The organism is Metabacillus sp. RB-C-LZQ-3-1 (assembly GCF_058315175.1).
This window is the reverse complement of the sequence record NZ_JBZFLI010000006.1, coordinates 1-115,343: the sequence shown is the minus strand read 5'-3', so window position 1 is coordinate 115,343 and position 115,343 is coordinate 1. Positions and strand designations below refer to the sequence as shown.

Here is a 115,343-nt window from a genome sequence, read left to right as displayed (position 1 = left end):
ATTTCTGATTGAACATAATAGTAAAGAAGTTTTGCTGTATTCTCTAGTGAAGCTGTATGCGTTCTTTCAAAGGCATGTGAAGCATCGATTCCCGGACCAATTAACCCATGAACAAGATCATGTCCAGAGCGGATAGCAGCTGAAGCATCTGATCCATAATAAGGATATATGTCCACTTTATATTGAATATCATTCCGTTTCGCCAGCTCAATCAGTTTTTTCCTTAACCCATAATGATAGGGTCCACTCGAGTCTTTTGCACAAATTGAAACTGTATATTCGTCTGTTGCTTGCCCATCTCCAATTGCTCCCATATCCACTGCCAAATACTCTACTGTTTCATTAGGAATATTCGAATTACCTCCGTACCCTATTTCTTCATTGTTTGAAATAAGAAAATGGGTCGTAAATGGCAGTTCTATAGATTCAGTTATGATTTGCTTGATTAATTGTAACAGTAAAGCAACACTTGCCTTATCATCTAAGTGACGAGATTTAATAAAACCGCCTGGTGTAATCTCTACACGAGGATTAAACGAAATAAAATCTCCTACTTCTATTCCTAATTCACGTACATCTTGTGCATTATTTACTCTTTCGTCAATTCTAACTTCAATGTTTTTCTGATTTCTTTCAAGCTTCCCTGCATCTTTATAAACATGAACAGATGTCTGATGCATCAATATAGTTCCAGTGTATATTTGTCCAGTTAATGTTTCAATATGACAATATTCACCTTCAATTGAGTTATAGTTAAACCCTCCAATAAGGTCGATCATTAACCTCCCGTTTGCCTTAATCTCCTTTACGATCGCACCTAATGTATCAACATGAGCAGTAAGTATACGATGCTGGGTATTGTCTCTGCCTGGAAGGGTAACAAGTAACCCCCCTTTATGGTTTCTTTTCATCTTCACATGGAGTTCTTTTAGATAAGACTCCACAAACGAAATAACTTTATCGGTATTTCCTGAAGGACTAGGGATTTCCACTAATTTCTTTATTAATTGAAGTGTTTCTTTCATGATCATATCTCCTTTTATGAAAATCTCGTGCTGAATAATATTGTATCGTAGTTTTGAAAAAGTACAAATTGATTCAAGTTTGATAATCCGGATAATTTTTCTTGTCATGGGAAACATTATAAGTAGTTTTTAAACTTATGATTAAAAGGAGCACTTGATTATATGGATTTACAGCATAATATGGAATTTAAACTAAGCGGAAACTTTTTGCCGAATATTAGCAATTCTGACAGATTGAAGATTCTTGAGGTCTATGATGAAAGTGTTGTCATTCAGATGAACAACTCAAAAAGAAGAGGTGTTTTTCCAAAAGATAGCTTTCATTATTGGATTAAACGCAAATCTTTAATTGCTATTCATGAGGAAGAGAAAAAGACCTCATAGTGTTTAATTATTAAAATTGAAAAAGGCCTGAATAATTCAGGCCTTTTCCTTCGGTTATCTTATAACCAAGCAGCACCAACAATAATCAATAGAATGAACAATACAACGATTAACGCAAATCCTCTACCATATCCATATCCTCCACCATATCCGTAGCCACAGTGTCCATAACCACCATATCCGTACATGAAAATTCCTCCTTTTTATATTATGATCGAAATCAATAATAAACTAGTACCCAACGTAAGCAGAGCCCACAATAATCAGTAATATGAATAACACAACGATCAAAGCAAAGCCACCACCGTAGCCATAACCTGGAGTTGCACCACCCATTTACAACACCTCCCTTTCGTTGTACTAATACACTATGTATTTGGATATTTGTCCGTAAGGGCGGATGCACAGTTCCTATAAAAAATTTTTATTTGAATATTCTTGAACTCAACCCGTTTTGTTTGCTAATTTGTTAGAAATCATTTATGAATGAAAGGGGGAATCAATGCTAAAATGAATATAGAAAAGCGTGAGTGGCTAAACGCTTTCTTACTTAATTTGAATACAAAGGATGATTTGATGAAAAAAATAATACTACTTATTAGTGTTCTTTGGATGCTTCCATTAATGGTCTCTGCCCACACTACCTTATCTAATTCCACTCCTGCTGAAGGTGAAGTAATAACAGAGGAAATAACAGAGGTAAAGGTTGAATTTGCTGGAGAAATTGAAAAACAGAGTACACTTGTCTTAATGCAAAATAATGAAGAAATCTCATTTAATTCCATTACAGTTAACGAAAAAGGGCTTATCGGCACAGTAGCTACTCCACTCTCCAATGGTAATTACATATTAACATGGAAGATCGCAGCAAAAGATGGACATGCCATGACAGGTGACATTCCATTTTCGGTCGATATCCCTAAAACTGAGGAATTACCATTAACTAACACTGAAAACTCAGAAGAGAAAGAATCGGAAAATGAAACATCTGAAAAAGATGTCGAACATGCAGAAGATGAGACGATTGAAGAACCTCAAAAAGATGTGACAAACTCAAATGAACAATCAAACAATTCAACGTTTGCTACCCTATCAGTTATTGTTCTAATCCTCTTATTAAGTGGTGGAATATGGGTTCTATTTCGTAAAAAGAGGTAAAACATGAATCAATTAATTCCAATAACAGAGTATGTAACCTATATGCTTTACTCTTATTTAGTCGGGTATATTTTTTTACAATTTATACCACAGTCTTGTAAACCAGTGATAAGAGTGTCAAAACAAAGCTTATTATTAAGTGTTCTAGGTATTATTGTGTTAACATTTCTCCCTGTTGTTCAAGTGATCTCTTTCTTTTCACAGGATGGGTTGTTTAGTTTAACAGCCTATTCAATTTTAACGGAGTTTCAGGTAGGTATCGCTTGGATCTATGGAAGTTTTTTCGCTGTTTTGTTATGGATGACAATATATGTAGAAGGACCAAAATACCTGCAGGCATTTTTTATGCTTATTATGATCTTGTCGGCAGGCTATGCAAGTCACGCTTCAACACTCGATGCTTGGCCTGGACTACTTTCACACTCTATCCACTTTTTAACCATCACAATTTGGTTTGGAGTACTCCTCCATGTGGGTTGGTTAGCAAAGTCTATGAAAAATTGGCATGCTTTTCTTCGCTGGTTTACTCCGTTATCAATAGGATTGGTTGTCATTTTAACGATAACAGGAATCAGCTTAATGCTATTCGTGGTCGAACCTCGAGATTATTTGAATTCATGGGTTTTATCATACGGACAAATGCTTTTACTTAAGCATATCAGTATTATCCCTATCCTTGCTTTTGGATTAATAAACGGCTTTCTATCTCGAAAAACTAAACAAGATGAACAATTTAATCCGCTAAAATGGGTCCAAGCGGAGTCCTTCATCCTAATGATTGTCTTTTTTATTACTGGAGTTTTGGGAACACTGCCACCACCACATCAAGTAAATGCAACCTTTCTACAAGAAGGACCTGCAGGTTGGATTCAACCTTTATTGGGTCAAAATATTGAAGCCCCATTTGTCGTTCAATTCAATATGGCAGTACAATCAATTGTTTTACTTATTATTGCTATGTTATTTGTGATGATGATGATTGTTAGTTTCTATAAAAAAATTTCTCCAATGATTGCTTTAGGCTTTGGAATTGCTTTTATCATTTCTACTTACCTTGGTCTAATGTTTTCAATTGTGATTCGTTAATTAAAAAACAAAAAAAGCGCAAGTGACTTGGTCACCCTAGGTAAATAAGCCTCAAATGAATAGAAGACGTCCATTGTCTTCTATTCATTTGAGGCTAGCCCCTATAGCGGATTGACGCTGGCAGAAAAAAAGCGCAGCGGCAATCTCCAAGACTACACTTGCACACCCTATGCTTCGAAGTTGGATGTCGTGTACTTATCGACGTTCATCTACTTGACGAAGCTAAAGCGAACCATAAAGGTTCGCTTTTTTGTTCATTAATATTCTTATGATCCAACAACCTTCTTTTGCTCAGGTCTTGCAACCGTTATACCAGTGGTTTCTTCAAAGTTGTATAAGCTTGTCGGCAGGTCTGTAAATCGTTCTAGCTCATTATAAGCAGGAATACCGTGGTAGGACATATCAAGTCCTTCCTCCTCTTCCTCTTCTGTAGCACGTAATCCTACTGTTGCTTCAGCAATTTTTGCAATGGCCGCTCCTCCAACTAACCCCCAAACAGCCACAACTACTGCTCCTAATAGCTGAACTCCTAACAAGGATACTTGACCTGTTGTAAACAAACCTGCAGATGTATCAAATAACCCTACAGCAATCGTACCAAAAATTCCATTAAATCCGTGAACAGCTACAGCACCAACTGGATCATCAATCTTCATATGATCAATTAAAAGCGTTCCATAAATGACAATCACACCCGATATACCACCTATCAAAATAGCACTCCATTGATCAACAAATGCACATCCAGCAGTTATTGCTACTAAACCTGATAATACACCATTAATTGTCATACTCGGATCAGCCTTACCAAACTTATTCATCGTTAATAATAGTGTGACGGTTCCTCCACTCGCTCCAGCAAGCATCGTGTTTATGGCGATAGATGCTAAAGAAGCATCAGAGGCATCTAATGTACTTCCACTGTTGAACGCAAACCACCCAAACCATAATATAAATGCACCGCTTGATGCTAATGGAATATTACTTGGTGCAAACACATTTACACTACCATCTGAATTAAATCTTCCTTTTCGTGCACCAAGGAATTTAGCCATTGCTAACGCGGCAAATCCCCCAACTGCATGGATTGCAGCTGATCCAGCAAAATCTTTCATTCCCAGCTGAGCCAGCCAACCTTCTCCATTCCATATCCAGTGACCTGAAAGCGGGTAAATAACTAACGTAATAAGAGCTGCTGTAAGAATATAGGCTTTAAAGTTCATTCTCTCTGCAACCGCTCCAGAAATAATCGAAATACACGCTACTGCAAACCCCATCTGAAAGAGAACAAATGCCTCACTTGGTAGTTCTAAACCTATATCAACTTTTTCAGGAGTACCGAACAAGCTTGTCCCGAAAAAGCCGAATGCACTATCACCGAACATAATAGCAAAACCAATTACCCAAAATGCCAAAGCGCCAACTGTTAGATCAACAAAGATTTTCATCGTTACATTCACAGCATTTTTTGTTCGCACCAACCCTGCTTCTAATAAACTAAAACCACCTTCCATAAAAAGAACCATCGCAGCCGCTATGACAATCCAAACCGTATTTAAATGGATTAGCTCCATTGTCAATTCCCCTCCCTTGCTGAAACTTCTTGAACAGTTAAATCATCAATCGAAGTATCTGGTTCCCCATTACGAATGTTATATGCTTCAAGGATTGGATATACATAAATTTTCCCGTCACCATCTTCACCTGTTTGTGCACTTGCAATAATTGTTTTAATCGTAGGTTCTACCATATGATCTGATAAAACAATTTCAAGCTTAATTTTCGGATGCAGTGTTACGTTGTAATTTTTCCCGCGATATACACCTTTTGTATCCCTTTGTTTTCCTCTTCCTACGACTTGTGACACGGTAAAACCTGTAATACCTATATTCTTCATACCTTTTATGGTTTCTGTAATTTTTTGTGGCCGAATAATGGCTTCAATTTTTTTCATATCATACCACCCTATGTGTTAGATTTTCTGACATTAATATGGAATAGAATATAACACAAAAGAGATTGAGTCAATACTTTAAATAATAAAAGTTTTCAGAAAAAATTACATTTATACCGTAAAAACACCTCCTCCATTGAATAGGAAAGCTCGAATTTGCTTATCCTAACAATGAAGGAGGTGTTTTATATGGCACAAGACGTATTATGTGAAGTTAGTAGCTGCGTCCATAATATCAACAATGAAAATAAATGTGGAGCATCTCGAATTTATGTTGTGAATCATAAAGAAAAGAACGCTTCTTCAAGCAGTGACACAGACTGTAAAACATTTGAACCAGCTGATATGTAATAAGGTTTTGAAAAGGAGGCAACCGATAGGGGTTGTCTCTTTTCATCTTTATTATTGAAAATAATTATCATTATTATTCATCTTATGAACAATTTTTCTCTAAAATAAGCGACTGATTCATGTTCAGTCGCCATTTCCCTACTCTTTTTTTATTATTTGATTCCGGTCATCTGTTTGAGGGGGCTCTTCCAGCCATTTATGATTAATCATAATATTTGCTCCATCTTCTGCATAAAGTGTAATTTCTGGTATTAAAGAAGCATATCTAAGTGCAAGATCTCTCCTTGGACTTCCTGACATAGAGGCACCATAATTTCCAATTCCAGCACCAATCATAGCTGAAACATGGAACATCATAAGCTTCTCTGAAAATATAGGTACAGTCGTATCAGTTACTGCTGTATCCCAGGTCATCGGAGCAGGAAGGTCTTCTTTTTTTAATATATCACTGAAAAGGTCTATATGTTTTTGAGCAATTTGTTTTCCTCTTAGAAAATATTCCTTTATTTCTTTATTCTTTGCAGTTTGTGCAAACCCAATGATCAACGTTTTTCCAATCGCATTTGTTTGGATATTATTAAACAGCATCGTAATTTCATGAGCTGTTAATGGCCTTTTATCTCCAATAAATCCTGCTAAAAATCGTTGCTTCTCAACAAAATCAACTTTATCAGGGGTTGAAATATATGGCGGCCTCACATATGTACCTTGCTTTAACATTAACCACCTTGTTAAATCTTGTAATTCGACAGCAGTATTTAACACACTCTTAAAAAAAGAAATGACATCTGGCCTTGTAGAGAAACCGATTGCACCACTTGAAGCAGCCATACCTAAAATAGACATATGTCTCAAATAGATGATTGAATATGTGTCTGAAAATAAACGTGGAGCATCCTTATCTACATCTTCATTTGTAAATCCGACCGGAATAGGAAAATCCTCTTTTTGAAATAAATTTCTTAAAAACTCAAGATTTTTCAATGATCCATTAATCGCAAATTCCAGTATAGGACGAACTTCCTCATCTTCTACCTTATTTATAAAGTGACTTACGACACATACTGAAGCAGAATCATTTATAAATTGCGTCCATAACACAGACATTTCAGCAGCCGTTAACCGAATATTTGTCTTATTCTCCATTACGCACACCTGCTTTATTAAATATATGTTTTATGTTTTCACCTACAAAGAAAAATTATGTATTCTAAGTCGAAATCATAAAAAAACAGGACCTTCCAGAAAGAAAGTCCTGTTTCTTTTATCTAATTTGGCCATTTCCAGACATTAAGAATTTTACTGTCGTTAGCGCAGGTAATCCCATAGGACCACGAGCATGTAATTTTTGCGTAGATATTCCAATTTCTGCTCCAAACCCTAGCGCTCCTCCGTCTGTAAAACGGGTTGATGCATTATGATATAGAGCAGAGGCATCAACGACATTCATAAACATTTTAGCTGTATCTTTATTTTCTGTTACAATTGCTTCTGAATGCTTTGTTCCATATGTTTCAATATGTTCGATTGCTTCTTCAACGCTCTCAACAGTTTTGATAGCAAGATCTAAACTTAAATATTCATTAGCCCAATCTTCTTCGTTGGCCAAAACAGCATTTGGGATATATGATAATGCTATTTGGTCTCCATGAACCGCAATACCCTGTTCATTTAATGTCTTGTTAAGATGGTCTTTGTTTTTTTCAAGCCAATCTTTATGAATAATAGCTGTTTCCAATGCATTACACACAGCTGGACGGTCTGTTTTTGCATTCACTAAAATGTTTAATGCTTTTTCAACATCTGCTTCAACATCAATATATAAATGGCAGTTTCCAACACCTGTCTCAAGTACCGGAACAGTTGCATTGTTAACAACAGCATTAATAAGAGACCCGCCACCTCTTGGGATTAATACATCAATATATTCCTTCATTGTAAACAGCTGTTGTGTCGCTTCACGATTAGTGCTCGCAATAAATTGAACTGCCTCTTTCGGGATTTTTGTCTCATTTAATGCTTCGTGCATAACCTCAACGATTGCTTTGTTTGATGATAAAGCAGATGATCCGCCTTTTAATACGATGGCATTTCCAGATTTAAGTGCAAGACCTGTCGCGTCAACTGTCACATTTGGACGAGCTTCATAGATCATACCAATAACACCTAACGGCACTGTCACCTTCTCAACTAATAATCCATTATCAAGTGTCCAACTCGATAAAATTTTTCCTGTAGGATCTTCCAATCTTGCTACCTGACGTAATCCCTCAGCAAAGTCAAAAATTCTCTCCTTTGATAATGCAAGACGATCCATATAAGCTTCTTCATAACCCTTTTCTCTACCTACTTGTAGATCAATCTCATTTGCATCAAGAATTCGTTCTGTGTTCTTTTCCAAGGTATCAGCTAAAATATGCAGTGCTTCATTTTTTTCTTCTGTTGTTAATAGACTTACCTTTTTCGCCGCTTTTTTTGCTGCTATTGCTTGTTCTTCAACTGTCATATGTTCTAGGACAGACATCCAATTCCTCCTTTTTATACTCCAACAGGTAATGATAGTTCAAGCTCACATACTAAATCATCAAAATGTACAACCTCTAGCCTACGAATATCTTCATCTGCCAAGTTCCTCATTTCTTCTAATTCCTCTGTTGAATAATTAACAACACCGAGACCCACTCTTTCTCCTTCATGATCTAAAATACGGATAACAGCACCCTTATCAAATTGTCCATTTACTTTCTCAATATCAGATGAATAAATGCTATGTTTATGGTCTGCAATCGATGTTTTTACTTTTTGATTGATCACAACTTCCCCCTCTGGACCTGAGTGAAAAGCAATCCATTGTTTCTTTCTATTTAAATTAATCGTCTCATTTGTTACTTCAAAATACGTACCCTTCGCTTCTCCTCGAACGGCATCAGTAAGAATATTGGCAATACTAGCTTTACCTAGAAATGTTGAAATGCCTGATGCCATCGCTATTTTAACAGCATCAATTTTTGATCTCATTCCACCTGTACCAACATTACTACCGGATTCACCAGCACCTTCTTCAATCTCAGGAGTGATTTCATATACTTTTTCAAGTAATTTGGCATGCTCGTTTTTACGTGGATCGGAGTCATATAACCCATCAATATCAGACAGAATAATAAGTTGATCTGCTTCAACTAAACCAGCCACTTTTGCAGATAACGTATCATTATCGCCAAATTTCAAACGATCTACTGTAACCGTATCGTTTTCGTTAACAATTGGAATAATTCCTCTTTCCAATAATACATTTAACGTATTTCTTACATTGTTGTAACGAGTTTCATCAGAAAAATCACTTCGCGTTATTAATATTTGGGATGCAACATATCCGTGAGACAAGAAAATTTCAGAGTACGCCTCAATTAATAAACCCTGCCCAATGGATGCTGCTGCCTGTTTTTCTGGTAAAGATGTCGGACGGTCAATACATCCTAATTTTCGATATCCGGCTGCTACAGCTCCTGATGATACAAAGACTATTTCATGTCCTTCGTCTTTTAATAATGCAATTTCATCTGCTAACTTCTCTAGTTTTCGTCGACTAATTTCTCCGTGTCGACTAGTTAATGAACTGCTTCCTACTTTGATTACAACCCGTTTCTTTCCATTTTCTAGGGTCGTCATTATATCACTCCTGAATCAATTTATCTCTATTTAAAAAATTTTTTATTTCGAATTCACTAATAGACTTTCTTGAATTTGTTCACTAATTTCCTTCGAGCGTTTTGCAGCATGCTCAACTGCTCTAGCAATTGCCTGGCCGCCACCATTCTCATCAAGTGCATTTAGGCCAGCAGCAGTTGTTCCATTTGGTGATGTTACTTTTTCTCTTAAGATTGTTGGTGTTTCATCTTGTTCTTGAACCATTTTTGCTGCACCTTTAATTGTTTGAGCAATAATTTTCCTTGTTGTTTCTAGATCAAATCCTGCCTGCACACCTTGCTGCTCCATATGCTCCATTAAATAATAGAAGTATGCCGGTCCGCTTCCTGCAAGACCTGTAAAGATATCCATATCCTTTTCATCGATTGTATAGACTTCACCGATGCATCCTAATAATGCTTTAGTTAAAACGATATTGTTTTCTGATGTTTCATGACCTGGGGATATGGCAGTAGCTGATTCGCCGATTGCACTTGATGTATTCGGCATCACTCGAACTACTTGCTGGCCATTATGAAGGTTTTGTTCAAGATATGTTGTTGTAATTCCAGCTAGAACTGATAATATGAGATGGTTTGATTTGATATGTTCCTTGATTCCGCTTAATGCCTGATCTACATCTTTTGGTTTCATCGCCAAAATGATGACATCTATTTGATCAAACTGCAAGTCTTCCACTTTACATCCTTTTATTCCATATTTAGCTTCTAAAGCAAGTAACCTTTCTGAATTTGAACGATTAGTGGCAACGATCTGATCTGTAGGAAATTGATCTGATTTTACAAGTCCTGAAATCATTGCCTCTGCCATAGAGCCTGCGCCTATAAACGCAACTGTTTTATCGTGTAACATCTCATCTCTCCAATTTCGTTCGTATTTTTGTTCGTATTTTTACTCACGTTTTAATACTAACACGCTGATTTTCATAATCAAGGTGTTTAAGAGATGTTGTGAGTATTTCTTCCAATTAGTTAGTGTAAGCGTTACCATTTATACATATATTCTTTTAAAAGCGTCTCAGTCGTCCTTAACGCTTCTCATCCTCTCATATCAGGATTTGATTTTTGAAATTTTCATACAATTACCTAGCTAATGGAGATTATATGTTTTTTGTTTGTCTGGACTTTCACCAAAATAAATCACCGTAAAATTGAAGGAATCAATAGGGTATCCACTCAACCATTCTCAGACACTTATTACAAAAACGACCTAATAAAAAGACTCAATTATTTAAATCATTTGAAAACCTTTCATTTTTTCGTTAACTGTTATACAATTCCAAATATGCACCTATGTCTCGAATGGTTCGTAGGATCGAAAGGAGTTTTTCCATGTTGAAAAAGTATTTAATAGCATTTTTTGTCGGGGTACTTTCTTTATCACTTGCTGCTTGCAACAATGATGAAGAAAAAGCTGCTAAGCCGACAAAAGAAGAAGAAGAAGCAACAAATGAAGAGCCCGCTAAAGAGGAAGCTGTTGATCAAGAAGAAATGCAAAAAAAACTTGATGCTCAAAAAGTAGAAGAAGATTTAGTTGTTGCGATTGTAAATGGTCAAGAAATCAAAGGGAACGAATATAATGAGGCTTTAAGCATCTCGCAAATGCAATTTACCAGTATGGGACAAGACCCAACGACTGAAGAACTAGCAAAACAATTAAAAGACTATACACTTGAAAGTCTTGTAGGACAAACCTTAATCATGCAGGAAATTGAGAAAAAAGGCTATGAGGCGAAAGAAGAAGAGATAAATGAGCAGCTAGATATTCTTAAAGCACAATATGAGTCTGATAAAGCTTTTGATGAAGCGTTAAAAACCAATAATCTTACTTTAGATAAATTAAAGGATCAGATTGCTGACACAGTAAAGTATGATCAATATGTCAAAAATGATTTAAACGTTGAAGAAGTAACAGATAAAGAAGTTAAAGAATACTACGATTCAATGGCAAGCTCTGCTGAAGAATCAGCTGAGACTCCAAAATACGATGATGTTAAGGATACATTAAAAACAAACCTTGAACGTCAAAAAACACAAGAAAAACTAGCTGCGAAAGTTGAAGAACTTCGTGAGTCTGCAAAGATTGAATTAAAATTATAAATCACATGAATCAAAAACGCTTGTTCTTGAGTGTAATGAACAAGCGTTTTTGATTTGGTATTATAAAATTTATAATGTCGATATAGACATTCTCCTGTATAAAATTAGCTTAACCGCACAAACTATGAAAAGGACTTGTAGCTCAATGTGCAGAGCGGTCAACAGTTATACCGACAACTGTTGGACATTTTGTGGGTTCAAATCCCATCAAGTCCTATTATCCTTCTTTTACATATTCACAAAAATATCTTCTGCTTTAGGTTCTTTTTCAATTAAACCTGCTTCTTTCAACCACTTTATCGTTTCTTCCCATTGTTGTTGATCCTGACTACCAAAACCATCCGCTGATTTCATTAGCGGCAATAAGATATCCAAGCTTTGAACCTCTACTTCTTCTACTAACGGAAAGTTTGATTCATCTTGATTGTTTAATAAAATCTGTAAAGCTTCTTCCGGATTTTTTGCAGTAAATTCATATCCTTTTGTTGCAGCACGCCAAAAAGCCTCAATGGATTCTTGTTCTTTTTTCCATGTTTGGTCACTTGTAACCGCAACAAGCTCATAGTAATTTGGTACTCCATATTCTGTTGGATTGATGTTCTTAGTTTTATGACCTTCATGTGCAAGGACTGGAACCTCATGATTAATATACGCACCGATTACAGCATCTACTTTTTTACTTACAATAGATGAGCCTAACTCAAATCCAACGTCAACCATTTTTACCTTTTCTGGGTTACCTCCGTCTGCTTTTACCATTGACTGAATAAGTGATTCATTTAAAGGGATTCCAGGAAACCCAACTGTTTTTCCTTCTAAATCTTTCGGAGTTTGAATATCACTATCCTCTAAATAAATCACACGGTTTAAAGGGGATCGTACAATAGCACCTACTGATTTAATCTTCACATCTTGGTTTGCACGGGCGATTATTACATCCGGCTGATATGAAATACCTAAGGTAATCTTCCCTGCTGCAGCTAAATTAATTGGGTCAGTTGGATTCGCAGGGAATTGAATATCAACATTTAAACCTTCTTCTTCAAAATACCCTTTTTCTTTTGCAATGTATAAAAAGCTATGAACAGCATTAGGATACCAATCTAGCATAATGCTTATATCCTTTAATTCTTCCGATCCCTCTTGATTTCTTGTTTCAGATGCAGTATTACTTGTACCCGCACATGCTGAAAGAATAGCTAAACAGAAACTTATAAACAATAAAATGACCTTTTTCAATCTATTTTCCTCCATTTTAATATGTTATTTTCTAAAATTCTTACAATAATAAATAGCCCAATGCCAACTAATGATAAAATAACGATTGGCGCAAAAACACCAGCTCCATCAAATTGAGTCATCATTCTTCTACTAAAATACCCTAAACCAGATTGTGCACCAATCCACTCACCAATAGCAGCCCCGATTACACTTAAAGTTACAGCAACCTTTAATCCCGATAAAAAATATGGAGCACATCCGGGAACTTGAAGTTTAAGGAAAATGTCTTTTTTACTTGCTCCCATCGTCTTTAGCAGATCCTTATATTCCTTACTCGTTGCATTAAGTCCATCATAGGTGTTCACCGTAATCGGAAAAAACGTAATAAGCACTGTCACAATGACCTTACTCCAGATCGTGTACCCAAACCAAAGGACAAAAATAGGAGCGAGTGCGATAACCGGAATGGTCTGAGATGAAATAATAAGCGGGTAAAATGTTTTCTCAACCGTTTTACTGACACTCATGCATATAGCTAACCCTACACCAAAGACAATCGATAAACTTAACCCAATGATCATAATAAGAAATGTAGCTGGTAAATGCTCCAAAAATAAAGATTCCTTTAAAAGCCAAATTTTTACGACCACATCTGTTGGTGCAGGAAGTATAAAACCCATATCTAGGATTCTTGCTCCTACTTCCCAAACAATCAGAAAACATATCATCAAACAAACCGAGGCTCCGTATTTATTTACTAGATTCATAAACTTGGCCTCACTCGCAATTCATCTAAAAGCTCATCTTTTAATTGCAGAATATCAGGATGATTTAAATCTCTTACATGTCTCGGTCGAGTTAACGGAACATGAAGTTCTTTCAATTTCGAGGTAGGTGCTTCTGTAAACACAAAAATGCGATCTGATAAAAATAATGCCTCATTCACATCATGAGTAATAAAGAGAATCGTTTCCTTACGCTTTTGCCATTGGGCTAATAGCCACTCTTGTAAGGATAATTTCGTGATTGCATCTAATGCGCTAAACGGCTCATCCAGCAAAAGAATGTTGGATCCGCTTAAAATGGTTCTTAAAAAGGAGACACGCTGCCTCATCCCCCCTGATAGTTCACTAGGAAAACAATTTTCAACACCTTTTAGACCAAACTCTTCTATAAGAGTCACGACTTTTTTATAAGCTTCACGTTTTTTCATTCCTTTTATCTCTAAGGGCAGGGCTGCATTTTCTACTATTGTTCGCCAGGGTAATAGTAAGTCTTGTTGAGGCATATATCCCACATATCCTAACCTGTTGATCACAAGCTGATTTCGCAAATAAATCTCACCTTCAGTTGGTTGCTCCAATCCTGTAATTAACTTAAACAATGTACTTTTCCCTGATCCGCTTGGTCCCAAAAAACTGATAAATTCACCTTCAAAAAGATCCAAATTCAGCTTTTTAAGAATTGGCTTTTGCACTGTATTATGATCATAGTGAAAACTGATATCTTTTAATTTGAGTATGGTATTAGTCATTTGTTGGCCACATCACTTCATGGTAAGCCATATCCCAGAACATATACTCAAATCTTGTTGTATTAAGGAAGATTTCTTCTAATTTATTTAGCTCCTGTTCTGGTTTTCCTTCTGCAAGGTCATCCATTAAGTCAATACACCAGGTGGCAAGTTGACCGAATTCAGCTGATGAGTACATTGTAATCCACTCTCCGTAAAATTCATGTTCACTTGCGCCTACCTTTTTAGATAAGTCCTTCCCTATTTCCCAGTAGCTCCACATACATGGCAGCAAAGCAGCAACCAACTCCGCAAGTGTCCCATTTTGGCTTACATGCAACATATAATGCGTATAAGCAAGTGTTGTCGGAGAAGGCTTCGCTTCCTCTAATTCTTGAGTTGTTATGTCAAATCGTTTCGCATATTGACGATGAAGCTCCATTTCTTCATTTAATGTCGAATGCAGTAAAGCAGCAAATCGGCCCATTGTATTTACATCTGTTGCTTTTACCGCACCTAATGCAAACACTTTTGCATAGTCTATTAAATATAAATAATCCTGAATCATATAAAAACGAAACTTTTCTTTTGCAAGTGTTCCATCTCCCATACCTTGCACAAACGGATGGGCATGATTCTTCTCCCAAATAGGAAGTACTTTTTCATAAAGCCTTTGACTGAATTTCATTTAGGACATCCTCCTAACCTCATTTACTGTATGACTCCAATCATAAATAAACAATAAGATTGATTTTGTGAATTGAATTAATTCATCAATTGATAGCTGTTCATTAACTGAGTGTGCGTGCTGCAATTTTCCAGGTCCATATATAACTGTTGGGATCCCAGCATCAGCCAACCAGCCTCCATCTGTAACAGTTGGAGATACATCCACAATTGCTTGCTTTTGTATAATCGACTCATGGGTAGCAGCTAATAACTTAACTGCTGGGTGGTTAGGGTCCACTTCTAAGGAAGGGAAAATCTCTCCTTTATCGACAATCATCGACTTCCCGCCCCATTCAAAGATTGGGGGATGCTCTCGAAGCCATGGATCAGCATTTGCAACATGTAATATATGCTCTTCAATTTCTTGAATGATCTCTTCATGTGTTTCATTGGGATAATAGTGAACAGTGATCCATAACCTGCATTCATCTGCGATAAAGGCAGCATGTCGTCCACCTTCAATAACAGCCGGATTAATCGTATTTGTTCCAGGTAAAAAGCCCGGATAGCTTTTGGTCACAGCCCAATGGCGTTCAAGGTCCTGAAGTCCTTGGACAATCTTTATCATTTTCTCGATTGCACTTGCTGCGTATAGATTGCCTCCTGCATGAATCATTTGGCGTCTAGTTGCGTCATGATAGGTTTGTGAGCTTTTCACAGTTATCCATCCTGTAATGACGCCACCTTGGCCTTGAATATGTAAATCACTTGTATCCACAACAACTGCAAAATCAGCTTTATATCCTCTGTTACAGCATTCTAATGTTCCTGCTTCTCCTACTTCCTCTCCAATTACAGATTGGAAGATCAAATCACCTGGTAGATCAATTCCTTCCTCATGTAAAAGTTGAATGGCAAACAGAGCACCTGCTAAACCGCCCTTCATGTCTGCAGCACCGCGGCCAACAATCATTCGATCCTTTACAATAGGTACAAAAGGGTTTGTTTCCCACTTTTCATCCTCATGTACCTCAGCCACATCAATATGACCGTTAATAATTAAGCTTTTGTAAGAGGAACTCTGCTTTCCTTTCTTAACTGCAACAACATTTGGATCATTCGGATATACATCCCACATATCAATTGAGAAACCTTTTTGGTTTAAAAAATCCGCAATGAACTGTTGAGCTTCTTTTGTATTTCTAGCTGGCGGTGCAGGTGTTTTAAATTCAATTAGTTTATTTACTAAGGAAATTAACTCTTCTTCCCGCTCATGAACAGATTCAACTAGATGGGTGATCGTTTTTGCCAAGCTCCCTCTCCTCCTTCACAGTTTTTCAAAATAAAAAAACCACTTCTACAAAGAGAAGTGGTTTAAATTCCATAAATAATTGGTCCAAATCGATAGCAAATCAATTGCGCTAAATTTAACCAAAATATGTATTCAAACACCGCTTCCCTCCGCTAGTATTATCTAGATCAGGTAATAAGGGTCAAGGTACAAACCTCTCTCAGCTTTAACAGCTCCCCTAGTGGTGAATCTATTAAGTTATGAAATAATTGGATTATCATTATTTTTATCATAATCTGGTTCATTTGGCAACGTTATATTGTTATTGTGTGGCAGAAATTTGATCTTTTACCATCTGCTTTTGATCAAAAAGGTGAAACAAAAAGCCAAATAATGAAGCTAATATTTGTTGAAATAACATCCCTAATACAACAGGCACCGCGACAGCTGGCGGGAAATATTGAACAGCAATAACTGCACCTGCACTTATATTACGCATACCACCTGTAAACAGCATTACAACTTGTGTTTCTCTGTCCCTCTTTAGCAAAATACCTATTCCCCATGCAATTACATATCCAATGCATGCTAGGAAAAAGACTATTAAGCCAATTGTTAACAATTTCACATTAAACTCCTTGATGTAAGGAGAGATAACCGCTCCATTTATCATGACAACCAAAGCAAGAGAAAGCTTTGAAAACGGGGCTAAAACTTTGCCTGCTTTTACACTTTTTTCTTTTGTGAAATGATTTGTCACCATACCTAAAAGTGAAGGAATGACAACCATAAAGAATAATCCAGACATAATGTCCAGAACATTGATTTCTACATTTTGACCAACAAAAAGCGATAAAGAAAACGGGACTAAAAAAGGTGATAAGATTGTATCGAATAAGATAATAGATAAAGCAAGCGCAATATTTCCTTTATAAATCGTCACCCAAATAAAGCTTGTAACACCTGTAGGAATAACGGCAGCTAGAACAAACCCTGTAATGGTTAAATGATCATCCGGATAAAAGCTTTGACCTACTAACCAAGCAACCGAGGGCATAACTAAATGCAACAACAAAATGATTATAAATAATGGGAGCGGTTTTTTTATGACTCCTTTTAGGGAAGAAAAATTTGAACCAAGACTACCTGTTAATGTCATAAATGCAAAAAACCACGGAATAAGAAATGTAAAAGCCAACAGCTTGTCAGCAAGCAACACGCCTGTTAATACACTTAATGGTGTAATAATTGGCATCCACTTCTCAAGCTGTCGGTTAATGGATTGTAGCATAGAGCATTCTCCTAATCTGGAAAAATTTCTTGATGAATTAATAAAATCTATGTATATGACATTGTACCAGAAATTAGAAGGCTTTTGTGCTTTCAGGTGTTTATTATATCTAATACGTATGAAAATCCCCTTATATAGGAATTCCTAATTTTTCCTCCATTAAATTGCGATGATATACGAAATTTTACACAAAATATACGTAATGAATATCGCAATGGAGTTGAATCAAATTGAAAAAAACCCTTATTATTAGCTTATTTCTCTTATCACTTACATATAAACATACATATGGAACCACAGTATATAAGACAGCCTTTCATCCCATCAGCTTTCAGCCTGAACTACCTAATTGGGAAGAGGTAAAAGAAATTATTCCGCGCCACTCTACCTTCACTGTTATTGATATTGAAACCGGAAAGAAATTTGAAGTTCAACGAAGAGCCGGGAGTGGTCATGCGGATGTACAGCCTCTAACAAGGGAAGATACCGTTATCATGAAAGCCATCTATAATGGTAATTGGAGCTGGAGAAGACGTGCAGTCCTTATCCAAGTCAAAGACCGTCTTATTCCTGCATCAATGCATGGAATGCCACATGGAGGAGGAGCCATACAAAACGGCTTTCCAGGTCATTTTTGTATTCATTTTTCAAAAAGTAAAACACATGGTTCAGGTAAACAAGATTTGTCACATCACATCATGATTTTAAAGGCTGCCGGTAAGTTTAATGAATATGCAGCAACACTTACAGCTGAACAATCATTAGAAGTATTTCTTTTAACTGTTAAAAACAGTGATAAAGATTTGAGTAAAAAGATAAGTCTATCTAACGAGCTTGATCTCGATGACTCATTTGCGTTTTTTCAAGATATTGAAGGGATGCAATGGTCATTAGATGAGGTTGAACAGAAGGATCCAATGTCTCTTACGATGGAAATACCTGCTGATATAAAAATGTATTTAAAAGGTATCGGCCCAGTGAAAGTGAAACATACCTTTACACTAGTGAGAACCTCTCCATTTTCTTCATGGAATGTTATGGTTGATCCTTTCTTCGAAAAAATACCGAAAAACTAAATCTTTGTAGAAAAAGGAGGGGAATTCATTGTATATAATACTCACATTATTATTACTTATGACACAGCCCGTTGAATTATCGGATAATTTATCAATAACCTATAATGGAAAAGAAATAAAATCATTACATCGTTCTGAAATTGCTATTTCTCCTTTTCAACAAGATTTTATTGATGAAGCAAAATTTAATGAACTAACCGATTCTTTAGAATCAGAAGTATACAAAGAACCTAAAAACGCTTCATTAGATCAACATGGTCTTATCATTAGTGAAAAAATGGGGCATAAATTGAATCAAAAATTATGGAAGGAACTATTTTATACTCGTTATTTTTCACAAGGTCCCGCAACTATAGAAATACCAACTGAAACACTTTATCCGAAGGTAGATAGTGAGCTCCTTTCTTCTATTAAGAACAAAATAGTTGGTCAATATGTCACTTTTTTTAATAGCAGAAATGCGGAGAGAACTCACAATATTAAATTAGCCTCAGAGGCAATAAATAATTATGTGATTTTTCCTGGAGAGATTTTCTCATTTAATTCTGTTGTAGGAAAAAGAACAGTTGAAAAAGGTTATTTACCTGCACCAGTTATCGTAAGAGGCGAGCTCTCTGAAGGTATTGGCGGGGGAATTTGCCAAGTTTCATCAACACTATTTAATGCGGTAGATAAAGCAGGTGTCAAAATACTTGAGCGGTACTCACATAGCAGAAGAGTTCCTTACGTTCCTCCAAACCGAGATGCAACTGTAAGTTGGTATGGCCCTGATTTCACTTTTGAAAATGAATATAATCAACCTTTACTCATTCGCTCAAAAGTGATTGGAGGACAGCTTATGGTCATTATTTATTCCTCTGATACCTTTCAAATAAAGAATAAAAAGGATCAGTCATCTTCCTAAAAAAATAACTGATCCTGATTATTTATCCCATTCTAACGGGCAGTAAGCCCCCTCAAGCTTCTAAAGTTATAAAGAAGGTAGATGAGAGGATACCTTGCCCGTCAAGAAGGTCTGAACGGTTCAACTTCCATCGGGAATTAAGACCGCTGATGGAGTTTCACTTTATTTTCTAAAAGCTTTTAATCCTTCATTTAAAGTTTTCGTTTGGGTGTAAACATCTTTGTATAGTGTAAATAACTGTTGGTATTTTTCCACATTCTCTGGGATTGGCTCATATGTTTTATCAGGTTGAATGAAGATATCCGCAATTTCTTGTAATGAATCCGCCCAGCCTGCTCCAAATGCTGCTAGAATGGCCGCACCGATACCAGGTCCTTGTTCACTTTTCAGCTTAATGATTTTAGCATTAAAAACGTCTGCTTGAATTTGAAGCCATGTATCATTTTTCGCTCCACCACCTATTGAGATCACATTGGTAATTTCTTTTCCACTTTCACGGAAAATATCAATGGATTCGTTTAGTGAAAACGTAATACCCTCAATAACTGCACGAGCAAAATCCTTTTTCGTATGTGAGCCTTCCATTCCAATAAAGCTAGCGCGAATCGTAGGATCTGCATGTGGAGTTCTTTCCCCTACTAAATATGGTGTAAATAGTAAGCCATTTGATCCAACTGGTACTGATTCAATCCCATCAAGCAATGCCTCAAACGTTTCATTTTCTGCAAATACATCTTTAAACCAATTTAAGCTGTACCCAGCAGCAAGTGTTACTCCCATCGTATAGAAGGCATTTTCTTTTCCGTGATTAAAATAATGAACCTTACCTGAAAAATCGCGATCATTTCTCTCTTCATAGGAAAGTACAACACCTGATGTCCCTACACTACAAAGAGTATGACCCTCAGATAATATGCCAGAACCAATTGCCCCACAAGCATTGTCAGCTCCACCGGCAAAAACCTTTGTTTCAGATGAAAGTCCCGTTTGTTGAGCAAACTCTTCTATCAGATGACCAACACATTCATGTGATTCAACTAATGGTGGACAGAAATCGATTTTCAAATCAAATAAATCGCAGATCTCTTTGCTCCATGTTTTTTCGCCTACATTTAATAATAAAGTTCCAGCTGCATCTGAATATTCACTATGAATATTTCCGGTCATTCGATAACGAAGATAATCCTTAGGAAGCATAAATACAGCAGCTTTTTCAAAAATTTGTGGTTCATGCTCTTTTACCCATAATATTTTTGGCAAAGTAAAACCTTCTAGCGCAGGATTTTTCGTAATTTCCAGCAATCGCTCTGTACCTACGACATCATATATTTGTTGACATTGTTCTGTTGTTCTTACGTCATTCCATAAGATTGCATTTCTTAGCACTTGATTGTTTTCATCTAAAAGCACTAGTCCATGCATTTGCCCAGAAAAGCTAATTCCCTCAATATCTGCCACATTTCCTTGGAAATTTTGAACAAGTTCTGCAAGTCCCTCTCGTGTTTTTTCAACCCATTGCTCTGGCTCTTGTTCACTGTAGCCGGATTTTTCATGGATTAGTGGATATGATTTTGACACTTCTTGTGCAATTGTTCCCACTTGATCCATTAATATTACCTTTACAGCACTTGTACCTAGGTCGACACCAATTACATACTTCATTTTATCTCCCCCATGTTTTTCAAGTCATCAATAGAGCATAAAATCTGTCATTTAATGGTATACTCTTAAATAAGTAAACCCTTACAATATAGTAATTTATAAACTTCTTATTCTAGTATTTCCTACTCTAAAAACTACTTGAATTATATCATTAGGAGAAAAGTTTGTCTATCCATTAAACTAAGTTTGTACTATAATATAAGTAGAAAATCATTGAAAATAGGTGAAGCATTTGAAATCAATTACATGGAACCAACAAGTTGTAAAAAAAAATAATACAGCTCTTGTCTTTCAAACGATTACCCAGCAGGAACCCATTTCAAGAGCAGATATTGCCGCCCAATCTGGATTAAATAAAGCAACTGTTTCCTCACTTGTAAATGAACTGTTAGAAAAAGAGTTAGTTTATGAATCTGGGCCTGGAGAATCAAGTGGTGGACGCAGGCCTGTTCTTCTTCATTATCACGGAACAGCTGGATATTCTATTGGAATAGATCTAGGTGTAAACTATATTCTTGGTGTCGTAACAGACCTAAAAGGAAATATTGTGATTGAAGATCATGTAAAAGTGATAAACACTTCTTTTTCAGAAGTGATCGAACAGATTAAAAAAATGATTACCTTATTAGTTAAAGATCTTCCCAAAACTCCCTATGGAATCGTCGGGATCGGTATTGGAATTCCAGGAATCGTTGATAAACAAGGCAGCATCCTTCTCGCTCCTAACCTAGGGTGGAAAAATTGCGAAATGAAATCACTATTAGAAGACGAATTCCAAGTACCGGTTGTTATTGTGAATGAAGCAAATGCAGGTGCATATGGTGAAAAGCACTTTGGAGTTGGACAGGATTATAAAGATATCGTTTATGTAAGTGCTGGGATCGGTATTGGTGTAGGACTAATACTTAACAATGAATTATATCAAGGTCTTAATGGCTTTTCAGGAGAAATGGGTCATATGGTCATTGAAATAAACGGAATTCCTTGCAGATGTGGTAGTAAAGGATGCTGGGAAACGTACGCATCAGAGCATGCGCTCTTAAGTCGAGCAGGATCAGATACAACGTTAGAACAATTAATTTCATTCGCACAAAAAAATGACGAAAAGGCGATTTCACTTTTCAAAGAAATCGGATCTTATATCGGTTATGGAATTAATAATATCATCAACACCTTCAATCCTGAACAAATCATTATCGGTAATCGTTTAGCAATGGCAGAAGAGTGGATTAAACAACCAATTTTAGATGTTGTTTATTCTCGATCCCTCTTCTTTCAACAACAGGATTTACAAATTAATTTCTCAGAACACTCCACTCATTCCGCTGCATTAGGTGTTGCCGCTCTCACATCCGAGAGTTTTATTCATAGAGAATTACAAGAATAATAATGTATCTTATCATCGAAAAAAAAATTATATACACAAATAAAAATCCGGTTTCCAATAGGAAACCGGATTGTTGTTAAAAAGGTTTTGCCGCGATTGCCGCATCATAAAATTATAGAGTTTTAAACCACCACTCCTACAAGTGGGTGTTCGCAGAAGCTTTCGTATCGTCCTCTACTTAATGGAGGCATGATATTCCGACCTCAATGTAAAACTCCCTATTTCAGCTTAAAGGTTAAAACTTTATAAAGGATGCGTACAGCGCAGCTTGTATTGTTATAATACTAGAAATCGCATATGAATGCAATAGGAGATTTTCACATTACCTTTATTTAGATTTTAAGGCTCTTACAAGTAACTTCATCACTTCTTCCGGTGTGATCACTTTCTCCCCACCGCCCTGCACAAACGACGGTCTGCCTCCGCCTTTACCATGAATTGATGGCAGCACCTCTTTTAGCACTTGATTCAGATTAACATCAATTTCTTCCGTCCTTGTACAAACGATTTGAATCTTGTCTGGTTGCTCACTTATAAAGACAACGATAAGATTTGTGCTGTTAATTACAAGCTCTTTGGCTAAATTTTGTAAGACATGAACCGGTCGATTCTTAAAAATGGTTTTAATAAAAAAATGTTCTTTTATAGGCTCAGCTTTTGAAAGAAGATCCTTTGCTTCGTATTGAATAAGCTTTGATGTTAATTCATCAATTTCCACTTGTAAGGTCTTCGTGTTTTCTAGAAGTCTGTCGGCTGCCTCATTCAATTGTTCTTGCGGGACACTAAGTTGTGAGGTTAGCTTTTGGATAATATTATGCTTTTCATGTAAATGCTTCAGCACTCTATCGCCACAAGCAAAATGAACTCGAACATGCTTTTTTTGCTTTTCAATATGCAGGATTTTTAACAAACGAATTTCACTAGTAGATTTAGGGTGTGTACCACCACAACCGTTATAATCAATTTCAGGAATGATAACAAGACGAATATTTTCAGTAACCGACAACTCTTTTCGAAGTGTATAGGTTGCTAATTCTTCTTCATTCTTTATCCATTTCGTTTCAATCGGTCGGTTGTCTAAAATAAATTGGTTTGTTATGGCTTCTGCTTTCCATATTTCTTCACTTGCAAGTGACCGGGTGTCAAGGTCAATGGTAGATAGTTCTTTTCCAAGATGAAAACTAAGTGTTTTATACCCGAAATGATCCTCAAATACAGCTGTTAATAGATGCTGACCCGCATGCTGTTGCATGTGATCAAACCTGCGATCCCAATCAATTTCACCATGAATATCCCCCATTTCTGTAAGGGCTTCTTCGAGATAGTGTCTTAATTCTCCATCAACTTCTTCTACATCACAAACTCTTACGCCATTTATCAAACCAATATCATGAGGTTGTCCGCCTCCAGTCGGGTAAAAAGCTGTTTGCTCTAACACAACAAAATATCGCCCATCTTTATCAACATCTTTTTTTATCACTTTTGATTCAAAAGACGTTTGGTAGGCATCCTCATAAAATAATTTTTTCGTCATATCTTTCCACTCACTTTAATATTTAGATTTATTTTTACTATAGCATAGAACAATCCTCTTCTAGAAAAACTATAAATAAAAGGGGGGTTTGCAATGGCAAATCGTAATAAATTACTTGTCCCTGAGGCAAGGGAACAGGTAAAACAATTAAAGGCAAAAGTAGCAAATACAAAAACAGCTGATGAAGCTAAATTCGAAACTGCAAAAGAATTAGGAATTCCATTACATGACGGCAAAAACGGAGATTTAACATCTAAGCAAGCCGGAAAAATAGGCGGGAAGCTCGGAGGCAACATGGTTCGAGAAATGATCAAATTAGCTGAACAGCAGCTGAAAAAGAAATAAGTGAAACTTCCATCAATGGGGGTTTTCTTCATTTCCCTATCTTCTTAGTTAACTCAGAAGCTTGTGGTAGTGCATTAATGTCTGTTAAGAGTGGGATAAAAAAGAGAAGGATGAAATTTCAGGGAATTTCATCCTTAAATTCAAATTCTTATTTAAAAATAACATCATTCCAACGTAGTTCATTTTTGAATGCATGCTTGTTTGTTTCATTATTAATAAACACACATTCAATTCCAACAAGTTCTGCCCAATCTCTTAATTGATCTGGCGTTACTTTGTAAGAATAAACAGTATGATGAGCACCACCAGCAATGATCCAGTTTTCCGTCCCTTCGCTTAATGACGGCTGTGGAGTCCAAAGCACTCGAGCAACAGGAAGGTTTGGCATATCGATTTCAGGTTGAACTGCATCAACTTCGTTTACAATTAATCGGAAGCGGTGACCTAGGTCAACGATTGATGCATTTAGAGCTGATCCACCTTTTCCATCAAAGATTAATCGAGCAGGATCTTCTTTCCCGCCAATTCCTAGTGGGTATACGGCAATTTTGGGCTTTGTTGCTGAAATAGTCGGGCAAATTTCAAGCATATGAGAGCCTAATACTAACTCATTGCCCGGTTCAAAATGATACGTATAATCTTCCATAAAGGATGTATCTTCATTATCAGCAATGATTTTTAATGTACGAAGAAGGGCTGCCGTTTTCCAGTCACCTTCACCGGCAAATCCATATCCTTGTGCCATTAAACGTTGAACAGCAAGACCTGGTAATTGCTTCATTCCATGAAGATCTTCAAAGGTTGTTGTAAAGGCTGTATAGTTACCTTCCTCTAAGAACGCCTTCATACCAAGCTCAATTCTTGCTTGATAACGAATGGCATCACGAATCGGACCGTCTACCTGGCCTTCTGCGACAATTTCATATTCTCTTTCATATTCTTCCATTAAGGCATCAATTTCTTGTTCTGAGATATCATTCATTCTTTGTACAAGGTCACCAACACCATAACCATTTACAGTCCAACCTAATTTGATTTGCGCTTCTACCTTGTCACCTTCTGTAACAGCAACGCGACGCATATTATCACCGAAACGAGCAACTTTTAAGTTTTGACTTTCCGAAAAAGCAACTGCTGTGCGCATCCAACTGCCGATTTTACTTCTTACTTCACTGTTCTCCCAGTGACCAACAACAACCTTTCTTTTTACATTCAACCTTGTTGCCATAAATCCAAATTCACGGTCACCGTGTGCAGATTGATTTGTGTTCATAAAATCCATATCGATGCTATCCCAAGGAATATCACGATTAAATTGTGTATGGAGATGCAGCATTGGCTTTTGCAAAGCAGAAAGTCCCGCAATCCACATTTTAGCCGGTGAGAAGGTATGCATCCAAGTGATGATTCCAGCACAGTTATCATCAGCATTTGCTTCTAAACAAAGCTGGCGAATAGCATTTGCATCCTTTAAGACTGATTTAAAGACTAATTTATAGGAAAGAGATGGATCACGATCAAGTGCTTCTGTTATCGTTTTTGAATTTACTTCTACCTCGCGGACTGTTTCTTCTCCGTATAAATCCTGGCTTCCTGTTACAAACCAAAATTCGTATGGTTTTACTTTAAGCATGTTGTTTCCTCCTTGTAAATGATCTTTATTGTTTGACTTCTGTATTTTTCGTTTGACCATAGTAAGCATTTGCTCCATGTTTTCGAAGATAATGCTTATCTAATAAGAATTGATCAATTGGATCAACCGCTGGATTTAACTGATATGTGTGTAGGGCCATTTTGGCTACCTCTTCTAAGACAACCGCATTATGAACTGCCTGCATCGCATCTTTTCCCCAGCAGAATGGAGCATGCCCTGAAACAAGGACACCAGGCATGGCAACCGGATCGAGTCCGCCTGTTTCAAATGTTTCAATGATCACATTTCCCGTTTCCAGTTCATAACCGCGTTTTATTTCACCCTCTGTTAAACTTCGTGTACATGGAATTTCTCCATAAAAATAATCTGCATGTGTTGTTCCTAGAGCTGGAATTGACCGGCCAGCCTGTGCCCAGCTTGTTGCCCATGGTGAATGCGTATGAACAACTCCACCTAGCTTAGGAAACGCTTTATAAAGAGCAATATGAGTAGCTGTGTCTGAAGAAGGTCGTAAATTTCCGTCTACTACTTCTCCGTCAAGATTTACGACAACTAAATCTTCAACCTTTAGCTCTTCATATGGCACACCGCTTGGCTTAATAACGACTAGACCTTGTTCACGATCGATGCCACTTACATTTCCCCATGTAAAAGTAACCATATTGTACTTAGGTAATAGTAAATTAGCTTCAAGAACTTGTTTTTTTAATGCTCCTAGCATAAGTTCCTACATCTCCCTTCTTGGGCTTATATTGTAGATTTGAATAGATTGCTATTTACTGAGTAACCTTTGCTTTTGTGGTACTAGCGTGTTTGATTTTCTTTAAGTTCTTCATCACATTGTTTTCTCCACGACCAAAATAGTCATATAAACGGGAGTATTCAGCAAATAATTGATCATATACAGCAGAATTTTCTTTAATAGGTTGATAGATATGATCTTTTAATCTTGCCATTTCCTTGGCTGCTTCTTTAATATCATCATAACCTCCTCGCTCCTTACCAGCAGCAACTGCACCAAACATGGCCGATCCTAATGCAGGAGTTTGAGAGGACGCTGAAATACGAATATCCATATTTAAAACATCTGAGTAGATTTGCATCATTAATGCATTTTTCTCCGCAATTCCACCACATGCGTACACTTCATGAATTGGTACTCCACTATTTCTAAAGGCTTCAACAATTGTTCTTGTTCCATAAGCCGTTGCTTCGATTAGCGCACGGTAAATTTCCTCAGGTTTTGTTAAAAGTGTTGTCCCTAATAAGACACCTGTAAGGTCCGCATCTACCAGTGTTGAACGATTTCCGTTCCACCAATCCAACGCAATTAAACCGCTTTCACCAACTTCAAGTCGTGCTGCCTTTTCTGTTAAAAGTTGATGGATGTTTACACCTTTTGTTTCTGCTTCTTCATAATAGCTGGCAGGAACACAGTTTTCCGTAAACCATTCAAAATGATCGCCAACACAGGATTGTCCTGCTTCATATCCCATTAATCCAGGAATCACTCCATCTTCAACAACACCACACATTCCCGGTACAACTTTCTCTTCATCACCAAGTAAGATGTGACAAGTGGATGTCCCCATAATCATTAATAGCTTTCCTGGTTCTGTGATCCCGACTGCTGGTACTGCTACGTGAGCATCTACATTTGCAATTGCAATAGCTGTGCCTGGATGTAATCCGATTTGTTTGGCTGCTTGTTTAGTTAACTCACCTGCTTTTGAACCGATTGGATAGATCTTATTTGATAATTTTTCTTCTACAACGTTCTCTAATCTAGGATCTAAAGCTTTAAAAAATTCTTTAGATGGATAACCTTCTTGTTTATGCCAAATTGCTTTGTAACCAGCCGTACAGCTATTGCGCTTTAAATCCCCTGTTAGCTGATAGATTACCCAATCTGTTGCTTCAACAAATTGATCTGTCGCCGCATAAATTTCCGGTGCTTCGTTTAAAATTTGCCATAATTTGGGAACAAGCCATTCAGAAGAGATTTTTCCGCCATATCGTTTAAGAAACTCTTCACCTCTAGATTCTGCGATTTCGTTTAATCGATTGGCTTCATCCTGTGCTGCATGATGCTTCCAAAGCTTCACAAAGCTATGTGGATGCTGAGCAAATTCTTCTGTTAGACATAATGGTGTTCCATGATTGTTTATTGGTAGAACCGTACAAGCAGTAAAGTCAATTCCAAGTCCTATTACGTCCTCTGGTGAAACATTTGCTTGCTTAAGAACATCTGGAATCGTTGTTTCTAGTACTTCGATATAATCTGTCGGATGTTGTAATGCCCAATCATTTTCAAGTTTTGTTACTCCATCAGGTAAAAATTCATCCATTACACCATGAGTATATGGTTTCACAGATGTGGCGACCTCTTTACCAGTCCCTATCTCTACAAGCACAGCCCTTCCAGATTGTGTTCCATAATCAACACCAATTGAATATTTAGCCATTTGTATCACCTCTGTTACGATTCTTATTATTATCCGTACAAGTTGGAACTCTTTTATAAAATCACACTCTAGTTACCGCTTACATTATCTGTTTTTTTATTATTCTCGCAAACTCATACGTATAACTTATCTTTAGTTTAGCATCTACTACGTTTTTTTCAATACATTTTTTGAAAAAATTATGGGATTTAATCTTTTTCTCCACAACTTATGCAGACAAGTAGAGAGAAAAACATTAGAAAAAAGTGATATCTTTCTTGATAATATAAAAAACCAGACTCCATTAGTTGGAATCTGGTTTTCTTTCGTTATGTTAGCTGTAAAAATTCTTCTATATTCGTAACGATTTCATTCGGAAGATGGTGTGTTTGTGGTTCTCTTCTTCGATGATTAAACCAAATACATTTCCAGCCTGTTTCAATTGGTGGTACAATATCATTTTCCCATGTATCGCCAATATATAAGCACTTAGTTGGATCAAGATTTAATCGGAGATGAACATATTCAAACACTCGTTTGTCTGGTTTGGCAATACCTATACCATCAGAAATAAATATACGTTCGTTTGGTATAAGTTGATCAATTCCTAAGGATTTTAGCTTATTCATTTGATGAGCAACAGGTCCATTGGTAATTACACCAACTAACTTTCCCTTTTCTTGGAGTGACTTTAGCAAAGATAAAATTTCCGGGAAAGGCTCAATCACACCTTGCTCATATTCGTAGCGAGCCTGTATAGCCTTTGCTTGTTCTGTTGAAATGGTAATACCAAAGTCATGAAACGCAGCTGTTAGTCTCTTAACACGAAGCTGCTCTAAATTAAGTGATCCTTTAACATGTATCTTCCAAAGAACATCACTATAGTATCGAACTCGTTTGTAAAACGATTCAAATTGTGAATCTGCTAAATCAACCTGTTGATGCTTTAATGCTTTTTGAAAAGGTAATAGCTGATCATATAACGTATCATCTAAATCAAAAAAGACCGCATCAGCCTCTACGAAACTATGCATACTGGTGCACTCCAATATGCTCATTCCAAAATTTTAACATCGTGTAGCGACTTCTTAAATGATGAGCTTTCTGCAGGCTTTCCTGTACAAGGTCAACATCAATTCCTAAATCAATTGGTTTTACTGCTCCCTCGAGTCTTGCTAGTTGTTCAGCAATATAGGAAGGCTCGGGCAATGACTCTAATACAGTTAAAATCTCATCTTGATTTTTAATCACGCTCTTTATCTTGTCCTTTTGATCAATAGGAAGCGCTTCTAGCTGTTGCTTATTAGCAATAAGCTCTTTGAAACTCTTTTTATATAACTCTAAGATAACTTGTGAAGATATGCCTACCTTTGCACCGTGGAGAACCTGCGGCTTTTGCTGTTGTAAAAAATTCATTTCCCAAAAATGGGACAAATGGTGCTCCCCACCCGATGCAGGGGATGAATGCCCAACAATTAACATTGCAAATCCTGATTGAATCAGGGCTTCAATGAGAATTTGAATTCCCTTACTGTCACCTTTAGCAATTTCATTAGCATGATTCTCACATTCTAGTAATGCCTCTTTCGTTAGCCTTGCAGAAAGTGGACAATATGGTTCATCATTTATTAAATGAGAAAAAGTCCAATCAGCTAATGATGTATGTTTGCCAATCATATCACCAAAGCCTGCTGCAATCATTTCCTTCGGAGCACCTTGTAAAATTGAAATATCTGCAAATAATGCAATTGGTGTTTGCATCTGATACGTTGTTTTCATTCCTTTAATGACAACAGGTGCTCCCATTGAATTAAAGCCGTCAACAGATGGTGCAGTTGGAACAGAAATAAATGGTTTCCCCATTTTAAAGCTAGCAAATCTTGTAATGTCATGAATCGTTCCGGCTCCAACAGCAATAACAACTTCTGTTTCCTGAGGGATTCCAAGCATCGCCTCAATCAACGTGACTTCATCAGCAACTACATCACCAAGCACATTTGGCTGAATCACCACAACTTCATGGGTAATAGCAGATTCTTTTAGTAGTGATGTAAGCCTTTCACCTGCTACTTGATATGTGGTTGAATCTGCAACAATTGCTACGTGTTGAAAGTTTTTTTCTGTCAAATAAGTCACTGCTTCTATTAGGGCATTATGGCTAATCACTACCTTTTCCATTACCACATCAAAATGCTGGTTCCCACATGTACATGCGTTCGATAGTTCCTTTAATTCGTTTAATGAAATCACAAATACTCCCCCTAAATTTGGATTGTAAGTTTTTATTTCAATCAAATAAGATGAGTTGAGACAGATCTTGTGGAATTTCGAATGACTAACTCAGGCTCATACATCTTTTGATTTCTACCAACAACTTCACTTTCCCGATTTTCAACGGCTGCAACAATCCATTTTGCTGCCTCTATGCCCATTTCTGTTTTTGGATGTGTAACAGATGTGATTTTCGTCTCAGATGCTTCTGCTAAATATGAATCATCATAACCTACAATTGAGATGTCCTCCGGGACCTTTATTTCAAGATCTCGCAATAAATTCAAAACACTAATCGCAATTTCATCATTGTAACAAACGATTCCTGTTGGTCTTGTTTCTTGTGAAATGAGGACTTCCTTTAAATTTTTTAATAAAATCGTATCTTTATCCTCTGTTGTATATGTAATAATCATCTCAGGGAAAAAGGATATTCCGTTTTCACGAAATGCTCTGATAAACCCTTGCATCCGGTTTAGCCCTTGAATGTCATCACTTTTAAATAAACCAATAACCTTTTGATGTCCCAGCTTGATCAGATGCTCAGTTGCGATAAACCCTCCTTTTTCATCGTTAAGAATAAGGTGCGGTGGATTTAATTGTGGATAATATTGATTAATCATTAAATATGGAATTCCATTTTGCTCCATTTGTAAATAATAATGAAGGTTAGGGTTATAGCTGCTGCTCCTTGTTGGCTCAACGATTAAGCCATCAATATTTCGACTTAACATGGATTCAAGGCATTGCCTTTCTTTTTCCGGGTTATTGTCTGTACAAGCAAAGGTTAAGGAGTAGCCGTGATCTGATAAGTATGATTCAATTCCTTTAATGATTGAAGGAAAAATATAATCTGTAATATATGTTGTGATCACACCGATGTTTTTGCCTGTTGGGCTTGGAGCTTTTTTCTGACGTTGTGAGACAAACGTACCCGCACCCTGTTCACGATATAACCAGCCTTCATGAACGAGATCGCCAACTGCTTGTCTTACTGTATGTCGACTCACTTCAAACATTTTCACTAGTTCATTTTCCGAATAGATTTTTTCTCCTGGTGAAACCTTCCCTTCTGTGATCCAATGCTTAATCTTCTGTTTCACCATGCTGACTTTCGTTTGCTGCGCCATTCTGTCACCACTTTCAGCTTGTATGTTCCCGTACTAACTTATTCGTACAACTGGTTTCATTATATACTATGATGAGGACATTTTTAAATGCCTTGTTGAGAATTTTTGTTTAAAGTGGGTAGACAATACTTTTTTCATTGTTTCACATACCCTAATCCAGCAAGTTCAGACGACTTTTTTAAGAGATTATTAGGATTTCCAGTAAAACCTATTTGTTTTTGGCTTATATAATAGACTTTCTTGCAATCGGGTAACCTGGTGTCAAAATGAAAAAGGATTCGAACCTGCGTCCGAATCCCTTACTACTTATGAAGCTTTATTTTTATTATAAATATCAAATGCAACTGCTAATAGTAAAACCAATCCTTTAATACCTTGCTGCCAATCGATTCCAAGACCCAATAAGGACATCCCGTTATTCATAATCCCCATTACGAGACCGCCAATGATCGCACCTGGAACAGTTCCAATTCCACCATATGCAGATGCTCCACCAATAAAGCAGGCTGCGATCGCATCAAGTTCAAACAAGTTACCCGCTTTAGGGGTTGCCGCATTCAAACGAGCTGCAAATAAAAGACCTGAAAGTGCCGATAACACACCCATATTTACGAAAACCCAGAATGTCATGCGTTTTGTTTTTATACCTGATAATTGTGCAGCTTTCTCGTTTCCACCAATTGCATAAACATGACGACCAGATTTGGTTTTGTTTGTGACAAAAGTATATAAAATAATAAGAACACCTAGGATAATTAAAATATTTGGAATTCCCTCATACGTTGCTAATACATACGTAAAGATGTTTAAAATAGCGACAAGACCAATTAATTTAAGAACGAACAAACCTGTTGAGGAAATTTCAACATTATATTTCATTTCTGTTCGTCTATTTTTTATTTGGGTAAAGACATAAATGATAGACAATACAAAACCGATAATTAGTGTTAACACATGAATAGAGCCGCTTCCGATGTCAGGAATAAATCCAGAGCTAATTTTTTGGAAAGACTCAGGGAAAGGTGCAATTGATTTTCCTTCAAGGACGATCATCGTTGCGCCTCTAAACAATAACATCCCTGCTAATGTAACGATAAACGCTGGAATTTTTACATACGCAATCCAAAACCCTTGCCAAGCCCCAATAATTGCACCAACTAGTAAGGAAATGATCACCGCTAAAAAGGTTGGCATTTCATAGTTGACCATCAAAATAGCTGAAATCGCTCCAACAAAGGCTGCGACAGACCCAACAGATAAGTCAATATGGCCAGTAATAATAACCAATACCATTCCAATAGCTAGTACTAAAATATAACTATTTTGTAAGATTAGATTTGTAATATTTAATGGTTTTAGTAGTAAACCATCAGTTAAAATTTGAAACAAAATCATAATAAATACCAATGCGATGATCATGCTATATTGACGCATGTTCTTTTGAATGATTGATTTCCAAATGGAATCATTGTTTAATCCAGGTGTTTTTTGTAGTTGATTTTGTGGTTGCATCATAACTACCTCCTTACCTTACTTTTTGTCATATAAGTCATTAGCTTTTCTTGACTAGCTTCTTTTCTTGTTACTTCACCAGTGATGCTTCCCTCATTCATGACATAGATTCGGTCACACATTCCTAAGATTTCTGGAAGCTCTGACGAAATCATGAGAATTCCTTTTCCAGCCATCGCAAGGTCATTGATGATCGAGTAAATTTCATATTTTGCTCCTACATCGATTCCGCGAGTCGGCTCATCTAAGATTAAAATATCTGGCTCTGAGAAAATCCATTTACTTAAAACAATCTTTTGTTGATTTCCTCCACTTAGATTTCCCGCCTTTTGATAGATGCTAGGTGTCTTAATTCGTAATTTCTTTTTGTATTCTTCAGCAACTATAATTTCTTTGTTTTTATCTAAGATCGATTGCTTTGAAATTTTATCTAAGCTAGCTAACGTAATATTTTGTCTAATATCATCCATTAGGATGAGACCATTTCCTTTCCGGTCCTCTGAAACATATGCCATTCCGTGATTGATGGCTGTTGTGACATCATTAAACTCAACCTCTGCCCCATCTTTGATTATCTGTCCGGTAATTTTTTTTCCATATGATTTACCAAAAATGCTCATGGCAAGTTCAGTACGACCTGCACCAATTAGCCCAGCAATCCCAACGATTTCTCCTTTTCGAATAGTGAGATTAACATCGTCAATTACCTTTCTGTCAGAATGTAAAGGATGATAAACATTCCAATTTTTCACTTCAAAAAAGGTTTCACCGATTTTAGGAGTGCGCTCAGGATAACGATTTGTTAAGTCTCTGCCTACCATTCCTTTAATAATTCGGTCTTCTGTTACATTGTCTTTTTTTACATTAAGTGTTTCAATTGTTTTGCCATCTCGAATAATCGTGATTGAATCTGCTACTCTTTCAATCTCGTTTAATTTATGAGAAATAATAATGGCTGACATCCCTTGTTTTTTAAACTCTAAAAGTAGGTTTAGTAGATTTTCACTATCATCTTCATTTAATGAGGCAGTTGGCTCATCAAGTATAAGCAGCTTCACCTCTTTTGATAACGCTTTCGCAATTTCGACTAATTGTTGCTTTCCAACTCCGATATCATCGACTTTTGTATTTGGTGATTCTGTTAATCCTACCTTTTGCAGTAATTCTCTTGTTTTCATTGTTGTGACGTTCCAATTGATGATTCCGTTAGAGGCAATCTCATTTCCTAAAAAGATATTTTCTGCAATGGACAGCTCTGGTATTAAGGCAAGCTCTTGATGGATAATCACAATTCCTAACTCTTCACTTTGTTTAATGTTCTTGAACTCACAAACAGAATCTTTAAACAGAATATCTCCTGTGTAAGAACCGTGAGGATATACACCGCTTAATACTTTCATTAAGGTAGATTTACCTGCCCCATTTTCACCACATAAAGCATGGATTTCTCCTTCTTTTACTTTTAAATTAACGTTTTCAAGTGCTTTCACACCAGGGAATTCCTTTGTAATATTCCGCATTTCTAGAATGATCTTTGACATTTTATACACCTACATTCAATGTTTTTCCTTCGAATGATTGATCATTGTCCAAGCTGCTCTTTTGTATAATATCCACTTTCAACTAATACAGAATCATAGTTTGTTATATCAACTGAGACGGGCTTTAAAAGGTAAGCTGGAACAATTTTTTCACCATTGTGATAGGTTTCTGTATCATTGACTTCTGCTTGTTCACCATTTAAAAGGGCACTGGCCATTTCAACTGCTTTTTTCGCTAATTCTCTCGTATCCTTAAAAACTGTTTGTGTTTGTCTTTCATTAATAATTGATTTAATTGATGCAAGCTCCGCGTCCTGACCTGTGATAACCGGCATTGGCTGGTCTTCACTTCCATATCCAACACCTCGCAAGGATGAAATAACCCCAATGCTAATACCGTCATATGGGGATAACACAGCATCCACTCGTTCTGATGAATAATAAGCACTTAATAAATTGTCCATTCTTGATTGAGCTAAAGCTCCATCCCATCTAAGCGTTGCACCCTGTTGAAACTTTGTTTGTCCACTTCGAACGACCAATTTCCCTGAATCGATATATGGTTGAAGAATTGACATTGCTCCATCAAAGAAGAAATAAGCATTATTGTCATCTGGAGAACCAGCGAAAATTTCAATATTGAATGGGCCTTCCTCTTCTTTTAAATTAAGTTTTTCTTCGATGTATGTTCCTTGTAGAACACCTACCTTAAAGTTATCAAAGGTAGCATAGTAATCTACATATTTACTGTGCTGAATTAGGCGATCGTAGGAGATCACTTTAATTCCTTGATTATGTGCTCTTTCTAGAACACTTGATAACCCTGATCGGTCATCAATTGGTGCAATAACTAAGATGTCAACACCTTTTGTGATCATGTTTTCGATTTGTGCGGTTTGGTTTTCAATGATATCCTCCGCATACTGTAAGTCTGTTTGATAGCCAAGCTCCTCAAACATTTGCTTCATGTTTTCGCCATCCTTCACCCATCTTTCAGACGATTTAGTTGGCATTGAAATTCCGATAAACCCCTTTGATTCACCTGTTGTTTTTTCGACTCCACATCCTGCTAGAGAAAAAATAATGACGATTAAAAGAATTATTGATAACGTTTTCTTTCTCATGTAGGTTTCCCCCCTTCTAATCGAAAAGTGCCAGCTCCATGTGGAGCAGTTACACTTACTTTGAATTCATTTGTTTATGAATTACTAAAAATATACCACCACGAATTTTTTTGGTCTTTTAAATAAATTAACTATTTTTATAATTATTTAACTTAATTTGAAACGCTTTCATTTTCAGATTGTCATTCTTTGATGGTGTGAAGAACTATTGCGGAGAAAAATTACTTGGATTTGTCCTTCATTCACCCTATGAAGACCTTTTGCGAAGAATCTCCGACTTCTTTTTGTTCTTCATTCGCTTTACAGGTTATTTAAGTAGAAGTCACTAAATAATTTGCAAAATAAAAAGCAGGTAATTTGCTACCTGCTCTTACATGCCTTCGATTCCGAGTTGTTTACGATATTTATTTGGAGACACACCCATTACTTTTTTAAATGCTGTGCTGAAATAATGCTGTGTATCATATCCAACCTCTTCAGCAATCTCAACAATTGGGAGATTCGTAGTGTTTAATAGATGGATTGCTTTTTTTATCCTCATATTTGTTACTAAGCTGACAAAGGAAATGCCTAGCTCTTGTTTAATTGTTCTGCTTAAATAAACAGATGAAACTTGTAAGGTGTTTGCGACAATATCTAAAGTAATTGTACGTTCTGTAAAGTGCTCTTCAATATAGTCTCTTGCCCTGCGTACGATTGGCGAAATAGTTGATTCACTTTCAAGTGAAGTCATGCATCTCTTATAAGCTTCAATTAAGGATAATTGTTCTGAGCCTACTTCTTCAACTGAAAAATGAACGGTCGTTTGCAGCTTTTCTTTTAATAGATGTTCAGCAGCTCCAAATACTTCATTAAAATCTGCCTCCCAAATGAACAAAATAAATAGTCCCATCTCGTCTCGAAATAGTACAGACATAAGCGGTTCGACTATTTCAGCAACGATATCCTTAAGAGTTAGTTCAAATTTCTGTTTCTCCTTATCACTCATAAGCGGTTTGTTTGCAAGATACTCTGATGCCTGAATAACGGCTACGTATGTTGGAAGAGTAGGTGGTAACTGTAAAAAAGCTAGCTGTTTGTTTACTTCTTCATCTGTCATATTACCTTTTAGCCATTGCAGGCAAAATTGCTCTCGTAATAGTGTTCTATTTTTTTCAATTTGTTGATTTGCTATTTCGAGATATTGCTTTTGCTGCAAGGTCACTTCCAGTTCTTGTCTAACTCGCTCTAGCACATCTCTTAATTGAACCGGGTCAACCGGCTTTAGTATATAATCAACCACATTCAATCTCACTGCTTCTTGCGCATATGAAAATTCGTCATGTCCTGTAATAATGATGATTTTACAATGTGGCAGTTTTTCACGGATTTGCTTGATTAATGTGATACCATCCATGATAGGCATGTTTAAATCAGCTAGTATTATGTCGGCTGAATGTTCAATGGCTAATTCCAATGCTTCTTCCCCGTCCTCGGCCTCAAGCCTAGCCTCCATTTGGTGTGATGCCCAATTGACTGAGTCGCGAATTCCTTCTCGAATAATCGGCTCATCATCTGCAATCAATACTTTTAATAAATAATGATTCACTTTCATTTCCTCCATTTGCAGCATTATTTCCTACTGATAGGCAAACGAATAGTCATCGTTGTTCCAACATCTAGTTGACTACCAATCTGTATTCCATAATCTTCACCATATGTTAATTTAATTCTTGCTTGAACATTCATCATGCCATAGCCAAAATCCACTTTGTGTTCATGGTGCTTGTCAATAGAATCAAGTCTTTCATTCAGCTTTGTTAGTTTTTCTTCAGGTATTCCTTTCCCATCGTCAGTAACAGTCAGCACAAGAACCTCATTTTCTGTATTTGCTTTTATTGCTATATGACCAGGTCCTTTTCGCTCTTTAATTCCATGGTAAATCGCATTTTCAACAATTGGCTGAAGGACTAGCTTTAAGATTTGGATATCTTGAATAGACGGATCAATGTTTATAGAAAAATTGAGTTTATCTCGGTATCTTGCCTTTTGGATGCTCAAATAGCTTTGAATATGTGTGATTTCTTCCCTCAAAAAAATGATGTCATGCCCTTTATTTAGACCAATCCGAAATAGTCTTGATAACGCTGTCACAACATCAGAAACATCGTCAGCCCCACGTTTTCGCGCCATCCAGCTTATCGTATCCAATGTGTTATATAAAAAATGTGGTTTAATATGAGCTTGAAGGCTTCTTAGCTCAGCTTCTCGTTTTTGACGTTCTTGCTTTTCTGTCAATGAGAGCAATTCATTTATTTTTCGAACCATATGATTAAAGCTTCGTCCAAGCATACCAATTTCATCTTGTCTTTTACTTTCATATTGAATGGATAAATTACCTGATTCAACCTCTTTCATTGATGACATGAGCTGAAAGATAGGCCTTGACATGGAATTAGACAAATAATAAGAAGCCGCTATTCCAAATAAACAAACAAAAAACACAAAACAGATTACGTAAAAGTGGATCGACTTGACCTCATAAACTGATTCATCTGTTGAAAAGATCCCAACAGTTGTCCAATTTGTAAACGGAAGTCTTTGATAAATAAATTGAAAGCCATTCCCTTCAACTGTTTCAGAAAAATAGCCTGAATCCTCTCCTTGTAATAAACGACTTGGAGGGGTTACGACTAATGGATTTGCTGGTGAGTAAATGTCCTCTCCTTTTTCATCAATTACCATTAAATAACCCGTCTTTCCTAAGCGGACATTTTTTGTTGCTTCAGCAATAACACGAAGCTTTAAATCTATTAAAACAACCCCCATGACTTCTTGGGTTTCAGGCTCTAAAATAGCTCGAACCACCGTTACAACTTCATCACTTTCATAATTTATATGACTTGTAATCTCTCTATCTTTTGGATGACCAATGATCGTAAAAATCCCCTCATTATGAACAGCCTCTTGATACCATGACTCTTTTGTTAAGTTGGTATCGTTTTTGGGGTAAAGCTCATTACTAATAAATTGACCATTGCTATTTACGACCAGTATTCCAGCTATCTCTGGATATAGCGTTGAAAGCCCTTGCATAAATTGTTTTATTGAATAACGCTCAGCCTCTGTTTGGGATTCTGTAGTATTGGTAAGAAATCTTTCAATCTCTGGATCCATCGACAAGAGATAGCTTACATTTTGCATATTATTCATATATGATTCAAGCGTTTTATTCACTTGTCCGATTAATTGTAATGTGTGATCAGCCGCCTGTTTTTCTAAGATTCGCTCAACTGTATAACCTGTTAACAATCCTAAACCAATCGAAGGAACAATACTGATCAAAAGTAATAATGCGATCACTTTATGCTTGATTGATAAATTATTAAATTTATAGAAACGTTGTTTCATCTCTACAACCACTCTTCTTCTTTACTAGAATCAGTTTGCATAATATTCATGCAGATTCTCTTTCGTTACGATCGACACTCCTGTGTCAACATATTCCGGCAGTTGTTGACCTTGCTTTCCCTTAGATGTTTCACGGTTTTGCTGGAACAAAAATTGAAGGGACCAATATCCCATATTCCATGTTCCTTGAGAAACTGTTGCTGAAATAGATCCCTCCTGAATTTTATCTAAAGTAGGTTTATCTGTGTCAAAACTAATAACTTTGATTTCATTATTATTTTCATTTGCTTGAACAGCTTCTGAAATCCCTACACCACCATTCGCTTCTGTTGCAAAGATCCCTTTAATATCAGGGTTGGTTTTTAATAGCTCAGCTGTAACCTGTTCTGAATACAGCTCATCGCCTTTCCCATCCTTAATCGCAACAACTTCCATCTTAGGATATTCCGATCGTATTGTTTCCACAAACCCATCTGTTCTTTCCTGATGATTCAGTTGATTTGGTAAGGTAATGACAGCTACCTTGCCCTTATCATTTAAAAGCTCAGCCATTTTATGAGCACTAATCTCACCTGACGCGTAATTATTAGTACCTATAAATGATAGCGCTTTACTTTTTGGTGCATCTGAATCAAATAAAACAACAGGAATTCCGGCCTCTACTGCTTTATTAATCGTTGTATTTAATCTATATGGATCGATTGCAGAAATTGCAATTCCAGCTGGTTTTCTCGCAATCACTTGCTCCAAAACCGTAATTTGTTCATGAACATCATACTGAGTCGCCCCACGATACTCAACTGATACATCAAGCTCGGCTGCTGCATCCTCAAATCCCTTAATAGCACTCTTCCAATAATCAATCCCAGCAAGAAATGTAACCATCACATATCTCTCACTTCTATCACCTTGGATTCGATTTCCTTCACTAGTAAACGGACTTGATACAGAGTCCTTTAGATGGAAATTATACAAGTAGAGAAAAAAGATCAAAAATAAGAATCCGTAAACATATAAGAGCTTTCTCAACTGATTCACCTCTAGTTGTATAGAAATTACTTTCCGTTTGTGAGTTCATTATACACTTGTACGTACAGAGGCGCATCTAAAAGATAGTGGAATTTTATATAAAATTGTTTCTTAATAAAATCTGTTCGGTTAAAATATCTCTGTGTATAAAGAAAAGACATAGGTGAAGATAAAAACACAGTTCAGATAGACACTCCGAACTGTGTTTTTATTTCTTATTTGTTTTAAAACTCAGGCAATGAATCAAGGTTGTTTTCTTTGTTTCCATCTGGTTCACTTCTTAAAATATCACGTCCATATTTATGAAACACATCAACATGGGCGAGCTTACCTTCCTTTGCTTCTGAAAGTGCTTGTAAATAATCCAACTGTCTACCTGACTCTGTTTGAAAAGCGATTAGGTCCCCATCATCATTTCTTCGAACAGCTACTATTTTCTCTTGATTTGGATTCATATCCTCTGCTATTTCTGCTTGAACTTCATCTTGATTGGCTTGGCTTTTGTACTGGTTAAATACTTGTTCAAAACGATCCATTATTTATCACCTCATGATTTGTATAACCATTTGAAGTAATTTTATTCTTAAACCTTTAAATTACAAGAGTATTTTTCACAGTACTCAAGGAATAATTTCAACACGAAAAAGACCATCATTAACACTTTTCATGTAAATGATAGCCAAATATATTACTTACCGATATAGATTTTCTTTATTTTTTCTATTTCCTCTAATGCTATGTTTTCTGTAAAAGGCTTAATCAGCTCATCAAATTTCTCAAGCTTTATACTGAATTATACAAGACGACAAGCGCACTTGATAAAGGTCTTGCCTCAGTAATCACTATTTTTTCATTTTGCTTGGTTAAATAAAAAACATCATATGATTGATTTTCTTCAACTAAATTAATTGATCCTTCTTTTACATGATCAAGAGAAAAGTAATTTTCTTTTATGTATTTTTGAAGAATAACTTTTCCTGCTACAGGATCTTTTTCTATTTCCCTTAATTCCCTTTTCACAAGATCATTGCCTTTAATTTTCTCAAATTTCCCTTTAACAGCAATATAAAGTGCTAAAAGACCAGTTTCTTCTGAGGAGAAATTCCCCAGTTCAAAATTTTTATCCCTTTGAACTTCATATAGACACCAAATTTGACTGCTGTTCGAATTTTTTAATTTAATTCTACATCAAGATTAGAACTGCCGTCATTATTTTTAGGATACACGTAAATGATTGTATCCCCTTCGATTTCTTCTCTATTACTCGAATATTTATCTAATTGGTTCATTAAGACCTTATCGTTTATCATTTTTTCACCTCTTTTAAATGATAAGACTCTCTTAACTGCAATTCTAAATTATTTATATAATCTTTCTTTACACAATTTATATTACAGTAGAATCTTTAAAAAAGGTACATTACACATTAAATTTAGAAAAACGTAAACATTTTTAAAAAGACCTTGAAAGGATACCAATGTTAAACGAATGACCTTATGAGACAGAGAATTTTATAGTCATATAGTGTTTCATATAATAATAAAACAAAACTGACCTAAATATATTTATAGATCAGTTAATTTCTTGTTTCTCTTATAATCTAATTTTTAAAACATCTATACTAGTTTAAGTGTTTTATTTCCTTTATTATTTCAATCTCGTCCTCATTGATTTGCTTTTCATAGTAATATTTATCCGTTCTTTCAAATCCATTTTCTCTAGCAAGTTTAGCATCATTAGTACCGAGCGTAAAACTGTTTGTTACCTTATTGAATGTAAGATTATAAACATTCCCATTAAATTTCGCTTTAAAATCAACTTCATAGATTTTATCTAATTCTTCTTTCTTTACTTCCTTAACAAAAAGTTGAGGCAACGTACTTGTATTTTGAACAGTACTCTGATAAATCTTCTCATAGAATCCATTCTTTTTGTCATTTTTATCACTACTTACTAACCTTACAAGATTTCCCTTTACACTACTTACTTTATAAATTTTAGCATTATATACTGCAAAAACACCTTTTTCCATATAGTTCTCCTTTTTTATTTAAGTGGAATAAATACTTTAAGATCACTATCAAACACTGCCACTAACTTTTCTTCCCCATTTGTTACACGATATCATTCAGCTCCATCTTCTGGAAAGTACCTATTATTAAATTGCCATTCCGGAATTACTTCATTATTCCTCGAGGCAGTAAAACCATTAAGTGTACATGGCAGTCCATCTGTATTTTTACCTCCGAAACGTTCTTCATAAGGTATATCAATTTTATCCACTTTGCTTGAAGAAAATATAATTTTTCCATAAGAATTACCATCATCAGGAAAAGGTCTATTTCCATTCCAAGAAGTATAATCTAAACGAAGAGATTCTACAACCTCCTCATATCTAGATAAATGCGCAACGTCATCAACTGGTATCGTTTTTTGTAACTTGGTATCCTTTGTAATAGATGGTACAGAATCTCTTATATCCTTCATTACAATTATTTCATTATCTGTATAATCCTTAACGCTTTTTACCTTTAATGAATTAAACTCATCTAAACTTATCCCGTTTTTCTTTAATATTGGTTCCATTTGATTAATAAAACTATTTGGCGACCTTTTATTACTTGGTGTTGACTTTGAACTCAGCACATTATAAACCGCGTTCTCCGCCTGCAACCTATTCACATAATAAGCCCCACCACCTACAGCCAACAACCCAAGTGCCTGATAAAGACTATTCTGCTGCTGTTCTACAGTTAATTCATTCCCAAACATATCCTTACCAGTTAGATACTCATTAAAACCATTCGCTGAGACAAGGCCGTAAATCCCCATCTCAGATTTTTAATGTTAAATGCTATATAAATTTGTTTATCAGTATACATATTCTTCAAATGCACAAAAAAACCTGAACTATTTTATAGATCAGGTTTAATATTTTTTTCAACTAAATAATACACCACTTAAAGGAATCTCTAGTAGATTATAACATTTAGAATGCCTTAAAAGATTAAAATCCCTATCTTTTACCCTTAGTTATTCCCATGAATTACATTTTTTTATCGTATGATTTAAAATAAGTAAGTTTTTAATTTTTATATAGTATCAGAGATATAACTATATACTATTAGTTTTAGACTCTAACACCTTCAATTTATCGTGCAATACCTAGCCTTTCAAGTATTCCTGCTCCAAAATCTACACCGAAATAGAAATCAGACCAAGATTCATCTGAATTTTCAACATCTACAACACCACAAACAACAGATACTTCAGCTTTAGGATGAGTTGTTAAGTACACAAATTGATAACCTTTTGGTCTTGTTAACTTCAATAATAATTCACCATTTATATTAAATATTTGTAAAGATTCTGGATTTGTTGGTTCTTTCCCAACTAGATAAGCTACGACATTAGTCTTTTCATAATGTTTTGCACTTACAACATTAACTAGATCAATACTTACTTCTTTATCATATATTCTCCAGGACGTTTTATTTTCACTTGTAAAAATCATGTTTTAACCTCCACTAATTAATTTTCCTTACTTCCATTACCTTCAAATATTTCATTCTATCAGCTGGACTAACAAGCATTTGTACCTGATGTCCTCCACCAGATAAGTACTTACCAATAGGTTCATCGATTTGTGGTCCTACTTCACCAGAAATAACAGGTAGCTCATCAACAACTTCATATGTTACCACTCTGTCAATTTCAGGTTTCCATTCAGCTTTAACAGCAAGTTGATTTCTAACGTAATTAACATCTGTAATTTTATCAAATGTTCCAAATCCACCTGGCCTTTCTTCAATTTGACCCGGGCTAATAGCCATTTCGATTCTTGTACCAGGTTTCAAAGTAGTTTTTGCAGCCTCTTTATTAAATCCTAACGGCCAAGGGTCTTCCTCTTTTAGAATTTTCATAAATACATTTGCTTGTTCTTCAGTAGAACTATACTGTCCCTTTGTTGCTTGGATAAACTCCTCAAAAGCTTGCCTTCTTAATGGTTTAGTAGATTCATCTGCACCCTCAAGGATTATTTTGTTTAATACATCATCTATATCCTCGGTAAAATTTTTACTTGGCACATCAAGTACTTTACTTCCATCCTGCAACCTATTCACATAATAAGCCCCACCACCAACAGCCAACAACCCATGTGCCTGAGCAAGACTATTCTGCTGCAGTTCAACCGTTAATTCATTCCCAAACATATCCTTACCAGTTAGATACTCACTAAAACCATTCGCTGAGACAAGGCCGTAAATTCCCATCTCGGCTTTTTCTAGGTTTGAGAAGGTTTTGGTTGTTCGGTAGACGTCCAGGGCTTGGTCTGCGGCGTTCATGCCATTAGCAGTTTTGTAGATGGCGTTTCCGCCTTTAGCGATTCTTCCGGCCCAGCCGACGATTGGGATAAAGCCTGCTGCTGCCATGGCACCGGCAGCGACTCGTTGCCCTGTTGTTAATTTTTCGCCAGTGACAGGGTCAACTCCTTCTGAGGCACGAATATAATCGTAATATCCGGTGATTTCTCCTGTGAAGGTTTTGATGCCGTCCCATGTTTTTTCGTACCATGGTCGGTTTTCTAGTTCTTCTGCTTTTTTAAGCTCTTCTCTAAATTGTTCTTGTTCTTCTTTGAATGTAAGGTATTCGTTTGCGTATTGTTCGACTTCATCTGTTAGTTGATAGGCTTCACTTGCTTTGTATGCCTGGGAATCGAAATTAATTGGTTGTATTGTGTTTCCTTGGGCCGTTGCCTCTAACAGTTGCTGGAAGAGAGCTGCTATATCGAATAGCATTGGTGTAATAAAGTCTAGCAAGCTGAATTTACACATAAAAAGACCTATCAAAGATAGAATAGGCCTTTTAAGTATAATTTTCATATAAGGGGTGTCTTTCATAATTTCAAATATTCAAATAATGATCATATTAAATACTTGTAAGGGTTCAGTTACATCAAATTCTAACTCCCACTTCTATCTAATAAGCTAAGTTTATTTTTGTCAGTTCACCGGTACTTAAATCTAACTCAAAATGCCACGAATTTCTTCCATATGAATCCGAATGACTACCTTCACATACAACGGTTATTTTATCTGAAGATGTCGATAAATATAAAAATTTATAATCTTTAGGTGCATATTTCTCAAACTTTAATCCACCTTCCAGATTATATCCAATAACACGATCTTTTGAGTTTTGGCCGTTTGCTAAAATAATTACAACCTCTTGTTCTAAGAATAGCTTAGCATTTATAATATCTTTACATTTTAATTCAACTGACTTTCCTTTATAATCCCAACTTACTGTACCTTTTATTTTATCATATGAAAAAATTTTATTTCCCTCAAATGAATAATAATAAATTGTGTCCTCAGAAAAGTTTTCCCCACAAACAATATATATATATCTATTCTCTTTTTCGACGTTTACAAAATTTATTTTAGAAATCTGAAGTTCAACCTTTTTACTATTATATTCCCATATTACATTACTTGAGTCGAATTTATAATCAACACCACTCATTATTTTTACCTCCTCATTTATTTGCCCTCACTGCTATTACTTCCAGATAATTCATTTTATCTTCTTTCCAATCTAACATTAGCTGAATTTGTGTACCTCCACCAGGTAAGTATTTATTAGCATTTAGATCAATTTGTGGACCGACTGGGCCTTCTAGTACAGGTAATTCTACACCTTGTTTTACTCTATATGTGACTACTTTTCCGAAGTCTTCTTTCCAATTAGACTTAATAGCTAAATTTTCCTTCGCATATTCAATACCTGTAATTTTATCAAACGTTCCAAAGCTTCCAGGCTTATGAATTGGTTGCCCGTTATCAAGTACCATCTCAAACGTATCACCGGATTTTAATACTCCCTTTTTCGGAATAAAACCTTCTGGCCACGGAGATTGTTCCTTAATTAGAGTAATATAGGAATTCTTAGCTTTTTCAATGTCAGTAATAGCTGTATTTTCAAGAAATTCATCCCAGGTCTTTTTTGACCCATGTTTAATAGCTTCCTCATTTATCCCTCTAACATTAATTCTACTATGCAATTCTTCCGGAGAAATATCCCCATATTTATTTCTTAGGTATTCTCCTCTACTCTGACTGTTATTAAGTTTTGTAATAGGTACCTGATAAACCGCATTCTCCGCCTGCAACCTATTCACATAATAAGCCCCACCACCTACAGCCAACAAACCAAGTGCCTGAGCAAGACTATTCTGCTGCTGTTCAACCGTTAATTCATTCCCAAACATATCCTTACCAGTTAGATACTCACTAAAACCATTCGCAGAGACAAGGCCGTAAATTCCCATCTCGGCTTTTTCCAGGTTTGAGAAGGTTTTGGTTGTTCGGTAGACGTCCAGGGCTTGGTCTGCGGCGTTCATGCCTTTAGCGGTTTTGTAGATGGCATTTCCGCCTTTTGCGATTCTTCCGGCCCAGCCAACGATTGGGATAAAACCTGCTGCTGCCATGGCACCGGCAGCGACTCGTTGCCCTGTTGTTAATTTTTCGCCAGTGACAGGGTCAACTCCTTCTGAGGCACGAATATAATCGTAATATCCGGTGATTTCTCCTGTGAAGGTTTTGATACCGTCCCATGTTTTTTCGTACCATGGTCGGTTTTCTAGTTCTTCTGCTTTTTTAAGCTCTTCTCTAAATTGTTCTTGTTCTTCTTTGAATGTGAGGTATTCATTAGCATATTGTTCGACTTCGTCTGTTAGTTGATAGGCTTCACTTGCTTTGTAGGCTTGTGAGTCAAAATTGATGGGTTGGATTGTGTTTCCTTGGGCAGTTGCCTCTAACAGTTGCTGAAAAAGGGCTGAGAAATGATACTCGGCACTTTCTGATATCATATATTCTTCTTTTAATTGTTGATCTAGTGTATCTACAGCTTTAATCGTATCTTCTCTTTTCTTCTTTGCATCTGACATTGCGGAATCAAATTGGTCTAATGAAAAAGCGTCAAGAGAGACAATATCATCAATCCCCCTAAAGATCTTTTTAAGATCTTCTTGCTGACTTTCGACCATTGCGATATGGTTATTCGCTTGGATGGAAAGATCACTTTCAAGAAAGTTGACGTCCACAACTGTGTCACCTGATAAGTCAGATTCATTTATTGATCCTGACACACCATTAAAAAATGCAATTTGCATGTCTGTGAAACGAAGCAAGGCTTCTACCACATCAATTTGTGCTTGGTAAAAGCCTTTGATGGCATCTGCTCCATTTCCTTTTAGGTTCTCATCAAGCTGGACGATATCTGTGAATTCCTTTTTTAGCTGTTCAAGCTTTTCTCGTAAATCTTTATAGACTGTTGAGCGATCCTCCATTGCTTCTATTAGCGTTTTTGCTTCAAATACTTTCACGTTCGCCATCTGCCCTTTCCGTTAGTTTCTCGTAATGGCTTCATCCTGCTCTTTTAATGATCGTACATTTGCCTTTGTATCTTCTAGATTTTTCCCAACAATTTGAACATAATCATTCATGAACTGGTGAATCCTTTTCTCTCTTTCCAGAAAATAAGCGGTGAAATCCAAACGATTTTTTCCCATGTCACTAGAGGCAGGAACTGTAAGTTTAATGGATGATAGGGCTGAATCTGCCTCATTAATTTCCTTCACAACGGCTTCATAATTTAATTTGATAGTTACCATTAAAATAACCGCCTTTTCAAATCACTAATTCGGTCGGACAATTCATCAATGGCGTCCTCCCCCATATTTACTAAATCTCCAGCCTCGTGAGCTAGGGCACTTGCAGTATTTAAAGCCATTCTCTCTATTTCTAGTACATTTATTTTGTTTTCAATCGTATATTGATAGCTATTATAGCTGTATTGTCCGATGTTTTTCATGATGTTGTAAGCTTGTTCTCTTTCATCATTAAATTCCTCAGACCGCTTCCCTGTCCATTCCCTGCCTAAGTCCGGTTGTTTAATTTTTTCTATTTCCTGCAATAGAATAGATTGTTCACTACTAATCTCACTTTTTGCTTTTTTTAGTCGTTCGATTTTCTCATCAACGTCATGTGATCGTGAAGATATCGTCCGTTGAAGAGAATATAACGTATTTGATAAACTCATACCATTCACCTCACTAGCTATTTTTTAGCGATCTTTTGCTTTGTTGATTGTTCCAAAACAAAATGACTGTGATAAGTGATATCATACAGATCACAACTAAGGCCCAAATGAAAAGGGATAAGGGCTTTGTAGAGGAAGTTGTTTCTTCCCCTACTGTTTGCCCTTGTGATAACTTCTCTGTTGATGAAAACAATTGTAAATTTTCTGCTTTTGTTTTGATTGTATTAAGATTTTTTGCATTTTCTTTAAATAATGAAGAAGCAATTTCGGTATCATTAGACGTTTTTTTTCCTTCGAATGTTAAACCTTTTTGTTCTTCAGGGATGTTTGTACGTTGCTGATTTTGCTTATTGTCTAGCAATAAATCCTTATTGATTTTTACATTTTCCTTTTGATAGTCGTTTGGCACGAGCTCATCAATATTTGTCTCTGCTAATACAACTTGATCTTGGATTAGCAGAAAACTTACGACAAAAAATAGAAACCAAAAGTATTTTTTGTTAGACTTATGCATCATAGGTCTCAGATCCTTTATCAACCGAAACCATTTCAGTTCTTCCAATAAAATACTGAAGTGCTCCCAATCCTAAAATGATGCAGCAAAGTGCAACCATTGCTTGGGTAAACAGTGATTCAGTTCCATACTGAATACTCATGTATACTTTGGACATCGGATCTTGGAAGCTGAAATTTGGTGTTGTCAGAGCGAGTAATGGTGTGACATAGAAAATGACCATACCCACTGTAATAAATGTCCCGACAAGCTGATGAACCGCAAAACCAACTCTGACTAATGCTGATCCAGCCATTAATAAGAATATTGTAAACACAGTCCATTCCACTGCACTTTCTTCTCTTAATGGATAAATTTCTAATCCAAAAAGACTGATGACAAATCCGACGATTAGATTCAATAGGACAAATAAAATTGCCTGAATCCATAATGGCGGTTGTTTGAAATAGTAACTTGTGTAACCAATTAACAAGCTACATACAAGGACAATAAACAAAACAACGACCGGTGGGATATTCTGAACAGTTGTGCTTTTCGTTTCCTCTGGAACATCGCCACTTATTTTTAATGGGTTTGTTAAAAAGTCATACACATATCCATTAGACTGGCCATCGACAAACGCATTTCCTAATACGCTAAAGACGTCATCTCGAATAAGCTCTGTTGATGCGACATTTGTTGCCCATTTTTGGTTTAATTTATCCGCATCAGCTTGAACATCGTTGATTCTTCCTTGTAATTCATCAGTGTAATCCACAATACCGCCTTGACTTTCTTGAACGGATTCAAGCCATGTGTGGATCGACTCCATTTGGCTGCTTATTTGCTCAGAGCCTAAAATCATTTCCTGTCCTTCTACTGTTGACGTAGGAGTTGACTGTGAGAGCATTTTTTCCGGCTGTTGAATTTGTTCAAGAACTGTTTGTGCCTCCTGTTGAATCGCTTCAAGGCTTTCCATAAGCTTAGCTTGATTTTCATCAACTGCTTTTCGATATTCGACCATAAAGACAGTGAAGTTGTCTTCCATTGTTGTCAAAGCATCTTTCGTGGTTGGGATTTCTTCTCTCATCACATCCCAACGATCTTGCTCCTCTGTTGTAATAGCCACAATTTTATTTGCTTCTTGCTGTAGGTATTCATCATTTAATGTTGCTGTTTTTGCTTGATCCTCGGAAACCATGCTTTTTAAGGTAGCGTGATAACGATCAAGATATGAGTAATAGAACATCATATCTAGAAGATCTTTGCTATTTATTTCCTTGGTAATAATTCCCTCTATGTTCTCTTTTCTTGTTTCTGATAATGCTTCTGATGTTAAAATTGCATCCTCTTTTTTTGAAATTGCTTTTTTTATACTAGCTTCATAATCCTTGTATAGTTTAAGTTCTTCATTAACAGCTGTGAACTTATCATAAAGATCCTTATACAGAACCTGTAATTCTTGCTTTTCTATTTTGAGAGTATCTCTTTCACCTTTGACTGTTTCTAATTCAGTCTCTAAATTTCGAATTTGTTCTGTTGTAGATTCAATTGTATCTGCTAGTGTTTTTTGTAAATCTTCTAACTTTTCTTGAAGCGGATTTTCGCCTTCACTCTCCTTTTCTGATAAAGAAGTGTTTAAGGTCGCTAACCTTTCACCTAATTTCTCTAACCCTTTTACTGTAGTAGCAATATTCTCAGGCGTTAGCTCTTCTAGTGCTGCAAGCTCATCTTTAAGCTTTGTCATTTCCTCAGCAATACTTGTAATCTCTGATTTATCTTCCTCTAAATCTACGTATTTCCCATCATTTTCATCAGTTTCAGAAGGAAGGGGTTCTATTATTGTCTCTTGATTCTCAGAAGTTAGCTGATCATTATCTTTTTCTTTCTCACCCTCTTGGTTTTCATGTTGAGTGTCTGTGCCTTTGTTAGAACCGACTAATACATTTATTTCATTTTGATTTTCTGTTTCATATTCTGTAGGTAATTCATCCAATCCATCTTCAAGCAATTCACTATACTCTCCAATTTTGTCCTCGAGATCTTTAAGCTCTAATGTTCTACCCGTTAGCCCCAAGTAAAAATCTAAAATCTTTTTCTGAAACTCATAGTAATCACTTATTTGTCTTGCAACTTGGCTATATCTTTGTTCCTCAAGCTGAGTATAAAGCTGCTGTGACTGAGTCATTCGTGTATTAAGCTGTTGCATGCTTTCTACAATAGAACTACCTTCATCTTCAAAAAGACGAATAGATTGCACAAATAACGGCTGCTGATTATTTGTTGCTTCGTTTACTGTTTGAATTGCCTGTGATTGGAGATCCGCTAGAATTTTTTGCTGGTTATCTTGGTATTCTTTATATGTTTCAACATATTCTACAAAGCTAGCTAAGCTTTGTTCGTACCTTTCTACCATTGATTGCTGTTCAGTTGTTTGGCTTCCAGCTTGCTCAATTGAAGTTTGGAGACTTGCTAGCATCACCTTTTGTTCTTCAATATGCCCTGCTAAATCTTTAGAGCTAGGTTTATAGAAAGCAGTCATGGCTTCCTGAAAGGCCATTTCTTTTTGAAGAATTTCATCAAATTCTGCACGAATATTCTCTAAATCAGCTGAAACATAATTCCAGTATAGTGTCGAGATTTTTTGATTTACTTTTTTCGTTGCTTTTTCTAACTCTAATAAAACTTTTTCCTTGTTTACAGCGTTTAGTTGACTTTGAACTTTGTATTCAAAATTTGTTTTTACAGGGGTTTCTTCATTATAGGACATCACATTTTCAGAAAAATTTGATGGTAAGTAAACAACCGCATCGTATTTTTGATTAAGCAGGCCATTTTCACCAGCACTTCTTCCGACAACAGTCCATTCAAAATTTGAGTTTTCACTTAATATACTCGCAACATTCTCACCTAGCTGAATGTTTTCTCCTTCTTCTTCATACCCATTGTCTTCATTGATAATCGCTATAGTTTGAGCCGCACTTGCTTTTTGAACTTTAAACGGATTATCACCGATTGCACGAAAGAAAAGAAGGGGCGTAATGACGATTAAGGTAATGGCTACAAGTAATTTGATAATAGTTGATGTTTGTTTCATATTTGCACCTTTCTTTCTACATGAACAAGCGGGATTTGGATGCTTTGTTCTTTGCCATTTTCAACATAATAGCCGTAACCTGGCTGAATTTCTGGTTCCTTTCGATCGTACGTAAGAGTGAACAAGGTTTGTTCTGATTTTTTCATTAACACGACCGCTTGGCGAATTTGTTTAATTTCTAGTGTTAATGGATCATATCCTTTTGTTAATTCATTGTTGCTGCCAGATACGATCATGTTAAACCCTAAATGGCTGTAATTTTTTATCATTCGAACAAGTTTATCTTGTAATGGATTATCTAGCTTTTGCAGGAAGTTCGCGTACCCATCTACAATCAATAAAACTGGCGAATTGGTATTTAACGGTTTTCCTTGCTGAATATACTGCTGATACGTTACTTCTCTTTCCAGCAACACGTTTTCAATAGTTTCAATCCATGATGCAAAGTGATCTTTACCTTCTAAGTAAACAACTCTATCTTCCCCTATATATGCAGACAAGCCTCGATCGATTGAATCAAAGATTGCAACATGTTCGAGTTGTTGATCTATTGCTGTATGAATAAAGGCCTTTAATGTATTGGTTTTTCCTTTTTGCGCCTGACCTAACACTAGACAGTGCTTCGACCTTGTAAGGTTTACATAAACTGGTTTAACTGTTTCCTCATGCAAGCCAATAGGCAGTAATCCCAATTTCTTTTCTGTATAAGAGGCAAAATTGATCATCGTTAATTCAGTTGGAAGCATAGGTACTGGAGCTGGCTTCTCAATATGGTGATATTCCTCTTTAAGTTGCTGCACCAGCTGCTTTACGTTTTCCATCTGCTCAAAGTCATCTTTTCCTTCAACCGGAAGATATACTTGGGAAAAGAAAGCTGTATCCTTTTTCACAATCGCTCTTCCTGGAATGGACTCTGGAGCAAATGGCAAGCGTCCTAGCATTGTATAAGCTTCTGTTTGATCCATTAGATAGTGAACAATCTTTGTTTGTAAGTTATTCATTAATGACTGACGAACTGAGTTAATTCGCGTCGCTGTCAGCATTATATAAATACCTAATGATTGGCCATCACGTGCAAAAGTGTTCAGCTGCTGTTCAAGCTCGAGCATCTCTTCCTTTACAAGGTCAAAATTATCAACAACTAAGAAAAGGAGTGGAAGCTGCTCTTCACTTAAAGCATTATACATTTTAATCGAACTAACCTCTTGCTTTTGAAACAGTTGCTTTCTACTCGCTACTTCATCTCGAAGAATATTCATGAACTTCTCAATTTTACGTTCTTGGTCTAATAGAAAATAATCTGCTGTATGTGGCAGCTGCTTTAAAGGCAATAACCCACCATTTCCAAAATCCATTAAATAAAAATGAATTTCCTTAGGAGTAAAGGCTTTTGCCATGCCAAGAAGCATGGTTTGCATCGTACTTGTCTTCCCGTAGCCAGCAGAACCAAATATTCCGATGTTTCCATCTTCAATTACGTCATATGAGTAATCAGATTGGCTTTGTTTTTCCGGCTCATCAATTCGTGCAAACATGATGCTCGCTTTGTCTTTTAATTCCTCTTGCTCCTCAAGATATAATCGAGATGGTAGAGGCGGAAGCCATGGACTTGGTAATTTATTGAGCTCCAGTTTTTCTTGTACATCATTGATTTTTGAAACAATAACGGCGATTTCACTTAACACTTCTTTTTGCTTTTGGTCTTGTACGCTTACCTCAGATAGGGGAATCAATCCTAGATCTGTAACAATCGCAATTTCATCCTCGATATCAAGTGACTCGTCTTCATAATATGGTGCACCACTCCATGCAGATTGAAAAAGCTCATATACTTCATTATTCCCGACCTGTAAATAACCACGGCCAGTTTGAGTTATAGACGCCGCATCACCATTTTTTAATATTTCTCGGCTATCCTCTGTGTTTTGAACCTTTAATGCTACTCTAAAGCGCGCATTACTCCAAATCTGATTATCGATTACCCCCCCCGGCTTTTGGGTAGCAAGGATAAGATGGACACCTAAGCTTCTCCCGATACGTGCAGCGCTGACCAATTCTTTAATAAAGTCCGGTTCTTCTGCTTTTAGCTCTGCAAATTCGTCAGAGATTAAGAAAAGATGTGGCAAAGGCTGCTCTGCTTTTCCCTCTTTATAAAGCCTTGTGTAATCATTAATATGTGTGACAGTATGCTGATCAAACAAGCGCTGCCTTCTTTTTAACTCACTTTTAATGGAAGCAAGTGCCCGCATACTGAAGTTTTTACTTCCTTCAATATTAGTAATCGTTCCAAGTAAATGCGGCATATTTTTAAACGGCTGTGCCATCCCTCCACCCTTATAATCAATAAGAAGAAATGCTACCTCATGTGGATGGAAATGAACAGCAAGTGATAAAATATAGGTTTGTAAAAATTCACTTTTTCCTGAACCTGTCGTACCTGCTAAAAGTCCATGTGGTCCATGTGCTTTTTCGTGAAGGTTCAAATCGATCGTTTCTTCCTTGCCTTTTAATCCAACGGGTACAGCTAATGATTTTGCAGATTCACGTGTCATCCAGTTTTGTTCAATTGGGAGCTGATCAACGCTTTTTACGTTCATCATTTCTAAAAAGGACACTGAATCTGGAATCGAGTTGGTCATTCCGATTTGATGATCAAGAGTTCTAAGCATCCTTGCATACATTTCGTTATCAGCTTGTTTATGTTCATCTAATACAAAAGGAATTCGGACCGCTTTTTTCTGTTGAATTAAAATATCACCTTGCTCATCATTGATATAACGAATAAGAGTGTGAATATTATCTGATAAGCTTTCCTTCGCCTCCGCTGCAAAAATGACAGAAATGCCCAGGTGCTGATGATCTCCTTCAAGATACTCAAGTATGACATGATCAGAAATCAGCTGATGATTTGTAATAATAAACACATAATGTGGGGAGTACTTGATTTTCTCTTTTTCCTCTTCAAGATCTCGCTCTCTTACCATTTCATAAAGGGAATATAATAACTGATCTCGAGATCTTTCATTATAGATAAACCCTTTGGCATGGGAGCCTGCTAGTTGAAAATGCGGAAGCCACTTCATCCACTCCCAGTCCTTGTATTCTTGTTCATCAAAAATAAAGACAATCCTTAGGTCATGATAGCTATGAAAAAATGCTAGCTGGCCGACTAATTGATGAATCTCCTTTTTCAATACACGATCTTTCCCGATTAATCCCATGGCACCCTCTGAAAGATTCGCTGTAATTGGAAGGTTTTGAAGGTTTTTATACGATTTTTCTAGAGTTTGAGATTCCTCTAGTAACTCATCCATTTCACGGTTAGACATGTCTGAAGCATTGGATGAAATTGTGTAGCTTGCCGGAACGGTACCAGTCCCAAGACGAAACTGGAGAAAGTCCGGACTTTCCATTGTTCTTTCCCAAAGTCTGTCTGAAAGTTGATTTGTTAAATACTTCATCCTCTCAAACGCGGGAAAATGGAATTCAAGAACTTCTTTTTGTTTATCTGCAAGCTGTTGAAGCTCCTGTCTTTTCGAGTTTAAATAATTCGTGTAAATTCGTTTTCGACGTTCCTTGGCTTTTTTCTGGTTTCCCCTATCCCTAAAGTATTGGACTGTTGAAGTCACAAGTGTTGTCATAAACATAACGATTGAAACTATAATAAAAATCCCACGCGGAATTAAAAATGCAACAAGTCCCATAACGATCAGCATCACAAGGGGTGGCATAATTATTAACCACAAACTCCGATTAGATCCCTGAGAATCTTGTGTTGGAAATGAGAGCTGAACCTTCTCATCAGGCAGTTCATAAACCATACGAGGTGTTCTGCGGTAAACCGGATATTTTTTTTGCATTTCTGATAAAGGTAGAATCGCTTCAGAAAGAACTGTTTGATACGTTTCTGCAGATTCGATTTGAATGAAGTCTTCTTCAAGTAAGGTGATTTTCATCGTTGCCCACATGATGATGTCACCAATTTCTAATTGACATGGTTGTTCGAGGCTTTGACCATTTATATATACAACTCCATTTAGGTTTGATACATGAAAACCATTAGAATGTTGGATGAACGAAAAAGATGCCTTACGATTATCTTTCTTATAAAAGCTTGCGCTTTGATCACCAGTTGAAAAAGATATTTCTCTTAAATGCCCGACATAATGCGTTTTTTTCTCCAAAGAAGGAGCAAGGTAAAATCCTACCTTTTCTCCCTTCATATCAAGTGTACAGTACTTATTAAGCTCAATATGGATATCCTGTTGGTCCGCATCGTTCTGCACCCAATATTCACCATCACGATTCATCACACACAAGGTGTTTGATATGGTTGGGCAGGTAATCGTATGATCTTTACTTGGACCGATGGTTATTTGCTGTTTTGAAGCTTTTTTTAGTTGAATTTCCTGGTATGAATGCTTTGTAAAAAACCAAAGCGTAGCCATATGATCACCACCTGTTTCTTCTTTCGTTAGACATCTTCATTACTCTGTTTTTGTTTGCTCTTCTGTAATTTCTTGTTTTGTCTGAGTTTGTTGCTGTGCATTCTGCTCGGTTGTTTTCTCTTTTGTTTCAGAAGGTTGACTTTCTTCTTCAACCGTATTCGATACAGGCTGATCCTGTTCTTCATCTACAAGTTCAGACTCTGCTTCTTGTTGATATTCCTTTATTTCGTTTTCTATGTCAGCTATCGCTTGCTGTCTTTCCTCTCGATCTAAACTATCATCTGACTTTAATTGTTCTTTGTGTTTTAATAGTCCAAATAAGATAAGATCCCGGTCTTCAAGGAATCTCGCAATATCAAGGGCATCCTCAGCCTCACCACGGCCAATTCGAATCCAATATTCGTAATAAAGAGGATCTGTTTGTAAAGTAATGGTATTTCGAACTGTTTCCTTTTGATCTTCTGTTAATGATTCATTCACGATATAAGATAAAGAAAGTTGATATTGCGTCACCTTTGGCATTTCTTTAATGCTATATGGCTGAAGTTCGGTTACAACCTCACTAAAATTATTTTTCAGGAACATTTCCTGAGCTTGAATAAAGCTTTCTTGCTTTGGCTGCAATGAGAATAATGAATAGATGCTGTAAATAAAAGCTGGGATAAACAATAGGGTAACCCCAATTAAGACATATCGATTAAGCTTCCATGTTTTCTTATTCACAGTCATGTGAAGTGATTTTTCATGGTTAACCCTTTGTATTTGTTCATCAATAATGTCAAGTAACTCCTTATACTCTTTTACTGCCATAATTTTTTTAACTAATGCTGATACTTTTAGTGTTTGAGAAAACTGAACGTATTGTTCAAATGAATAGGTTGTATCCACGATGGAAGCGACAGTAGCCTTTACCTCCTGAAGTAATTTATCGGCATTTTTTTCATAAGGCGGCAGACTTTCTTTTACTCCAAAGTGAAGAAAATATGTATTTAGCCCTAGGTCAAGTACAATGTTTTCTGGACAAACAACGAGATGAATTCGTGAAAGACGATGACTCGTCACAGACTGTATCATTTTATACGCTAGAACAAAACGCTCTTTCTCATCTAATCGTTTCATATGAGGAAGGAGAAAAGAATAGGAATTAGGGAGTTTGTATTGGATGGTGAGCTCATCGTCCTTCATGACTATCTCCTTTTGGATAGTCGGGTTTAGTTCTGTTAGAAAGGAGATTTCTGTAGGATCATCTAATTTTATTTTTTCCTTCTGAAAAGCAAACGTCATAATCTGGTCTTTACGTGTTATGATTGCTTCGAGTTGGTCTGTTAAATATGAGGTATGGTTGTTTTCTGATGACATGCCAAATTCTCCTTTATAAGATTTCGATTCTATCTCCTGTTCTTATGCCAGCATCCAGGAGTCGCTCTGTTCCTTGGATAATCTTTTGTTTATTTACTACTCTTACCCAAGCACCTTGTCTTGGCTGCTCTGTTATATTCTTTGCTTGCCAAACAATGTCAATTAATTTTTTTACAGAATGATAATTGGATAGTCTAATATCAAAGCTATCGTGTTGATAGTTTTTTAGATCAATTGTGATTTCTATATACATTAGCTCACCTCATAAGGAAGGAGCGCGTCCATTGAAAGAGCGCCCCTGCTTTTTTTGCTTATCCTCTAATTTGACTTGCGATCTGTTGATCAGCATCTTCAAGTGCTTTAGATGTGCTGTTAAGCTGAGTTGAGATGTCCTCAAGTAGCTGTTGCATTTGAATAAAAGATGGTCTTAAAGACTGGTATTGTTCACTGAATGCTCTGCTTGATTCACCTTCCCACATACCTTCAAGCTCACGAATCATAGTATCAAGACGAGAAATTTGCTCTCCTACTTGGCTGCTTTCACTAGAGTAACGGTTTGCCATGCTCACTAACTCTGCAGGGGTAACACGAATAATTCCAGACATTTACTTCCTCTCCTTAACTAGTAATATTTCGGTAATCATCTATTTGAATTTGTGAGTACCCGGGAATCATTTGGATAGATAAACATATCCTGTAAAATTGCTACTATATACCAATATCATATCTCCCCTAATAAATACAGGTTTAAACTAAATTGTAAATAAAAAGGAATCTTTTATCCTAGTAACCTTAAAGTCTACGGTAATATACTCACAAAAAAAACAAGAGAATACCAGGAGAATAGTAACAGTTAAAAGATGACTACCATATTGATGGGGTCTTAACATTAAACAGAAAAGTAAATTTTTGTGGATATAAGAAGAAAAAAAGACTAGATCCATTAAATCTAGTCTCAGAATATTTCTCAACAAATGTTTTTTTACATTATGATAATACCTGTTTAATCCGTTCTATTGCCCAATCTAGCTCCTCTTTTGAAATAATAAGCGGTGGAGCAAAACGGATAACAGTGTCATGTGTCTCCTTACATAACAGTCCCATCTCTTTAAGCTTTTCACAGTAGCTACGAGCTGGTTCTGTTAATTCAACACCAATAAACAACCCTCTCCCCCTTACTTCTTTAATAATTGGATTTTTCATTTCTTTTAATTGTTCTATAAAGTAAGTACCTAATTCTAATGAGCGTTCTACCAGCTTCTCTTCTTCAATAATTTCAAGGGAAGCAAGTGATACTGCACAGGCTAATGGGTTGCCTCCAAATGTTGAACCATGTGAACCGGGGTTAAATACACCAAGAACATCACTGTTTGCTACCACACAGGATATTGGAAACACACCTCCGCCGAGTGCTTTGCCTAAAATGTACATATCAGGTATTACATTATCCCAGTCACAAGCAAATAATTTTCCTGAACGACCTAGACCTGCTTGAATTTCATCTGCAGCAAATAAAACATTATTATCTTTACATAAATCATAAGCTTCTTTGATAAAACCTGCTGGAGGAATATTAATTCCCGCTTCCCCCTGAATAGGCTCAAAAAGAAAACCAGCTGTATTTGGAGTAATAGTATTTTTTAAAGCTTCAATGTCACCATATGGTATTAGCTTTATTCCAGGCAGCATTGGACCAAACCCTTTTCGATATTCTTCATCAGACGAAAGAGAAACAGCTGTCATTGTTCTGCCATGAAAATTCCCTTCACATGCAATGATCTCAGCTTGATTATTGGGAATCCCTTTTACCTGATACCCCCATCTTCTAATTGCTTTAATTGCTGTTTCAACTGCTTCAGCCCCAGTATTCATTGGCAATGCCATATCTTTTTTCGTCATGGTTGTAATTCGTTCATACCATGGACCCAGCTTGTCATTATGAAATGCCCGTGATGTTAATGTTACACGGTCAGCTTGATCTTTTAATGCTTGAATAATTTTTGGATGGCAATGCCCTTGGTTTACGGCCGAATAGGCACTTAGCATATCCAAATACCGATTCCCCTCTGGATCCTCTACCCAAATTCCTTCAGCTTTCGAAATAACAATTGGTAATGGATGATAGTTATTTGCCCCATATTGTTCTGTCTGCTTAATTACTTGTTCAGATATTGTTTTCATCCTCATACCTCCCTATATTATAGAAGCTTTTCCCCAAATAATGATCCCATTAACGCGACGGCAACTTCTGCTGTTTTATTTTTTTCATCCAATATTGGATTAACCTCAACAAATTCAGCCGATGTAATAATCTTCGACTCTTCTAAAATTTCCATTGCTAAATGACTTTCGCGGTAACTAATTCCACCTAAAACAGGAGTACCAACCCCAGGTGCATCACTCGGATCAAGTCCATCCAAATCAAGTGAAAGATGAACACCATCTGTTTTACCCTTCAAGTAAGCGATTGCACTCTCCATTACCTTTGTCATCCCAAGTCGATCGATTTCATGCATCGTGTATACTTTGATTCCTTTTTCTCGAATGAGGACTTTTTCCCCTTCATCTAATGAACGTGCCCCGATGATGACAATATTCTCCGGCTTTACTTTTTCTGTATAACCTGCAATTGTAGTTAAGTCTGGATGTCCGATTCCGAGGCTTACCGCTAACGGCATTCCATGTATATTTCCTGAAGGTGATGTTTCACCTGTGTTTAAATCTCCGTGTGCATCATACCAAATCACACCTAAGTTTTGATAATGCTTTGATATTCCTGCAAGTGTTCCAATCGCAATACTGTGATCTCCACCGAACACAAGTGGAAAGGAACCTTTTTTTACGACTTCATCGACTGCTTCTGCAAGCTTATGACTTGCCTTTGATACAGCTTGTAAATACTTTAAATTATTCCCGGCAGATGCTTCTTCCTCTTTTCCAGGTCTGCCAATTTGTATATCACCTTTATCTTGAATCTCATAATCTAGTAATTCTAAGCGCTCTACAACACCTGCATAGCGAATCGCACTAGGCCCCATATCAACCCCTCGCCTAGACTGCCCTAAATCCATAGGAGCACCTATGATTGTCATATGCTTTTTCATGTAAAACTCCCCCTTTTCCCCATTGTATATTAGTGGTGAATGATGACTCAACTCAACAAAAGTTTGTATATTTATTCATTTATATACAAATATTAATATATAAATATATTTTTCTTATTGCGTAAATTATGATTTATCAATTATAAATTCACATAAGTTAATATTTTAATATAAAACATAAAGAACATTTCACCTCGGATGATCCTTCCTTTTTCAAAAGAATTTTTTCGTGATTTTCATCACAGAGAAGATCCCCTCTTTCATTTATGATGTAAAACATAAGGAATAGATCTGGAGTGTGAAAATATTGGAACAAGCTGCATTAAAACAAGTTCAGGATTTAGCTTTTAAAAAACAAAAAATTTTTCAAAAAAGTCCTTTTCGTTATTTACTTCGTTCCATGCTAGCTAGCATGTTTATAGGGTTTGGGGTTATTGTAGCTTTTAAGTCAGGTAATTTCTTTTACCTCGAACAATCACCATTAGCCTTTCCTATCGCAGCATTAACGTTTGGAGCAGCAATTATTTTAATCACCTATGGTGGCGGTGATTTATTTACCGGAAATACTTTTTACTTTTCCTATACAGCTTTTCAACGAAAAATAAATTGGAGTGATGTTAGCAGGCTTTTGCTTACTAGTTATTTTGGAAATATATTAGGGGCTATCTTTTTTGCTTTATTTATTTTCTCAACAGGACTATTTTCCGATCAAGGAACAACTGGTTTCTTAATGAGTGTTGCTGAAAAAAAGGTTCAACTTCCCCCTACTGAACTATTTTTTAGAGGCATTCTTTGTAATTGGCTCGTTTGTCTTGCTTTTTTCATCCCAATGAGGCTTGAAGGTGATGGGGCGAAATTGTTTACCATGATGCTGTTTGTGTTTTGCTTTTTCATCTCAGGCTATGAGCACAGCATCGCCAATATGTGTACCTTTGCGATTGCGTTTGTGTCTAACCCGCCTGAAACCTTTACATTAGCTGGTGTTATTCATAATTTAATACCTGTTACACTTGGAAATATGATAGGTGGCGGAGTTTTAATGGGGTGGATGTATTATTACGTCAATAAACCATTTATGGTAGATGAGAAATAGGTGTTAAACCATGGCTGACATGATGTCAGTCTTTTTATATGAAGCGGAATATCGAGGGTATTTTCGATTCCCTTAAAAAATTAATCTATTTTTGAATCTTATTTTCGATTCTGGAAATATATTTTCAATTTTAACCCGTTTATTTTCGATTTGAAAATTCTCGACAAAAAAAACCGAGGCACACTCTATTTCAGCCTCGGTTCTTCAATTACTTTTTAAAAATGCCAAAAGGTTTACCTATTGGTAAAACAACTTGGCCAAAATGTGTATTTAAAACAACTGCTGCAGATCCATAAAAAGACAGCAAAGCGATCATTAACTCAGACACAGCCGCTAGCATATGAGTGGCTTCATGCATAATGCCAAATGTGCTTAATGATAACCCAATAAATAAGAAATCAATAAAAACAAAAATAAAGAATAATACTTTATGAGTTTCCATTGCACCGATGGTCATATACACACTAAAGATCAAATAACCAATAAACGCAACTCCAAGCTGTTTTGGATCAACATTTGCTGCTAATTTTTCACCAAAAGCACCTAGTTGTATAAGCCAGGACATACCAACACCGAACCAGAATAAACCGAACGCTCCAAATGCGGTTGTCCCAAAAATATTATTGTGTTTTGCATCTTGAACACAGGCAAACAGTTGAGCCAATCCGCCTAAAAAGAAAGCCCAAGGCAAAATAAAAGATAAACCGTCTGTTAGCCCTAATTTCTGTGATGATGCAACAAGAGTTACCATCGCTAAACCGAATAGTCCAAGTGCTGATGGATCTGCCGTTGTAATTTTTACTTGATGATTATTCATAATTTCCTCCTAAAAAGACATACTTAAATAAAATACAGAACGGAGGAATCGGTGTCAATCTATTTAATAGAAGTCGAATTATTGAAAAAATCTATACTTTTATTCGGTTGCTTAGTACATATAGGTTGTAATCGCTATCATCACAATAGACATTTTTGTAAGTTTGGGCGTTTTTTTTGCAAGTTTAGAAGTTTTTCAAGCAAACTACAGAATATTTTTGTAAAATCTATCATTTTTTTGCAAACGCTAAAAAGATGGAACACCTCTGTTCCATCTAATTAACTTTGATATTGGACCCGATGAAGGTTGGCGAAAATTCCTCCTTGCTCAATTAATTCATCGTGCTTTCCTTGTTCTGCAATTCCATCCTCTGTTACTACCACAATGCGGTCCGCGTTTCGAATTGTTGCGAGGCGGTGCGCGATAACAAGTGTTGTTCGGTTTTGCGATAGCTCTGTTAAGGCTTGCTGAATTATGAGTTCAGTTTCTGTATCTAATGCTGAAGTGGCTTCGTCTAAGATTAGAATTGGCGGATTTTTCAAGAACATTCTTGCAATTGCAATGCGTTGCTTTTGTCCTCCTGATAGCTTTAAGCCACGTTCCCCGATTTGCGTATCATAGCCGAATGGAAGTGATTCAATAAAGCTTTCTAAGTGTGCTCTTTTCGCCGCTTCTTCTATTTCCTCTTGTGTTGCCCCTAGTTTTCCATAGGAGATGTTTTCCCTTAAGGTACCCGTAAACAGGAACACATCCTGCTGGACAATTCCAATTTGAGATCGAAGAGATTGCTTTGTCATATTTCGTACATCAATACCATCGATTTTGATTGATCCGTTGTCAACATCGTAAAAACGAGGAATGAGTGTACAAATCGTTGTTTTCCCTGCACCTGATGGACCGACAAATGCAATAGTTTCGCCTGCCGAAATTGACAAGTCTATTCCATTTAGTACACGCTTATGCTCATCATAGCCAAATGTGACATCTTGAAATGAGATATCACCGCGAAGGGTTTGAACTTCAACCGCATCTTTTACATCCTGAACATCAGGCTCTGCATCCAGTAATTCAGTGAATCGCTTAAAACCAGCCATTCCCTTCGGATAAAGCTCCATTAAGGCACTAATTTTATCAATTGGTTTAAAAAGAACGTTAATGTACAACACAAAACCAACTAGCTCACCGTAAGTAAGCTGTCCAGTATAGCTTAGCCATGCTCCCACAACAAGTACAGCTAAAGTAACAAATCGTGTCATCATATAAATTCCCGATAAGCTAAAAGACATAACTTTGTATCCACCAAGCTTTGCTTTACGGAATTTTAAGTTATTTACAGAAAAGCGTTTGTTTTCAAAGCTTTCATTTGTAAAAGATTGGACAACACGTACACCTGATACACTATCCTCCACACGGGCATTTACATCAGCTATTTCCCCGTACATCTTTTTCCAAGCACGGTTCATTTTTAAATTACTCACCACTATAAGCCAACCTAAAAAAGGTAAAATGACAAGTGCTACTAATGCCAGCTTTACGTTTACAGTAAACATAATCCAGAAGGCACCAACAAATGTCATAATGGAAATAAATAAATCTTCAGGACCATGGTGGGCAAGCTCACCAATATCCATAAGGTCATTTGTAATCCGGCTCATAATATTTCCTGTTTTCGTATTATCGAAAAACTTAAATGATTGCTTTTGAACATGCTGAAACAGCTGTTTTCTCATATCTGTTTCAATATTAATTCCAAGCATATGACCCCAATAGTTTACGATATACTGCAAAAATGTACTTATAATATAAAGAACAAATAGTGCAACACTGACAGATACGATCGCAGACCAATTTTCAGTTGGCAGTAACGAATCAATAAACCATTGAACGGCAAGCGGAAAGGCTAATTCTAAAACCGCCACTATGATTGCACTGCTAAAGTCAATAATGAAAAGCTTTTTATGTGGGATGTAATACGAAAAAAAACGCTTTAGCATCTTACTTCTCCTTTTCTATTCCATATAAATACTATTATATTAGCATATTTAAACAAATAGCTATATCAAAATGTTGTTGTTTCCGATAATCTAACGATATAATGAAAAGTATTACATATTGAAAGGAGAAATACCCTTGCCAAAATTAATCGGTTATATTGGTACTTACACAAAAGGTGACAGTAAAGGAGTTTATCGCTTCACTCTTGATACAGATGCTGCAAAGCTTGGAGATGTTAAGCCTGTAGCAGAATTGGACAACCCTACATATGTAAACTTAAGTCAAGATAACAAAAATCTTTATGCTGTTGTAAAAGAAGGAAATCAAGGCGGAGTTGCTTCTTACTCTATTAACGCTGAAACCGGTGACCTTTCTGAACTCAACCGTGAATTACTTGATGGTGCTTCTCCATGCCATGTGAGTGTGGATCGTGGAAACAAGCAGGTTGTGACAGCTAACTACCATAAAGGAACAGTGGAATCATTTTTAGTCAATGATAATGGAACCGTTTCTCCAGCTGTAGTTGTTGTAGAGCATACTGGAAAAGGTCCACATGAAAGACAAGAAAAACCTCATACTCACTTTTCCGGTTTTACACCTGATGAAAAATTCGTTGTGGCTGTTGACCTAGGAATTGATAAAGTCATTACTTACAAAATTGAAAACGGTAAACTAGAAGAAGCCCACACATTGCTTGTAAAAGCTGGTAGTGGCCCAAGACATATTACCTTCCATCCAAACGGTAAATTTGCTTATGTCATGACAGAACTAAGCAACGAAGTGATTGCATTAAGCTACAATTCTGAAACTGGTACGTTTACAGAGCTTCAGTACATCCCAACAATTCCTGAAGACTTTACTGAAAATAGCCAGGGAAGTGCGATCCATATTTCTTCTGATGGACGTTTTGTTTATGCAGGTAATCGCGGGCATGACAGTATTGCTGTTTATAGCGTAAATCAAGAGAATGGTGAATTATCCTTTATTGAATACACATCAACTGAAGGCAGCTGGCCACGTGATTTCGTCCTAGATCCAACTGAAAAATTCGTTGTTGCTTCAAATCAAGAAAGCAGTAATCTTGTTCTTTTTGCAAGAGATACAGAAACAGGGAAATTAACATTATTAGATTCAACTGTATCTGTTCCTGATCCTGTGTGTGTTAAGTTTTTGAATGTTTAATATTATAACTTTTTTTATGATTGTCCTTCATCTTGTTATGAAGGACTTTTTCATCCTTCATAACAAGATGAAGACCTTTTCTCCCAAGCTTCTCACGGTTTTAGTTCTTCATCACCTTTATGAAGGACTTTTCGAGATTTCTTATTTCCACCCAATCCTCCCATCAACTTAACTTAATTAAATCCTAACCGGTGCACCTGTTTTCGCTGAAGTAAGCGCAGCAACTGTTACCTCCTGTGTTTTATAGGCATCATGGTAGGTTGATAGAATACGAGATGTATCACCAGTTCGGATGGCATGGATAAACGCTTCATTTTCTTTTACATATGGATCGGTTGATTCTTTTATTAATTGTTTTTCCCCTTGTTTAACCATTTCAATTCCTTCGAATCCGATATGTAGAATTCCTTTGTTTGTATAGTAATCCATTCCAACATTTGAAATTCCTTCTGGAAGGATACATGTATTGGATAGATTAGCGATCACACCATTTTCGAAAGTCATTGTTACAGTTCCAACATCATGTACGGATACATTTTCATACTGCTCAGCGATCGATCGCTTTGCGTACGCAGCATATATTTCTTTGATCTCTCCAACAGTATAGCGGAGTAAATCAACTAAATGAGTTGTTTGCTCAATAAACTGACCACCCGATGTTTCTTGATTTCTCCACCATGGGACAGTCGGCATGGATCCCATCCATCTTCCTGTAATCATACCAAGTGTTTGTTCCTCTAATTCTGCTTTTAATAGATTAGTTGTTTCACGATAACGAAAATGATAGCCAACAGATGTAATAACTGGGGATTCCTCTAGTTTTAATAAAATCTCTTTTGGTGTTTTCACAACAGTACTAAGTGGTTTTTCCACCAAAAATGGGATTCCTCTTGAAATTAACTCACTCTCCATTTCTTGATGTGCAAATGGAGGAACACATATGTATACAGCATCTAATTTTTCATTATCTAACATTTGGATAAGGTCTTCATATCCATTAGCATCATCAAATTTATTCGCATAGTTTGCGGCTTTTGCCATACTAGTCCCACAAATCGCTTTGATTTTTACCCCTTCCATTTTCTGTAGAATATTTGCATGAACACCACTAAACCAACCTGTTCCGATGATCCCAATATTCAGCATCTCCCCACCCCCCTAAATATAAATAAGATAGTACTAGTTTATCTGATGTTGTAAACACTTACAATCTTTAATAATGCATAAAAAAAGACAAACCTCAGAAATCATGAGATTTGTCCATGTTATATAAAACCCCTTAGTTTTGTTGACTCAATTCTGCTTTCTTCGTCAATGTGCTTGTGCTTTCATTCTCCTCTAACCATAAAATACTAGTTACTCCCCTTGGGTAATACTTACTTCCTGATATTTCACCGGAAATAATTTGATCACTCCAGCTCCAAACAGATAGAGTTGGGTGTGTTAGCCATTCTACATGAGCTGCGTCCGCTTTTGCACCTTTTTCATCCCATTCCCAACCTAGTAATTTACGAGTGATAAATTGACTTAGGTAGATTTTGCTTAACCATGAGTTATTACTTGTTGACGAAATTTTCCATCCGCCATCTTCAAATAAGCAAACACTGTTTACTAATACTGTTTTTAGATGTTTTTCTAAAGCTTGAATATAGGCGCCAAAGCGTCCATTTGGATCGAGGGCTTCTTCACAATTTGTGAAATATGGGAAGATTAATCCTTCGATGGCAGGGATAATTTTCGAATCATTGTTTTCGCCAACAACGGCCGGGATATAGCCTTGCTCCGTCACAAAGCTAACAATACTTTCGGCGCATTTTTCCGCTTGCCCACCTGATTGTTTAGCAAGGTCAGCTTTTCCATTTTCAGCAAAGATCTTTTCTAATGCAACATAAGAAGCCCAGCATTTACCTGCCATATAAATATTGTTTCGTGCTTGACCTAGAGATACATCTAGGCTGTCATACGTTGTTATTTCAGCTCCTCCCATCACGCGTGTTGAATCAAGACCCATGATTCCGTTACGTTCTTCAGGATTTGGATGGTCACGATTTATCATGCTTTCGAAGCACTTCATGAAGATCTCCATATTTTCATGCAGCCAATCAGTATCCTTCGTTTGTTCAACATATACAGCTGCACATAAGATCCAATTCACAAGCTGTTCATGTGTCATATGAGAAAAGCATCCATCTAAACCATATAATTCATAAGAAGAAAATTGCGGACGAGAGATCGTGTTTGCAACTCCCATATCATGAGTAAAGCTAATCCCACCTGGATATTCTGTTTCATCATTTGGAAAACGTACCTTGTCTTCATAACTAAATCGTTTCACAAACATGTCTAGCTCATTTTTCACTGTCCATGGATTCATTTTCATTTCAAAAAACAACTGATCTACTGTTAAATCGAAGGTGTTCATCATACGATATTCCCCTTCATTTACAATCCAGAAGGGCTCTCCGTCAGCTTCAAGAAATTGTGTACAGCCATAGTAGCTGCGGATGGAATGGGCCATCATAAACCGCTGATCATCTGATAAATGTGTAGCATTATCAACTAATTCATTTGCTTTTTTAGCGCGTTCAATGAAATTAGCAGCATTTTCCAACGAGTATACGGCAACTTCCTCAATATTTTTAAAGTATTTTGTATAATAGTAAGAAGCATCCAAACCAGCAGTAACATAGCCTGAACGATGGAAGCAAATCGCAAACTGATACGTACGAGATGTGCCTGCTGGAACATCCATAATTAGCGCGGCAATTGGTCCTAATCCAAATGTCCAGTTTTCCTCGAAAGGTGTTGTTAAAATATTTTCCATACTAAAATGCATTGCTGATTTAACATCAGGGTTTGATGACACAATCCCTGTTATGCGACCTTGACCAACTCCAGAAAGACCTTCACACGTATCATCTAAACGACGCATTGAACTATATGGATCATTTCCTTCATAGCCAAAAAAAGCACGTCTTGTTTTTGTGCCTTTTGTGTTATCGATCGTCAATTCAGCAATGACAGCCGGCAGGATGGTTAACTTCATTTCTTCATCAGAAGCTGTTTGTGGATCTGGTACAGATTGAGCTTGAGAATAAACTGTAAATGTTATATCTCCTGCTTTCCAAGTATCAGTACCAAGCTTAAACTCACGAGTTACTTCCTTTTTATCAAAAGGGAAAATGATTTTAGGTTTATTTTGATCCGGATCTGGGTTTTCAATATCATAGCGCTTACTTTCGTCATCTCCAACATCAAAGAAAGGGAAAGCATCATACATTCCTTCTTTGTCACAGGATTCAACACCGATAAACACACTTTTTCGAGGAGATCGTCCTAATTCAAGGTCAAGTCCTCCTCCACTACCCGGAAAGCCTAATGTAAAGCTTGAAAAAGAACCAATTGGCGAATGGTGAGCATTGAAAAATTGATTTTTTGGCATAAGATCCCTACTTTCTTAAAGGCTATTTTGTAAACTTTGTTGTGTAGTAATAAAAATTATTTAGGTTGATTGCAGCTCCAGGATGCCTCGCGTCAATCAACCTAAACAGTTTTGTTTATAAAACCTGTTAGATAATAACATTCTTTAAAAAAGTGCGTTCCTAATAGTATATGGATATAAGGTTTTATAAACCGAGTACGTTTACGTCTTACGCTACACCCTTTTAATATTAGTATTAACCCTTCACAGAACCAGCAGCAATTCCTTCAACAATTCGATTACTAAAGAAGAAGAATGCAATCAGAATTGGAATAATACTAATCATCAGTGTTGCACCTATCGCGCCCCATTCTGTCATATACTGACCAATAAAGTTCTGTATACCAACCGTTAAGGTTTTATATTTATCAGAACTAATGAATGTGTTAATAAATATAAATTCATTCCAGTTGTAAATCATATTAATAATGACGGTTGTAGATAAAACAGGAGCTGTCATTGGTAACGTAATTTGAAAGAAAATACGATGTATCGAACATCCGTCAATAACTGCTGCCTCTTCAACCTCACGTGGTAATGTGTAATAAAAGCCCATTAAAATCATAATTGTAATTGGTAAGTTAAATGCTACATAAGATAAAACGACCGACAATGGGTGATCAACTAAATTGACCTTTAAGAAAAAGTCGAAAAGCGGAATTAATGTTGAGTGAACAGGAATCATTAATCCTACCATAAATAAACCTAAGACTAATTTATTTAACTTCCATTTCATTCTTGTAATCGCAAATGTAACAAAGCTTGCTAAAAGAACTGTTAGAACAACCGCGGCAACTGTAATCCAGACACTATTAAAGAAATATAAACTAATATTCCCTTCTGTCCAAACGGTAGTGTAATTCTCCCATTTCGGATTTGTTGGAAGCGCGAATGGAGAGTTACTAAATACTTCTTGGTTATCTTTTAACGAAAAGAAAAACAACCAAATGAGTGGATATACTTGAAAGACAGCAATTACTGCAAGAACGATATATAAAACTCCATAACCTATTCGTTTCCCTAGCATACTTTCGGACTTTGGGGTAGAGACAGTGACACTTGCTTGTGTTTGTTGTTTTGCTTCTATGCTCATGTGTATTCTGCTCCTTTCTTAATACTGAATTTCTTCGCCATTGGCTGTTAATTTTCGAATTATCCATGTCACGACAAGACAGATTAGTAGCAAGAAGAAGCCAACCGCACTACCATATCCAAAGTCATATGTTCCAAATGCCTTTTGGTACATATATGAGGCCATTACTTCACTTGATCCGTTTGGCCCTCCGCCAGTCATAACGTAGATTAGATCAAAGTATTTTAGTGAACCTACAATTGCTAATACAATTGTTACCTTTATGACACCCGCAATGAGAGGAACTTTGATTTTATAAGCGATTTGAAAAGCATTTGCTCCATCGATTCTAGCAGCCTCAATAAGAGACTCTGGTATATTCTTTAATGCTGCATAATAGATTAAGATATAAAACCCTGCATATTGCCAAATGATTGGAACAAAAATTGCTCCTAATACATATTTAGGTTCTGCTAGCCATGCTGGTGGGTTGTCTACCCCCATTGACATTAGTAAGCTATTTACTAATCCGTTTGAAGGATGGTAGATTTTTAACCATAGCTGTGCAATTGCAACTGAGGAAAGCAGCATTGGAATTAGATAGATTTTTCTTAAAAAATTAGCTCCTTTAATCTTCCCAGCAAGTACTAATGAAATAATAAGGTATCCTACTAAACTAAGTGCTGAGAAAATCGCTAATAAAAAGGAATGATAGGCACTGCCCCAGAACTCCCCATCTGTTAAGAGCTTTATATAATTATCAAGTCCGATAAAAGTCATTTCCCCAATACCATCCCACTTCATTAACCCGTAGTAACCAGTTAAAACGATTGGGATATAAATTAAAACCATGATGAGCAGTAGTGCAGGCAATACATATAATGCGATTACTAATTTATTGGACATCACTTTATCCATTTTTTCATCACCTTTCTTTTAGAATGTACAAAGTTTTAAGCTGCTTTAGCCCTTCTACATTCCATTCACAACTCGAAACATTTACATTTATATCGTAAAAAAATGAAATTTGAAGTTTTTAATTTGGAAGATATCACTGTTTTGAGGCTATTTGGGTATAGAAAAGGACATATCGATCACCATTGATATGTCCTTTTCACATGCTTCAAAAAATCGTTTGCTTACTCTTCACTAGCAAGAGCTTCTTCGTGTTTTTTCGCAAATTCTTCTGGTGTCACTTCTCCACCAAATAATGCTTGAATCATATTTAAGTGTTCTTCAGCAACAGATGCGCTCATTTGAACATCAGCATATAATGTGATGTTGCTTGCATTGCTTAGCTCATCTAGTACATCAATGTACATTTGTGGTAAATCGATAGAAGCTGTATCAACTTTTGTTGCCGGGATAACACCAGCGTCTGTTACAGAACGCTCACCCCATTTTTGTACGAAGAACTCTACGAATTTTTTCGCCTCTTCTTTTACCTCTGAATTTTCAGATACGAATAATCCTACTCCTGGACCGCCAACAAAACTGTTAATATCACCTTTTCCGCCTTCAACTGTAGGGAATTTAAAGAATCCGATAGAATCTCTGAATTCCTGTGGAACATCTTCATTTGTTGTGTAGTTTGGTAACTCCCAAGATCCCATTAAATACATTGCTGCTTGTTCGTTCATAAATGGACCTTTTGCTTCATCATTAGAAAGTCCATTGAATCCCTTTACAAATGCATCCATTCCAACTAGATTTTGAATTTCTTCAGCAGCTTTAACTAGTGCTGGATCCTCAAAAGTACCTGAGCGATTGATTGCGTTTGTTAATGTTTCAGGACCACCTAAACGATCCGCCAAATACATATACCATAAGGAACCTGTCCAGCGATCTTTGTTTCCTAATGTAATTGGTGTAACTCCATTGTCTGCTAGAGTTTTCACAACATTTTTAAAGTCTTCATATGTTTCTGGTACTTCTAGATTGTATTTTTCAAAGATTTTCTTATTGTAATAAACAGGTGCAATGTTTAATTCAAGCGGTAAACCATATGTTTTTCCATCTACTGCATATGCTTCAGTAGTACCTGCAATAAATGAATCCTTTAAACCGCCTTCTAAAATGTCATCAAGTGGTGCAAACTTATTTCCTTTTACATATGGATCTAAGAAACCTGCTGCCCATGTCATTCCTACATCTGGTAGCTCATTTGATGCGGATAATACTTTTAATTTTTCCTTATATTGCTCATTACTTAAAATTTCTTGTTCAATTTTAACCCCTGGATTCGCTTCTTCATATTCTGCAGCGATTTCATTGACAATCATATTATGTTGCTTCGAGCTTCCAGAAGGCCAAAGGTGCATTAACTTAACAGTAACCTTATCTCCTCCAGAGCTTCCTTCACTTGAGTCTCCTGAGCTGGAGCTTGAACAGCCCGTAAGAGCAAGCCCTAAAACCATTGTAAGGACAAAAAACATTGATATCGCTTTCTTTTTTAGCATGAATCTTTCCCCCTCTTTCTTTCATCTTTCCTTTGTTATGCGCTTACAATGTTATTATAGCAACGTTCTTTTAATAGAATAAGGTAACATTGGTTGGGGAAAATTCCACATTTTTTAGGTTTCCTTCATCATCGCTGTTTTTCGATATTTACTTGGTGTTTGTCCCTCATATTCTTTAAAAATCTTAATAAAGTATTTAGATGTATTATATCCAACTGCTTCAGCAATGTCTGAAACTGCCATATTTGTTCCCATTAAGAGATTTTTAGCCTTTTGAAGACGACTTCTTGTTACATATTCACTAAATGTCATTTTTGTTTGATCCTTAAATAAAACACTAAAATAACTTGGGTTTAAGTGAATATAGTTTGCGACTTCTTTTAGGGTTAATTGTTCCGCAAGATGTTGATCTACATAGTTCATTGCTTTTTGAATCGGTGAATCTTCTTCTTTTTCCTCTACTTTTACATCAACAAGCCTATCATCGATTATTTTATTTAGTCTTCCTTCTCTTTCTCGCTTTTTTTGAACTTCAACAGCTTTTTCGACGGCTTCAATTAACTTCTTTTTACTTACCGGTTTAAGTAAATAATTTAACACACCTAGTTGAATAGCTTCTTGAGCATAATCAAACTCAGAGTAGGCAGATATAATAATCACAACTGGGAATTGTTTTTGTTCCTGGAGAAGCTTTAGCATTTCTAACCCCGTCATTTCCGGCATCGAGATATCCGTAATTAATATGTGAATATCCCTTTTTGCTAAAATAGAGATGGCTGCAGCACCTCCATCTGTGCTAATCAACTCAAATTTTCCATCCGCCCAATCCTCTAATGTCTTCTTTAACCCCTGTCTTGTTTTTGGTTCATCATCCACGATCAAGATTGTTTTTTTCATCATGTGCCCCACCCCTATTTATTGGAATATCAAACGTTACACAAGTTCCGCCATTAAATTTGCTTGATAGTTGAATTCCATTTAATTCATGATGTTTATAGTAGAGATTTAATCGTTTGTTAACATTACCAAGAGCCATGCCGTTCCCTTTTAATGAGGATACCTTTCCTGTGTCTAATAAGTTCATGATTTTATTAATCGTTTCTGGCTCAATCCCTGGTCCATTGTCAGTCACAGCAATCGTAATAAACTCCGGAGTTGATGATGGTTTCACCATCACATTGACAAAGCCTTGTCCAACCTTATTTCCAACACCATGTAATATTGCATTTTCCACAATTGGTTGAATAAGTAATTTTGGTATTTGGACTGTCTCATATTCTTTAGGAATATTCACGCTCCATGTAAATCGATCTCCGAATCTCATTTTCATGAGCTGCATATAAAGCTCAACATGTTCAATTTCTCTTTTAACAGTTACCCATTCATCCTGATTTTGATGACTAATCGTATATCTAAATAACTCTGACATAGCTAAGACTGACTCAGCCAATTCTTCCTCCCCTTTTTCATCTAGTGACCAATACATTGCATCAAGGGTATTGAATAAAAAATGGGGATTTATTTGAGATTGCAAGGCTTTTAGTTCTGCCTGGCTTTTTAAGATCTCTTTTTCATACACCACTTGGATTAACTGATTGGTATTTTCTACAAGCTGGTTGTATGATTCATTTAATCGATTAATCTCTATTGTAGAAGAGACTTCTGGATTAAGTGTTAATTCTCCCTCACTCGCTTTTTTCATGGTTTTTGTCAATCTAAAAATTGGTTTTGTAATCATTGTTGAAAGTAATACAGCCGAGAAAGAAAAGATAAGAAATCCGAACACACCCGATAGAAGGATAGCTGCACGTAGAACTGTTATTCCACTCATGACTTCTTTTACCGGTGTCAATATATATAACGTCCAGCCTGTGATAGATGATGTTTGTTTCACCAACATGAAATCGCTTCCATCCAATCGTAATGATGTTCCTTTTTCTTCAATTATTGGCGATATGTCACCATTATAATTACTTGTTATTGGCTTTTTATTTTGATCAACTAAGATCATATATTCATTATTCAATCGTGTTTCAGAGAATTCAAAATAATTAGGATTTATTTGAATGAGGATATAGCCACCATTAGAAAACCATTGATCAATAATACTAACTCTTCTGATTGCAAGGTAATAATCAGGTTCCATTGGATCTTGCCCAATCCAGACTAATTTCCCTTCAGCTCTGTCTGCTTCTGAAATCCAGCTCTGATTAATCCGCTTATGCAATGCTTCTCCGTCAAGAGGAATTAACTTCCGATTATCAGCTGAATAAATTTCTAATGTATTAATACCGTTTGTATACGTAAGATATTCATTGCTAAGCCTTACTAATGCTTGTCTTTGTTGAAAGGAAGCAAACTTTCCCTGTAATTCCTCATGTAAAAGCTGCTGTATAGTTGAATTAGTTGCTACTTGTCTTGTTAATAAATCAATTTGCTGATGAAGGGATTCCATCCTGCCATTTGCTTCCACTGCTGTCTGCTGAATTTGTTTTTCAGCATTGTCCTGTAATAAGTTTGCTACAATATAATAAGTCATAATTCCAACGAAACATAAAACTATCGTCATAACCGTAATAAAGACTAGTAAAATCTGATTACGTAATGTATTATACCTACCTAATTTAACCCACATTCAACCCCATCCCTAACTTCTTTAATAGTAAAATACTACTTTCTTACTTTATCATACATTCATTTACTTTATCTACTGAATAAACTAAGTGTAAATACTTTTAAGTTCAATTTCCTAGCATAAAATAAAGTACATCTCATTTAATGAAATGTACCTCACTCACTGTAATAAATTATAAAATTTTGGACAAACTGTCTGTTGGGAATACCAAAGTATATTTCATATATTTATTTAAAGGAGAAATCATCGATGTATAGTGGAGACGATCAAAATTTACAAATGAAAATGGAAAATCTATTTAAAAACACATGTGGAACATGGCAAAATTGTACAGATTCAAACATTCAAGACTTCCTAGAGCAATGCCAACAAAATAATATTGATCCACAATATTGTATGAGTTGGGTTGAACAACATAAATCACAAATTCCTGATTGGCAAGCTGTTTCAGCTACATCCCTTGAATGGGTTAACCAGCATACTTCAACAGGTTCTCCATTTAATGAATAATCATGTTATGCATGTAAATAACCTTGTGCTTGGAAAAAGGTATAGTAGCACAAGGTTATTTAAAAGTTAGAACATCCTTATCGTTTTTCATTTTAATGTAATATAGTCACTTTAAACCTAGCGAGAAATCAATTTTATCAGCCATTTGAGGAAAGTCTATTAAAGGGTTTCTATTCTTTTGTTTTTCAAAGATGGCTTTGTTCCGATGTTTTTCATAAGTTGTTACGTGATTCTCATTATGCCATCTTAACAGCAATTCTATATCCTTTTGATCATAACGATTTATTTCATTTGGATATCTTAATAAAAAATACAATGTTGCTCGTGCTACTTGCCCTTTTCCACTTTCAGGTTCAAACTTTTGTTCTTCATATTTTCCACATTCTGATGCAATTCCTTTTAACTCAAATTCAGGAGAATAATCAGCAAAATCATAATAAGGATAATTAGATCTCATTGAGTTACACGTTTTTTCACATGTGAATAAATGGTGTAAATCCCCTCTCATAGGATTATCTTTGTCAAACCAAGATTGTGGTACAACATGCTCACAATTGTACATATTTTCCTTTTCGATGTCCTTGATCATATCCTCTTTAACTGCTTCATTTGCTGATGACATTTTCATTAGCATACTATAAGCTTTCTCTCTATTCAATTCAGCCTCATAGTCTTCTTTTATTAGCTGTTCTGGATTTTTATCTTTTCCGGAATAGATACTCTTTAACGTTCCATCCACCTGTAAATCTACCCATGAGTAAAGATAATTTCGAGTATTTGCATTGTATGGAAGATGGATTTCATGCGTGTTAGTAATCAATTCGCTTAATTGCTTAAACAATTCCTTTTTATCTGTGTTTTCAAAAGAGATATCTCGATAATATTGATTGATCATTATTTGATCCTCTTCCTTATCGTAATACTCTTCTTCTTTTTTTATTCTTATTTTATTATGCTTTACTTCTACTAACACATCGTCTAAATTTATTTCTTTATCTAAAAAATTGCGATTAACATGATCCACGACTTTTTCCTCCCTTTTAAGTAAAAAGCCCACACTTTTAGAGATTGGTAAGCTCCTCTATAATGCGGGCAAGGTGATGTAAAATCATTTAGTTTTGTGGTATTGGTTTATTTAATCGTGCTACGTTAATAATTTCATAGATTTTATCAACTAAGTTAAGGACAAGAAAGCCGTTGCCTTCAGAGCTTTTTCTATAACCCAATGGCAATGTCCTTCTAACAAGCTGGGCGTAAATTTCTGCTTCAATAAGTGATCTATTAAACTCTTTTTCACTTAAATTAATAAGTAATGCGATTGCTCCTGCTACATGTGGTGTTGCCATTGACGTTCCTGACAAAGAAGCATATTTATTATCGGGATATGTGGATATAACATTTACCCCAGGTGCCACGAGATCAACCTCTGTATTAGTATTTGTAAATGGAGCAAGCTCTAAATCATGATTCACTGCCCCAACTTGAATAACCTCATTATAACTGCCAGGATAAGAATATTCGAATGTATCCTCTCTGTCATCCCCTTCATTTCCTGCTGCAACTACGACAGAAATACCCTGATTAACCGCATTTTTTATTGCTTTATGCAGCTCAGGGACATCTTCTGGGCCGCCCAGTGACATAGAAATGACTCGTACTCGTTGATTTTTGGGACCGCGCCATTCCACAGCATAATTTATTGCACTTATAATCCAGTCATAATTGCCCGATCCTTCACCAGACAACACTTTTAAACTTAAAATTTTCGCCTTTGGTGCTACTCCAACAACACCATCATTATTTAAACAAGCAGCAATCGTACCAGATACATGTGTACCGTGACCGTTATTGTCTTCAAACACGTCAGGATTGCCATTATAATCAGTTGTAAAATTTCTTCCACCAATAATTTGATCTTTAAGATCCGGATGATCTGAATCAATCCCCGTATCAATGACAGCAACAACAATACCTTCACCTTGGTTGCTTTCTTCCCAAATCTCAGGAGCCTGAATTAAACTAACACCCTTCGGAGTTTCATTTGTTTTATCCACAATTGAATCAATTGTAAAAGGAACTAATTTTACTTGTAACGGTGTTTGATCCATATTTATCCTCCTCATTTAGTGAAATTAATAACTGACCTACTTTATTTATACTAAATAATGGATGCTATTAAAATGGAAATATTGGTAATTTTTTATTTTGATTAGATTGACTCATGCTAATTTAGATGAAATAAGTAGTTTGGCACCAGTAAAGTAGAGGAGAAATTACTAGATATCTGTTTTAAGAATGAATCGCTTCCATCAATATAAAACTATTTTTTTAATGTTTCTTGATCAACATTAAATTCAATTAAATTATGATCAGGATCCATGCAGAAAATTTGCGCAAAACCACTTGTACTATTAGGTTTTTCAATTATTTTCAGCCCAATTTCTTTTAAGTAGTTTAATGTTTCCGCATAATCTTTCACTCTTATAGCAAAATGTCCATCTTTTGAATTGATTTCATGATTATTACGAAGTGTTTTGGAGCTATTATGTACTATTAAGTGAAGCTGCTGATCTCCTATTTGATACCATGCCCCTGGAAAGTCAAAGGGCGGTCTCACTAATTCCTTAAAGCCTAACAAAGTGCCATAAAAGTGTTTTGCTTTTTGCAAATCTGTTACAGAAAGACTTACATGATGAATGTTTTCTACAGCGATCATCTAAACAACTCCTTTTTTTGACTTAGAACAATTCAGAATACTTCATCCACTAAATAAAATGGATCCAATATTATTCCCTCTTATCTAATCTATCATACGGGAAGATATAGAAGAAAGTTTCAAAATAATCAAGGATGTCATAACTTGATCGATTTAGTTGTTATATTGTTACTTATACTCCTCTTTTTCATTATGGTTTTAAGCAATTGTTAAGTTTTTAGTATATTTTTTATTCATCAACAAAAAATAATTCAGAAACAAAAAAGTACTTAGTAAAGGAGAGTAGTCAATGAATTCTAAAATAGTATTAACATTACTTACAGTTTTATTTTCAATGAGTTGTTTATTTGGTTGTAATAATGTTGATAATCAAGAAAATGATCCGGCACCACCTTCACCGGAAGTTCAAACACCAGGTATGGATGAAGAGGAACCAGATCTAGATGAAGAGCCTTCTGAAGAAGGTAATGAAAAACAAGGTATGGATGAAGAAGAACCCGATTTAGATGAGGAACCTTCTGAAGAAAGAAATAACCAATAAAGTTGACCTGATGAAAGCTATCGCTAGGTCAACACGGAATAAAGATGGGTTATAACTTTAATAACCCATCTTTATTAAATCTTAGCAGGGCATCTCAACAGAGGTGTTTATAGCAAAATTATCGATAAGTTATTCATGTTGTAAATTGCTCATTTTTGCAACTTTTTTATTATTTTTGCAAGTCCCACTCTATTATTGCAAAATTCTATCTTTTTTTGCAATTTGGAGCTATTTTTTTTGCAACTAAAAGAATTTTCAATCCCCTGATTAAATTTTCCAGATAAGGTTTAGCCTTTTATCTCATTTAGAATTTTCTCCAGATTTTCCTTAGCACTATGAATCATTCTTTCATACATGCCTAAAATGGATTGTCCATAAGTAGTGCCTGGTACAGCCCACTTTCCATTTAAACCCACCCATGTTGGAGCAGAGCCTCTTGCAACAAGATCAAAACGAGGATCAACAAGTGGATATTTTCCAGGTAATGGTTTGGTAGAGGCATAGGCGTATAAATGTTGTAAATGGGCAAGTACGCCATCCCTTGGTGTTTCAAAACTTGCACCCGGGTTATCCGGACCTGTTGCACCTAATCCACAAAAATTATTCTGTTCGGGCTTCACAATCCCAGTGAAACGCAGATAATCCGTTTCATGCATAGCTTGTGCAAAAGCAATGTCACCTCTGATTCCATAATGTTCACCGAACGTTAAATAATAAATCCCTAACTCTAGCGCATCTGGATTGATATTTTTTACAAATAAATTCATATGTTCTGGAGAGAGAAACGTTTGGCCTAATATGGAGTATCCTGTTGGGCTTTCTGAATCCGGTGTACCGCTTGAGCCTTCAGTGATAATATATGCATCAGGAATTCCTGCATTTTTGATTTCTTCTAAACGTTTTTCTGCATTTTCTCGGCTTGAAAACGCTCCTGCCTGAACCCTATACCAGGTAGTTCCTGAAATGGATACGGTATATACAAAAGATTCAATCCCTTTTGATCGAAGGAATGTGACACGCTCATCCGCATTTTCTCTTGACCTAAATGACCCGGCAATAACCTTATATACTGTACCAGGCACTACCTGTTGTTTACGTTTAAGATTAAATGCTTTTGCTAATCCATTTACATGCCCCTGTGCCACATTTTGCCGCCATGATGATTGTTTCATAAGTTCAGCATCTTGTGCATGATCAATAAAGCCGTTTTCTGTTAAAAGCGCAGGCATCACGGATTCACGCAGGACATAAAAATTGGCCCTCTTTTTACCGCGGTCTTGCAGTTGGTTCACTTTTAATACCTCTGCATGGATGATATCTTGATATTTGGCGGTCGTTGAAGAATCAGATAAGCTCGAATGGATATAATCTTCGTATCCCCTCGCAGATCCATTGAAGGCATTACAGTGGATCGACAAATAAAAATGGGCTCCCCAAGCATTCGCCTCGTTTGTTCGCTGGTTTAAGCTTTTGGTCGTATCTTCTGTTCGGCTCATCTTCACTTGAACGTCTTCATATTGAGAAGTTAAGATTGATCGTATTTTAAGTGCAATATCTAAAGTAATATTCTTTTCCATCAATCCATTACCCTGAGCCCCTGAATCAGAGCCTCCATGACCAGGATCTAAATACAACCTCATCAATACTCACCTTCCTTCTATTAAATTTATCTTCAAATTTACCTTTATTACATATATATGAAAGTATTTTAATTTTGTATAGGACAGGTTCAATGGTTTTTACAGATTTTGGGGTGTAGCTATTCTCCTATATAAAAGTACCCTTCAAAAAGAACTTACCCCATTTTTATACTTTTTAATTTTATAAAAAAAAGGATACAGCTCAATGAATGAACTGCATCCTCATATTATTTTAAATATTATTTTACAATAACCTTTTGATTCGTAAACTGTGGCAGCCAATCACCATGAGCTTCAATTAAATCATCACACATCGCAATAATATCATCCATCGAAAGTTCAGCTGCTGTATGTGGATCAAGCATCGCTGCTTGGTAAACAGATTCTCTTTTTCCTGTCATTGCTGCTTCAATGGTTAATAGCTGTGTATTAATATTCGTTCGATTTAAGGCGGCTAATTGCTCCGGCAGATCCCCGATATATGTTGGCATGATACCGCTGCGATCAACAACACACGGTACTTCAACACAAGCATTTTCAGGCAGATTACTAATGAGTCTACCTTTATTTAGAACGTTCCCCCCAAATTTAAAGGGTACGTTTGTTTCCATTGCTTCAATAATACGTGAACCATATTCGTGGGAGCGTGTGTGAGTCAGCTGGCTATTATTTACCATTTCCTCTCTCATTGTCTCCCATCGTTCAATTTGTTCCACACAGCGGCGCGGATACTCATCTAATGGAATATTAAAACGATCAATTAATTCCGGGTATTTACTCTTAATAAAATATGGATGATATTCTGCATTATGCTCAGAGGATTCTGTCACATAGTATCCAAATTTATCCATCAACTCATATCGTACCATATCATTGTGCTTTGTTTTCTGTCTTTCTTTTGCCCGACGCTTAATTTCCGGATAGAGATCGTTGCCATTACGTTTTACTTCAAGCAGCCATGCCATATGGTTAATTCCTGCAATTTTTTCTTCAATTCCTTCATGATCTATCCCTAAATCTCTAAATAAATGCTCTGTACATATTTGAACACTATGGCAAAGCCCTACTGTTTTAATATTTGTATACCGAAGCATTGCTCCAGTTAAAGAAGCCATTGGGTTTGTATAGTTCAGGAATAAAGCATCTGGACAAACCTCTTCCATATCCTTTGCAAAATCTAGCATAACAGGAATCGTACGTAATGATCTAAAAATCCCACCGATCCCAATCGTATCTGCAATTGTTTGACGTAAACCATATTTCTTCGGAATCTCAAAATCAATCACAGTACTCGGCTTATATCCTCCTACCTGAATCGCATTGATGACATACTTTGCACCCCTTAACGCTTCTTTGCGATCTGTGTATGATTTGATCGTGACATTACCATTGTAATTTTGTTTTAAGTTATTCAGCATATTCTCTGAATCTTTTAAACGCTGTTCATCAATATCAAATAGTGCAAATTCGAATCCAGCTAAAGCTGGGACAAACATACAGTCTCCTAATACGTTTTTAGCAAATACTGTACTTCCTGCTCCAATAAAAGTAATTTTAGACATTTCTTCTCATCCCTTCTTCATTGTCTGTATAAAGCAAACCTACTATTTAAGAGGTAATAGCAAGTTTTTGCTTAATTTTTTTCATTGCAATTGATGAATTCCATGTGAGCCAAAATGCCACTGTACTCCCTAAGAAGAAGATGAACAATCCGGCAATTTGAGTAAATACAACGAATATGGTAAAGCACCCCACAGCCATAATAAGACTGTGAAAAATTCGTGTCATGCTAATGATTAAGACATTTTTCAAAAATTCTCCAAGTTTTAATTTGTCTTGAACAAAAAGAGGAAAGACAAATGGCAACATAATAATATAAACAAATCCGACTGTAATCATGACATATCGCATTAAATAAAAAACATTGCCTTCTTCTTGAAAGAAGAATTGAATGTCAAAATAAAGCAAAGCACCGATGACAACTAACACCGCTCCTAATAGTTGAGAGCGTAAAAATTCTTCTTTGAATTTTGTAAAAAATGTCTTAAATATTGGAATATCCGTGTTCCCAGCTAACCATTCTTTTGTTAAATGAAACATAGAAACAGTGGATGGGAATAGTCCAAATACGATTAAGCCTCCTAAAGTGAACAGCAGCCATAAAGCATTAAGAAATAATAATCGATAGATCCATTCAAACACTTGCATGAATTTATTCAATTCATTTTCTACCCCCAATCATATTTCTAGTTAGCTTTTTGAACCTGTTAACGCAATACCTTCAATAATTTGCTTCTGTGCGAAGATGTATACGATGATAACAGGTATAACGGAAATTGTAGTTCCTGCCATCATTAATGACCAATCTGTAAAGTAGAGTCCCTTAAATGTGTTTAATAATAATGGAACAGTGAATTTCTCAGGTGATGTTAAATAAATTAATGGTTCTAAGAAGCTATTCCATATTCCCATGAATGCGAAAATTCCGAATGCTGCTAAGGCAGGACGAATTAATGGGAGAATGATACTCCAGTAAATTCTTAGCGGGTTAGCCCCATCTATTACTGCTGCTTCTTCTAATTCATTAGGAATACCTCGAATAAATTGCCTTAATAAAAACACACCAAATGCATTAAATAGACCAGCAGGTACGATTAAAGATAAGTGAGTGTCGATCCAGCCTAAGTTATCCATGATAATGTAAAGAGGAACCATTGTAACTTGTTTTGGAATCATCATCGTTGCTAAGAACAAGATGAATAAAACATTTGCTCCAAAGAAACGGATTTTCGCGAAGGCATAGGCAGCCATCGAACAAGTTAATAAGTTTAATAGAACAACTATAAATGTAATATAAAAACTATTAAAATATGCAAGATCAAAAGGCATTGCCGTTAGTGAGTTAGGATAGTTTTGAAATGTTACTGGGTCTGGTAACCATTTCGGAGGGATGAGAAAAATCTGGGACATGTCCTTTAATGAACTACTAACTGTCCACAAAAATGGAGCAACCATCAAAAAGGCACCGATTATTAATACAACATGAAGTAAAATTCTCGTCGGCTTTATTCTTTTCCCGAGACTCAATGACACATTCTGATTAGGTATCGTTTTTGTTTGAACATCATTGATCTTCATAATGAACCCACCTTTTTGACATCTTAAATTGGAATAGTGTAAACATTAAGATAATGATGAATAAAATCATCGCGGCAGCAGAGCTTACACCCATATTAAAATCAACAAATGCTGATTCGTAAATATGATATACGAATGTGTAACTTGATTTTGCAGGTCCGCCACTTGTCATGACATAAGCTTGGTCAAACACCTGGAAAGAAGAAATGATGGCCATGATGGCAATAAAGAATGTTGTTGGTGACAATAATGGCAGTGTAATATGCAGGAATTTCTGCCAGTTTGACGCACCATCAATATCTGCCGCTTCATAATATGAGCGTGAAATACCTTGAAGGCCAGCTAGGAAGATAACCATGTTGTACCCAAGCCCCCACCAAATACTTAACATTGCAATGGATGGCATTACCCATTTTGTATCAGTTAGCCACATCGGTCCGTAAATACCAACCCTAGCTAAAACCTGATTTAAAATCCCGAAATCACCATTTAAAATCCACATCCAAATCACACCAATAGAAACAGAGCTTGTAACAACTGGCATAAAGAAGAATAAACGATAAAAGTTCTTTCCTTTAATTTTATTAAGTGCGATCGCAACTGCTAAAGAGACTGCAATTTGTATAGGTATAACTAATACTGTGTAATAAGCCGTGTTCACTAAAGCCTTCCAGAAATCCGGATTTGTGAACTGATCGATATAATTTGCTAATCCAATGAATTCTTTTGCCCCAAATCCATCCCATTTCATAAAACTTAAAGATAAAGTAAATAAAACAGGTATTAACGAGAATGCAAGTAAACCGATTAATTGAGGAGTTAGAAAGATAAATCCCCAAAGATTTTGCTGACGACTTTTCAATGGTTTCACCTTCTTCTACTAAAATGGAAAGGTGAAGGTAGGAATGTTATAAAACACCTATCAACACCTTTTACTGAATTAGTTACTCACCTTTGTGCTCAGCAATCATTGCTTTTGCTTTTTCTGCGTACTTTTCAACCGTTGTTTCAGCATTATCTTTACCAAGATACATTAAATCCAGGATGTCGTTCGCTTCTTTATCTAATCCCGGAATTGTAGATTGAATTGCGTTTGCAAAACCTTGCTCACGAGCTTGGATAATATAGTCTACATGCTCAGGCACTTTGGAATCCGTTACAATATTATCTATTCCACCGATGGACGGTATTGCATTACCAATTCCAGCTAAACGGGCTTCTTGTCCAAATGTAGATGTGTAATAGGAAGCAAATTTTTGAGCTGCTTCTTTATTCTTTGAATCATTGTTGACTGCCATATATGCTGTTGGGATTGCAACTGGCTCAGTTTTATTTTCAGTATTTGATGGCCAAGAAATGTAATCCCATTCTAATGCTTTATTACCATGGAATAATGGTGTGAACCATCTACCAGCACTAACCATTCCTACTTGACCTGACATAAACATTGCTTCTGCACCCTGGCCTTTTGGTAATGATCCTGCATAAGTAAAGTTCTTATCCTTTACCATTTTCTCAAGGAATTGCATAGACTCAATCCCTTTATCATTTTGATCTAAAATAAAGTCACCCGTTTCTTTATCATAAATTTCCCCGCCATTTGCCCAGATCCAGCTAAATAGTGTATTCCATGAGTTATCTACAATAAAACCATACTTACCACCATCACGTAATTGATCTGTCACTTCTTCCATTGCAGCAAAGTTCCATTCACCAGCATCAAAATATTCTTGTGGAGATTTAATTCCTAGTTCAGAGAATAGTTTTTTATTGTAATAAAGTAACATTGGGTTACAATCAACTGTTATACCATAAATTTCGTCATCTTTTTTCGCAGCACCCCATAAACCTTCTGCAAATTCATCTGGTTTCGCGTAACTCTCTGAGCTATTCATAAATTCACTTAGGGGAGCAAGTTTACCAGTTTCAATTAATTTAGAAATATCCCCATCACCTACGTAGAATACATCAGGAGCCTGGCTACCTTGAAGTTGTGTTTGCAGTTTTTGAATATAGCCATCACTTGGAATTGGAACAAGTTTTACTTGAATATTCGGGTTTTCTTTATTAAACCCATCCACTGCTCTTTGGTATACTTTTATCTCAGCTGGATTGCCCCATGCAGAAAATGTTAAATTAATCTTTTCACCAGATCCGGAACTTCCTGAATTACCGGCTTCTGATGACCCTGAACTTGAATTACTACATGCTTGTAAAGCAGGAATCATGATAAGTAAAACTGCAAAGAATAAAAATGCTAGTTTCTTTTTCATTACATTTACCCCCATTTTTTTAGTGAATAAAACCTTTCGAAAAACTGGATTAGAAAGTCCTATTACGTAAAGCCGGTAAACATGTCTATGTAGAAACATCACCTCCTTAAAATTCCTGGTAAGCGTTTTCAATTTAAAAATACAGATGATCGTATATACTGATTTTGACTAATATTTAGCGCAATCGTTTCCATTGATTCAGGCGCCTCTACAACCAAATGTTGGTAACCACCATTTAAATAATAGAAATATGACATAAATGTAGAACTACATTAACTTTTGCATCAACCAAATCCGTGCAATCGATTTCTTTCTGCACAACTAGAATATATAATTCTATAAATTTAGTCAATGAAAATTTCCGAATATTCTATTTTTTACAAACTCAATATTTTATTTCCTACCGAAACTTTTACAGATAGTCAGTTTTATAAAACCCTTGATAACGTGATTAAATACTGTAGCAAGTGCTGAAAATTCTTTGATGTCAACTTAAACAATAATATGCCTTTACTTAATTTAGTAAATAAACTTAGTCTATCTTCACTCTTTTCACTAAATATTTACTTGATATTTAGAGGTTATCAGAATTTTAAATCGCTTACAATACTTTTTTTAGAAAATTGTCACTTTTTTAAAAATCACATTTCGTTAATTAGTCTCTATTTCATAATGTTTCAATAAATTTCATGTTTTATATATTTAGTAAACCAAAAGTAATATTTAAGATTAAAAATGAAACCGATTTGTTATTACTTTCTCCCTATCCTTTGTATGATCAGGTCTTTTTTGACTAAAAATAATGTTAAGGAGGTTAAGAAATATGAAGCACTTGACATTACTTTTAATAAAATTCCTTACCTGTTTCATTGCATTTGGTTTAGGGCTTGACCTTTTTTTCGATGCAAACATTGTCGATATTTTATCGTTTAGTTTTTTCGTCACTTCTGTATCATATGTATTAGGGGAATTGGTCATTTTACCACAATTAGGTAGACGTGCAGCCGCTGTAGCTGATTTTTTACTTAGTTATTTAAGTGTATGGATTTTCGGAAGTATTTTATTTGAGAGCTATCTACAAATAGCCTGGGGAAGTATTATTTCTTCAGTCATCATCACTGGTGCCGAAATAATAATTCACCTTTTTATACAAGATCCAAAAGAGCATACAGCCTTTATTAACAAGAGAAATTCTGTTTTTGACTCTAATTTAGCTTACGGTACAGAAATAGCTGAAGAAGAAAACATAAAGGATATCACCAGTACAAAGAAGAAAATTGAAGATTAGTCTGAATTTAAAGGAACAGGACAGTTTGCCAAAACTGTCCTTCTAACATTTTGGATCATTCCTCTTTCTCGTAAGTCTTAAGCCTTAGATGAAATAAAGCTTGAGTTCATTGTTGCCATTCTTATTTTTCTTTAAGATAAAGGTAGATCAAATAGAATAGTCAAGCGACGAAAGAAGGAAGGTATAAAATGAAAAAGCTAATTTTACTTTTAATTTTTATCGGAGGATTATTTTTAATCATCAAATCCAATACATCATGGCTTGTGTTCGGTCAAAGTAAGACTTCTGCAGAAGTGACGGGTAACACAGAGAAAATCGAACTACATGTTTCAGGTGCAAGTACAACAATCATCCCAGAAGAAACGGATGAAGTTCGTGCTGCCATAAAAGGAAATGGGAAAATAAATGTAGATACCAAAGGAGATACAATTATCATTGAATCTGAATCCAAAAGGTGGTTTAACGTATTTTCATTGTTCAATAAGAGAGAAATCACAATCTTTATCCCAAATGACTTTAACCAAGAGCTTGTCATTGCAAGTGGTTCAGGTAACATCGTATTTGATGGGAAATCAAAGGTAGATCTCAAAGAACTAATAGTTGATATGAGCTCTGGCAATGTGAAAATTAGTCAATTAACCGCTAATAACTTTGAGCTTGACGGTTCATCCGGTAATGCTACGATTACTTCTTTGGCGACTGATTCTAGTACGTTCGACATGAGTTCCGGGAATCTGACAATTAAAAACCATAGAGGAAAAGTAAAGGCTGAATTATCATCAGGTAAGATTGACCTACAGATGGAAAAGGTAACAGATTCGCTTGATATCGAATTAAATTCTGGATTCGGATCAATTGACTTACCAACAGATGCAGACTATACACTTCATGGTAAAGCTGGTAGTGGATATATTTCTTCAGACCTTCCGTTAAAGGATCTTGAAAAAAATAAGAACAATATTTATGGTATATCAGGTTCGGGGAAGCATGATGTGAAAATTGAAGTGTCAAGTGGTAAAGTAGAAATAAAGTAAAATGATAAAGGAGCTCATCTATCCTTAAATGACGAGCTCCTTTATCTTTCATCTTAATAATGCCTTTGCTTCTTTTTTTCCTTCTTTTTCTGTCTCTCGAAATGGCATTCATTACAAACGTCAAATTTAAATTTATTAGCTAATGTTTTTCCACATACTTTACATGATTTTCTTGTGATTTGTACTCCTGTTTTTAGTTGTTCATGTATTTTGTCACTAATTTCCTCGCGAATCCTTTCCCAATAATGTGCCTCGGTATTTCTTCCTAATTTATATAAGAATAATAAATGAAGGCCTACCGATTTATATGATAATTCAAGTTCTTCGAGCCCTGTTTCCTTGACAAACGGATCAGGTAATTCGTATCCTTCAACAATAGCCTCAAGTTTTTGTTTCCACTGATTTCGTAAGGTTGGTTCATTCGTGGAAAATGGCAAATGTAAAAAGCCATATAAATCAGCCATTGACAGCTTAGCTTCAATCATTGTATCCTCTATCATCTCATACAAAAGCTTCTCCTCTGCCAAAGATGCTTTTTTTGTACCTTTAGGACTTTTAAACTGATCCCACAAGTAGAAAAATAGTCCAAGCTTACGAGAGTATTTTTGAAACCTTTCAAGAACTCCAGTAGTCGGGGCGATCGCAAATCCTTGTAATGGATCATCTTCTTGATCAAGAAGTCGAGCCATTGATTTAGGATTGTGTACAAAGGCCACCTTCCCGACATTATAAAGGCCCCTACGTCCAGCACGTCCTGCAATTTGTTTTACTTCTTGTGAAGTTAACCACCTTCTTCTTGTCCCATCAAATTTATCATTTTCTAAAAAAACAATTCTTCTTATCGGTAAGTTTAACCCCATCCCAATTGCATCTGTTGCTACAATGACAGTTGCCTCACCTTTTATAAACCGCTCCATCTGTTTTTTTCTCGTTTCAGGTGGCATGCTTCCATAAATCATGCTTACTTTACGACCGGTTCTTTGAAGCTCTGCAGCAGTTTCTAAAACTCGTTTTCTTGAGAAACAAACAAGAGCATCACCTTTGCGGGTTTGATTTAAACGAAACAGCTGCGGCTCTACCTCTAACGGAACATCTCTGATATATTCATGGATCGTGATATCAGAATCACCTAAAAGCTGCATGATCATTGGTTTAGCATTAAAGCTGCAAATAATATGAACTTCCTTTGCATTTGCCTTTGTTATCGCTTTATACCAAGAAAATCCTCTGTCTTTATCTGCAATCATTTGAGATTCATCAATAACAACAACCTCATAAAAGTCTTTCTCATAAAACATTTCAACTGTACAAGCAATATGAGCTGCATCTGCTACCAGCTTTTCTTCTTCCCCGGTTTTTAAAGAGCAAGGAACCCCTTCCTGATTTAGCTTTTCATAAATTTCTAATGCAAGCAAACGAAGTGGAGCTAGGTAAATACCACTAGTTGCATCCTTCATTCGTTGAATCGCCTGAAAAGTTTTTCCTGTGTTAGTTTCCCCAATATGTAAAACATATTGGATATTACGACCGTTTGGAGGATTGTATTCTCTTCCGAAAATGTCCTCTACCATTCGGGCTTCTTCCTCTTTGCGACGCTTGATCTCCTCTAGCTCCTCGACTATTTTTCTTTCTCTTTCCGAAAGATCTGTTTCATAGATCTTTTGATGAGTTTCGAGATCAAACGGCGTATCAATTAGTTTAATTAAATCAGGAACAAATTCTTCAAGTAAATCTGCAAAAAATTCATTTGCTAGATCTAAAAATAAATCAAATGCGATTTCTTTTATAAAACTGTCCGGCAAATCCTCATGAAACGTTTCTCGATATTCATCAAAAAGATGCGGGGAAAGGCGCTCCTTTATCCAATTAGGACCAAAGTCAAATAAATATCCTGAGATCAACCTTTCATACATCTCTGTCATATCTTCTTTATACTGGTATCTGTTTATTGCGATATGAGCCTCATCATATAAGTAGTCTGAAAATGTTATTCCGTCAGAAGCAAGTACAACACCTTGTTGTTCAACTTCAATTGCAAGATGTGAACCAATTAGATATCGAATATATAGATAAAGCTCCTCATAATGCCCACCAAGTAATTCTTCCATATAGAATTCAAATTTTTGCATAAGCTTTCGCGTTTTTTCACGATGCTCCTGCATTTTTTTTCGTGCTTCGAATAATTCCCTAGCCTGCTTATATTTTTCTCTCCACACATCCTCTTGGTTCAAAAACAGATCGTCAAGCCAATCTAATACATTAAATGGTGTTATGTTCCTTATCTCACTTCGAAACATTTGATTAACTAATTTCTTACTTACACCTTCAAGATCAAAGCCTCTTTCTAGTAAAAATTCCCTTTTTTCTGTATTTGAGGCATGGCTTGATGCTGCATTTAACCAGGAATTTAGCCAAATTTGATCAATATATTCCCCTCTTTCTCTTACATATTGCTCATACGTTGGCAAATATTCTCTTTCTTCAAAATATCGATCTATATCTTCTAAAACCTTTGACTTTGTTCGGTCATTGGCTAGCGTATAATATTCTTCTAATAGATCACCCATGAACGTACTCCTTTACCACATTGGTTATTCTTTAGTTTCTATTATTTAAATAGAAACATGTATCTTTCATTGTAGTTCATGTGAAGTTGGAAGTGTTAATATTATGTATTTTTATTGAAATTTAGGAAATAAAAAAGAGCTGCACTCAGCTCTAATGAAGTAATTCATCTAATATTTTGACATGTTGTCGATCTCGATCTAAAATACTTTCAATTAAGTGTCTGCTTTCTTCATCTAAATGTCCTCTTACAATTTCTTCTGACATACCAATACCGTATTCATTTTCTCCTTTTCGAGCACTTATAATCATCCCTTCTATTGTATCAGGCAACCTGTATTGACTTAAGGAACCTTGAATAAAACCAACTACCCCTTCACTATTAACAGGTACGCCGCCTAAATTCTGGATTCGTTCGGCAACTTGAAGAGCGTGCAGCTTATGTTCTTGCTGCATCAATTGAAATTGCTTCCTTACATTTTCATCTTCTAGTTTTTCAATAAAGCGTTCATGCCCATATATTGTCCCTGTAAAAATTCATTTAGTGTGTTGATAACCGTCTTATTATTTTCCAAAATGATATTCCTCCTTTTTTCATAAAAGGACAGAAATTGAAAAAGGGCAGAAGTTTGTTATCCCTTTTGACTATTATCTTTCCTCCCTACATATTCTTCCTTTATAAACTGAAATGCATACAACAGCAAGGCTTTAAACGTAAATATGGACAACAATTTCATTCTAGATAACCGAACCAAGGAAGCGACGCCCAACTTTTGAAACCAGTTAACTAAAGGATAAGAAAAAAAAGCATCAATTAAGAGGTTTAGTAACATATATGTGTAAAACTTCCCATATGTAAATTTTAGAATCCACAGTGACCCCACTAAAAAAGGTCCCCATATTAATGGAGTTTCACCTCTGAATTTTGGAAAAAGCTTATCGTAAAACCACCACCATCTTCTTTTTTCAGCAAGATAGCTTTCCATTCTAACGACTAGTGAAATAAAAATACTCCCGGGGATAAACCGTTTAAATTCCTTTTTATCCATAAGATAAATAGAAAACCATGGGATAATCATCATGATGAGCAACAATACTTTCGTATTTTTTATCATTATCTAAATCTCCTTATTAAGAGTGTCTTTTCCAGAAATAGTCACTTTTGTTATTATGTCAAAATGAACAAGAAATCTTACATAAATAGGAAAAGAAAAATCTCGTTTCAGAATCAGAAACGAGATTTTTTCACACCTTATTTTTTAAAAGATTCAACTAACTGAATAAGGACTTCTGCTTGTTCAGTTGTAAAAGCTTTATTTTTTTGTGCTTCTACTTCATTGATATAAGCATCAAGTTGTTTATGGCTAGCTTTCATTTGACCATTTTCAGCAGATTTCTTAGCTGCTTCAAGTTTCTTTATAAACGAAACGGCTGCTTTTTCATCACCATTTTCAGTTAAAAATTGTTTTGTTAACTTTGCCAATCGATCATAATCTACAATGATCTGGATGGTAATGGTTTGATTTGTTTTATTGCCAGCTTTGTCTTTAGCCTCGGCTGTAAATGTTCGAGCACCAACACCAAGTTCGAAAGCTTGCTGAGATATGTCTTCACATGTAGATGATTCTAAACCAGATAAAGAGTCTTGGGCTTGGCATGTTAATGAAATGACCTCATCTACGCCTATTTGTGTTCCTTCTTTAAGATTAAATTCAATATCTGGCCCTGTTTTATCAATGTTTACCTTTAGTCCTTTTTTTGTTTCAACATTACCTGCTGTATCCTCACTCCAATAATAGAGAATATGTTTTCCTTCATTCTCAAGTTTTATGGAACTTCCGGATTGTACAACACCATCATTTATAGAATAGTAAGTCGCTTCAATATCTGATTCACTATCAACTGAAGTAAACTTTACTTTCACAGTATCTTTGTACCAATCATTTTGTGCTACTCCATCAATTTCATAAGATGTTTCTGGTGTTGTTACATCAGGCTTTTGCGCTGATACCAAATAAATATTCGGTGTTGGCGGCTCCTCCATGCCCTCACCAATAAAAAAGCTAGGGTGAGGTGGTTGGTTATAGCCAACATTTTGCCATGCTATAGCAGTACGATATTGCGGATCATGCATAAGTGTATAGATTTTATGTTTGGTTACATCATTTGTCATATAGACGCGTAATGCACTACTATCTTCCGTTCTCCATATTGCTTCCTCTCTCCAGTCTCCAAGTAAATCTGCTTGTAACGCTGGAGTACCTTTCGTAGAGTTATTAGAGAACGTGCCATCTGCAACTAGGATGTCTTTTAGTGTTTTGCCCTTATAGTCCCACTTAGCAATCGTGCCTGTACCAACACCTTTGTCGGCATCCCATTTATGATCTAACAATTCTCGTAGTAAGTCTCCATCCCACCAGATGCCGAAATTTGAAGAAGGGATATTGTTTGATATTTTTTCTCCAGTTGCTGAGTGTAATCCGCCTATTTTGCTGTTCCACTCACCTGAGATTGCCCAAGCTTCTGCACCATCATAGTTCGGGTCGATATCTGCTGTCATTCCTCTTCCTGTATCTTGTCCTGTTTTAACACCCCATATAACTTCGCCAGTTTCGGCATCTCTCAGATCATATCCGTACTCAGCGTCTTTATGTTCTTGTACAGAGAATATTTCTAATCCTTCCCGATTGGGATTTAAATCCCCTACATGCAAGGCATCACCATGACCTAATCCTGTATTGTAAAGTCCGGATCCATCATCATCAATTGTTATCTGCCCATAAACAATTTCATCTTTTCCATCATGGTCGACGTCCGCTACACTTAGGCTATGATATCCTTGTCCTGCCCAGTCACTATAACCGTCATTGTTTGTATCAAATGTCCATTGTTTTGTTAGTTTACCTTCTTTAAAGCTATAAGCGCTAACAACTGTTCTTGTGTAATAACCACGTGCCATAATTAAGCTTGGTGTTTCTCCATCCAGATAAGCAACACCAGCTAGAAAACGGTCCACACGGTTACCGTATCCATCTCCCCATGAAGAAACATCACCTCGCGGAGGAGTATAGTCTGTTGTGACAAGCTCCTTCCCAGTTTCGCCTTCAAAGATCGTTAAATATTCGGAACCTTGTAACACGTATCCTGTTGAGTTTCTGTGGTCTGCCTCTGCTTTTCCTATGATTGTTCCTTTACCATCCTTTGTGCCATCTGCAGTTTTCATCGCTACTTCTGATTTACCATCCCCATCTAAATCATAAACAATAAATTGGGTATAGTGAGCTCCTGCACGAATGTTTTTACCTAAATCGATTCTCCACAATCTCGTTCCATCTAATTTGTATGCATCAATATAGACATTTCCTGTATAGCCTGCATGTGAGTTATCCTTTGAATTAGATGGATCCCATTTAAGAATAATTTCATATTCTCCATCTCCATCTAAATCTCCAACACTTGCATCATTTGCAGAATATGTGTACGGATCACCTAATGGAGTAACACCATCCTTTGGCTTTTGAAGCGGGATATCAAAATAATTATCGGCAATGACAGATGTCTGTGCTTTTTGCTTCTTCTCTTTTCCATCTATGATAGCTCGAAGCTCATACACATCGTCTGCTTTCCCTTTTGAATCTACAAAATTGGTGCTTGTTAATATTGGACTTGAATTGATTTTTTCATTGTTCCGGTAAAGATTAAATGAAACATTTTTAGGATCTGTCCCTAAAAACCTCCAACCTACATAAACACCATCATCTGTTTTCATCGCAACAAGGCCGCGATCAAGTGTTTCCATTTGCTTTTTCAATACGGTTACAGCTGGTGTTTCAAGGCTAGTCGAAAGCTCTGATATCCCTCCTGCACTTACAGCAGCAATTTTATAGTAATACTTAATCGTTGTTAAAACAGTGTCATCTTTGTAATTCGGCTCGTTTGTTTTACCAATATACTGGTATTCCCCATCCTTCTTTGTTCCTCTGTACACATTGTACGTTTTTGCTCCCTCTGTTTTATCCCAACTAAATGAAATGTCATTTTTGTTTACTTCTACAAGTTTTAAATTTATCGGAGCAGAAGGTACTGGAACGGATGCATCAATCATGGATACAGGCAATGGCACAGAAGGAACAGTCTCAACATTTGCACGATCAACTGTAGTTGCTGTGTACTCGTATTCCATACCAACATCAACACTAGTATCTGTATAAGAATTTGTTGTTGAACTATCAATTAACTCACTATCATTTGTCCCTGCAACTTTACGATAAATATTATATTTCACCGCATCATCTACCGCTTTCCAAGAAAGCTTCACTGACGGATTTTCCGGATCGATATTTACCTGTTCAACCTTTAGTTCTGAAGGTGCAAGTAAAATAGGTGTAAGCTCCAGGCCGTTGGCAATACCTGTCGAACCTTTAAAGTTTACATTCATTTGGCCGTCTTTAACTGATACATCCGAAAAGACCTTAGAAGTGTAGCTGCGACTTGGGGCATTTACAGGTCCTAGATCCTTTCCTTCAATCGATACATCTGTTCTCGCACTACCGAGAAAATCCGCAACATGTACTTTTACAGCATATAAACCATTTGGTACATCCACTTGAAATTCCCAGCCTACATTAAAATACCCAAGCCAATCTCGTGTTACTTCTCTTAGAGGTGTATCACCGTCACCACGGTCACGAGTAATCATTCCAGTATTATCCTTTATTCCATATCCTCTTTCTTTTGTATAAACAGTATTTAAATCAACATTGGTATACCCTTCTGCAATAGGGCTACCTACTGGACCAAAATCATACTTAAGATTTGCTTCTTTTGTTTTGATCACAATCATATCTGATTGTTCAGATTCCCCTTTTCCATTAACAGCAGTAACAACCACATCATATGATTGTCCTTCTTCCATACCCATTAAACTAATTCTAGAAATAGTTGAGGTTCCTACTAATGTATAGTCTTCGGCAGATGAAGTTGAGAGCTTGCGATAAATTTTATAAATATCTGTATTTTCCACTTCATCCCATGTTAATAAAGCTCCGGCATTACTAATACTGCTGGCCGTAACACCTGTTGGCTTGTCTGGTACGTTTACTGGAGGCTCTATATCTGTTACATAAGAAGCTAAGGAGCTATCTAACTCTTTTATCCCGCTTGATAATAGACGTGCAATCTGAATAGCACCATACTCTTGGAAATGGGTATCATCCTGAGAGCCATTTGGGAAAGCGGTATAGATACCTGGTTCCGTATGAAGGAAAACTGCTTTCGTTCCAACTGGACCAATAGTGTTATAATATTCACGACTTAATGTACTTAAATCAACTAATTCAACATCTTGTTCTTCTGCTACCTCTTTCATTCCTTGAACATATTCAGGGAAGCTAACATTAAATATTCCTGTCTCAGCATTAAAATCACGCCTTCCAACAGGTGTAACTAAAATAGGTTCAGCACCACGTTGTCTAGCACCATTGATATATGTTTTTAAATAATTTTTATAATCTGGTACAGAAGCATATCGCTCTGGTCTACTAATCGTTGCATCATTATGACCAAATTGAATAAGGAAAAAATCACCTGGACGTATTTCAGTCAGAATATTATCTAATCGACCTTCAAAAATAAAAGACTTAGAGCTTCTTCCGCCAATCGCATGGTTATCAAATGCAATCGATTCATTAAAAAAACGTGGAATCATTTGACCCCAGCCTGCTTCCGGTTTCCAATATTCATCATATGTTTGAACAGTAGAATCACCGGCAATATAAACTGTTGGTGTCTCGCCTGGAACTCGCTCTGCTAATTGTGTAATAATGAGTCCATTAATCTTTGGAGTTGTTCCTGTAAATTCAAACGTTAGCTGTCCATCTACTAATGCTATAGAAAAAGTCCGCTCAATAAATTGCCCAGAAGATACATTCGCATCTTGAACCTTTTGAATCGTTTCTGCAACAACTCCTACATTTGTAGACTCTTTTGCATCTCCTGCAATTACTGTTACTGAATAATCACCATTAGGCAAGTCAACTAAAAAACTAGTTTCTTTTACCATAATAGAATCAGATTTTAAAGCATCCGTTGTACCTTGGTCTGTAGCTTCAGCTTTAGAAGGATCCTGAAAACCGTATCCTCTCTCCTCACTATAACCAGAATCTGGTGAAACTTGGTCAAACCCTTCTTCTACAGCACTAGAGGAAGAACCAAAGTCAAACTTCTTTGTTATAAAACTCTCCTCAGCATTTACATTTAGAGAATAAAATGGAATGCTTCCTGCAAACATCAAAACACTTAAGAAAACGGCAAATATTTTTTGGCCATTTCTTTTCATAGGTTTACTACCTCTCCTTCTCGAAAATAGTCACCGTATGTTCGATCTTGATGAAAACCTTCCTCCTTTCAACCCTTATTGAAAACCCTTACAAATTTAAATGATAATATTTGTCAGAATTTTTAGATATATAATTTTCAGACATAAACGTTTAAAAAACCGATATTTGCTTGAAATACACGATTTTTTATAAATAATGAATAGAAAAAATCGGCTTGTCACCAATTCTTATTCGCGACAACTTCAGCTTTTCTTATACGATCAATCTCAATTTTTAACGCTGAAAGTACAAAAACCCCCTCTACTAGAGCGGGGGCTCACATCACTTAAATATTTAATAGAGCTAATTGATCCTTTGATTCTATTTCAGCAACCATTTTTGTCCAGGATTCAGGTTTATTAGGTAATACAGTATAATAACGGATTAAAAATTTCGCTACCAAATCCGCTTGGATTTTCGACTTATTTTCATTCATTGGGAGGAAACAAAGGTCAAGACCTGTAACCGCTTCACCATCATTATTCCATGACGGGTGGATATAGTCGATGTCGACTTTTTTGTATCCCAAGTGTGCCAAAACTTCTCGTCGCACATATGGGTCCATAGGTTTTACACCGCCAAATTCATGGTGTTCAACTCGATAGGGGTCATAAATTTCAGCAAACATACCTGATAATTCCTTGCCGTTTATTCCAGCCAGGCCACGCAAATCCTGAGCTCTTTTGTTTGCCAAGAATGGTCCAATTCCTAAACCAGGTTTCCCGATAATCGTAAAGTCTGTCATCGCAACATTAAAATCGGCATAATAGCGATATTCTGTTGCCCCAACGACTCTACCTTCATGAACAGCAACAAAAACACGGATTCCCGGATCCTCTAAAGGTTCCTTCCAAAGATCAAACTCTAACACTTCCTCAGGAGGAAAAATCTCCTGCATTAGCTGATGCATTTGTGTAAATAAAGGATCTTCAATATTTGTTATACGATGATAGTCCATCTTCATTCTCCCCACCCGTTCATTTTTCCTTTCGAAAAGGATTTTTCCATTCCATCAGTGTTCCATAATGACAAGATTCCTCATCCTCTAAATAGTTCGCAACAACACCAATCGGTGTTCGGCTGCAACGTAACAAAAATGTTAGGACAGGATCTTTGATCATTCCCTTTATGACCGCTTCTACATATTGCTCTGCTGACATATTATCCGCATTTTTATGATAACCTGGCATGCGGCCACCACCAAGCAGTCGTTCTAACCCTAAATGGATAACGACATCGTACATGGAAAGCATTAACCATTTCCCGAGGCCAAACTTTCGAAACGTTGGCTTAATACAAATATCTACAACATAGAGCGTATTTCCTTTAGGATCATGATTTCTAATATATCCGCCATCTGTTATCTCTTCCCAGGTATGATTCGGATGTTCAGGATCAAAGTTTACGATTAATCCTGTCATAGATCCTGCCATTTCCCCATCGACTTCAATACATAAAGCTCCCTCTGGAAAAAGGGTGATATGATTTTCCAGCTGCTCTTCATTCCACCATAACTCAGAAGGAAATGGGGGTGGAAAGCTTTCTTGTTGAATTTGGATTAGATCTTGGAAATCTTCTCTTTCATAATTGCGAATGACAGCTTTTGTTGGTTTGTCTTGATCGAACACATAAAATTCTTTTCGATACATAGAAACCTCCTATTAATACGTTTGTTTTTCAGGCTCCCAATCTGGATAAAGATCTGTTCGTCTATCTCTCCACGTTGTCACCGAACCACTTAGCCTTACTTTATATAAAAGGTCAAGATTTAAGTCCGCGGTAACGATCATATCTTGATTTATTTCACCTTGTACCATAATACCCTTCGGAGGAAACGGTACATCATTTGGCGTAATGACTGCTGCTTGCCCAAAGTTCCCTCTCATAAAATCCACGGTTTGAAGGGAACCAACTGTACCAGTAGTAACCACATAAACCTGATTTTCGATGGCTCTAGCATGACTTGTATAGCGAACTCGGTGGAAGCCATGGCGATCATCTGTACACGATGGACAAAAGATCACATCAGCACCTTTTGCCTTTGCCATTCTCACAATTTCAGGAAATTCGATATCATAGCACGTTAGCATTGCAATCGTACCCTTATCTGTTACAAAAACCTGAAGACTATCACCAGCACTCATATTCCACTCTTCTACTTCTGTTGGTGTAATATGTAGCTTTGCTTGCTCCGCAATTCTCCCATCTGGATAAAATAGATGAGCAACATTATATAATTTGCCTTCTTTCTCGATCACATGCGTACCTCCGATAATATGCATACCAGTTCTTGCCGCATGTTCAACAAATAAATCACGATACCTTTCTGTAAAATCAGGAAGACGATTTATCGGCAATGCTTTACCGCTTTCATCACCAATAGAAAGCAATTGCGTTGTAAAAAATTCAGGAAACAAAATAAAATCCGATCCAAATTCTTCTGCTGTTTTAATATAGTGCTCAACCTGATTTGCAAACTCCTCAAATGATTTAATCGTGTGAAGATGATATTGTACTGCAGAAACTCTTAAATTCATGTCCATTCCTCTTTCTTCGATGTTCTATATAAACGAGACTCAACTCATGACATTTTAACCTGCTACAAATATTATTCGATATCTATCTTTGATACACAAGTACACACTTTCTTTTTACTAAGTGTCAAAAAGTATACTATGGATTTTATAAGGAGATAAGGAAAAAATCAATAAAAAAACCACAAGATTTTTGTGGTTTGTAGTGTGATTATTAATAACATTATTACAAGTCGCATTTGTTACAGATCATTTTTTTTCAACTGGAATAGACAAATCATTGGTTTTCATATAATTTTTTCCCCACTCGTACATAGAGTCAAGAATTGGCATAAGGCTTTCACCTTGCTCAGTTAGAGAATACTCAACCTTTGGAGGAACGACAGGATATACTTTCCTCTCAACGATCAGATCTTCTTCTAGTTCACGAAGTTGATTGACCAGCATTCGTTGTGTAATACCTGGGATTAATGACTTCAACTCACTGAAGCGCTTTGTCCCTTCTTTTCCTAGGTGCCATAAAATGATCATCTTCCATTTTCCTCCGATGACAGACAGGGTTAATTCTTTTTCACAGTTAAACGATTTATCATTAAATCGTGACATGGTCCTCACCTCTTTTTTTACAACACTATATCACATAGTATACTTTTTAACACTATGTAAGAAAAATGTGCGTACTTCTCACATTTATACATAAGCGTTACACTTACAACTACACATAACGAATGTGTAAACAAAAAACAAAACAGGAGCTGAAATGAATGGAATTACAATTAGCACTAGACTTAGTCAATATCCCTGAGGCCATAAAGTTAGTTAAGGAAGTTGAGGAATATGTAGATATCGTAGAAATCGGTACACCCGTTGTCATAAATGAAGGACTTCGTGCAGTCAAAGAATTAAAATCAACCTTCCCAAATTTAAAAGTACTTGCTGACCTGAAAATTATGGATGCTGCTGGCTACGAAGTCATGAAGGCTTCTGAAGCTGGTGCTGACATTATAACAATTTTAGGTGCGGCAGAGGATATGTCTATTAAAGGAGCAGTAGAAGAAGCAAAAAAACAAGGAAAGAGAATTCTTGTCGATATGATTGCTGTGAAAGATCTTGCCAAACGTGCAAAAGAAGTAGATGAGCTTGGTGTTGATTATATTTGTGTTCATACCGGTTATGATCTTCAAGCAGTTGGGAAAAACTCATTTGAAGATTTACAAACTATTAAAAGTGTTGTAAAACATGCTAAGACTGCGATCGCAGGCGGAATCAAACTAGAGACACTGCCAGAAGTCATTAAAGTACAACCTGATCTTGTGATCGTTGGCGGAGGCATCACTGGTCAAGAAGATAAAAAAGCTGCTGCTGAAAAAATGCAAACGATGATTAAGCAAGGTGCTTAATGATGCAAACAAGTGAATATTTGAATAAAATCATTTGCGAACTTGACCATTCTGTCAAAGAAATTCATAATCAAGATGCTGAAAAACTCGTGAACGCTATTCTTGAATCAAATAAGATATTCATAGCTGGTGCAGGAAGATCCGGATTTATGGGAAAATCATTTGCGATGCGCATGATGCATATGGGTCTTGATTCTAATGTGATCGGCGAAACTATCACATCTACCTTCGAAAAGGATGATCTTCTTATTATAGGCTCTGGTTCAGGTGAAACAAAAAGCTTAATTACCATTGCTGAGAAAGCAAAAAATATTGGTGGTAAAATTGCTGCAATCACGATTTTTCCCGAGTCTACAATAGGACAACTTGCTGATATGACTGTCGAACTGCCTGGTGCAGCCAAAGACCATACTGCGGGACAAACAGATACGATCCAGCCTATGGGATCTCTTTTTGAACAAACTTTATTGCTATTTTATGATGCCATTATTTTAAGGTTTATGGAAAAAAAAGGCCTTACTAGTCAAAAAATGTACGGAAAACATGCAAACTTAGAATAAATTTTGATGGGCAGTTTCAAATAAACTTGGACTGCCCTTTCTATTAGTGATAAAGTTCTTTAACTTTTTTTAAATCCTCTAGTAATTGATAAATTTCAGATTGACTTAACCGCACTGGCATTTGGTCGTATAATGTGACAAACTGTCCGTCTTCTTCATGTTTGTGTTTCTGTAAATATTCATATAGCAGATTCAGTTGACTTTGTCTTAAAGTCGATTCTGTATAAAATTGTTTCACTGTTTGCAATGAAAATTCATTCATTGAGGTATCAAACTCTCCGGAAATAATAGCGCCCTCCACTTTCATGTTTTCACCCCTGCTTTTTTCTTTTAGCTTATCCTAATTAAGGAAATTTTACTTAATTTCTATAGAAAATGGAGGCTACAATTGTAACCTCCAACAGTCCGCTTTTTTGTATGTCTTGAAGTAGTGATCTACTGCTGCTTGTTACCATTTTGCTCCGCTTGGATGTGGGCAGTTCTTGTATGATAGTTTTGTGCGAAATTCTACATAACACCCGCAATGCAGGCAAGTTGTTTCACTAGAAAGAGAAGGACAGCTTAAGCAGATATCCATTCTCTTTTTGAATAGGGTATCATCTACTAGGTTAGTTTCTAACTGTAATTGTTCTTGAACAAGCTTAGAAATTTGTGATTTTGACCTGCGTTCAACTTGAAAACAGCTTTTACAGTTTCTTTTTGTGTCAGCTTCCATCATGATGCTGTAATAAGTAAAACGGACATAGGCGGCATTTCGAACGATAGTTCATTCTCGTTTATATTTAATCTTTCAAATGAAACTGGTTCAACAGCTGTCGGATTTTCAAATGTATTACGGTCATTCATATTTTCTGATGTTAAAATTTTCCCTTTAACACTTGTTACATTTTTTCCCAACAAACCTCTTAATTCGATTGACACAGGTGCAGAATCCTGATTACTTAGGTTACACAATGTAATATTCACTTCACCTTGAGCGTTTTTTGAAGCTGAAAGATGAACAGATGGAATTTCATCCTTTTGACCCTTAAATGATGTCGTTTTTGATTCTACTGTCAGGCATGTTGCATCTTGATGAACCTTATACATATCAAAAACATGGTACGTCGGCGTTAGAATCATTTGATCTCCTTCTGTTAATACCATTGCTTGAAGAACGTTCACAGTTTGAGCGATGTTTGCCATTTGTACTCGATCACAGTGGTTATTGAATATATTTAGTGTAATACCTGCAACAAGCGCATCACGAATCGTATTTTGTTGATATAAAAACCCGGGATTTGTTCCTGGCTCTACATCAAACCAAGTTCCCCATTCATCTACAATCATGCCAATACGTTTTTCTGGATCATATTTATCCATAATTGTGCCATGTTTTGTCACAAGCTCATCCATATGCAAGGCTTTTTTCATCGTAATAAACCACTCATCTTCGGTAAAATCTGTTGCAGAGCCTTTCCCTAACCAGAAATCACCTGGAATTGTGTAGTAATGAAGACTTAAGCCATCCATAAATCGGCCAGCATTGCGCATTAACACTTCTGTCCAATTATAGTCGTCGACATTGGCCCCACCGGCAATTTTGTAGATTTTATTGTCTCCATAGTTTCGAACATAGGTCTGGAACTGACGATAAAGATCTGCATAATATTCCGGGCGCATATTTCCGCCGCAGCCCCAGTTTTCATTACCAACTCCAAAATACGTTAATTTCCAAGGTTTTTCGCGGCCATTCTCACTTCTCCAGTTGGCCATCGGAGATTCACCATCAAATGTCATATATTCAACCCATTCAGACATTTCCTGAACAGTTCCACTCCCAACATTTCCACAAATGTATGGCTCGCACTCTAATAACTCACAAAGAAGCATAAATTCATGTGTACCAAAATGATTGTTCTCAACTACTCCGCCCCAATGCGTGTTAACCATTCTTTTTCTGGTTTCTCGTGGTCCAACTCCATCCTTCCAATGATACTCATCAGCAAAGCAACCGCCCGGCCAGCGTAAAACAGGAATATTTAGGTTTTTAAGTGCTTGAAGAACATCATTTCGAATTCCTTTTGTATTGGGTATTGACGAATCTTCCCCTACCCAAATCCCTTCATAAATACAGCGCCCAAGATGCTCCGCAAAGTGTCCGTAAATATTTTTATTTATTTTCCCTTTTTCGATATCTGCATTGATAATTATTGAATTACTCATCTCATACACTCCTATATTATTAATCTATTACTTACTTTTCATTTATAGTCGTTTCACGATCTGGAACGGGTTCCCCGAATTTAGGCAATCCATCCTCTCCCCACGTAAACACTTGAGCACGTGTATGTCGATTAGGATCGTATAGTGGATCACCAACAATTTCTTTATAATTTCTTGCATGATACACGATCACATCTTCTTTTCCATCTTCTGATACAGTAAAACTATTATGACCTGGTCCATATTGACCAGTTGTTTCATTCGTTTGAAATACTGGTTCTGTAAGCTTGGTCCATGAAGCAGGATCGAGTAAGTCTGCATCCTCTGGTGCATACAATAGACCCATACAATAGTTATGATTTGTTGCACTGGCTGAGAAGGAAACCATGATTTTCCCATTACGTTTCAATACAGCAGGACCTTCATTAACAAGGAAACCGATTTTTTCCCAGTCGTATTCTGGGGTCGTGATCATGACTTGATCGCCTGTAATCGTCCATGGATTTTCCATCTTTGCGATATATAAATTAGAATTACCTTCTATGTTCGGATCTTTTTGTGGCCAGACAAGATATCGTTCACCTTTATGTTCAAAAGTTGTTGCATCTAGTGCGAACGTTTCCCATTTTGTTTTGATCTGACCTTTTTCCTCCCATGTACCCTCCAAAGGATTGGCTGACTTGTTTTCAATCACATACATACGATGATCAAATAATCCTTCGTTTGTTTCAGCCGTTCTAGCAGCTGCAAAATAAATGTACCAAGCTCCATCAATATAATGAATTTCAGGTGCCCATATATTCGCACTCAACGGCCCGCGATCATATTTTCTCCAAACAACAACAGGCTCTGCCTCACCTAATGCTTGAATAGTGGATGCTCTACGCAATTCAATGCGATCATATTCTGGTACAGATGCAGTAAAATAATAATAGCCATCAACATGCTTATACACCCAAGGGTCTGCACGTTGCTCTATTATTGGATTTTGATATCTTTGTGACATAAATAAACTCTCCTTTTCTAGTAAACTTCCTATAACCACCGCAAACGTATTCAAAAAACCTCTTAAAAGATTTGCTTCTGTCAAAACGGCCAGTAATTTTCCTAAACGAATTCTTTTGGAATCCATTGAGTAGGCACGGTAAAGACAGCACCTTCTGGTTTTAGTGATGTTGACAACATCCAGAAAAATGGAACGGCCATAATAAGACCACCAACTTAAAGCGGTGGAGATGCAGCAACACATTAAGCAAGGTGTTAAGCGCTTTCAACTCCACTTAGAAATACAACATAACAACCTCATGTATACCTTCTCCTTTTTTTCTCATGATTTATTTCCTTCTACGTAAACAAAAACATTAACATATTGTCGGTTTTATTAATATATATGTTATTAATGATTAGTATATTTATTAACCATATACCTGTCAACTGTTATTAGAAAATTTAATCAATTCCTTGACTCAGCTAATTAACTATGTATAATCAATTTCTCTTACCTATTTCATTTCAAGACCAACCTTAGTTTAAAGGATAGTCTTAAACATTTCAGTGCAGAGAAACATAGAATATTAATATTAGTATAAAATAAAATCTGTAAGGTTAACATACTTGTATACTAATTAACAAACATGTATATTATATGTAAACAGTCTGTTATGATGGAGGACTAAATTCATGAAAATAGATACCACAAATGAATATTTACCTATATATGAAGCGTTAGCAAGCACAGTACGTTTAAAAATTATTCAATTACTATCCCAACGACCTATGAATATTAGGGAATTAGCAGAGGCTGCTGAATTAAGCAGTGCTATTATGACCATGCATGTAAAAAAACTAGAAAAAGCAGGTATTATCCGTACTGACATGGTTCCAGGCAAAGCTGGATTACAAAAATTATGTGTTCTTGATGTCGATCAAATTGAAATCAATTTTCCAGCACAACTTAGTCAAATTAAAGAATTTCATCAAACAGATGTGTCAGTAGGCCATTATACCGACTTTCTAATTGAACCAACATGCGGCCTAGCAACTAGGGAGAAAATAATAGGGGAATTTGATGAACCCCGCTATTTTCTTGATCACGAACGAGTGAACGCAAATATTCTTTGGTTCGGTCAAGGCTATGTTGAATATAAAATCCCAAACTTTTTGTTATCAAGCAACCGGCCAGAAGAACTTGAAATTTCAATGGAACTTTCATCAGAAGCACCTGATACAAATAATAATTGGCCATCTGATATTTCATTTTATTTGAATAAGGTATTTTTAGGTATCTGGACCAGCCCTGGTGACTTTGGCGATAATAAAGGAAAATACACTCCTTCATGGTGGCCAAGTATTATTAACCAGTACGGTTTATTAAAATACCTCCGTATTACTGCTAATGGAACTTATATGGATGGAAATAAAATCTCTGATGTCACCATTCATGATGTAGGAATTCGTGAGAAACAATGGACGTTCAGAGTTGCTGTCGAAAAAGATGCGGAGCATGTCGGAGGGGTTACACTATTTGGTTCAGGTTTTGGTAACTACAATCAGGATATTATCTTTCGACTCTATTACTCTAAGGAACAAAAAGCTTAATTTCCACGCCACCTTTCCTGTGTTTGGGAAGGTGGTGTTTTTTGCTTTTATCCACTTAAATAGCCTTTATCAATTCACCATTAAACATCGTTTTCCTCTTCGTATATCCAATACTCTCTTTACGGTAACTATTTCACCTTATTATAACTATTTCTTTTTACTTATATTTTTACTTTATTTTACTTATCTTTTACTTTTTTTGTCTAATTGTAGGATTGATCGTCGAAAGCCTTATCTTTCAAGTGTATTTTAGCTAAAATATTCACTATGTTATTACTTTACAAGGAGTTAATGAAACTATGCAAAATCGAACTACTCTAAAACTAATTTCTAACACATCCCTTTATAAAGCCTATATGGATGCACTTAAATTAAACGTATCTGAGGACTTTATTAAAATACTACTTGAAGAAATGAAATCTCGTACGATGCCCTTACCCATTACGTTACAGGATAAATTGTTGTAATACCTGATAGATGTTTTTTTAAAAGATTATACAAAAAATCTTTCAGTTCTAATAGTAAATGAAAAGCACAATTCTCAAATTGTGCTTTTTATCAATTTATAATTAATTTTCCGTTTCAGTAGAAACTTGCCATGTGATTCCAAACTTATCCTTCACTTGCCCGTATAATGGACTCCAAAAAGTTTGTTGTAATTCCATTAAAACTTCACCATCAGCTTTTAACTTATCAAAAACTTCTTTTGTCTTTTCTATGTTATCAATGATTAACGCTAAGGTAATGTGTGATCCAATTGTGTATGGTTGACCTGGGAACGTGTCGGAAAACATTAGATTTGTGTTATTTATTTTTAAATGTGCATTGAGTACTCTTCCTTTTGCCTCTTCTGGGGTAGGATATTCAGGATTGTCAGGCATGTCTCCAAAGGTTTTTAAATCTAAAACTTTCGCATCCAATGCTGTTTCATAAAAATCGACTGCCTCTTTTGCATTTCCATTAAAAACTAAATAAGGGTAAATTTCTTTAATCATGTTTTCACAGCTCCTTTTATGTATTATAGAATCGAATGTACGTTCGACCATTTTATCATACCATATACACTTTGTGTTCTACTAGTATTTATTTTACAAATCATATTATGGACATCGATTTATTTCTTAAACATACGGTTCTATTCATTACGAGAAAAATATAATGAAAGCCCCTGGATTTAATCATCAAGGAACGTTTCTGCTTTTATTTCTCTAAAAGAGTCATAAAGTTCGTAGGCTCTAAGAGTTTTCTTCATTTTCACTTGTTCTTGTTGAGGATTTTCTTTCCTCTTTTTGTTCATTTCTTTATGTTCGTTTACATGATCTTCTCTAGAGATCCATGCTTTAAAATCAGCTTGAGATCCCCACTTTGATACATAGACAAATTCAACTGTTCCTGTGTTTTCTCTTTTCCAGCATTCAAAGGAGATCAATCCTTTTGCCTCAGCCAACTTTTCTTTGTCTTTTTCTCTTTTCTTAACCAATCTTTCCTCATATGCTTTTTCAATTTCAAATGTTGCTGTGTTTACAAACATGTTCTTCATCCTTCCTATTTATTAGATTGTCATTTGTTTTGAGTAAAGGTCAAAGTAAAAGCTACGTTGGTTTAGCAATTCGTGATGGTTTCCACTCTCTATGACCTCACCATCCTGAATGACGATGATTTGATTAGCTAACTCAATTGTTTTTAAACGATGAGCAATCACAAAGCTCGTTTTACCTTTTATTAAATTTCGAATGCCCCTTTGAATATCAATTTCAGTTTTCGTATCAATATTAGACGTTGCTTCATCTAAAATTAACAAATCCGGATTTGCTAAGATAGCTCTAGCTATGGAAAGTAGCTGTTTTTGTCCTTGGCTGATATTTTGGCCGCCTGATGTAATACGTGTTTGATATTGTTCCGGCAAATGCTTAATAAATCCATGTGCAGAGGCTGTTTTTGCAGCTTCAATCACTTCTTCATCTGTCGCTTCAAGACGGCCGTATCGGATATTCTCCATAATGGTCCCCGAAAATAAATAAGGATCTTGAAGCACAATCCCAATTCTTTTGCGTAAATCCCGAAGTCTATAGTCTTTAATATTTATACCGTCTAGTAAAATCTCTCCAGATTGAACATCATAAAACCTCATAAGCAAATTAATGATCGTTGTTTTACCAGAGCCGGTTGGCCCTATAAAAGCAATCATCTCTCCCGGCTTTGCTGAAAAATGAATATCTTTTAAAATAAGTTTCTTTTGATCATAACTAAAGTTAACATGTTGAAAATGTACTGCCCCTTTTAATGAATCGATTGGAACTGCATCTTTTTTGTCGATTAAATCAGGGACTTCATCCATCGTTTCAAAAACGCGTTCAGCGCCAGCTAAAGCAGCTTGAATCGAATTAAGCAAAGTTGATAATTGATTAATCGGTCTTGTAAACTGTCTTGAATATGTTACAAAGGACGCGATAACCCCAATGGTTGTATGTCCTTTTAAAGCCATCAATGCTCCAGTTGCAATCACAATAGCAAGACCTATATTACTTAAAAAGTTATTAACAGGTCCAAGTGTTCCGGAAAACATATCTGCTCGAATCGCAGAATGGCGTAATCGCTCATTAACCTCGTGAAATTGTTGGAATGTATCCTCTTCCTTGCCAAATAAAGAAATAACCTCTCCACCGTTGATTGTTTCTTCTACAAAGCCATTCAACTCTCCAACATCCTTTTGTCTTTGTGAAAAATTTCTCCGGCTTACACTTATGATTTTTTTCGTCACAAAGAGCATAAGTGGAATAGTCAAAAATGAGACAATGGCCAATACCCAGTTTAAGGAAAACATAGCAATTGTAACACCGATGATTGTTAAAAATGAGGAAACAAACTGAATGACACTTTGGCTGAGCGCTTGATTTAGCTGCTCAAGGTCGTTTGTAAACCGACTCATTAGCTCCCCATGTTTATTCCGATCAAAAAACCTTAACGAGAGGGTTTGTAATTTTGCAAATAAATCCTCGCGTAATACTTTAATTGTATTAAGTGAAATATTCACCATCACATAGCTTTGAACCCAGGTAATGATAGATGTTCCAACATAAATTCCGACAAGCAACCATACCATTCGAATAGTACCGGACACATCTCTCGGAAGAATGTAATGGTCAATAATTACTCCAATAAAATATGGACCTAGAAGACTTAGTATCGAAGAAAAAATAACAAGAACAACCGAGATCACTAAGCCCATTCTTTGTCTTTCCATATACAACCAAATTCTCAGCAGTGTTCCTTTTGGATCCTTAGCAGGTCCTTGTATTCTTCCTTTAGGTCCTGCTGCGCCCGTTGATTGCTGCATTCTTGTAATACTATTACTCAACCATTACACCTCCAGTATGTGCTTGTGTTTGATAGATTTCTCGATAAACAGAGCATGATTCTAATAATTCCTGATGTGTTCCTTTCCCAACTAGATGCCCTTCCTCAACAACAAGAATTTGATCTGCATCAATAATAGATGAGATTTTCGAGGCGACCATAAAGATTGTTGTATTAGAATAAGATGACTTTAATGCATCAAGAATTGTTGCTTCAGAACGAGCATCTACTGCAGATGTTGGATCATCTAAAATCAGTATAGATGGCTTCCTTACAAATGCCCTTGCAAGTGATAAACGTTGTTTTTGTCCCCCTGATAAATTTGTCCCTTCTTGTGTTATAGGGTGTTCATAACGGGCTTCAAGTTTTTCAATAAATTCGTCTGCACATGCATGTTGAGAAGCCGTTTGTATTTCAATTTCTGACGCAGTTTCCATTCCAAATTTTAAATTGGATTTGATGCTTCCTGAAAATAAAAATGGTTTTTGAGTGACATACCCAATTGATGCACGAAGATGTTTTATATTTATATGTTTGATATTTTGACCATCTATTAAAATCTCACCATTATCAACATCATATAATCTTGGAAACAACTTAACTAATGTTGTTTTTCCACTTCCGGTTGCCCCAATAATGCCAATTTTCTCCCCCGGTTTTGCAGAAAAGGAGACTTTATTTAGTACATATTCACCATTCTTACTATATGAAAATGAAACATTTCGAAACTCTACTTCTCCTATTATTGGCATTTCATCTAATGTTTTTTCCGCTCGGTTCCTATTAGTGTCAATATCTAAAACCTCTTGGATCCGTTTTGCAGATGGAAGTGCCCGCATTAACTGCATAAGTACCATACTACTTGAAGTTAGTGCCATTAAAATTATGTTTAGATAGTTTATAAAAGCCAAAATGACACCCACTTGTATTGCCTCGCCACTAATTGGTAAGATGCCAAAAATCAGGGCAACAGCCATTCCAATATTAATCACAAAAAGGAGCACAGGCATAAGAATCGTAATAATTTGCTCGGCTATTTTAGACTTATTTGTTAGTGAAATATTCACTCTATTAAATAATTGTTTTTCAAAATCCTTTCGTACAAAAGCCTTTACTACCCTAATACCAGCTATACTTTCTTGAAGCTTCGTATTAAGCTGATCTAGTGCTTCTTGAACTCTTTTAAACCATTTACTTGCTTTTTTTGAAAGAAGGATAATGAAAAAGAAAAGAATTGGAATTAAAACAACCAAAATCGGAAATAACTCCCTTGCTTGTAAGAAAACAATGATGACGCTTCCGATAAAGAGAAGAGGTCCTCTCACAAATACACGCAGTGTCATCATAATGGCTGTTTGAACGGAAGTAATATCACTCGTTACATTTGTAATCAGTTTTCCGCTACCGATTTTGTCTCGGTTTACACTTGATAAATGTTCGATCTTTTCAAATAAATCCTGGCGAATATCCGAAGCAATATTAACTGCTGATTTTGTACTAAAGATCGTACAACCAATTCCACCTATTAAACCGATAATCGCTGCAATGAACATAAAAGTTCCCATTTGGATGACATAAGCTGTATCATCTACTGCAATTCCGTTATCAATTATCTTTTGCATAAGAAGCGGCTGCAATAAATCCATTGTCACCTCTAGAGCCATTAATAAAGGAGCAAGAATAACAAAGGGCTTGTACGGCTTTGTATAAGGTATTAGGTTTTTGACTGTTTTCATCACTTCACGCCTTTACTTTTTTGTTGCTTGTCGGACCAATTGATTAGCTCCTCCCTGCATGTATGTAGCATCGAAAGAACATCCTTTGCAAGAGAAGGCTCAAATAACACCTGTTTCATTGCATAATGAAACTCTAATTGAAGCTTTCCCATTTCTTCTCGAACTAGTGATGCTTCTTCAGACTGCTTCCAACGCAATCGCATTCTCCACTCCTGCCAAAACACCTCGTCTTCTTCATCTATTAATTGATGAAGAAACTCGAATCCTTCGTCTTTTAAGGTATATATTTTTTTCTCTCGCTCTATATTTACTTCTATAAGTTCCTTTTCAACTAAATCCTGTAAAGCTGGATAAACTGTTCCCGCACTAGGTGAATAAAACCCTTCACTTCTCTGTTCTAGCTGTTTCATTACTTGGTATCCATGTCTTGGTTCTTCTTTTAATAGCTGTAGAATGGCAAGCTGTATAATTCCTCTTCTTTTTGTGAACTTTGACTTCATTTTCTCTCTTAAATGCGGCTGCTTTTCAAAAAATTTAAGTGCAGTTTTCAAGCCTTTATGTGTTAATGAAAGGACTTCCTGTTCGTCTAAATGAACAAATTCTTTTTCAATCGCCTCATCAATACATGTATTAAGATTCCTTATCTCTTCCTTAATATCTGAAAATAGCTCCTCCTTCGTAATATTTTTTCTACTGATATATGTAAGCATGGTCAACATTTCTTGACTTATATTTCCTAACAATACGAAACCTCCATTCATATTCACATGAACTATTACGATAAATTTTAATCGATATAGTTTCAGAATACAATGAAAAAATTTTTTTAAAGTTTATTTTAAGATTAAACAAACAGAATTTCCAACGAACTCATCAACACAAAAAGGGTCAGATCCAATCAAGATACTTGGTTTGTATCCAGATGGGATCTGACCCTTTCATGTTGACGCGCCTTAGAGGATTCGAACCTCTGACCGACGGCTTAGAAGGCCGTTGCTCTATCCTGCTGAGCTAAAGGCGCATAATAATTTCAATAATTTGATCTAGTTTTTTTCATAAAAATGGCTCCGCAGGCAGGATTCGAACCTGCGACCGATCGGTTAACAGCCGATAGCTCTACCACTGAGCTACTGCGGAACAACATCATGGTGGGCCTAAATGGACTCGAACCATCGACCTCACGCTTATCAGGCGTGCGCTCTAACCAGCTGAGCTATAGGCCCATTTATGTAGATATTATATGTATTGGAGCGGGTGAAGGGAATCGAACCCTCATCATCAGCTTGGAAGGCTGAGGTTTTACCACTAAACTACACCCGCATATAAAAAGTTTATTGGAGGCACCACCCGGATTTGAACCGGGGATAGAGGTTTTGCAGACCTCGGCCTTACCACTTGGCTATGATGCCTCAAAATGGCTGGGCTAGCTGGATTCGAACCAACGCATGACGGAGTCAAAGTCCGTTGCCTTACCGCTTGGCTATAGCCCATTGAATAAGCTACATGAAAAAACTTCTTCGATTATGCTACATGTATCCTCGACTACAAGGTACACTTAGTGTCTCTGTAAAAACTACTCTCTTTTTATTGCTTTTCAAATGAAACCTTCTATTTTCAATTAATAATTGATTGGGGCGGCTGATGGGAATCGAACCCACGAATGTCGGAACCACAATCCGATGCGTTAACCACTTCGCCACAACCGCCATTATTCACTTGGCAGGGGCAGTAGGAATCGAACCCACACCAAAGGTTTTGGAGACCTCTATTCTACCGTTAAACTATGCCCCTATTAAAATTAAATGGTGGAGGGGGGCAGATTCGAACTGCCGAACCCTAAGGAGCGGATTTACAGTCCGCCGCGTTTAGCCACTTCGCTACCCCTCCAGATGAAAGGTGGCTCGGGACGGAATCGAACCGCCGACACATGGATTTTCAGTCCATTGCTCTACCAACTGAGCTACCGATCCATAATTAGTTTACCGGCTTCCGTTAAGCTTCAAATCTCTTCGTCAACTCCTTCGTTCACAACCTCACGTATTTAGATACGCTCCGGTGTTCACTCAGTCGTTTCCTCGACCTTTTCTCATATCGAAACCCTTTTACATAATGCATGAATAGTATTAAAAATTAGTTTATTTATATTATTAATATGGCGGTCCGGACGGGACTCGAACCCGCGACCTCCTGCGTGACAGGCAGGCATTCTAACCAACTGAACTACCGGACCATTATTTGATTACACTAGACAGTACCACTATATTTCTTCGATTTAGCCACGTCAACGTAAATTGGTTGCGGGGACAGGATTTGAACCTGCGACCTTCGGGTTATGAGCCCGACGAGCTACCAGACTGCTCCACCCCGCGATAATAAAAAAGTCAACCGTATGACAATACATATGGAGGAGGAAAGGGGATTCGAACCCCTGCGGGCTTTGACACCCCTGTCGGTTTTCAAGACCGATCCCTTCAGCCGGACTTGGGTATTCCTCCAATAAACATATGTGATAATGGTAGCGGCGGAGGGAATCGAACCCACGACCTCACGGGTATGAACCGTACGCTCTAGCCAGCTGAGCTACACCGCCATAGTTATTAAACGCTCTTTGTGTAAAACAAGTCATGCCTCTTACAGACACATTCCTCGAAAGCCTACACTGAAGATTCTCAAAATAATAATGAGTGATTTGGTGGAGCCTAGCGGGATCGAACCGCTGACCTCCTGCGTGCAAAGCAGGCGCTCTCCCAGCTGAGCTAAGGCCCCAATTCAAATGTTTT

102 protein-coding genes, 16 tRNA genes and 1 riboswitch (1 of these 119 running past the window's edge) are annotated in these 115,343 nt (G+C 36.3%); of the genes, 20 read left to right on the top strand and 98 right to left on the bottom strand.

Translation table 11 applies throughout. The annotated features are described in order from the left end of the window. A protein-coding gene (locus AC4GZ8_RS11640; protein WP_491082014.1) for a M42 family metallopeptidase crosses the window boundary here: on the bottom strand, positions 1 to 1,031 show its 5' portion. 10 nt of this gene lie to the left of the window's left edge; 1,031 of the gene's 1,041 nt are visible here — the first part of the coding sequence; its start codon is at positions 1,029 to 1,031; its stop codon lies beyond the left edge, outside the window. Between the two features lie 156 nt (positions 1,032 to 1,187). Here AC4GZ8_RS11640 and AC4GZ8_RS11635 point away from each other — a divergent pair, with 156 nt between their 5' ends. Further along, positions 1,188 to 1,409, top strand: a complete 222-nt coding sequence (locus AC4GZ8_RS11635) for a hypothetical protein (RefSeq protein WP_491082013.1) — start codon at positions 1,188 to 1,190, stop codon at positions 1,407 to 1,409. 59 nt (positions 1,410 to 1,468) lie between these two features. On the opposite strand, the gene AC4GZ8_RS11630 is transcribed toward AC4GZ8_RS11635, so the two are convergent. Both AC4GZ8_RS11630 and AC4GZ8_RS11625 read right to left on the bottom strand, forming a co-directional pair. Continuing rightward, on the bottom strand, positions 1,469 to 1,597 hold the full coding sequence (locus AC4GZ8_RS11630; protein WP_491082012.1) for a YjcZ family sporulation protein: 129 nt from the start codon (positions 1,595 to 1,597) through the stop codon (positions 1,469 to 1,471). A gap of 43 nt (positions 1,598 to 1,640) precedes the next feature. Next, complete coding sequence (locus AC4GZ8_RS11625; protein WP_491082011.1) at positions 1,641 to 1,745, bottom strand: YjcZ family sporulation protein; 105 nt, start codon at positions 1,743 to 1,745, stop codon at positions 1,641 to 1,643. Positions 1,746 to 1,919: 174 nt separating this feature from the next. On the opposite strand from AC4GZ8_RS11625, the gene AC4GZ8_RS11620 reads away from it, so the two are divergent. Both AC4GZ8_RS11620 and AC4GZ8_RS11615 read left to right on the top strand, forming a co-directional pair. Next, the gene (locus tag AC4GZ8_RS11620; protein WP_491082010.1) at positions 1,920 to 2,567 is read left to right on the top strand and encodes a copper resistance CopC family protein; all 648 of its coding nucleotides are present in this window, start codon (positions 1,920 to 1,922) and stop codon (positions 2,565 to 2,567) included. A 3-nt stretch (positions 2,568 to 2,570) separates the two neighbouring features. Further along, on the top strand, positions 2,571 to 3,653 hold the full coding sequence (locus AC4GZ8_RS11615; protein WP_491082009.1) for a copper resistance D family protein: 1,083 nt from the start codon (positions 2,571 to 2,573) through the stop codon (positions 3,651 to 3,653). A gap of 266 nt (positions 3,654 to 3,919) precedes the next feature. Here the strand turns inward: AC4GZ8_RS11615 and AC4GZ8_RS11610 are convergent, their stop codons facing one another. Together AC4GZ8_RS11610 and AC4GZ8_RS11605 are read right to left on the bottom strand one after the other, a co-directional pair. Further along, positions 3,920 to 5,227: an ammonium transporter gene (locus tag AC4GZ8_RS11610; RefSeq protein ID WP_491082008.1), complete on the bottom strand. Its 1,308-nt coding sequence runs from the start codon at positions 5,225 to 5,227 to the stop codon at positions 3,920 to 3,922. A gap of 2 nt (positions 5,228 to 5,229) precedes the next feature. Continuing rightward, entirely contained in the window at positions 5,230 to 5,607 is a 378-nt protein-coding gene (locus AC4GZ8_RS11605; protein ID WP_491082007.1) for a P-II family nitrogen regulator, read from the bottom strand. Positions 5,608 to 5,796: 189 nt separating this feature from the next. On the opposite strand from AC4GZ8_RS11605, the gene AC4GZ8_RS11600 reads away from it, so the two are divergent. After that, the gene (locus AC4GZ8_RS11600; protein ID WP_491082006.1) at positions 5,797 to 5,958 is read left to right on the top strand and encodes a DUF1540 domain-containing protein; all 162 of its coding nucleotides are present in this window, start codon (positions 5,797 to 5,799) and stop codon (positions 5,956 to 5,958) included. A 138-nt stretch (positions 5,959 to 6,096) separates the two neighbouring features. Here the strand turns inward: AC4GZ8_RS11600 and AC4GZ8_RS11595 are convergent, their stop codons facing one another. The 4 genes from AC4GZ8_RS11595 to proC form a co-directional block, all read right to left on the bottom strand. Beyond that, complete coding sequence (locus AC4GZ8_RS11595; protein WP_491082005.1) at positions 6,097 to 7,104, bottom strand: DUF3231 family protein; 1,008 nt, start codon at positions 7,102 to 7,104, stop codon at positions 6,097 to 6,099. Positions 7,105 to 7,222: 118 nt separating this feature from the next. Further along, positions 7,223 to 8,482 carry a glutamate-5-semialdehyde dehydrogenase gene (locus tag AC4GZ8_RS11590; protein ID WP_491082004.1) on the bottom strand — a complete coding sequence of 420 codons (1,260 nt, stop codon included), beginning with the start codon at positions 8,480 to 8,482 and terminating at the stop codon, positions 7,223 to 7,225. Positions 8,483 to 8,496: 14 nt separating this feature from the next. Next, entirely contained in the window at positions 8,497 to 9,627 is a 1,131-nt protein-coding gene (gene proB, locus AC4GZ8_RS11585) for a glutamate 5-kinase (RefSeq protein ID WP_491082003.1), read from the bottom strand. A gap of 42 nt (positions 9,628 to 9,669) precedes the next feature. After that, positions 9,670 to 10,518 carry a pyrroline-5-carboxylate reductase gene (gene proC, locus AC4GZ8_RS11580; RefSeq protein WP_491082002.1) on the bottom strand — a complete coding sequence of 283 codons (849 nt, stop codon included), beginning with the start codon at positions 10,516 to 10,518 and terminating at the stop codon, positions 9,670 to 9,672. 479 nt (positions 10,519 to 10,997) lie between these two features. Between proC and AC4GZ8_RS11575 the strand changes: the two genes are divergently transcribed. After that, on the top strand, positions 10,998 to 11,765 hold the full coding sequence (locus tag AC4GZ8_RS11575; protein ID WP_491082001.1) for a SurA N-terminal domain-containing protein: 768 nt from the start codon (positions 10,998 to 11,000) through the stop codon (positions 11,763 to 11,765). Between the two features lie 131 nt (positions 11,766 to 11,896). Further along, a tRNA-OTHER gene (locus AC4GZ8_RS11570) sits at positions 11,897 to 11,981 on the top strand. 12 nt (positions 11,982 to 11,993) lie between these two features. Here AC4GZ8_RS11570 and AC4GZ8_RS11565 read toward each other — a convergent pair. The 6 genes from AC4GZ8_RS11565 to AC4GZ8_RS11540 form a co-directional block, all read right to left on the bottom strand. Then, on the bottom strand, positions 11,994 to 13,019 hold the full coding sequence (locus AC4GZ8_RS11565) for an ABC transporter substrate-binding protein (RefSeq protein WP_491082000.1): 1,026 nt from the start codon (positions 13,017 to 13,019) through the stop codon (positions 11,994 to 11,996). Continuing rightward, positions 13,001 to 13,753 (bottom strand): ABC transporter permease, encoded by a 753-nt coding sequence (locus tag AC4GZ8_RS11560; RefSeq protein ID WP_491081999.1) that lies wholly within the window; start codon positions 13,751 to 13,753, stop codon positions 13,001 to 13,003. The genes AC4GZ8_RS11565 and AC4GZ8_RS11560 overlap by 19 nt, the downstream gene beginning before the upstream one ends. Further along, positions 13,750 to 14,520 (bottom strand): ABC transporter ATP-binding protein, encoded by a 771-nt coding sequence (locus AC4GZ8_RS11555; protein ID WP_491081998.1) that lies wholly within the window; start codon positions 14,518 to 14,520, stop codon positions 13,750 to 13,752. Before AC4GZ8_RS11555 ends, AC4GZ8_RS11560 begins: the two co-directional genes overlap by 4 nt. Continuing rightward, positions 14,513 to 15,187, bottom strand: a complete 675-nt coding sequence (gene tenA, locus AC4GZ8_RS11550) for a thiaminase II (RefSeq protein ID WP_491081997.1) — start codon at positions 15,185 to 15,187, stop codon at positions 14,513 to 14,515. Before tenA ends, AC4GZ8_RS11555 begins: the two co-directional genes overlap by 8 nt. Further along, positions 15,188 to 16,480, bottom strand: a complete 1,293-nt coding sequence (locus AC4GZ8_RS11545) for an acetylornithine deacetylase (protein WP_491081996.1) — start codon at positions 16,478 to 16,480, stop codon at positions 15,188 to 15,190. A gap of 127 nt (positions 16,481 to 16,607) precedes the next feature. Next, positions 16,608 to 16,709: riboswitch (TPP riboswitch) on the bottom strand. 72 nt (positions 16,710 to 16,781) lie between these two features. Next, positions 16,782 to 17,750 (bottom strand): bile acid:sodium symporter family protein, encoded by a 969-nt coding sequence (locus AC4GZ8_RS11540; protein WP_491081995.1) that lies wholly within the window; start codon positions 17,748 to 17,750, stop codon positions 16,782 to 16,784. Between the two features lie 230 nt (positions 17,751 to 17,980). Between AC4GZ8_RS11540 and AC4GZ8_RS11535 the strand changes: the two genes are divergently transcribed. Both AC4GZ8_RS11535 and AC4GZ8_RS11530 read left to right on the top strand, forming a co-directional pair. Beyond that, positions 17,981 to 18,826: a hypothetical protein gene (locus tag AC4GZ8_RS11535; protein WP_491081994.1), complete on the top strand. Its 846-nt coding sequence runs from the start codon at positions 17,981 to 17,983 to the stop codon at positions 18,824 to 18,826. Positions 18,827 to 18,884: 58 nt separating this feature from the next. Further along, positions 18,885 to 19,730: a VanW family protein gene (locus AC4GZ8_RS11530; protein ID WP_491082227.1), complete on the top strand. Its 846-nt coding sequence runs from the start codon at positions 18,885 to 18,887 to the stop codon at positions 19,728 to 19,730. 162 nt (positions 19,731 to 19,892) lie between these two features. Here AC4GZ8_RS11530 and xylB read toward each other — a convergent pair whose 3' ends face one another. Beyond that, positions 19,893 to 21,392: a xylulokinase gene (gene xylB, locus AC4GZ8_RS11525; RefSeq protein WP_491081993.1), complete on the bottom strand. Its 1,500-nt coding sequence runs from the start codon at positions 21,390 to 21,392 to the stop codon at positions 19,893 to 19,895. A 232-nt stretch (positions 21,393 to 21,624) separates the two neighbouring features. Between xylB and AC4GZ8_RS11520 the strand changes: the two genes are divergently transcribed. Further along, positions 21,625 to 22,779, top strand: a complete 1,155-nt coding sequence (locus AC4GZ8_RS11520) for an ROK family protein (protein ID WP_491081992.1) — start codon at positions 21,625 to 21,627, stop codon at positions 22,777 to 22,779. 328 nt (positions 22,780 to 23,107) lie between these two features. Here the strand turns inward: AC4GZ8_RS11520 and AC4GZ8_RS11515 are convergent, their stop codons facing one another. After that, positions 23,108 to 24,313: an alanyl-tRNA editing protein gene (locus tag AC4GZ8_RS11515; protein ID WP_491081991.1), complete on the bottom strand. Its 1,206-nt coding sequence runs from the start codon at positions 24,311 to 24,313 to the stop codon at positions 23,108 to 23,110. A gap of 93 nt (positions 24,314 to 24,406) precedes the next feature. On the opposite strand from AC4GZ8_RS11515, the gene AC4GZ8_RS11510 reads away from it, so the two are divergent. Next, positions 24,407 to 24,658, top strand: a complete 252-nt coding sequence (locus AC4GZ8_RS11510; RefSeq protein WP_491081990.1) for an alpha/beta-type small acid-soluble spore protein — start codon at positions 24,407 to 24,409, stop codon at positions 24,656 to 24,658. Between the two features lie 148 nt (positions 24,659 to 24,806). Here the strand turns inward: AC4GZ8_RS11510 and araA are convergent, their stop codons facing one another. The 31 genes from araA to rocF form a co-directional block, all read right to left on the bottom strand. Continuing rightward, complete coding sequence (gene araA / locus AC4GZ8_RS11505; protein ID WP_491081989.1) at positions 24,807 to 26,291, bottom strand: L-arabinose isomerase; 1,485 nt, start codon at positions 26,289 to 26,291, stop codon at positions 24,807 to 24,809. 25 nt (positions 26,292 to 26,316) lie between these two features. Further along, a complete protein-coding gene (araD, locus tag AC4GZ8_RS11500; RefSeq protein ID WP_491081988.1) occupies positions 26,317 to 27,033 on the bottom strand; it encodes an L-ribulose-5-phosphate 4-epimerase in 717 nt (238 codons plus the stop codon). A 55-nt stretch (positions 27,034 to 27,088) separates the two neighbouring features. Then, positions 27,089 to 28,777, bottom strand: a complete 1,689-nt coding sequence (araB, locus tag AC4GZ8_RS11495) for a ribulokinase (RefSeq protein ID WP_491081987.1) — start codon at positions 28,775 to 28,777, stop codon at positions 27,089 to 27,091. Between the two features lie 308 nt (positions 28,778 to 29,085). Next, positions 29,086 to 29,790: an HAD family hydrolase gene (locus AC4GZ8_RS11490; RefSeq protein WP_491081986.1), complete on the bottom strand. Its 705-nt coding sequence runs from the start codon at positions 29,788 to 29,790 to the stop codon at positions 29,086 to 29,088. After that, on the bottom strand, positions 29,783 to 31,006 hold the full coding sequence (locus AC4GZ8_RS11485; RefSeq protein ID WP_491081985.1) for a sn-glycerol-1-phosphate dehydrogenase: 1,224 nt from the start codon (positions 31,004 to 31,006) through the stop codon (positions 29,783 to 29,785). The genes AC4GZ8_RS11490 and AC4GZ8_RS11485 overlap by 8 nt, the downstream gene beginning before the upstream one ends. 41 nt (positions 31,007 to 31,047) lie before the next feature. After that, positions 31,048 to 32,157 carry a GntR family transcriptional regulator gene (locus tag AC4GZ8_RS11480; protein WP_491081984.1) on the bottom strand — a complete coding sequence of 370 codons (1,110 nt, stop codon included), beginning with the start codon at positions 32,155 to 32,157 and terminating at the stop codon, positions 31,048 to 31,050. A 306-nt stretch (positions 32,158 to 32,463) separates the two neighbouring features. Then, the gene (gene mmsB, locus AC4GZ8_RS11475) at positions 32,464 to 33,591 is read right to left on the bottom strand and encodes a multiple monosaccharide ABC transporter permease (protein ID WP_491082226.1); all 1,128 of its coding nucleotides are present in this window, start codon (positions 33,589 to 33,591) and stop codon (positions 32,464 to 32,466) included. 83 nt (positions 33,592 to 33,674) lie between these two features. After that, a complete protein-coding gene (gene mmsA, locus AC4GZ8_RS11470) occupies positions 33,675 to 35,210 on the bottom strand; it encodes a multiple monosaccharide ABC transporter ATP-binding protein (RefSeq protein ID WP_491081983.1) in 1,536 nt (511 codons plus the stop codon). A gap of 41 nt (positions 35,211 to 35,251) precedes the next feature. Then, positions 35,252 to 36,334: a multiple monosaccharide ABC transporter substrate-binding protein gene (chvE, locus tag AC4GZ8_RS11465; RefSeq protein WP_491081982.1), complete on the bottom strand. Its 1,083-nt coding sequence runs from the start codon at positions 36,332 to 36,334 to the stop codon at positions 35,252 to 35,254. A 370-nt stretch (positions 36,335 to 36,704) separates the two neighbouring features. Beyond that, complete coding sequence (locus AC4GZ8_RS11460; protein ID WP_491081981.1) at positions 36,705 to 37,922, bottom strand: response regulator transcription factor; 1,218 nt, start codon at positions 37,920 to 37,922, stop codon at positions 36,705 to 36,707. A gap of 23 nt (positions 37,923 to 37,945) precedes the next feature. Next, positions 37,946 to 39,724 carry a cache domain-containing sensor histidine kinase gene (locus AC4GZ8_RS11455; protein ID WP_491081980.1) on the bottom strand — a complete coding sequence of 593 codons (1,779 nt, stop codon included), beginning with the start codon at positions 39,722 to 39,724 and terminating at the stop codon, positions 37,946 to 37,948. A 30-nt stretch (positions 39,725 to 39,754) separates the two neighbouring features. After that, positions 39,755 to 40,753, bottom strand: a complete 999-nt coding sequence (locus tag AC4GZ8_RS11450; protein ID WP_491081979.1) for a substrate-binding domain-containing protein — start codon at positions 40,751 to 40,753, stop codon at positions 39,755 to 39,757. A 224-nt stretch (positions 40,754 to 40,977) separates the two neighbouring features. After that, on the bottom strand, positions 40,978 to 41,289 hold the full coding sequence (locus AC4GZ8_RS11445) for a DUF3892 domain-containing protein (RefSeq protein WP_491081978.1): 312 nt from the start codon (positions 41,287 to 41,289) through the stop codon (positions 40,978 to 40,980). 247 nt (positions 41,290 to 41,536) lie between these two features. Further along, on the bottom strand, positions 41,537 to 41,773 hold the full coding sequence (locus AC4GZ8_RS11440; RefSeq protein WP_491081977.1) for a hypothetical protein: 237 nt from the start codon (positions 41,771 to 41,773) through the stop codon (positions 41,537 to 41,539). 152 nt (positions 41,774 to 41,925) lie between these two features. After that, on the bottom strand, positions 41,926 to 42,063 hold the full coding sequence (locus AC4GZ8_RS11435) for a hypothetical protein (RefSeq protein WP_491081976.1): 138 nt from the start codon (positions 42,061 to 42,063) through the stop codon (positions 41,926 to 41,928). 311 nt (positions 42,064 to 42,374) lie between these two features. Continuing rightward, positions 42,375 to 42,785, bottom strand: a complete 411-nt coding sequence (locus tag AC4GZ8_RS11430; RefSeq protein WP_491081975.1) for a UCP033725 family protein — start codon at positions 42,783 to 42,785, stop codon at positions 42,375 to 42,377. A gap of 92 nt (positions 42,786 to 42,877) precedes the next feature. Further along, positions 42,878 to 43,585, bottom strand: coding sequence for a hypothetical protein (locus tag AC4GZ8_RS11425; RefSeq protein WP_491081974.1), 708 nt, complete (start codon positions 43,583 to 43,585; stop codon positions 42,878 to 42,880). A gap of 319 nt (positions 43,586 to 43,904) precedes the next feature. After that, positions 43,905 to 44,267: a hypothetical protein gene (locus tag AC4GZ8_RS11420; protein ID WP_491081973.1), complete on the bottom strand. Its 363-nt coding sequence runs from the start codon at positions 44,265 to 44,267 to the stop codon at positions 43,905 to 43,907. Positions 44,268 to 44,280: 13 nt separating this feature from the next. Beyond that, positions 44,281 to 45,588 carry a pre-toxin TG domain-containing protein gene (locus tag AC4GZ8_RS11415; protein ID WP_491081972.1) on the bottom strand — a complete coding sequence of 436 codons (1,308 nt, stop codon included), beginning with the start codon at positions 45,586 to 45,588 and terminating at the stop codon, positions 44,281 to 44,283. Between the two features lie 145 nt (positions 45,589 to 45,733). Next, positions 45,734 to 46,279: a hypothetical protein gene (locus tag AC4GZ8_RS11410; RefSeq protein WP_491081971.1), complete on the bottom strand. Its 546-nt coding sequence runs from the start codon at positions 46,277 to 46,279 to the stop codon at positions 45,734 to 45,736. 13 nt (positions 46,280 to 46,292) lie between these two features. After that, positions 46,293 to 48,149: a ribonuclease YeeF family protein gene (locus AC4GZ8_RS11405; RefSeq protein ID WP_491081970.1), complete on the bottom strand. Its 1,857-nt coding sequence runs from the start codon at positions 48,147 to 48,149 to the stop codon at positions 46,293 to 46,295. Positions 48,150 to 48,161: 12 nt separating this feature from the next. Next, a complete protein-coding gene (locus tag AC4GZ8_RS11400) occupies positions 48,162 to 48,428 on the bottom strand; it encodes a YwqI/YxiC family protein (RefSeq protein ID WP_491081969.1) in 267 nt (88 codons plus the stop codon). Then, positions 48,428 to 48,856 (bottom strand): YwqH-like family protein, encoded by a 429-nt coding sequence (locus tag AC4GZ8_RS11395; protein WP_491081968.1) that lies wholly within the window; start codon positions 48,854 to 48,856, stop codon positions 48,428 to 48,430. Before AC4GZ8_RS11395 ends, AC4GZ8_RS11400 begins: the two co-directional genes overlap by 1 nt. Before the next feature lie 13 nt (positions 48,857 to 48,869). After that, positions 48,870 to 49,373, bottom strand: a complete 504-nt coding sequence (essA, locus tag AC4GZ8_RS11390) for a type VII secretion protein EssA (RefSeq protein ID WP_491081967.1) — start codon at positions 49,371 to 49,373, stop codon at positions 48,870 to 48,872. Beyond that, positions 49,363 to 52,446 carry a type VII secretion protein EsaA gene (gene esaA / locus AC4GZ8_RS11385; RefSeq protein ID WP_491081966.1) on the bottom strand — a complete coding sequence of 1,028 codons (3,084 nt, stop codon included), beginning with the start codon at positions 52,444 to 52,446 and terminating at the stop codon, positions 49,363 to 49,365. Before esaA ends, essA begins: the two co-directional genes overlap by 11 nt. Beyond that, positions 52,443 to 56,894, bottom strand: coding sequence for a type VII secretion protein EssC (essC, locus tag AC4GZ8_RS11380; protein WP_491081965.1), 4,452 nt, complete (start codon positions 56,892 to 56,894; stop codon positions 52,443 to 52,445). Before essC ends, esaA begins: the two co-directional genes overlap by 4 nt. A gap of 39 nt (positions 56,895 to 56,933) precedes the next feature. Next, the gene (gene essB, locus AC4GZ8_RS11375; protein ID WP_491081964.1) at positions 56,934 to 58,253 is read right to left on the bottom strand and encodes a type VII secretion protein EssB; all 1,320 of its coding nucleotides are present in this window, start codon (positions 58,251 to 58,253) and stop codon (positions 56,934 to 56,936) included. Between the two features lie 13 nt (positions 58,254 to 58,266). Beyond that, positions 58,267 to 58,506: an ESX secretion system protein YukD gene (yukD, locus tag AC4GZ8_RS11370; protein ID WP_491081963.1), complete on the bottom strand. Its 240-nt coding sequence runs from the start codon at positions 58,504 to 58,506 to the stop codon at positions 58,267 to 58,269. A gap of 58 nt (positions 58,507 to 58,564) precedes the next feature. After that, complete coding sequence (locus tag AC4GZ8_RS11365; protein ID WP_491081962.1) at positions 58,565 to 58,858, bottom strand: WXG100 family type VII secretion target; 294 nt, start codon at positions 58,856 to 58,858, stop codon at positions 58,565 to 58,567. A 382-nt stretch (positions 58,859 to 59,240) separates the two neighbouring features. Then, the gene (locus AC4GZ8_RS11360; RefSeq protein ID WP_491081961.1) at positions 59,241 to 60,434 is read right to left on the bottom strand and encodes an ornithine--oxo-acid transaminase; all 1,194 of its coding nucleotides are present in this window, start codon (positions 60,432 to 60,434) and stop codon (positions 59,241 to 59,243) included. Positions 60,435 to 60,451: 17 nt separating this feature from the next. Further along, a complete protein-coding gene (gene rocF / locus AC4GZ8_RS11355) occupies positions 60,452 to 61,357 on the bottom strand; it encodes an arginase (protein ID WP_491081960.1) in 906 nt (301 codons plus the stop codon). 307 nt (positions 61,358 to 61,664) lie between these two features. Here rocF and AC4GZ8_RS11350 point away from each other — a divergent pair, with 307 nt between their 5' ends. Further along, positions 61,665 to 62,450, top strand: coding sequence for a formate/nitrite transporter family protein (locus AC4GZ8_RS11350; protein WP_491081959.1), 786 nt, complete (start codon positions 61,665 to 61,667; stop codon positions 62,448 to 62,450). Positions 62,451 to 62,658: 208 nt separating this feature from the next. Here AC4GZ8_RS11350 and AC4GZ8_RS11345 read toward each other — a convergent pair whose 3' ends face one another. Both AC4GZ8_RS11345 and AC4GZ8_RS11340 read right to left on the bottom strand, forming a co-directional pair. Then, positions 62,659 to 63,267, bottom strand: coding sequence for an acetate uptake transporter (locus AC4GZ8_RS11345; RefSeq protein ID WP_491081958.1), 609 nt, complete (start codon positions 63,265 to 63,267; stop codon positions 62,659 to 62,661). 278 nt (positions 63,268 to 63,545) lie between these two features. Continuing rightward, positions 63,546 to 65,261, bottom strand: coding sequence for an ABC transporter ATP-binding protein (locus AC4GZ8_RS11340; RefSeq protein ID WP_491081957.1), 1,716 nt, complete (start codon positions 65,259 to 65,261; stop codon positions 63,546 to 63,548). Positions 65,262 to 65,397: 136 nt separating this feature from the next. Here AC4GZ8_RS11340 and AC4GZ8_RS11335 point away from each other — a divergent pair, with 136 nt between their 5' ends. Then, the gene (locus AC4GZ8_RS11335) at positions 65,398 to 66,444 is read left to right on the top strand and encodes a lactonase family protein (RefSeq protein ID WP_491081956.1); all 1,047 of its coding nucleotides are present in this window, start codon (positions 65,398 to 65,400) and stop codon (positions 66,442 to 66,444) included. 177 nt (positions 66,445 to 66,621) lie between these two features. Here the strand turns inward: AC4GZ8_RS11335 and AC4GZ8_RS11330 are convergent, their stop codons facing one another. The 7 genes from AC4GZ8_RS11330 to AC4GZ8_RS11300 form a co-directional block, all read right to left on the bottom strand. Further along, a complete protein-coding gene (locus tag AC4GZ8_RS11330) occupies positions 66,622 to 67,590 on the bottom strand; it encodes a Gfo/Idh/MocA family protein (protein WP_491081955.1) in 969 nt (322 codons plus the stop codon). A gap of 133 nt (positions 67,591 to 67,723) precedes the next feature. Continuing rightward, the gene (locus tag AC4GZ8_RS11325) at positions 67,724 to 69,886 is read right to left on the bottom strand and encodes a glycoside hydrolase family 52 protein (protein WP_491081954.1); all 2,163 of its coding nucleotides are present in this window, start codon (positions 69,884 to 69,886) and stop codon (positions 67,724 to 67,726) included. Between the two features lie 235 nt (positions 69,887 to 70,121). Next, complete coding sequence (locus AC4GZ8_RS11320) at positions 70,122 to 70,952, bottom strand: carbohydrate ABC transporter permease (RefSeq protein WP_491082225.1); 831 nt, start codon at positions 70,950 to 70,952, stop codon at positions 70,122 to 70,124. An 84-nt stretch (positions 70,953 to 71,036) separates the two neighbouring features. Next, on the bottom strand, positions 71,037 to 71,915 hold the full coding sequence (locus AC4GZ8_RS11315) for a carbohydrate ABC transporter permease (protein ID WP_491081953.1): 879 nt from the start codon (positions 71,913 to 71,915) through the stop codon (positions 71,037 to 71,039). Between the two features lie 221 nt (positions 71,916 to 72,136). Further along, positions 72,137 to 73,456 carry an extracellular solute-binding protein gene (locus AC4GZ8_RS11310; protein WP_491081952.1) on the bottom strand — a complete coding sequence of 440 codons (1,320 nt, stop codon included), beginning with the start codon at positions 73,454 to 73,456 and terminating at the stop codon, positions 72,137 to 72,139. 114 nt (positions 73,457 to 73,570) lie between these two features. Further along, on the bottom strand, positions 73,571 to 74,356 hold the full coding sequence (locus AC4GZ8_RS11305; protein WP_491081951.1) for a response regulator transcription factor: 786 nt from the start codon (positions 74,354 to 74,356) through the stop codon (positions 73,571 to 73,573). Further along, positions 74,325 to 76,091 (bottom strand): cache domain-containing sensor histidine kinase, encoded by a 1,767-nt coding sequence (locus AC4GZ8_RS11300; protein WP_491081950.1) that lies wholly within the window; start codon positions 76,089 to 76,091, stop codon positions 74,325 to 74,327. The genes AC4GZ8_RS11305 and AC4GZ8_RS11300 overlap by 32 nt, the downstream gene beginning before the upstream one ends. A gap of 249 nt (positions 76,092 to 76,340) precedes the next feature. On the opposite strand from AC4GZ8_RS11300, the gene AC4GZ8_RS11295 reads away from it, so the two are divergent. Next, on the top strand, positions 76,341 to 76,601 hold the full coding sequence (locus tag AC4GZ8_RS11295) for a hypothetical protein (protein ID WP_491081949.1): 261 nt from the start codon (positions 76,341 to 76,343) through the stop codon (positions 76,599 to 76,601). A 106-nt stretch (positions 76,602 to 76,707) separates the two neighbouring features. Here the strand turns inward: AC4GZ8_RS11295 and AC4GZ8_RS11290 are convergent, their stop codons facing one another. From AC4GZ8_RS11290 to AC4GZ8_RS11280, 3 genes are all read right to left on the bottom strand, one after another. After that, complete coding sequence (locus tag AC4GZ8_RS11290; RefSeq protein WP_491081948.1) at positions 76,708 to 77,625, bottom strand: endonuclease I family protein; 918 nt, start codon at positions 77,623 to 77,625, stop codon at positions 76,708 to 76,710. An 88-nt stretch (positions 77,626 to 77,713) separates the two neighbouring features. After that, positions 77,714 to 78,709 (bottom strand): S8 family peptidase, encoded by a 996-nt coding sequence (locus AC4GZ8_RS11285; protein ID WP_491081947.1) that lies wholly within the window; start codon positions 78,707 to 78,709, stop codon positions 77,714 to 77,716. A gap of 212 nt (positions 78,710 to 78,921) precedes the next feature. After that, positions 78,922 to 79,317, bottom strand: a complete 396-nt coding sequence (locus tag AC4GZ8_RS11280) for a VOC family protein (RefSeq protein ID WP_491081946.1) — start codon at positions 79,315 to 79,317, stop codon at positions 78,922 to 78,924. 289 nt (positions 79,318 to 79,606) lie between these two features. On the opposite strand from AC4GZ8_RS11280, the gene AC4GZ8_RS11275 reads away from it, so the two are divergent. Then, complete coding sequence (locus AC4GZ8_RS11275; RefSeq protein ID WP_491081945.1) at positions 79,607 to 79,858, top strand: hypothetical protein; 252 nt, start codon at positions 79,607 to 79,609, stop codon at positions 79,856 to 79,858. 287 nt (positions 79,859 to 80,145) lie between these two features. Here the strand turns inward: AC4GZ8_RS11275 and AC4GZ8_RS11270 are convergent, their stop codons facing one another. The 6 genes from AC4GZ8_RS11270 to AC4GZ8_RS11245 all read right to left on the bottom strand — a co-directional run bounded on the left by AC4GZ8_RS11270 (position 80,146) and on the right by AC4GZ8_RS11245 (position 86,909). Further along, positions 80,146 to 81,498 (bottom strand): N-acetylmuramoyl-L-alanine amidase, encoded by a 1,353-nt coding sequence (locus tag AC4GZ8_RS11270; RefSeq protein ID WP_491081944.1) that lies wholly within the window; start codon positions 81,496 to 81,498, stop codon positions 80,146 to 80,148. Between the two features lie 239 nt (positions 81,499 to 81,737). Further along, positions 81,738 to 83,060, bottom strand: coding sequence for an alpha-glucosidase/alpha-galactosidase (locus tag AC4GZ8_RS11265; protein ID WP_491081943.1), 1,323 nt, complete (start codon positions 83,058 to 83,060; stop codon positions 81,738 to 81,740). Positions 83,061 to 83,106: 46 nt separating this feature from the next. Next, the gene (locus tag AC4GZ8_RS11260; protein ID WP_491081942.1) at positions 83,107 to 83,718 is read right to left on the bottom strand and encodes a YesL family protein; all 612 of its coding nucleotides are present in this window, start codon (positions 83,716 to 83,718) and stop codon (positions 83,107 to 83,109) included. Positions 83,719 to 83,748: 30 nt separating this feature from the next. Further along, positions 83,749 to 84,636, bottom strand: a complete 888-nt coding sequence (locus tag AC4GZ8_RS11255; protein WP_491081941.1) for a carbohydrate ABC transporter permease — start codon at positions 84,634 to 84,636, stop codon at positions 83,749 to 83,751. Further along, entirely contained in the window at positions 84,623 to 85,498 is an 876-nt protein-coding gene (locus AC4GZ8_RS11250; RefSeq protein WP_491081940.1) for a carbohydrate ABC transporter permease, read from the bottom strand. The genes AC4GZ8_RS11255 and AC4GZ8_RS11250 overlap by 14 nt, the downstream gene beginning before the upstream one ends. 82 nt (positions 85,499 to 85,580) lie before the next feature. After that, positions 85,581 to 86,909 (bottom strand): ABC transporter substrate-binding protein, encoded by a 1,329-nt coding sequence (locus AC4GZ8_RS11245; RefSeq protein WP_491081939.1) that lies wholly within the window; start codon positions 86,907 to 86,909, stop codon positions 85,581 to 85,583. A gap of 823 nt (positions 86,910 to 87,732) precedes the next feature. Here AC4GZ8_RS11245 and AC4GZ8_RS11240 point away from each other — a divergent pair. Both AC4GZ8_RS11240 and AC4GZ8_RS11235 read left to right on the top strand, forming a co-directional pair. Further along, positions 87,733 to 88,197: a YndM family protein gene (locus tag AC4GZ8_RS11240; RefSeq protein WP_491081938.1), complete on the top strand. Its 465-nt coding sequence runs from the start codon at positions 87,733 to 87,735 to the stop codon at positions 88,195 to 88,197. A gap of 188 nt (positions 88,198 to 88,385) precedes the next feature. After that, entirely contained in the window at positions 88,386 to 89,231 is an 846-nt protein-coding gene (locus tag AC4GZ8_RS11235; protein WP_491081937.1) for a DUF4097 family beta strand repeat-containing protein, read from the top strand. Between the two features lie 53 nt (positions 89,232 to 89,284). Here the strand turns inward: AC4GZ8_RS11235 and AC4GZ8_RS11230 are convergent, their stop codons facing one another. The 8 genes from AC4GZ8_RS11230 to hxlR all read right to left on the bottom strand — a co-directional run bounded on the left by AC4GZ8_RS11230 (position 89,285) and on the right by hxlR (position 101,313). Beyond that, positions 89,285 to 91,798 (bottom strand): DEAD/DEAH box helicase, encoded by a 2,514-nt coding sequence (locus tag AC4GZ8_RS11230; RefSeq protein ID WP_491081936.1) that lies wholly within the window; start codon positions 91,796 to 91,798, stop codon positions 89,285 to 89,287. 151 nt (positions 91,799 to 91,949) lie between these two features. Further along, a complete protein-coding gene (locus tag AC4GZ8_RS11225) occupies positions 91,950 to 92,255 on the bottom strand; it encodes a ferritin-like domain-containing protein (protein WP_491081935.1) in 306 nt (101 codons plus the stop codon). A gap of 173 nt (positions 92,256 to 92,428) precedes the next feature. Continuing rightward, positions 92,429 to 92,911 carry a hypothetical protein gene (locus AC4GZ8_RS11220; RefSeq protein WP_491081934.1) on the bottom strand — a complete coding sequence of 161 codons (483 nt, stop codon included), beginning with the start codon at positions 92,909 to 92,911 and terminating at the stop codon, positions 92,429 to 92,431. 137 nt (positions 92,912 to 93,048) lie between these two features. Beyond that, on the bottom strand, positions 93,049 to 98,133 hold the full coding sequence (locus AC4GZ8_RS11215) for a rhamnogalacturonan lyase family protein (protein ID WP_491081933.1): 5,085 nt from the start codon (positions 98,131 to 98,133) through the stop codon (positions 93,049 to 93,051). A gap of 326 nt (positions 98,134 to 98,459) precedes the next feature. Further along, complete coding sequence (locus tag AC4GZ8_RS11210; RefSeq protein ID WP_491081932.1) at positions 98,460 to 99,131, bottom strand: GNAT family N-acetyltransferase; 672 nt, start codon at positions 99,129 to 99,131, stop codon at positions 98,460 to 98,462. A gap of 19 nt (positions 99,132 to 99,150) precedes the next feature. Continuing rightward, entirely contained in the window at positions 99,151 to 99,822 is a 672-nt protein-coding gene (locus AC4GZ8_RS11205; RefSeq protein ID WP_491081931.1) for a GNAT family N-acetyltransferase, read from the bottom strand. 12 nt (positions 99,823 to 99,834) lie between these two features. Further along, on the bottom strand, positions 99,835 to 100,710 hold the full coding sequence (locus AC4GZ8_RS11200) for a carbon-nitrogen hydrolase family protein (protein ID WP_491081930.1): 876 nt from the start codon (positions 100,708 to 100,710) through the stop codon (positions 99,835 to 99,837). A 246-nt stretch (positions 100,711 to 100,956) separates the two neighbouring features. Next, positions 100,957 to 101,313: a transcriptional activator HxlR gene (gene hxlR / locus AC4GZ8_RS11195; RefSeq protein WP_491081929.1), complete on the bottom strand. Its 357-nt coding sequence runs from the start codon at positions 101,311 to 101,313 to the stop codon at positions 100,957 to 100,959. Between the two features lie 158 nt (positions 101,314 to 101,471). Between hxlR and hxlA the strand changes: the two genes are divergently transcribed. Further along, the gene (gene hxlA, locus AC4GZ8_RS11190) at positions 101,472 to 102,107 is read left to right on the top strand and encodes a 3-hexulose-6-phosphate synthase (protein ID WP_491081928.1); all 636 of its coding nucleotides are present in this window, start codon (positions 101,472 to 101,474) and stop codon (positions 102,105 to 102,107) included. A 2-nt stretch (positions 102,108 to 102,109) separates the two neighbouring features. Next, positions 102,110 to 102,667, top strand: coding sequence for a 6-phospho-3-hexuloisomerase (hxlB, locus tag AC4GZ8_RS11185; RefSeq protein WP_491081927.1), 558 nt, complete (start codon positions 102,110 to 102,112; stop codon positions 102,665 to 102,667). A 43-nt stretch (positions 102,668 to 102,710) separates the two neighbouring features. Here hxlB and AC4GZ8_RS11180 read toward each other — a convergent pair whose 3' ends face one another. The 4 genes from AC4GZ8_RS11180 to AC4GZ8_RS11165 all read right to left on the bottom strand — a co-directional run bounded on the left by AC4GZ8_RS11180 (position 102,711) and on the right by AC4GZ8_RS11165 (position 105,878). Further along, positions 102,711 to 102,974 (bottom strand): hypothetical protein, encoded by a 264-nt coding sequence (locus AC4GZ8_RS11180; protein ID WP_491081926.1) that lies wholly within the window; start codon positions 102,972 to 102,974, stop codon positions 102,711 to 102,713. A 141-nt stretch (positions 102,975 to 103,115) separates the two neighbouring features. After that, the gene (locus tag AC4GZ8_RS11175; RefSeq protein WP_491081925.1) at positions 103,116 to 103,382 is read right to left on the bottom strand and encodes a DUF6171 family protein; all 267 of its coding nucleotides are present in this window, start codon (positions 103,380 to 103,382) and stop codon (positions 103,116 to 103,118) included. After that, a complete protein-coding gene (locus AC4GZ8_RS11170; RefSeq protein WP_491081924.1) occupies positions 103,382 to 104,872 on the bottom strand; it encodes an alpha-N-arabinofuranosidase in 1,491 nt (496 codons plus the stop codon). The genes AC4GZ8_RS11175 and AC4GZ8_RS11170 overlap by 1 nt, the downstream gene beginning before the upstream one ends. 31 nt (positions 104,873 to 104,903) lie before the next feature. After that, on the bottom strand, positions 104,904 to 105,878 hold the full coding sequence (locus AC4GZ8_RS11165; protein ID WP_491081923.1) for a glycoside hydrolase family 43 protein: 975 nt from the start codon (positions 105,876 to 105,878) through the stop codon (positions 104,904 to 104,906). Positions 105,879 to 106,552: 674 nt separating this feature from the next. Between AC4GZ8_RS11165 and AC4GZ8_RS11160 the strand changes: the two genes are divergently transcribed. After that, complete coding sequence (locus tag AC4GZ8_RS11160; protein WP_491081922.1) at positions 106,553 to 107,470, top strand: ArsR/SmtB family transcription factor; 918 nt, start codon at positions 106,553 to 106,555, stop codon at positions 107,468 to 107,470. 299 nt (positions 107,471 to 107,769) lie between these two features. Next, positions 107,770 to 107,937 carry a sporulation histidine kinase inhibitor Sda gene (gene sda, locus AC4GZ8_RS11155; RefSeq protein ID WP_491081921.1) on the top strand — a complete coding sequence of 56 codons (168 nt, stop codon included), beginning with the start codon at positions 107,770 to 107,772 and terminating at the stop codon, positions 107,935 to 107,937. Positions 107,938 to 108,039: 102 nt separating this feature from the next. On the opposite strand, the gene AC4GZ8_RS11150 is transcribed toward sda, so the two are convergent. From AC4GZ8_RS11150 to AC4GZ8_RS11055, 20 genes are all read right to left on the bottom strand, one after another. Beyond that, complete coding sequence (locus AC4GZ8_RS11150; protein ID WP_491081920.1) at positions 108,040 to 108,465, bottom strand: VOC family protein; 426 nt, start codon at positions 108,463 to 108,465, stop codon at positions 108,040 to 108,042. Between the two features lie 179 nt (positions 108,466 to 108,644). Further along, positions 108,645 to 109,001 carry an antibiotic biosynthesis monooxygenase family protein gene (locus AC4GZ8_RS11145; protein WP_491081919.1) on the bottom strand — a complete coding sequence of 119 codons (357 nt, stop codon included), beginning with the start codon at positions 108,999 to 109,001 and terminating at the stop codon, positions 108,645 to 108,647. 21 nt (positions 109,002 to 109,022) lie between these two features. Next, positions 109,023 to 110,807, bottom strand: a complete 1,785-nt coding sequence (locus AC4GZ8_RS11140) for an ABC transporter ATP-binding protein (protein ID WP_491082224.1) — start codon at positions 110,805 to 110,807, stop codon at positions 109,023 to 109,025. A gap of 13 nt (positions 110,808 to 110,820) precedes the next feature. Beyond that, the gene (locus tag AC4GZ8_RS11135; protein ID WP_491081918.1) at positions 110,821 to 112,563 is read right to left on the bottom strand and encodes an ABC transporter ATP-binding protein; all 1,743 of its coding nucleotides are present in this window, start codon (positions 112,561 to 112,563) and stop codon (positions 110,821 to 110,823) included. Continuing rightward, complete coding sequence (locus AC4GZ8_RS11130; protein ID WP_491081917.1) at positions 112,563 to 113,306, bottom strand: PadR family transcriptional regulator; 744 nt, start codon at positions 113,304 to 113,306, stop codon at positions 112,563 to 112,565. Before AC4GZ8_RS11130 ends, AC4GZ8_RS11135 begins: the two co-directional genes overlap by 1 nt. Before the next feature lie 204 nt (positions 113,307 to 113,510). Further along, positions 113,511 to 113,584: transfer RNA gene (locus AC4GZ8_RS11125), tRNA-Arg, on the bottom strand. Positions 113,585 to 113,625: 41 nt separating this feature from the next. After that, positions 113,626 to 113,700, bottom strand: a tRNA-Asn gene (locus AC4GZ8_RS11120). Between the two features lie 9 nt (positions 113,701 to 113,709). Continuing rightward, positions 113,710 to 113,786: transfer RNA gene (locus tag AC4GZ8_RS11115), tRNA-Ile, on the bottom strand. A 23-nt stretch (positions 113,787 to 113,809) separates the two neighbouring features. Continuing rightward, positions 113,810 to 113,883 (bottom strand) — tRNA-Gly (locus tag AC4GZ8_RS11110). Between the two features lie 15 nt (positions 113,884 to 113,898). Further along, positions 113,899 to 113,972 (bottom strand) — tRNA-Cys (locus AC4GZ8_RS11105). A gap of 6 nt (positions 113,973 to 113,978) precedes the next feature. After that, a tRNA-Gln gene (locus tag AC4GZ8_RS11100) sits at positions 113,979 to 114,053 on the bottom strand. A 140-nt stretch (positions 114,054 to 114,193) separates the two neighbouring features. Then, positions 114,194 to 114,269 (bottom strand) — tRNA-His (locus tag AC4GZ8_RS11095). Between the two features lie 11 nt (positions 114,270 to 114,280). Next, positions 114,281 to 114,354 (bottom strand) — tRNA-Trp (locus tag AC4GZ8_RS11090). Between the two features lie 12 nt (positions 114,355 to 114,366). Beyond that, positions 114,367 to 114,450 (bottom strand) — tRNA-Tyr (locus AC4GZ8_RS11085). Between the two features lie 10 nt (positions 114,451 to 114,460). After that, positions 114,461 to 114,533 (bottom strand) — tRNA-Phe (locus AC4GZ8_RS11080). A gap of 183 nt (positions 114,534 to 114,716) precedes the next feature. After that, a tRNA-Asp gene (locus AC4GZ8_RS11075) sits at positions 114,717 to 114,793 on the bottom strand. A 62-nt stretch (positions 114,794 to 114,855) separates the two neighbouring features. Further along, positions 114,856 to 114,932, bottom strand: a tRNA-Met gene (locus tag AC4GZ8_RS11070). Between the two features lie 33 nt (positions 114,933 to 114,965). Further along, a tRNA-Ser gene (locus AC4GZ8_RS11065) sits at positions 114,966 to 115,058 on the bottom strand. Positions 115,059 to 115,076: 18 nt separating this feature from the next. Beyond that, positions 115,077 to 115,153, bottom strand: a tRNA-Met gene (locus tag AC4GZ8_RS11060). A 100-nt stretch (positions 115,154 to 115,253) separates the two neighbouring features. Then, positions 115,254 to 115,329 (bottom strand) — tRNA-Ala (locus AC4GZ8_RS11055). Positions 115,330 to 115,343: the final 14 nt, after the last annotated feature.

Coding starts and splice junctions, on each gene's coding strand:
- AC4GZ8_RS11365 (WP_491081962.1), bottom strand. CDS start 58,858: ATGTCTGGAATTATTCGTGTTACCCCTGCAGAGTTAGTGAGCATGGCA.
- AC4GZ8_RS11510 (WP_491081990.1), top strand. CDS start 24,407: ATGGCAAATCGTAATAAATTACTTGTCCCTGAGGCAAGGGAACAGGTA.
- AC4GZ8_RS11345 (WP_491081958.1), bottom strand. CDS start 63,267: ATGAATAATCATCAAGTAAAAATTACAACGGCAGATCCATCAGCACTT.
- AC4GZ8_RS11575 (WP_491082001.1), top strand. CDS start 10,998: ATGTTGAAAAAGTATTTAATAGCATTTTTTGTCGGGGTACTTTCTTTA.
- AC4GZ8_RS11395 (WP_491081968.1), bottom strand. CDS start 48,856: ATGAGTTTATCAAATACGTTATATTCTCTTCAACGGACGATATCTTCA.
- AC4GZ8_RS11265 (WP_491081943.1), bottom strand. CDS start 83,060: ATGTCTAAAATTACTTTTATTGGAGCAGGAAGTACAGTATTTGCTAAA.
- proC (WP_491082002.1), bottom strand. CDS start 10,518: ATGTTACACGATAAAACAGTTGCGTTTATAGGCGCAGGCTCTATGGCA.
- AC4GZ8_RS11280 (WP_491081946.1), bottom strand. CDS start 79,317: ATGATCGCTGTAGAAAACATTCATCATGTAAGTCTTTCTGTAACAGAT.
- AC4GZ8_RS11220 (WP_491081934.1), bottom strand. CDS start 92,911: ATGATAAAAAATACGAAAGTATTGTTGCTCATCATGATGATTATCCCA.
- AC4GZ8_RS11340 (WP_491081957.1), bottom strand. CDS start 65,261: ATGCTAAAGCGTTTTTTTTCGTATTACATCCCACATAAAAAGCTTTTC.
- AC4GZ8_RS11175 (WP_491081925.1), bottom strand. CDS start 103,382: ATGGAAGCTGACACAAAAAGAAACTGTAAAAGCTGTTTTCAAGTTGAA.
- AC4GZ8_RS11200 (WP_491081930.1), bottom strand. CDS start 100,710: ATGAATTTAAGAGTTTCTGCAGTACAATATCATCTTCACACGATTAAA.
- essA (WP_491081967.1), bottom strand. CDS start 49,373: ATGATGCATAAGTCTAACAAAAAATACTTTTGGTTTCTATTTTTTGTC.
- AC4GZ8_RS11540 (WP_491081995.1), bottom strand. CDS start 17,750: ATGCTACAATCCATTAACCGACAGCTTGAGAAGTGGATGCCAATTATT.
- AC4GZ8_RS11410 (WP_491081971.1), bottom strand. CDS start 46,279: ATGAGTGGTGTTGATTATAAATTCGACTCAAGTAATGTAATATGGGAA.
- araA (WP_491081989.1), bottom strand. CDS start 26,291: ATGCTTAAAGTAAAACCATACGAATTTTGGTTTGTAACAGGAAGCCAG.
- AC4GZ8_RS11600 (WP_491082006.1), top strand. CDS start 5,797: ATGGCACAAGACGTATTATGTGAAGTTAGTAGCTGCGTCCATAATATC.
- AC4GZ8_RS11455 (WP_491081980.1), bottom strand. CDS start 39,724: ATGAAACAACGTTTCTATAAATTTAATAATTTATCAATCAAGCATAAA.
- AC4GZ8_RS11205 (WP_491081931.1), bottom strand. CDS start 99,822: ATGTATCGAAAAGAATTTTATGTGTTCGATCAAGACAAACCAACAAAA.
- AC4GZ8_RS11530 (WP_491082227.1), top strand. CDS start 18,885: ATGACACAGCCCGTTGAATTATCGGATAATTTATCAATAACCTATAAT.
- essC (WP_491081965.1), bottom strand. CDS start 56,894: ATGGCTACGCTTTGGTTTTTTACAAAGCATTCATACCAGGAAATTCAA.
- AC4GZ8_RS11595 (WP_491082005.1), bottom strand. CDS start 7,104: ATGGAGAATAAGACAAATATTCGGTTAACGGCTGCTGAAATGTCTGTG.
- AC4GZ8_RS11275 (WP_491081945.1), top strand. CDS start 79,607: ATGAATTCTAAAATAGTATTAACATTACTTACAGTTTTATTTTCAATG.
- sda (WP_491081921.1), top strand. CDS start 107,770: ATGCAAAATCGAACTACTCTAAAACTAATTTCTAACACATCCCTTTAT.
- AC4GZ8_RS11590 (WP_491082004.1), bottom strand. CDS start 8,482: ATGTCTGTCCTAGAACATATGACAGTTGAAGAACAAGCAATAGCAGCA.
- araB (WP_491081987.1), bottom strand. CDS start 28,777: ATGGCTAAATATTCAATTGGTGTTGATTATGGAACACAATCTGGAAGG.
- AC4GZ8_RS11425 (WP_491081974.1), bottom strand. CDS start 43,585: ATGGGGATTTACGGCCTTGTCTCAGCGAATGGTTTTAATGAGTATCTA.
- AC4GZ8_RS11240 (WP_491081938.1), top strand. CDS start 87,733: ATGAAGCACTTGACATTACTTTTAATAAAATTCCTTACCTGTTTCATT.
- AC4GZ8_RS11445 (WP_491081978.1), bottom strand. CDS start 41,289: ATGGATCGTTTTGAACAAGTATTTAACCAGTACAAAAGCCAAGCCAAT.
- mmsB (WP_491082226.1), bottom strand. CDS start 33,591: ATGCGTCAATATAGCATGATCATCGCATTGGTATTTATTATGATTTTG.
- AC4GZ8_RS11160 (WP_491081922.1), top strand. CDS start 106,553: ATGAAAATAGATACCACAAATGAATATTTACCTATATATGAAGCGTTA.
- AC4GZ8_RS11295 (WP_491081949.1), top strand. CDS start 76,341: ATGTATAGTGGAGACGATCAAAATTTACAAATGAAAATGGAAAATCTA.
- AC4GZ8_RS11400 (WP_491081969.1), bottom strand. CDS start 48,428: ATGGTAACTATCAAATTAAATTATGAAGCCGTTGTGAAGGAAATTAAT.
- AC4GZ8_RS11430 (WP_491081975.1), bottom strand. CDS start 42,785: ATGGAAAAAGGTGTTTTTGCAGTATATAATGCTAAAATTTATAAAGTA.
- mmsA (WP_491081983.1), bottom strand. CDS start 35,210: ATGTCAAAGATCATTCTAGAAATGCGGAATATTACAAAGGAATTCCCT.
- AC4GZ8_RS11255 (WP_491081941.1), bottom strand. CDS start 84,636: ATGAAGATCAATGATGTTCAAACAAAAACGATACCTAATCAGAATGTG.
- AC4GZ8_RS11565 (WP_491082000.1), bottom strand. CDS start 13,019: ATGGAGGAAAATAGATTGAAAAAGGTCATTTTATTGTTTATAAGTTTC.
- esaA (WP_491081966.1), bottom strand. CDS start 52,446: ATGAAACAAACATCAACTATTATCAAATTACTTGTAGCCATTACCTTA.
- AC4GZ8_RS11620 (WP_491082010.1), top strand. CDS start 1,920: ATGAATATAGAAAAGCGTGAGTGGCTAAACGCTTTCTTACTTAATTTG.
- AC4GZ8_RS11605 (WP_491082007.1), bottom strand. CDS start 5,607: ATGAAAAAAATTGAAGCCATTATTCGGCCACAAAAAATTACAGAAACC.
- hxlA (WP_491081928.1), top strand. CDS start 101,472: ATGGAATTACAATTAGCACTAGACTTAGTCAATATCCCTGAGGCCATA.
- AC4GZ8_RS11165 (WP_491081923.1), bottom strand. CDS start 105,878: ATGTCACAAAGATATCAAAATCCAATAATAGAGCAACGTGCAGACCCT.
- AC4GZ8_RS11560 (WP_491081999.1), bottom strand. CDS start 13,753: ATGAATCTAGTAAATAAATACGGAGCCTCGGTTTGTTTGATGATATGT.
- essB (WP_491081964.1), bottom strand. CDS start 58,253: ATGTCATCAGAAAACAACCATACCTCATATTTAACAGACCAACTCGAA.
- AC4GZ8_RS11415 (WP_491081972.1), bottom strand. CDS start 45,588: ATGTGTAAATTCAGCTTGCTAGACTTTATTACACCAATGCTATTCGAT.
- AC4GZ8_RS11635 (WP_491082013.1), top strand. CDS start 1,188: ATGGATTTACAGCATAATATGGAATTTAAACTAAGCGGAAACTTTTTG.
- AC4GZ8_RS11140 (WP_491082224.1), bottom strand. CDS start 110,807: ATGCAGCAATCAACGGGCGCAGCAGGACCTAAAGGAAGAATACAAGGA.
- AC4GZ8_RS11515 (WP_491081991.1), bottom strand. CDS start 24,313: ATGACGAAAAAATTATTTTATGAGGATGCCTACCAAACGTCTTTTGAA.
- AC4GZ8_RS11625 (WP_491082011.1), bottom strand. CDS start 1,745: ATGGGTGGTGCAACTCCAGGTTATGGCTACGGTGGTGGCTTTGCTTTG.
- AC4GZ8_RS11555 (WP_491081998.1), bottom strand. CDS start 14,520: ATGACTAATACCATACTCAAATTAAAAGATATCAGTTTTCACTATGAT.
- hxlB (WP_491081927.1), top strand. CDS start 102,110: ATGCAAACAAGTGAATATTTGAATAAAATCATTTGCGAACTTGACCAT.
- tenA (WP_491081997.1), bottom strand. CDS start 15,187: ATGAAATTCAGTCAAAGGCTTTATGAAAAAGTACTTCCTATTTGGGAG.
- AC4GZ8_RS11245 (WP_491081939.1), bottom strand. CDS start 86,909: ATGAAAAAGAAACTAGCATTTTTATTCTTTGCAGTTTTACTTATCATG.
- AC4GZ8_RS11305 (WP_491081951.1), bottom strand. CDS start 74,356: ATGATGAAAAAAACAATCTTGATCGTGGATGATGAACCAAAAACAAGA.
- AC4GZ8_RS11135 (WP_491081918.1), bottom strand. CDS start 112,563: ATGAAAACAGTCAAAAACCTAATACCTTATACAAAGCCGTACAAGCCC.
- AC4GZ8_RS11270 (WP_491081944.1), bottom strand. CDS start 81,498: ATGAGGTTGTATTTAGATCCTGGTCATGGAGGCTCTGATTCAGGGGCT.
- AC4GZ8_RS11435 (WP_491081976.1), bottom strand. CDS start 42,063: ATGATAAACGATAAGGTCTTAATGAACCAATTAGATAAATATTCGAGT.
- AC4GZ8_RS11405 (WP_491081970.1), bottom strand. CDS start 48,149: ATGGCGAACGTGAAAGTATTTGAAGCAAAAACGCTAATAGAAGCAATG.
- AC4GZ8_RS11285 (WP_491081947.1), bottom strand. CDS start 78,709: ATGGATCAAACACCGTTACAAGTAAAATTAGTTCCTTTTACAATTGAT.
- AC4GZ8_RS11610 (WP_491082008.1), bottom strand. CDS start 5,227: ATGGAGCTAATCCATTTAAATACGGTTTGGATTGTCATAGCGGCTGCG.
- AC4GZ8_RS11325 (WP_491081954.1), bottom strand. CDS start 69,886: ATGCCAAAAAATCAATTTTTCAATGCTCACCATTCGCCAATTGGTTCT.
- AC4GZ8_RS11490 (WP_491081986.1), bottom strand. CDS start 29,790: ATGCATAGTTTCGTAGAGGCTGATGCGGTCTTTTTTGATTTAGATGAT.
- AC4GZ8_RS11215 (WP_491081933.1), bottom strand. CDS start 98,133: ATGAAAAGAAATGGCCAAAAAATATTTGCCGTTTTCTTAAGTGTTTTG.
- chvE (WP_491081982.1), bottom strand. CDS start 36,334: ATGAGAAAGAAAACGTTATCAATAATTCTTTTAATCGTCATTATTTTT.
- AC4GZ8_RS11235 (WP_491081937.1), top strand. CDS start 88,386: ATGAAAAAGCTAATTTTACTTTTAATTTTTATCGGAGGATTATTTTTA.
- proB (WP_491082003.1), bottom strand. CDS start 9,627: ATGACGACCCTAGAAAATGGAAAGAAACGGGTTGTAATCAAAGTAGGA.
- yukD (WP_491081963.1), bottom strand. CDS start 58,506: ATGTATATAGAAATCACAATTGATCTAAAAAACTATCAACACGATAGC.
- AC4GZ8_RS11480 (WP_491081984.1), bottom strand. CDS start 32,157: ATGGCGCAGCAAACGAAAGTCAGCATGGTGAAACAGAAGATTAAGCAT.
- AC4GZ8_RS11330 (WP_491081955.1), bottom strand. CDS start 67,590: ATGCTGAATATTGGGATCATCGGAACAGGTTGGTTTAGTGGTGTTCAT.
- AC4GZ8_RS11360 (WP_491081961.1), bottom strand. CDS start 60,434: ATGAAAACAATATCTGAACAAGTAATTAAGCAGACAGAACAATATGGG.
- AC4GZ8_RS11420 (WP_491081973.1), bottom strand. CDS start 44,267: ATGATTTTTACAAGTGAAAATAAAACGTCCTGGAGAATATATGATAAA.
- AC4GZ8_RS11150 (WP_491081920.1), bottom strand. CDS start 108,465: ATGATTAAAGAAATTTACCCTTATTTAGTTTTTAATGGAAATGCAAAA.
- AC4GZ8_RS11170 (WP_491081924.1), bottom strand. CDS start 104,872: ATGAGTAATTCAATAATTATCAATGCAGATATCGAAAAAGGGAAAATA.
- AC4GZ8_RS11615 (WP_491082009.1), top strand. CDS start 2,571: ATGAATCAATTAATTCCAATAACAGAGTATGTAACCTATATGCTTTAC.
- AC4GZ8_RS11310 (WP_491081952.1), bottom strand. CDS start 73,456: ATGCTAAAAAAGAAAGCGATATCAATGTTTTTTGTCCTTACAATGGTT.
- araD (WP_491081988.1), bottom strand. CDS start 27,033: ATGCTAGGAGCATTAAAAAAACAAGTTCTTGAAGCTAATTTACTATTA.
- AC4GZ8_RS11230 (WP_491081936.1), bottom strand. CDS start 91,798: ATGGGTGATCTATTAGAAGAATATTATACGCTAGCCAATGACCGAACA.
- rocF (WP_491081960.1), bottom strand. CDS start 61,357: ATGAAAAAGCATATGACAATCATAGGTGCTCCTATGGATTTAGGGCAG.
- AC4GZ8_RS11315 (WP_491081953.1), bottom strand. CDS start 71,915: ATGGATAAAGTGATGTCCAATAAATTAGTAATCGCATTATATGTATTG.
- AC4GZ8_RS11630 (WP_491082012.1), bottom strand. CDS start 1,597: ATGTACGGATATGGTGGTTATGGACACTGTGGCTACGGATATGGTGGA.
- AC4GZ8_RS11320 (WP_491082225.1), bottom strand. CDS start 70,952: ATGCTAGGGAAACGAATAGGTTATGGAGTTTTATATATCGTTCTTGCA.
- AC4GZ8_RS11180 (WP_491081926.1), bottom strand. CDS start 102,974: ATGAAAGTGGAGGGCGCTATTATTTCCGGAGAGTTTGATACCTCAATG.
- hxlR (WP_491081929.1), bottom strand. CDS start 101,313: ATGTCACGATTTAATGATAAATCGTTTAACTGTGAAAAAGAATTAACC.
- AC4GZ8_RS11210 (WP_491081932.1), bottom strand. CDS start 99,131: ATGGACTATCATCGTATAACAAATATTGAAGATCCTTTATTTACACAA.
- xylB (WP_491081993.1), bottom strand. CDS start 21,392: ATGAAGTATGTAATTGGTGTCGACCTAGGTACAAGTGCTGTAAAGGTA.
- AC4GZ8_RS11145 (WP_491081919.1), bottom strand. CDS start 109,001: ATGTTTGTAAACACAGCAACATTTGAAATTGAAAAAGCATATGAGGAA.
- AC4GZ8_RS11300 (WP_491081950.1), bottom strand. CDS start 76,091: ATGTGGGTTAAATTAGGTAGGTATAATACATTACGTAATCAGATTTTA.